The 115,343-nt window shown below is 34.9% G+C and carries 101 protein-coding genes and 1 pseudogene (1 of these 102 running past the window's edge); 65 read left to right on the top strand and 37 right to left on the bottom strand.

Annotation, left to right across the window (positions count from 1 at the left end):
• The 11 genes from A6I66_RS16790 to A6I66_RS13890 all read left to right on the top strand — a co-directional run.
• A partial coding sequence (locus A6I66_RS16790) for a hypothetical protein (protein WP_211267551.1) occupies nt 1-543 on the top strand: 543 nt, incomplete at its 5' end.
• A gap of 64 nt (nt 544-607) precedes the next feature.
• Nucleotides 608-1,603: a glycosyltransferase family 2 protein gene (locus A6I66_RS13845; protein WP_067150569.1), complete on the top strand. Its 996-nt coding sequence runs from the start codon at nt 608-610 to the stop codon at nt 1,601-1,603.
• Entirely contained in the window at nt 1,600-2,712 is a 1,113-nt protein-coding gene (locus A6I66_RS13850; protein WP_067150572.1) for a glycosyltransferase family 4 protein, read from the top strand. The genes A6I66_RS13845 and A6I66_RS13850 overlap by 4 nt, the downstream gene beginning before the upstream one ends.
• Before the next feature lie 619 nt (nt 2,713-3,331).
• Nucleotides 3,332-3,811 (top strand): PAAR domain-containing protein, encoded by a 480-nt coding sequence (locus tag A6I66_RS17080; protein ID WP_067150575.1) that lies wholly within the window; start codon nt 3,332-3,334, stop codon nt 3,809-3,811.
• Between the two features lie 17 nt (nt 3,812-3,828).
• On the top strand, nt 3,829-7,680 hold the full coding sequence (locus A6I66_RS13860) for a hypothetical protein (protein WP_067150578.1): 3,852 nt from the start codon (nt 3,829-3,831) through the stop codon (nt 7,678-7,680).
• Nucleotides 7,622-8,290 (top strand): M949_RS01915 family surface polysaccharide biosynthesis protein, encoded by a 669-nt coding sequence (locus A6I66_RS13865; RefSeq protein WP_067150581.1) that lies wholly within the window; start codon nt 7,622-7,624, stop codon nt 8,288-8,290. Before A6I66_RS13860 ends, A6I66_RS13865 begins: the two co-directional genes overlap by 59 nt.
• Nucleotides 8,291-8,364: 74 nt before the next feature.
• A complete protein-coding gene (locus A6I66_RS13870) occupies nt 8,365-10,578 on the top strand; it encodes a hypothetical protein (RefSeq protein ID WP_067150584.1) in 2,214 nt (737 codons plus the stop codon).
• Nucleotides 10,579-11,111: 533 nt separating this feature from the next.
• Nucleotides 11,112-12,188: a glycosyltransferase family 4 protein gene (locus A6I66_RS13875; protein WP_067150587.1), complete on the top strand. Its 1,077-nt coding sequence runs from the start codon at nt 11,112-11,114 to the stop codon at nt 12,186-12,188.
• Nucleotides 12,185-13,543 carry an O-antigen ligase family protein gene (locus tag A6I66_RS13880; RefSeq protein WP_067150590.1) on the top strand — a complete coding sequence of 453 codons (1,359 nt, stop codon included), beginning with the start codon at nt 12,185-12,187 and terminating at the stop codon, nt 13,541-13,543. Before A6I66_RS13875 ends, A6I66_RS13880 begins: the two co-directional genes overlap by 4 nt.
• A gap of 6 nt (nt 13,544-13,549) precedes the next feature.
• Nucleotides 13,550-14,572 carry a glycosyltransferase family 4 protein gene (locus A6I66_RS13885; RefSeq protein WP_067150593.1) on the top strand — a complete coding sequence of 341 codons (1,023 nt, stop codon included), beginning with the start codon at nt 13,550-13,552 and terminating at the stop codon, nt 14,570-14,572.
• Between the two features lie 43 nt (nt 14,573-14,615).
• Nucleotides 14,616-16,010, top strand: coding sequence for a sugar transferase (locus tag A6I66_RS13890; protein ID WP_067150596.1), 1,395 nt, complete (start codon nt 14,616-14,618; stop codon nt 16,008-16,010).
• A 26-nt stretch (nt 16,011-16,036) separates the two neighbouring features.
• Here the strand turns inward: A6I66_RS13890 and A6I66_RS13895 are convergent, their stop codons facing one another.
• Entirely contained in the window at nt 16,037-17,206 is a 1,170-nt protein-coding gene (locus A6I66_RS13895; RefSeq protein WP_067150599.1) for a lipoprotein N-acyltransferase Lnb domain-containing protein, read from the bottom strand.
• Nucleotides 17,203-18,273, bottom strand: a complete 1,071-nt coding sequence (locus A6I66_RS13900) for a putative type IX sorting system protein PorV2 (protein WP_449421094.1) — start codon at nt 18,271-18,273, stop codon at nt 17,203-17,205. Before A6I66_RS13900 ends, A6I66_RS13895 begins: the two co-directional genes overlap by 4 nt.
• Nucleotides 18,274-18,602: 329 nt before the next feature.
• Between A6I66_RS13900 and A6I66_RS13905 the strand changes: the two genes are divergently transcribed.
• Both A6I66_RS13905 and A6I66_RS13910 read left to right on the top strand, forming a co-directional pair.
• On the top strand, nt 18,603-19,352 hold the full coding sequence (locus tag A6I66_RS13905; protein WP_067150605.1) for a CDP-alcohol phosphatidyltransferase family protein: 750 nt from the start codon (nt 18,603-18,605) through the stop codon (nt 19,350-19,352).
• 5 nt (nt 19,353-19,357) lie between these two features.
• The gene (locus A6I66_RS13910) at nt 19,358-20,245 is read left to right on the top strand and encodes a DUF808 domain-containing protein (RefSeq protein ID WP_067150608.1); all 888 of its coding nucleotides are present in this window, start codon (nt 19,358-19,360) and stop codon (nt 20,243-20,245) included.
• Nucleotides 20,246-20,558: 313 nt separating this feature from the next.
• Here the strand turns inward: A6I66_RS13910 and lptB are convergent, their stop codons facing one another.
• From lptB to A6I66_RS13930, 4 genes are all read right to left on the bottom strand, one after another.
• Nucleotides 20,559-21,299, bottom strand: coding sequence for an LPS export ABC transporter ATP-binding protein (gene lptB / locus A6I66_RS13915; RefSeq protein WP_067150611.1), 741 nt, complete (start codon nt 21,297-21,299; stop codon nt 20,559-20,561).
• 74 nt (nt 21,300-21,373) lie between these two features.
• Complete coding sequence (locus A6I66_RS13920) at nt 21,374-21,721, bottom strand: carboxymuconolactone decarboxylase family protein (protein ID WP_067150614.1); 348 nt, start codon at nt 21,719-21,721, stop codon at nt 21,374-21,376.
• Nucleotides 21,711-22,538 carry a twin-arginine translocase subunit TatC gene (gene tatC, locus A6I66_RS13925; protein WP_067150617.1) on the bottom strand — a complete coding sequence of 276 codons (828 nt, stop codon included), beginning with the start codon at nt 22,536-22,538 and terminating at the stop codon, nt 21,711-21,713. Before tatC ends, A6I66_RS13920 begins: the two co-directional genes overlap by 11 nt.
• Entirely contained in the window at nt 22,538-23,455 is a 918-nt protein-coding gene (locus A6I66_RS13930; RefSeq protein WP_394331378.1) for a KpsF/GutQ family sugar-phosphate isomerase, read from the bottom strand. The genes tatC and A6I66_RS13930 overlap by 1 nt, the downstream gene beginning before the upstream one ends.
• Before the next feature lie 251 nt (nt 23,456-23,706).
• On the opposite strand from A6I66_RS13930, the gene recQ reads away from it, so the two are divergent.
• From recQ to A6I66_RS13950, 4 genes are all read left to right on the top strand, one after another.
• Nucleotides 23,707-25,911 (top strand): DNA helicase RecQ, encoded by a 2,205-nt coding sequence (gene recQ, locus A6I66_RS13935; protein ID WP_067150623.1) that lies wholly within the window; start codon nt 23,707-23,709, stop codon nt 25,909-25,911.
• Between the two features lie 425 nt (nt 25,912-26,336).
• Nucleotides 26,337-27,269, top strand: a complete 933-nt coding sequence (locus tag A6I66_RS13940) for a peptidylprolyl isomerase (protein WP_067150626.1) — start codon at nt 26,337-26,339, stop codon at nt 27,267-27,269.
• Nucleotides 27,270-27,396: 127 nt separating this feature from the next.
• Complete coding sequence (locus A6I66_RS13945; RefSeq protein ID WP_067150629.1) at nt 27,397-27,942, top strand: YfiT family bacillithiol transferase; 546 nt, start codon at nt 27,397-27,399, stop codon at nt 27,940-27,942.
• Nucleotide 27,943: 1 nt separating this feature from the next.
• Nucleotides 27,944-28,429, top strand: coding sequence for a GNAT family N-acetyltransferase (locus A6I66_RS13950; protein ID WP_067150632.1), 486 nt, complete (start codon nt 27,944-27,946; stop codon nt 28,427-28,429).
• Nucleotides 28,430-28,436: 7 nt separating this feature from the next.
• On the opposite strand, the gene A6I66_RS13955 is transcribed toward A6I66_RS13950, so the two are convergent.
• Nucleotides 28,437-28,994, bottom strand: a complete 558-nt coding sequence (locus A6I66_RS13955) for a thioredoxin family protein (RefSeq protein ID WP_067150635.1) — start codon at nt 28,992-28,994, stop codon at nt 28,437-28,439.
• 46 nt (nt 28,995-29,040) lie between these two features.
• Between A6I66_RS13955 and A6I66_RS13960 the strand changes: the two genes are divergently transcribed.
• Together A6I66_RS13960 and A6I66_RS13965 are read left to right on the top strand one after the other, a co-directional pair.
• Complete coding sequence (locus A6I66_RS13960; RefSeq protein WP_067150638.1) at nt 29,041-29,376, top strand: tRNA-binding protein; 336 nt, start codon at nt 29,041-29,043, stop codon at nt 29,374-29,376.
• A gap of 70 nt (nt 29,377-29,446) precedes the next feature.
• Nucleotides 29,447-30,478: a lysophospholipid acyltransferase family protein gene (locus A6I66_RS13965; protein WP_245683462.1), complete on the top strand. Its 1,032-nt coding sequence runs from the start codon at nt 29,447-29,449 to the stop codon at nt 30,476-30,478.
• Nucleotides 30,479-30,532: 54 nt separating this feature from the next.
• On the opposite strand, the gene A6I66_RS13970 is transcribed toward A6I66_RS13965, so the two are convergent.
• Together A6I66_RS13970 and A6I66_RS13975 are read right to left on the bottom strand one after the other, a co-directional pair.
• A complete protein-coding gene (locus tag A6I66_RS13970; protein ID WP_067150641.1) occupies nt 30,533-30,916 on the bottom strand; it encodes a PUR family DNA/RNA-binding protein in 384 nt (127 codons plus the stop codon).
• A gap of 153 nt (nt 30,917-31,069) precedes the next feature.
• Nucleotides 31,070-32,833, bottom strand: a complete 1,764-nt coding sequence (locus A6I66_RS13975) for an ABC transporter ATP-binding protein (RefSeq protein ID WP_067150643.1) — start codon at nt 32,831-32,833, stop codon at nt 31,070-31,072.
• Nucleotides 32,834-33,192: 359 nt separating this feature from the next.
• Between A6I66_RS13975 and nusB the strand changes: the two genes are divergently transcribed.
• The 9 genes from nusB (at nt 33,193) to A6I66_RS14020 (ending at nt 47,400) form a co-directional block, all read left to right on the top strand.
• The gene (gene nusB, locus A6I66_RS13980) at nt 33,193-34,140 is read left to right on the top strand and encodes a transcription antitermination factor NusB (RefSeq protein WP_084399694.1); all 948 of its coding nucleotides are present in this window, start codon (nt 33,193-33,195) and stop codon (nt 34,138-34,140) included.
• Nucleotides 34,141-34,239: 99 nt separating this feature from the next.
• Nucleotides 34,240-34,698, top strand: coding sequence for a DUF1573 domain-containing protein (locus A6I66_RS13985; RefSeq protein WP_067150646.1), 459 nt, complete (start codon nt 34,240-34,242; stop codon nt 34,696-34,698).
• A 32-nt stretch (nt 34,699-34,730) separates the two neighbouring features.
• On the top strand, nt 34,731-35,021 hold the full coding sequence (yajC, locus tag A6I66_RS13990) for a preprotein translocase subunit YajC (protein WP_067150649.1): 291 nt from the start codon (nt 34,731-34,733) through the stop codon (nt 35,019-35,021).
• 400 nt (nt 35,022-35,421) lie between these two features.
• Entirely contained in the window at nt 35,422-35,880 is a 459-nt protein-coding gene (locus A6I66_RS13995) for a GNAT family N-acetyltransferase (protein WP_082935902.1), read from the top strand.
• 32 nt (nt 35,881-35,912) lie between these two features.
• Nucleotides 35,913-36,104 (top strand): hypothetical protein, encoded by a 192-nt coding sequence (locus A6I66_RS14000; RefSeq protein ID WP_067150652.1) that lies wholly within the window; start codon nt 35,913-35,915, stop codon nt 36,102-36,104.
• 45 nt (nt 36,105-36,149) lie between these two features.
• Entirely contained in the window at nt 36,150-36,956 is an 807-nt protein-coding gene (gene proC / locus A6I66_RS14005) for a pyrroline-5-carboxylate reductase (protein ID WP_067150655.1), read from the top strand.
• Nucleotides 36,957-36,958: 2 nt separating this feature from the next.
• Nucleotides 36,959-37,729: a glutamate 5-kinase gene (gene proB / locus A6I66_RS14010; RefSeq protein WP_067150658.1), complete on the top strand. Its 771-nt coding sequence runs from the start codon at nt 36,959-36,961 to the stop codon at nt 37,727-37,729.
• A gap of 197 nt (nt 37,730-37,926) precedes the next feature.
• Nucleotides 37,927-39,579, top strand: coding sequence for a tetratricopeptide repeat protein (locus A6I66_RS14015; protein ID WP_067150661.1), 1,653 nt, complete (start codon nt 37,927-37,929; stop codon nt 39,577-39,579).
• Between the two features lie 351 nt (nt 39,580-39,930).
• Nucleotides 39,931-47,400, top strand: coding sequence for a S8 family serine peptidase (locus A6I66_RS14020; RefSeq protein ID WP_067150665.1), 7,470 nt, complete (start codon nt 39,931-39,933; stop codon nt 47,398-47,400).
• Between the two features lie 123 nt (nt 47,401-47,523).
• Here the strand turns inward: A6I66_RS14020 and cysK are convergent, their stop codons facing one another.
• Genes cysK through pepT form a run of 4 tightly spaced genes read right to left on the bottom strand, consistent with a single transcriptional unit; the run spans nt 47,524 to nt 50,882 of the window.
• Complete coding sequence (cysK, locus tag A6I66_RS14025) at nt 47,524-48,438, bottom strand: cysteine synthase A (protein WP_067150668.1); 915 nt, start codon at nt 48,436-48,438, stop codon at nt 47,524-47,526.
• Between the two features lie 27 nt (nt 48,439-48,465).
• Nucleotides 48,466-49,062 (bottom strand): YdeI/OmpD-associated family protein, encoded by a 597-nt coding sequence (locus tag A6I66_RS14030; RefSeq protein ID WP_067150671.1) that lies wholly within the window; start codon nt 49,060-49,062, stop codon nt 48,466-48,468.
• Nucleotides 49,063-49,068: 6 nt separating this feature from the next.
• Entirely contained in the window at nt 49,069-49,584 is a 516-nt protein-coding gene (gene eco / locus A6I66_RS14035) for a serine protease inhibitor ecotin (RefSeq protein WP_084399695.1), read from the bottom strand.
• 59 nt (nt 49,585-49,643) lie between these two features.
• Nucleotides 49,644-50,882 carry a peptidase T gene (pepT, locus tag A6I66_RS14040; RefSeq protein WP_067150848.1) on the bottom strand — a complete coding sequence of 413 codons (1,239 nt, stop codon included), beginning with the start codon at nt 50,880-50,882 and terminating at the stop codon, nt 49,644-49,646.
• Between the two features lie 166 nt (nt 50,883-51,048).
• Here pepT and A6I66_RS14045 point away from each other — a divergent pair, with 166 nt between their 5' ends.
• From A6I66_RS14045 to guaB, 8 genes are all read left to right on the top strand, one after another.
• Complete coding sequence (locus A6I66_RS14045) at nt 51,049-52,080, top strand: quinone-dependent dihydroorotate dehydrogenase (RefSeq protein WP_067150674.1); 1,032 nt, start codon at nt 51,049-51,051, stop codon at nt 52,078-52,080.
• A gap of 76 nt (nt 52,081-52,156) precedes the next feature.
• Nucleotides 52,157-53,020, top strand: a complete 864-nt coding sequence (locus A6I66_RS14050; protein WP_067150677.1) for a hydroxymethylglutaryl-CoA lyase — start codon at nt 52,157-52,159, stop codon at nt 53,018-53,020.
• A gap of 139 nt (nt 53,021-53,159) precedes the next feature.
• Nucleotides 53,160-54,365, top strand: coding sequence for a DUF4856 domain-containing protein (locus A6I66_RS14055; protein ID WP_067150680.1), 1,206 nt, complete (start codon nt 53,160-53,162; stop codon nt 54,363-54,365).
• An 80-nt stretch (nt 54,366-54,445) separates the two neighbouring features.
• The gene (locus A6I66_RS14060) at nt 54,446-55,549 is read left to right on the top strand and encodes an imelysin family protein (RefSeq protein WP_067150684.1); all 1,104 of its coding nucleotides are present in this window, start codon (nt 54,446-54,448) and stop codon (nt 55,547-55,549) included.
• A 58-nt stretch (nt 55,550-55,607) separates the two neighbouring features.
• On the top strand, nt 55,608-56,972 hold the full coding sequence (locus A6I66_RS14065) for an HTTM domain-containing protein (protein WP_067150687.1): 1,365 nt from the start codon (nt 55,608-55,610) through the stop codon (nt 56,970-56,972).
• The gene (locus A6I66_RS14070; protein ID WP_067150690.1) at nt 56,953-59,424 is read left to right on the top strand and encodes a TonB-dependent receptor domain-containing protein; all 2,472 of its coding nucleotides are present in this window, start codon (nt 56,953-56,955) and stop codon (nt 59,422-59,424) included. Before A6I66_RS14065 ends, A6I66_RS14070 begins: the two co-directional genes overlap by 20 nt.
• 39 nt (nt 59,425-59,463) lie before the next feature.
• A complete protein-coding gene (locus A6I66_RS14075) occupies nt 59,464-60,168 on the top strand; it encodes an Insecticidal toxin complex protein (protein ID WP_067150693.1) in 705 nt (234 codons plus the stop codon).
• A gap of 75 nt (nt 60,169-60,243) precedes the next feature.
• A complete protein-coding gene (gene guaB, locus A6I66_RS14080; protein ID WP_067150851.1) occupies nt 60,244-61,710 on the top strand; it encodes an IMP dehydrogenase in 1,467 nt (488 codons plus the stop codon).
• An 85-nt stretch (nt 61,711-61,795) separates the two neighbouring features.
• Here guaB and A6I66_RS14085 read toward each other — a convergent pair whose 3' ends face one another.
• Genes A6I66_RS14085 through A6I66_RS14105 form a run of 5 tightly spaced genes read right to left on the bottom strand, consistent with a single transcriptional unit; the run spans nt 61,796 to nt 65,932 of the window.
• Nucleotides 61,796-62,353 carry a type 1 periplasmic binding fold superfamily protein gene (locus A6I66_RS14085; RefSeq protein ID WP_067150854.1) on the bottom strand — a complete coding sequence of 186 codons (558 nt, stop codon included), beginning with the start codon at nt 62,351-62,353 and terminating at the stop codon, nt 61,796-61,798.
• A gap of 37 nt (nt 62,354-62,390) precedes the next feature.
• The gene (locus A6I66_RS14090) at nt 62,391-64,790 is read right to left on the bottom strand and encodes a TonB-dependent receptor (protein WP_067150695.1); all 2,400 of its coding nucleotides are present in this window, start codon (nt 64,788-64,790) and stop codon (nt 62,391-62,393) included.
• A gap of 30 nt (nt 64,791-64,820) precedes the next feature.
• Nucleotides 64,821-65,153 (bottom strand): hypothetical protein, encoded by a 333-nt coding sequence (locus tag A6I66_RS14095; protein ID WP_067150698.1) that lies wholly within the window; start codon nt 65,151-65,153, stop codon nt 64,821-64,823.
• On the bottom strand, nt 65,154-65,456 hold the full coding sequence (locus tag A6I66_RS14100; RefSeq protein WP_067150857.1) for a DUF6787 family protein: 303 nt from the start codon (nt 65,454-65,456) through the stop codon (nt 65,154-65,156).
• Nucleotides 65,457-65,491: 35 nt separating this feature from the next.
• Complete coding sequence (locus tag A6I66_RS14105; protein WP_067150860.1) at nt 65,492-65,932, bottom strand: DUF6146 family protein; 441 nt, start codon at nt 65,930-65,932, stop codon at nt 65,492-65,494.
• Between the two features lie 239 nt (nt 65,933-66,171).
• Between A6I66_RS14105 and A6I66_RS14110 the strand changes: the two genes are divergently transcribed.
• On the top strand, nt 66,172-66,786 hold the full coding sequence (locus A6I66_RS14110) for a DUF502 domain-containing protein (protein ID WP_169815737.1): 615 nt from the start codon (nt 66,172-66,174) through the stop codon (nt 66,784-66,786).
• A gap of 86 nt (nt 66,787-66,872) precedes the next feature.
• Here A6I66_RS14110 and A6I66_RS14115 read toward each other — a convergent pair whose 3' ends face one another.
• The 4 genes from A6I66_RS14115 to A6I66_RS14130 form a co-directional block, all read right to left on the bottom strand.
• The gene (locus A6I66_RS14115) at nt 66,873-67,511 is read right to left on the bottom strand and encodes a DUF937 domain-containing protein (protein WP_067150704.1); all 639 of its coding nucleotides are present in this window, start codon (nt 67,509-67,511) and stop codon (nt 66,873-66,875) included.
• A gap of 141 nt (nt 67,512-67,652) precedes the next feature.
• Nucleotides 67,653-68,603: a D-2-hydroxyacid dehydrogenase gene (locus tag A6I66_RS14120; protein WP_067150707.1), complete on the bottom strand. Its 951-nt coding sequence runs from the start codon at nt 68,601-68,603 to the stop codon at nt 67,653-67,655.
• A gap of 94 nt (nt 68,604-68,697) precedes the next feature.
• Nucleotides 68,698-69,762: a 3-phosphoserine/phosphohydroxythreonine transaminase gene (serC, locus tag A6I66_RS14125; RefSeq protein WP_067150710.1), complete on the bottom strand. Its 1,065-nt coding sequence runs from the start codon at nt 69,760-69,762 to the stop codon at nt 68,698-68,700.
• A 76-nt stretch (nt 69,763-69,838) separates the two neighbouring features.
• Nucleotides 69,839-70,897 carry an acyl-CoA reductase gene (locus tag A6I66_RS14130; protein ID WP_067150713.1) on the bottom strand — a complete coding sequence of 353 codons (1,059 nt, stop codon included), beginning with the start codon at nt 70,895-70,897 and terminating at the stop codon, nt 69,839-69,841.
• A 67-nt stretch (nt 70,898-70,964) separates the two neighbouring features.
• On the opposite strand from A6I66_RS14130, the gene A6I66_RS14135 reads away from it, so the two are divergent.
• Nucleotides 70,965-71,318, top strand: a complete 354-nt coding sequence (locus A6I66_RS14135) for a 4Fe-4S dicluster domain-containing protein (RefSeq protein WP_067150863.1) — start codon at nt 70,965-70,967, stop codon at nt 71,316-71,318.
• Nucleotides 71,319-71,395: 77 nt separating this feature from the next.
• Here A6I66_RS14135 and A6I66_RS14140 read toward each other — a convergent pair whose 3' ends face one another.
• On the bottom strand, nt 71,396-72,865 hold the full coding sequence (locus tag A6I66_RS14140) for a carboxypeptidase-like regulatory domain-containing protein (RefSeq protein ID WP_084399696.1): 1,470 nt from the start codon (nt 72,863-72,865) through the stop codon (nt 71,396-71,398).
• A gap of 180 nt (nt 72,866-73,045) precedes the next feature.
• Between A6I66_RS14140 and ychF the strand changes: the two genes are divergently transcribed.
• Complete coding sequence (gene ychF / locus A6I66_RS14145; protein ID WP_067150719.1) at nt 73,046-74,140, top strand: redox-regulated ATPase YchF; 1,095 nt, start codon at nt 73,046-73,048, stop codon at nt 74,138-74,140.
• A gap of 121 nt (nt 74,141-74,261) precedes the next feature.
• Entirely contained in the window at nt 74,262-74,750 is a 489-nt protein-coding gene (locus tag A6I66_RS14150) for an SRPBCC family protein (protein ID WP_067150722.1), read from the top strand.
• A gap of 70 nt (nt 74,751-74,820) precedes the next feature.
• Here A6I66_RS14150 and moaA read toward each other — a convergent pair whose 3' ends face one another.
• From moaA to A6I66_RS14205, 11 genes are all read right to left on the bottom strand, one after another.
• Nucleotides 74,821-75,828, bottom strand: coding sequence for a GTP 3',8-cyclase MoaA (gene moaA, locus A6I66_RS14155; protein ID WP_067150725.1), 1,008 nt, complete (start codon nt 75,826-75,828; stop codon nt 74,821-74,823).
• An 87-nt stretch (nt 75,829-75,915) separates the two neighbouring features.
• Entirely contained in the window at nt 75,916-76,839 is a 924-nt protein-coding gene (gene moaCB / locus A6I66_RS14160) for a bifunctional molybdenum cofactor biosynthesis protein MoaC/MoaB (RefSeq protein WP_262509420.1), read from the bottom strand.
• A 79-nt stretch (nt 76,840-76,918) separates the two neighbouring features.
• Nucleotides 76,919-77,275 carry a four helix bundle protein gene (locus A6I66_RS14165; protein WP_067150731.1) on the bottom strand — a complete coding sequence of 119 codons (357 nt, stop codon included), beginning with the start codon at nt 77,273-77,275 and terminating at the stop codon, nt 76,919-76,921.
• A 55-nt stretch (nt 77,276-77,330) separates the two neighbouring features.
• The gene (locus A6I66_RS14170; RefSeq protein ID WP_067150734.1) at nt 77,331-77,774 is read right to left on the bottom strand and encodes a molybdenum cofactor biosynthesis protein MoaE; all 444 of its coding nucleotides are present in this window, start codon (nt 77,772-77,774) and stop codon (nt 77,331-77,333) included.
• A gap of 60 nt (nt 77,775-77,834) precedes the next feature.
• Entirely contained in the window at nt 77,835-78,929 is a 1,095-nt protein-coding gene (moeB, locus tag A6I66_RS14175; RefSeq protein WP_067150737.1) for a HesA/MoeB/ThiF family protein, read from the bottom strand.
• Nucleotides 78,930-79,008: 79 nt separating this feature from the next.
• Nucleotides 79,009-79,242, bottom strand: coding sequence for a MoaD/ThiS family protein (locus A6I66_RS14180; protein WP_067150740.1), 234 nt, complete (start codon nt 79,240-79,242; stop codon nt 79,009-79,011).
• Entirely contained in the window at nt 79,226-79,813 is a 588-nt protein-coding gene (gene mobA, locus A6I66_RS14185) for a molybdenum cofactor guanylyltransferase (protein WP_067150743.1), read from the bottom strand. Before mobA ends, A6I66_RS14180 begins: the two co-directional genes overlap by 17 nt.
• Nucleotide 79,814: 1 nt before the next feature.
• Nucleotides 79,815-80,555 carry a sulfite exporter TauE/SafE family protein gene (locus A6I66_RS14190; RefSeq protein WP_067150745.1) on the bottom strand — a complete coding sequence of 247 codons (741 nt, stop codon included), beginning with the start codon at nt 80,553-80,555 and terminating at the stop codon, nt 79,815-79,817.
• 94 nt (nt 80,556-80,649) lie between these two features.
• Nucleotides 80,650-81,003 (bottom strand): four helix bundle protein, encoded by a 354-nt coding sequence (locus tag A6I66_RS14195; protein WP_067150748.1) that lies wholly within the window; start codon nt 81,001-81,003, stop codon nt 80,650-80,652.
• Nucleotides 81,004-81,278: 275 nt separating this feature from the next.
• On the bottom strand, nt 81,279-81,617 hold the full coding sequence (locus A6I66_RS14200; RefSeq protein WP_067150750.1) for a winged helix-turn-helix domain-containing protein: 339 nt from the start codon (nt 81,615-81,617) through the stop codon (nt 81,279-81,281).
• Between the two features lie 11 nt (nt 81,618-81,628).
• The gene (locus A6I66_RS14205; protein WP_067150753.1) at nt 81,629-82,807 is read right to left on the bottom strand and encodes a molybdopterin molybdotransferase MoeA; all 1,179 of its coding nucleotides are present in this window, start codon (nt 82,805-82,807) and stop codon (nt 81,629-81,631) included.
• A 181-nt stretch (nt 82,808-82,988) separates the two neighbouring features.
• On the opposite strand from A6I66_RS14205, the gene A6I66_RS14210 reads away from it, so the two are divergent.
• The 25 genes and pseudogenes from A6I66_RS14210 (at nt 82,989) to A6I66_RS14330 (ending at nt 113,284) form a co-directional block, all read left to right on the top strand.
• Entirely contained in the window at nt 82,989-83,225 is a 237-nt protein-coding gene (locus A6I66_RS14210; RefSeq protein WP_067150756.1) for a hypothetical protein, read from the top strand.
• 7 nt (nt 83,226-83,232) lie between these two features.
• Nucleotides 83,233-85,560, top strand: a complete 2,328-nt coding sequence (locus A6I66_RS14215; RefSeq protein ID WP_067150759.1) for a molybdopterin-dependent oxidoreductase — start codon at nt 83,233-83,235, stop codon at nt 85,558-85,560.
• A gap of 2 nt (nt 85,561-85,562) precedes the next feature.
• Nucleotides 85,563-86,261 (top strand): multiheme c-type cytochrome, encoded by a 699-nt coding sequence (locus A6I66_RS14220; protein WP_067150762.1) that lies wholly within the window; start codon nt 85,563-85,565, stop codon nt 86,259-86,261.
• A 7-nt stretch (nt 86,262-86,268) separates the two neighbouring features.
• Nucleotides 86,269-86,877 carry a cytochrome c3 family protein gene (locus tag A6I66_RS14225; RefSeq protein ID WP_067150765.1) on the top strand — a complete coding sequence of 203 codons (609 nt, stop codon included), beginning with the start codon at nt 86,269-86,271 and terminating at the stop codon, nt 86,875-86,877.
• 38 nt (nt 86,878-86,915) lie between these two features.
• Entirely contained in the window at nt 86,916-88,061 is a 1,146-nt protein-coding gene (locus A6I66_RS14230; protein WP_067150768.1) for a 4Fe-4S dicluster domain-containing protein, read from the top strand.
• A 124-nt stretch (nt 88,062-88,185) separates the two neighbouring features.
• A complete protein-coding gene (dsrP, locus tag A6I66_RS14235; protein WP_067150771.1) occupies nt 88,186-89,418 on the top strand; it encodes a sulfate reduction electron transfer complex DsrMKJOP subunit DsrP in 1,233 nt (410 codons plus the stop codon).
• A gap of 136 nt (nt 89,419-89,554) precedes the next feature.
• Nucleotides 89,555-90,304: a Crp/Fnr family transcriptional regulator gene (locus A6I66_RS14240; RefSeq protein WP_067150775.1), complete on the top strand. Its 750-nt coding sequence runs from the start codon at nt 89,555-89,557 to the stop codon at nt 90,302-90,304.
• A gap of 193 nt (nt 90,305-90,497) precedes the next feature.
• Nucleotides 90,498-90,911 (top strand): globin family protein, encoded by a 414-nt coding sequence (locus tag A6I66_RS14245; RefSeq protein ID WP_067150778.1) that lies wholly within the window; start codon nt 90,498-90,500, stop codon nt 90,909-90,911.
• A gap of 19 nt (nt 90,912-90,930) precedes the next feature.
• Entirely contained in the window at nt 90,931-91,740 is an 810-nt protein-coding gene (locus A6I66_RS14250; RefSeq protein ID WP_067150781.1) for a c-type heme family protein, read from the top strand.
• Nucleotides 91,741-91,903: 163 nt separating this feature from the next.
• Nucleotides 91,904-92,308, top strand: a complete 405-nt coding sequence (locus A6I66_RS14255; RefSeq protein ID WP_245683463.1) for a hypothetical protein — start codon at nt 91,904-91,906, stop codon at nt 92,306-92,308.
• A gap of 7 nt (nt 92,309-92,315) precedes the next feature.
• A complete protein-coding gene (locus tag A6I66_RS14260) occupies nt 92,316-93,344 on the top strand; it encodes a ferredoxin--NADP reductase (RefSeq protein WP_067150787.1) in 1,029 nt (342 codons plus the stop codon).
• A 20-nt stretch (nt 93,345-93,364) separates the two neighbouring features.
• The gene (locus tag A6I66_RS14265; RefSeq protein ID WP_067150790.1) at nt 93,365-94,072 is read left to right on the top strand and encodes a cytochrome c3 family protein; all 708 of its coding nucleotides are present in this window, start codon (nt 93,365-93,367) and stop codon (nt 94,070-94,072) included.
• Nucleotides 94,073-94,392: 320 nt separating this feature from the next.
• Complete coding sequence (locus A6I66_RS14270) at nt 94,393-95,787, top strand: CmpA/NrtA family ABC transporter substrate-binding protein (protein ID WP_067150793.1); 1,395 nt, start codon at nt 94,393-94,395, stop codon at nt 95,785-95,787.
• 27 nt (nt 95,788-95,814) lie between these two features.
• Nucleotides 95,815-96,921 (top strand): ABC transporter permease, encoded by a 1,107-nt coding sequence (locus tag A6I66_RS14275; RefSeq protein ID WP_067150796.1) that lies wholly within the window; start codon nt 95,815-95,817, stop codon nt 96,919-96,921.
• Nucleotides 96,922-97,008: 87 nt separating this feature from the next.
• Nucleotides 97,009-97,857, top strand: coding sequence for an ABC transporter ATP-binding protein (locus tag A6I66_RS14280; protein ID WP_067150800.1), 849 nt, complete (start codon nt 97,009-97,011; stop codon nt 97,855-97,857).
• A gap of 8 nt (nt 97,858-97,865) precedes the next feature.
• Nucleotides 97,866-98,699, top strand: coding sequence for an ABC transporter ATP-binding protein (locus tag A6I66_RS14285; protein WP_067150866.1), 834 nt, complete (start codon nt 97,866-97,868; stop codon nt 98,697-98,699).
• Between the two features lie 151 nt (nt 98,700-98,850).
• Nucleotides 98,851-100,125 (top strand): alginate export family protein, encoded by a 1,275-nt coding sequence (locus tag A6I66_RS14290; RefSeq protein ID WP_067150803.1) that lies wholly within the window; start codon nt 98,851-98,853, stop codon nt 100,123-100,125.
• Between the two features lie 317 nt (nt 100,126-100,442).
• On the top strand, nt 100,443-104,462 hold the full coding sequence (locus A6I66_RS14295; RefSeq protein ID WP_067150806.1) for a gliding motility-associated C-terminal domain-containing protein: 4,020 nt from the start codon (nt 100,443-100,445) through the stop codon (nt 104,460-104,462).
• Between the two features lie 35 nt (nt 104,463-104,497).
• Nucleotides 104,498-105,436: a PorP/SprF family type IX secretion system membrane protein gene (locus tag A6I66_RS14300; protein WP_067150869.1), complete on the top strand. Its 939-nt coding sequence runs from the start codon at nt 104,498-104,500 to the stop codon at nt 105,434-105,436.
• 10 nt (nt 105,437-105,446) lie between these two features.
• Complete coding sequence (locus A6I66_RS14305; RefSeq protein WP_067150809.1) at nt 105,447-107,582, top strand: OmpA family protein; 2,136 nt, start codon at nt 105,447-105,449, stop codon at nt 107,580-107,582.
• A gap of 173 nt (nt 107,583-107,755) precedes the next feature.
• Nucleotides 107,756-108,595, top strand: a pseudogene (locus A6I66_RS14310) (YifB family Mg chelatase-like AAA ATPase); the annotation flags it as partial.
• 69 nt (nt 108,596-108,664) lie between these two features.
• On the top strand, nt 108,665-110,443 hold the full coding sequence (locus tag A6I66_RS14315; protein ID WP_067150812.1) for a recombinase family protein: 1,779 nt from the start codon (nt 108,665-108,667) through the stop codon (nt 110,441-110,443).
• 1,238 nt (nt 110,444-111,681) lie between these two features.
• Nucleotides 111,682-112,176, top strand: a complete 495-nt coding sequence (locus A6I66_RS14320; protein WP_245683464.1) for a hypothetical protein — start codon at nt 111,682-111,684, stop codon at nt 112,174-112,176.
• Nucleotides 112,177-112,223: 47 nt separating this feature from the next.
• Nucleotides 112,224-112,763, top strand: coding sequence for a tyrosine-type recombinase/integrase (locus A6I66_RS14325; protein ID WP_067150815.1), 540 nt, complete (start codon nt 112,224-112,226; stop codon nt 112,761-112,763).
• Between the two features lie 101 nt (nt 112,764-112,864).
• A complete protein-coding gene (locus A6I66_RS14330) occupies nt 112,865-113,284 on the top strand; it encodes a hypothetical protein (protein ID WP_067150819.1) in 420 nt (139 codons plus the stop codon).
• A 229-nt stretch (nt 113,285-113,513) separates the two neighbouring features.
• On the opposite strand, the gene A6I66_RS14340 is transcribed toward A6I66_RS14330, so the two are convergent.
• The 3 genes from A6I66_RS14340 to A6I66_RS14350 all read right to left on the bottom strand — a co-directional run.
• Nucleotides 113,514-114,203 (bottom strand): sigma factor, encoded by a 690-nt coding sequence (locus tag A6I66_RS14340; RefSeq protein ID WP_067150826.1) that lies wholly within the window; start codon nt 114,201-114,203, stop codon nt 113,514-113,516.
• A 32-nt stretch (nt 114,204-114,235) separates the two neighbouring features.
• Nucleotides 114,236-115,018 carry a methyltransferase gene (locus A6I66_RS14345; RefSeq protein WP_067150830.1) on the bottom strand — a complete coding sequence of 261 codons (783 nt, stop codon included), beginning with the start codon at nt 115,016-115,018 and terminating at the stop codon, nt 114,236-114,238.
• Between the two features lie 230 nt (nt 115,019-115,248).
• Nucleotides 115,249-115,343: the final stretch of a hypothetical protein gene (locus A6I66_RS14350; protein WP_067150833.1), read on the bottom strand. Its footprint extends 706 nt past the window's final position; only the last 95 of its 801 coding nucleotides appear in the window; its start codon lies off the right edge, out of view; the stop codon is at nt 115,249-115,251.

A 115,343-nucleotide genomic window follows, 5' to 3' on the forward strand; every position in this document is an offset into this window, starting at 1 on the left:
TACAAATCGTTTGCAAAGGAATATGATAAAGATTTTTATTTCGAAAAATATATACCTTTATATAAATATAGAGACTATGAAATGAAGATTTTCAAACAATTAAAATCCTTAGAATTACATGATTATTGTTCAGCCAATGTAAACGGTTTTATTGAGCATGATAAGGACTGGATTGATAAAGACTATGTGAATTTTAAAAAACTTGTCAAAGAGGAAAAAACAGAAAATTATTTTAATATTTACAAAAGAGGACTAATTGTACTAGATGAAATAATTAACGATTGTAAAAAGAAAAATATTAAAGTGTACTTAGTTTGGTCTCCAAGCTATTTTGAATCGCATACTTACCAAGAAGCTTCTAAAAATTATATTGATAGTATTTTGATAAGCATTTCTAAAAGGGAAAAGATTAAGTATATAAATTTCTCAAACGATTCATTATGTTATAATAGAAAATTTTTCTATAATTCGTCCCATATGAATAAAAGAGGTTCAACGTTGTTCTCGAAAAAAATAGGAGAACTGATCAATAATGGTCGATAAAAGAAAGAAGTAGCTTATATAATTATTGAAGTTACCACTTACTATTAAAAAAATAAATAACTCAATGAATTTCACTTTAATCGTTTGTACCTACATGCGCCCGGGTGCATTACTTAAACTCTTGCAATCGGTAGTGACACAAACCTTGTATCCCAATGAAATTTTAATTATCGATGGTTCTACTGACACGCGTACCGAAAAGGTTTTACACGAAAACCATTTTAACAACTTAAAATATTTCAAAGTAGAAGAACATCAAAGAGGCCTAACCAAACAACGAAATTTTGGAATTAATCAAGTTGATGCCACTAGTGAAGTAGTTTCCTTTTTAGATGATGATGTGGTCTTGGAAAAACATTATTTTGAAGTCTTATTGTCAACTTATAAAACGCATCCTGAAGCTTTGGGGGTAAGTGGTTATGTTACCAATGAAGTTCAATGGGATATATCTGATAATAATAATGATACAAGTAACTTTTATTACGATGGTGCGATGCGAAGTGAACCTTCTCGATTTAGAATACGTCGTAAATTTGGGTTATTACCAGATATGGAACCTGGGTTCATGCCTACGTTCTCACACGGCAGATCTGTTGGGTTTTTGCCACCATCAGGGAAAGTTTATGAAGCCGATCTTCTAGTCGGATGTGTTTTCTCTTTTAGAAACGAGGTTTTTAAAGTCCTAAAATTTTCAACCTATTTCGAAGGTTATGGCCTCTATGAAGATGCCGACTTTTCCTTGCGCGTAGCAAAACAAGGGAAGTTATTTGTCAATACTGCCGCTCAATTGGAACATTTCCATGACGCTGCTGGCCGTCCTAATCAGTACAAATATGGAAAAATGGTGATTCGTAATGGTTGGTATGTGTGGCGTGTAAAATATCCAAATCCTAAATTTAAAGCAGTCTTTAAATGGCATGCTACATCGTTTTTACTCACTTTAGTCCGCTTTACTAATGTTATTAATACAAATAAAAAACAAGAAGCGCTTACCGAAAGTTTGGGTAGAGTGGTAGGTTGGTTATCTTTACTTTTTAATGCACCTAAAATCGAACGATGACTTTCGGAATCATTACTCATGCTATCCATAATGAACATAAAGGCGAAATATTTGCTTACGAGCCATATGTGCGGGAAATGAATTTGTGGGCTAAATATGTCGATGACATTATAATTTTAGCCCCATCATCTAGTAAAAGGCCATCAAAAATAGAAATAGCATATAAGCACCCTCATATTAAAGTAATTGAAATACCTAATTTCGATATCACTTCATTTAAAAATACATTAAAAGCGATATTGGTTATACCTGAAATTGTCTTTTCAATTTTTAAGTTTATGAATCGAGTGGACCACCTTCACTTACGATGCCCTGGAAACATAGGTTTACTAGCCTGTTTCGTTCAAATGTTTTTTTCCTCGAAACCTAAAACTGCTAAATATGCTGGAAATTGGGATCCTAATGCTAAACAACCCATAACTTATAAATTACAAAAGTGGTTGTTGAGTAACACCTTTTTAACTAAGAATATGAAGGTGTTAGTGTATGGTGAATGGCCTAATCAAAGTAAAAATATTAAGCCTTTTTTTACGGCATCTTTTTCAGAAAGCGAAGTTAAAAATGTAAAACCTAAAGAGTTTACTAGTACACTAAATATGGTGTTTTTAGGGAGTTTGGTTGAAGGAAAGCAACCTTTAGAAGCCATTAAAATTGCTGAAGCGCTTTCTCAAAAAAGCTCGGATATACGTTTAGATATTTATGGTGATGGGCCCCAAAGAGCACTATTACAACAGTATATTATTGAGCACAAATTGGAATCGATAGTAAGTTTAAAAGGGAATCAGCCCAAAGAAGTCATTAAACAATCCTTAAGTCAAGCACACTTTTCTATTTTGCCATCGAAATCAGAAGGATGGCCAAAAGCCATAGCCGAAGCCATGTTTTTTGGAGTTATTCCCATAGCCACACCCGTATCTTGTGTGCCTGATATGTTAGATTCAGAAAAAAGAGGAATTTTATTAACTAATGATTTTACAGCCGATATTAATAAACTAATCCCTTTGCTTCAGGATACGGAAACATTAAATAAGATATCCAAAGCCGCTGCAACCTGGTCTCAGCAATATACTTTAGAACGCTTCGAGTCTGAAATTGCTAAGCTTTTGTAATGATCAAAAGTGGTAGGTCTCTGTCATTCAAAACGAGCCACATTTTTGTCATTCTGAAGAAGGCACGACTGAAGAATCTCATGTTCCATTCAAAGAGATGCTTCACTGCGTTCTGCATGACAGTCGTTTCAACATTACAACATAGTCCAGAGTTGTCATTCGGAAGGAGCGGCATTTTTGTCATTCAGAAGGAGGTACGACCGAAGAATCTCCAGTTCCATTCGAGGAAGATGCTTCACTGCGTTCTGCATGACATTCCGTTCAATATGGTACATTAGTTCAGTGTTGTCATTCAGAGGGAGCGGAATTTTTGTCATTCAGTGGGAGGAACGACTGAAGAATCTCCAGTTCCAATCGAAGAGATGCTTCACTGCGTTCTGCATGACAGTCCCGTTCAATATGGTACAGTAGTTCAGTGTTGTCATTCAGAAGGAGGTACAATTTTGTCATTCAGAAGGAGGAACGACTGAAGAATCTCATGTTCCATTCGAAAAAATACTTCCCTACGTTCTGCATGACATTACCATTCAATAAGTCTTACCCAACTGAAGAATCTAAACCCTAAGAAAAAACTTAATCTTAATAAATATTTTCCTACATTTGGTAAAATTTTTTAAATATGCCTGGACCAATAGCCACCATTGGAAGTATGCACGTGTGCCCCATGTGCTCCGGAACGGTACCTCATGTAGGAGGGCCAATATCACGAGGTACACCCAACGTACTAGCCAACGGAAAACCCATCGCTACAGTGGGCAGTACCTGTGTTTGTACTGGTCCACCTGATACCATTATTAGTGGCGAATCGAATGTTTTTATTAACGGTATGCCAGTAGCTACAATGGGTAGTAATACAATTCACGGCGGATCAATTAGCATTGGAGAAGCGAATATCATTATCAATTCAGGAGGGAGTCCTTCAAAGCGTCTGGCTCCAGTTGATCGCATGGAAGTTCCTGATATTAAACTTTCAGAACGCGCTTTGTCTACTATAACAGGCCACGGAAAAAAGGTGAAAGAAGCAACAAAAGAACAGCAGAAAAATCAAAAAGAAGCCAAAGAACATGGGTTTTTAGGTGATTTTGGTTTTAGTGTGTAATCCTTACAAATCTACCATTGACATTTTTTTACCCCGAAAAAGACAGTAATTTAGATCAGCGTAAAACTTCCAGTACTTTTGGTCATTACCCGCTAAGTTCTTATAATACGTGGCATGGTGGTGTTCATGTTGAAACCCCATTGACTGCTTTAGTGGCTATTAGTGATGCTCGAATTATTGCTTTCAGAATGCCTTCTGAATATTTGCAAAGCGGACATGAACATCGAGAGACCTATTCCAACGGTTTTATTTTAATGCAACATGAGTATAAGAGTCCGAAAGGTCATGAACTCACCTTCTACAGTCTATATCATCACACGGCCTGTCAGTTTGATATTGAAACTCATAATCTGGAGATTCCCGATTTCATAAGTAAAAAAGTAACAAAAATTAAAGCGTCTAACACGCCAAAAGGCGTTCGAGGGCGATCAGCTATTTCTGAAAATGCAGAGAAACGCGGACCAGAAACAGTTCTAATTCCCAAAAACCATATAGTTACTCGAAATAGTGATGAATTATTAGCGGATTGGGCTGTTAACTATAACACTAAACACCCTGAACAGGAACGGAAATATTACAGTTTTAGCTATACTGATCCGTTTTCTAATACCACTTATAACGATCTTCATATTTATTTTAAGTGCTTAGAATTAGTGCCTGGTGAAACAGACAAATATAAGGTGACTAGTGGAGTAGATACGAATACCACTACGGGCAGGAGAAGAACTAAAACAGCGCCTTTAAATTCAGAATTAAAAAATGGAGCTTTATGTTATGATAAGTCGTCTACAGATATTAAGAACCTTGATGAATTAGCTTGTATCGATGTCATACCAGAAGAAACCGAAGTTAACATTATTGAAGGATCAGAATCTGAAGATAAAAAATGGGTAAAGGTAAAGAGCTCAGAAAGAGCATACCGCGGTTACGTTCAAGTACGTGATCTTGAAAAACTGAAACGAGTAGATAACAATCTTGTCGATAAAATAATAACTTGCGATATCCCGGTAAAAGCAGGAGAAACAGTGGCTTATGTAGGCGCTTTTGGTTTCCATAAACATGAAAAAAAATATGCCACGCATGTCGAACTATTCACAGATGCTCCCGATACCGATGTGTCTTCTTTATTGGATAATTGTGCGGGAGACGGGGAAGACCATTTTCTGCGTTACAAGGTCATGTCAGGTGCCCATTTAGAACCATATGTGAAGCGTAAAACCAAAATCAAAGAAGGAACACCTGTTCGTGTCACTCAAACCAAAGGCGATTATGTACGTGTAAAGGTTGAAAGTCTTATTCGCGTTATTGATAAGGAAAAACACCTAACTACCCAACATCGAGGTAAAAACTCTAAAGAAGAAATTATTTATATTAAGGATAGGGTGTGTAACAAAAGTAGAACGCGATATAAAATTAACGAAAAGAGTTTCGAATATATTAACAAACAGTTTAATGGCCTATTAAATAAAGGTGATTTCGTTTATTATTATGATACTAAAGATGGGAACCTGAGGGAAATTATTATCGAACCACCATTTTGGAATCAAGAATTTTGGATGGATACCGCCTTTTTAAAATTAGATGCTGATCAATGTGTCTCAAACGGACTGGAAACCGTGCTAAAGTGCGACACTAGCCACACTTATTTCAATGAACCCTATACCCCAGAGGCATGTGGAAAAACATTTAAAAAAGACATAGAACTTAAAGGTAAGCCCGAAAGAACGATTACCGATGAGGAAGGTACCCTTTGGTACTTTTTAAAAGAAAGCTATAATTTTGAGAAGAAACATTATCTACATACCGGTTGGATCAAGGCTGACAATATCCATGAGGAAGATATCAATCCGTTTATATGGCGAAACTTTGGATTTGAAACATACGATGCAGGAAGTGAGTATGTCTATGCGATGAAAGACTATCATAAATCCCCAAAAACCGATGCTTTTGTAGATGCGGTTTGGAAAATGGTAGACCAGAATGGTAATGGCGTGCTTACACCTATGGAGTTTTTATGCGCCCAACACGACCCCGACGCATCTGAGCGTATGGGAAAAATGGTCGTGAAACACAAAAGCGAGTGGAGCTATACTCCAGAAGTAATTAAATCTGAAGCCCAAGAGTTTTACAAACTGGGTATCGATTTGGAAAAGGATCCTGATAGAAAAAAGCTTCTTGAGCAAAAACGTGATACTGAGTTAGAGCATTTATTAGAGAAAATCAATAATCTCATGTTTTGGAATGAACTACAAAACACGCCATACACCCCCAAAAAGACTAATCGAGATACCGAATACGAAAATAAAAAAAGAGCCTTAGAGAAAAAATATAACCGTTTTTCTGTAGCGAGTGATCATTTTGAAGAATGTAATTCTTTTCTAGAAGCTAATATGGATGTACTAGACCAGGAATATAAAAAGGGTAAATACAAAGAAGAAAAAGCCGAACCCCGCCGCTTACCAAGTTCTGATATGTTATGGCACTTTAATGTGAATAGTTTTGTTCGGCAGATGCGTAGGGTGTATGGCAGTCAGGGAGGTGATGGGTGTTACTGTAATCGCGATTTAACAGAAGAAGAGTTTGAAAATATTTTTATTAGGTTAAGAAGAAGTGAAAAATATAATCTTGAAATTCTTAATAGTAAAAATTGTAATATTCCAAATTTAGATAAATCAATTAGGAGATTTACAGAGGAGTTTAACAAAGCAACGAGAGCATATGGAATAAATCATTGTATTCAAAAAATTCATTTTTTATCTCAAATTTATTGGGAGTCGGATAGGTTTAAAACTACATTAGAATATGGAAACGGGAGTTACTATGAACCTGAAGGAGGGCATGTAGAATCAAAACAAAATGGTAATACTCAAGTTGGTGATGGTTATAAATACAAAGGGAGAGGGTTCATGCAATTAACGTGGAGAAATACACAAGTTAAATATCTAAAGCATGTATCCAAAAACTCTATAGGGAAATTAAAAGGGAAAACAGATGAAGAATTGCTGTTAAGGTCTAATAATTTTGAGAAATACATTTCTGATGATTTAGGATATGCAATGGATTCTGCTGCATGGTTTTGGTCAAGTTATAAAAAGGCAAATTCTAAATCTCGACACAAAGAAATAAGGAGCAGGACTTTAAATGAAATAGCATTACATGTAGATAAATACCAACATTTTATTTCTACTTTGGTTAATGGAGGTAGTAACGGAGTTAATGAAAGGAGTGTTTATTATAAAAAACTTAAAAGGGTTTTTAAATTTGATTTGGATTGTATTAATAATAAACACAAAGTATCTATAGTAGATGATGCAATTACCCCATGGGTTTCAGTTGGTAAGAAAGAACTGGGGGTCGAAGAGATTCATGGGGTTAAATATAATGATTCACGTGTTTTAGAATACCATGAAACAGCTGGTTATACAGAGAAGTTATTGGGGCGTAAAATTACAGATGACTGGATAGAAGACTTTAAGGATGCATGGTGTGGTTCATTTGTATATTGGTGTTATTTAAAATCAGGTGTAAAAAAAGAGCGACTAAATAAAACAGGCTATAATGCTTTTTCCTGGAAAACCTGGGGTATCGAGTCAGATAAAAAACAACCTTGCTTCGGAGCTTTGGCGGTATGTGATTACTCCCATGTTGGTTTTGTGGTTGGTAGAAAAGGTGATAAAGTAATATTGTTAGGGGGAAATCAAACAGGAGGTGAAAAATCTACGAAAGGAATGGTTTGTTACACTGCGGTAAATGAAAGTCAAATATTAATATATCGATACCCAACAGGGTTTAAAATTCAAAATATAAATTATGATCTTGAAGAAGTGTCAACAAGCTACGGAAGTGATAGTTTTAGCAGTAGTCATTAGTTTTTATTCTTGTGTAAATAAGAAAAATAATTCTTCTGAATATCAAAGAGAAAAGGCAAAACCAATAAATGAAAAAAGTTTCTGTTCTAGTTTTTTTCCAAAAGAGGGGGACTTGGTTTTTTGTGAAGGTTGGATGGAAAATAATTCTGAAAAGGCAGTTGTTATTTCTCAAAAGAGAACATTTAATACAAAGGATGAGTTGTTTATTGAAGTTTATGAGAAAATGAATACGATAGAACCTTATCTGAGTATACATGAAGTTTTAAGGGATTGCCCTGTTGATTTCAGTATTAATTTTATAAAAGATTCTTTTTCTATAACAGATTTAGATGAGGATGGAATAAAAGAGATCTCTTTTATTTATGAATTGGCATGTCAGGGCGGGATAGGTCCCATAAAAATGAAATCGATTTTGATTGAAGGGGAAAATAAAAATGTTATTTCAGGGTATAGATTTGATGATGTTTCGATTAGAATGAATCAAAAACCTAATTATCCTAAGTCTAAAATTGATAATGGTTTTAAAAATTCCGATTCTAAAATATTTATAGACTTTTCTGTAAAAAAATGGAAAGATCACCACGGAACACAATTAATAAATTTTGAATAGGTTTATTTTTTTAAAAGAATACATGCCATTTCTAGATATAAAATGCTTCTTGAAAAAGAAAATAAAATAAGAAAATGAAAAAATGTTTCAGATTAAGTATGGTGCTTATCAGCCTTATCTTTTTTTGCTGTAAAAATGAGCAAAATAAAGAAAGCGAAAAAAAGAAACAATTAGCCCCAGAAGTAATTGATAATAGTCCAATAGTTTCAAATCAATCGGTCCCAAAAAACTTTGTAAAAAAAAATCTAGATGGTTCTGTGGATGGGTACTGGAATCGAGATACCTATTATAAATCTGTTATAGAGAAGGAATATTACTACCATCCAAGAGTACACCTCACTTCTAAGGGTAAGGTGTTTTGTTTTTTTGGGATAAAACATGATTATAAAAAAAAATATGATTTAAAAGATAACAACGCTTATTTGTATGTTTTAGACGAAAGTCGAAATTTAAGTGTCATTGATACTTTACCTATGATTAATAGTTTCACAGAAAACTTTATTTCTAGACAATACACCAATTTAATAGTAAAGAACGGGACACTTTATTATTATAAAGAAGTCCCATATGAATCATATGAATATGAGGATGACGCTAGTCTACTGCCTGAAAGGGAATATTTTTCTTATAATTTAGAGCAAAATGAGGTGCCTATAAAGATACCGAAACCAGAGTTTATTGATGAGGTAAGTCGAATTACTTATAACGCAAACGCTCATGTAAACTTAATGGAAAATACAGATGAGGTAGCTCTTCTTAATGACTACGACATAAGAATTCTTAAAGCTGATTTATGGCATAAAATTCAAGATTCTTTGTATACATACCCTGTATATAAGGTGATGGAAAATTTAGAAGATCAAGTTGTGGTAAGTGTTAATAAATTCCCTTCTTTTTCTCATGAATTTTGGACAGAACCGTGTGAAGCTAATTTCGGTGGAATGGATTGGGACGCCGTAGATGAAATACTGTATTTTGATAATAGTGGACTATGTTATGCCTGTATTTGGAAGTTAGATATGAACAAAAAGCAGGTAACAAAAATAGTTCCCGAGCATGAGGCCATTCATCCATTTCATTTCAGAGAAAATAATAATTTATATGTAGCCTATGTGTATAAAGGCCAATTACAAATAGCAGAACCTAATTCTCAAACGGTCGATATTCCTTTAAACATAAAAACGTTAGATCCCTACGATAATCAATTAGTTTATCATTTAGAAAACTTATTAGAACCTGTTTATTTCTACGATACGTTAAACGATTCTGTTGTGGAAATAGCAAAAGGGGAGTATTTTATGGGGTCTGAAAGTTCTGGAATAGAAATGATGTTTAGTGTAGATGAAGAAAATAAAATTACAGGCAGTTATCGTTATGAAACCGTAGACGTTTATGATGAGTCTGAATATAGTTATGAGAATGAGTCTGGCGTAAAATTTACAAGATTGCAAATTGAAAACTCTAAAGTTATATCAGTATATTTAATATATGAGGATAATTATACCTTTTTAGAGTATAACTATCTTGAAGGAAAAGCAAAAAAAGAAACTTTTACACTAAATAATAAACTAAAAAACACATCAAATTATTTAATAGTCAATGAAGAATATAATGGTGATTATTTAACCCCATTAACCACCAATTATTACAATGATAAAGGTGTAATTGTAAAATCAGAGGATCATGTAAACGATAAAACTAGATTTTATGATGAAACAGGAGCACTTTTAAAACAGACGAAAAACGGTAGTGGGATAACCTATGTTTATAATGAAAACCAAGAGCCTGTTGAGATTGTTGTAAACGATAATTATTGCTCTTTTCCTCCTTATGATGAAACAATGAAGTGGCATATTTTAGACAAAGATAATTTAGAAAACCACCTGCCTTTGCAGCCAAATATGGAGTATAACTTATACTATGAAGAGGATATTAACGTGAATTTCAAGACTAACCAAAACGCTTTAATTGAAGGCGAAATCATTAGAAAAAATAAAGGTGAACTTGAAGAATTTGTAGAGGTAGTAAACTCTGTAGTTAAAACATGGAAGCGGTACAAGGATAATAAATTGATTTTTGAAGGCACATATCATGATAAAGACAGTGTGTTTAAGTCGAAATCTTACGAGAAAAATGACAGTTTAGTAGAAACTCATATGTCTACTTTTTTACATAAAAAAAATAGATTTAAAAAGGTAACCAAGACTTTTTATAAATCTGGTCGTTATGATGTGGTTGATGAAATTTCAGGAATGAATGGTTCGTATCAACTGCAGTCTAGTAATTAGTTTTTTAGAAAATTAAATTCTTGTTTAACCGCGAGTCGTCAATCGTGAAATAACCAACGTAGCATGAATTGAAAACGTGGCTCCTACCCACCCTTGAGGACTATCGAGATGAAAACATTGTTTTTATCGAAGATGCCTAGCGTGTCTAATATGGTGTTTCTGAGTCAGGTAGTGGCTAATTGATGTGTTTGATTACTCTTGGGATTTAAAGAAGATACATTACTGCGAACTGAATGACTGCTCGGTTCAACATGATTACATAGATCTGTTTAATTCGGCAGAAGGAGGTATGTTGGTGTTATTCAGAAGGAGGCAGGACAGAAGAATCTCCAGTTCCAGTTGAAGAAGATGCTTCACTGCGTTCTGCATGACAGATACATTCAGTATGACAGACATTCTCATAATGGCAACATACTATATTTTCATAAAAAGTTTGTGACTATTAAAAAAATCATATGTCAAAATTCAAAAATACTATTGGAAATCATGCCCTTTTCCAGAATACAAGTATATTTATTCCCTAAAAGACAAGCGTGAGAGTATTACAACTCATAGATACATTAAACACAGGTGGCGCCGAACGCATGGCGGTAAATTTTGCAAATATGCTTTCAACGCAAATTAAAGGTTCGTATTTGTGTGCGACACGTGCTGAAGGGCTTTTAAAAGCAAGTGTTTTAAAAGAAGTTTCCTATTTGTTTTTGAATAAAAAGTCTACGCTCGATTTTAAAGCCATAAAAAAACTGAGTCGCTATATAATCGAAAATAAAATTGATGTGATTCATGCACATGCGACTTCCTTTTTTTTAGCTACTTTAATGAAGTTGTTAAACCCGAAACTCATTGTGATTTGGCATGACCATTACGGGAATAGTGAATTTTTAGAGCAACGACCTCGATTTGTTTTAAAAAAATGCTCAAAGTTTTTTAATCATGTGTTTACGGTGAATAAAACTTTAGAGGCTTGGGATAGACAAAATCTTTTGGTTAAAAAGGTTACATTTTTGTCGAATTTTGTGTCACCTGACACCAACTTGGCGATCACTAAACTACAGGGAATGTCAGAGAAGCGTATGGTTTGTTTGGCGAATTTAAGGCCTCAAAAAGATCATCTCAATTTATTAAAGGCTTTTGAAATAGTTGTAGAAAATCATCAAGATTGGACTTTGCATTTGGTAGGGAAGGATTTTGAAGATGATTATGCTAAGGGAGTAAAAAATCATATTTTTGAGCATCAATTAGATCAAAAGGTTTTTATTTATGGGAGTTGCAAGGATGTGAGTCAAATTTTACAGTCTTGCGATCTGGGGGTTTTGTCTTCAAAATCGGAAGGCTTACCTTTGGCATTATTAGAATATGGTATGGCAGGCTTACCGGTAGTTGCTACAAATGTGGGCGATTGTAATAAAGTAATTGCTTCAACAGATGATGGTATTTTAGTCGCACCCGAAAATCATGAAGCCTTAGCTTTCGCTATGTTAAATCTGATTGAAAATGAAAGTTTACGTCAACAATTAGCTGAAAATTTGAAGCATAAAGTACAAAACGATTTTTCCGCAAAAAAAGCAATCAAATCGGTAATCGAGGTTTATAAGAGCTACAAAAAATGAAGTTAACTTTATACTACAAACTTATCATATTTCATGTAGTTCTGGCTGTTATGGTGTTTGCTTTTAAGCCATTGGCCTTGATGTACTTTTTATTCACCACAGTTTTTTTTAGTTATAAAATTGTAAAGGCCTCTAAAAAGTATAAGTCATTTTATGTTTTGGTAGCCTGTGCTTATGTGGTGGGGGTTGAGGTTTTTTTACGAATGAATGGCGGGACGGTTTTTTATGAAGCTAGTAAATACCTCGTGATTCTTTTTTCTTTAATCGGAATCTTTAGCAATGGTTTCTCTAACCAGGCGCTTATTTATATGCTATACATCTTACTCTTAATTCCTGGGATCTTTGTAGCCGTTACCGAAATGGGCTTTGAAACCAATATTCGTAAAGCCATTGCCTTTAACCTAAGTGGCCCTGTTTGTTTGGGTGTTGCCGCTGTATTCTGTTATCGGCGCACGGTAACCATCAATCAGATGAAAATTATTCTTTGGGCTTTTTTACTGCCCTTAGTGAGTATTACAACCTATTTGTTTTTGTATACCCCAGATTTAAAGGAGGTCATTACAGGAACAGGATCAAATTTTGCCACATCGGGCGGTTTTGGTCCAAATCAGGTGGCTACCGTTTTAGGGATTGGTATTTTTGTTTTAGCGGTTCGTTTCTTTATCTCTAAAGAAGGGCTATGGCATAGAGCTTTCGATTTGGCACTTTTAGGTTTGCTGGCCTTTAGAGCCTTAGCGACCTTTAGTAGGGGAGGCGTGATTACTGCTGTTATTATGATTTTAGCCTTTTTAGGCATGTACTATTTAAAGGGCAACCTTAAAACAAAGTTTAAAATTAAATTTTTAGGACTTATTTTCATGGGAGCGATTATCCTTATTTGGTTGGTAAGTTCTATTCAAACTAGTGGTTTTTTAGATAAGCGTTATGCCAATCAAGATGCTGCTGGACGAGAAAAGGAAGATGTCTCAACAGGTCGTGTCGATCTATTTGCTCAAGAGTTTAACGAGTTTTTAGACCATCCTTTTTTTGGTGTGGGTGTAGGTAAAATAAAAGAAATTCGATTTAATGAAACAGGGGTTTTAGCTGCTTCTCATAACGAAATGAGTCGCATAATATCAGAGCATGGTCTCATGGGTATTTTAGCCTTTTCAATTTTACTATTTGCACCACTCCTTTATAGAATTAGAAACCGAAATAATCTGTTTTTCTTTTCGTTTTATTTCTTCTGGCTATTAACCATTAATCATTCAGCCATGCGTATCGCCGCTCCTGGTTTTTTATATGCTTTATGTTTACTGAATATCAGTTATAAAACTCCAGAAAAACCTAAAAAAATAGAAATAGAGGCTGCTTAAATTCTTATGAAAAAAATACTGTACATAGGAAATCAGTTAGCCCAGAGCCAAAAAACGGTTACAACTATCGATACGCTGAGTAGCTTGTTAAGAGATTCTGGTTTTGATGTTATTACCGCTTCTAGTAAGGTAAATAAAGGGTTACGCTTATTAGACATGCTTAATCATATTTTTAGGTACAGAAAAAGCCTAGACTATGTGCTTATTGATACTTACAGTACACAAAATTTCTATTTTGCTTATAGCTGCGGAAGGCTATGCCAATGGTTGAATCTTAAATACATGCCTATATTGCACGGCGGAAATTTGCCTAAGCGCTTAAAGCAATCCCCGAAGCTTTCAAAAGTGTTGTTTGATCATGCGCATGTTAATGTGGCACCTTCACAGTACACGAAATCGAATTTTGAAGCGCATGGTTTTCAAAATGTGATATGTATTCCAAATACCATTACTTTAAAAAACTATCCCTACGCATTAAAAGATTATAAGAGTATCAAGCTACTTTGGGTGCGTACCTTTTCTGAAATTTATAATCCGAAATTAGCTGTAGATATTTTAAAATCACTTTTAGATCAAGGTTTGCAAGCCGAATTATGCATGGTAGGCCCCGAAGGTGACGGCAGCCTTCAAGAAACGAAAGAATATGCGAAAGGTTTAAATGTTGACGTGCGTTTTACAGGGAAACTGTCGAAGGGCGAGTGGATAGAATTATCAAAAGCATATAACTTTTTTATAAACACCACTCATATTGATAATATGCCCGTTAGTGTGTTGGAGTCGATGGCTTTGGGCTTGGTAGTGGTGTCAACAAATGTGGGAGGGATGCCTTACCTCATTGAAAACGGTGTGAATGGTATTTTGGTGAAGCCTAATTCAGCACAGTCTTTTGTTGAGGAACTTTTAGACTTGAAAGAAAATCCCAAAAAAACTCAGAAAATCAGTCAAAACGCCAGACATTTTGTAGCCCAATTTGACTGGCAACATGTTAAAAACAAATGGATCAAACTATTTAACGAAAATAAGGTGTAGTAGAATTTACTTAGTATCTTTATCCTCCCTCAAATGTTTGATTATGGCGAAAAGCAATATACATTTTAATATTTCCGAGCGTAAGATCTTGTTACGATGTTTTGATCTGATTTCAGTGCTGTTAGTGTTATATTTTGTAGGACGTATATTTCATTTTGATTATTTTACTATTAGCAACCAGAACTGGACTTGGGTGTTTGTTCTGCTCTTATATCTTTCGGTGTTCGGCTCTATTTTTGAACTTTATGATTTGCAAAAATCCAGTAAAATGGAGCGCATTTCATTTGGAATTATCATGACGGGATCGGTTACGGTCTTGTTTTATTTATTAACACCTTTTTATACCCCCGTTTTACCAGGTAACCGACTACAAATTCTGTACTTTTATTTTGCTATACTTTTGGCGCTTTTTATTTGGCGCTTTGCCTATATCACATTTATTGCATCACCAAGATTTCATAAAAAAGTATTAATCATAGGGGAGGGCAGTATGATTGAAAATGTTGTAGATGCCTTCAATGAAACCGATCCGAATTATAAAATAGTGGCTTTTGTAAATTGTGAAGCTTCTCAAGAAATGTCTCATGTAAAGTTAGATGGTATTACGGAATACCAACCCAAGGACATTGAAGACATCATAAATAAAGAGGGGATTTCCGAAGTGGTTGTGGCAAGTTATAATTCGGAAACCATCACATCAGAAACCTATGTGACCCTTATTAAATTGCTAGAAGCCGGATTTCCTATTAATGAATATACCCATGTGTATGAGGAAATGACCGAACGCGTTCCTGTGCAGTTTGTGGGTAAAGATTTTTACAAGTACTTCCCTTTTAGTAGGAATAATAAAAATAAACTGTATCTGTTTTTTAGACGGGTTTTCGATTTAATTTTAGCCAGTTGCGGATTACTAATAGGAATATGTTTATTGCCCATTGTTTTAGTTGGAAATCTATTTGGAAATCGAGGGCCTTTATTTTATACCCAAGAACGTGTTGGGAAAAATGGTAAGCTATTTAAGATTATCAAATACCGTACGATGATTAAAAACGCAGAAACAACAAAGGCGATTTGGGCGACTAAAGGTGATCGTAGAATAACGCCGTTTGGAAAGTTTATGCGCCATACGCGGTTGGATGAATTCCCTCAGTTTCTTAATGTTTTAAAAGGCGAAATGAGTTTTATAGGCCCAAGACCCGAACGTGAAGTCTTTGTAAAAGAACTCTCTAAAGAGTTACCTTTTTACGAAACGCGACATATTGTAAAACCTGGTTTAACCGGATGGGCACAGGTTAAAACGCGTTATGCTTCATCTGTGGATGACAGTTTATTAAAACTTCAGTATGATTTATACTACATCAAACATCGTGGCTTCTTTCTAGATATCATTATTCTAGTCAAAACCATGAGTACGGTCATATTTCTAAGAGGACAGTAGTCTTTTTAGCTGAGAATTGACAAAATTTAGCGGTTGTAATTCGAAACCAGGAATACATACCTAAGCATTAGTGCTATTAATATCGGAATTAATCCAATGGCAAAAACCTGAACACCTATAATCCAATGCAACGTCAATAAGCATAAAAGGATAATGAGTAGCTTAAGGTATTTAACAAACCATGCAGCAGGCTTGGCTTTGAAGAATTGCCCGATTACAAAAAGGTTTAAAGCAAAGGCCCATAGTAAATTATAGTTTTGATGTGTGCCTTTATGATCGGTGGCAAACCAAAGCAATAGAATAAGTACACCTATAACCCCAGTTATTGCAAAAATCAAGACATCCAACCATTTACTTTGTTGTTGGTTTTTAAAATCTTTAAAGGTGATAAAAATGATAAAACATGCTATGATGCCTAAAATGAATAAGGGGCTGGTTAAAAAGTTATTTTTCGCAGGAGGTTGTTGCTGACTATATAAAGTACGGCTGCTGCTTACGAGCGGTTTGTTTTTGCCAATAGTGGCGTTTTCAAAGAATTTATATATGTTTTTAGGTAAAAACATATGATCCTCGGCAGGTGCCTGTCTGTCAATAACCGACCCTAAGCAAATATCGATACTTAAACTACCCCAGCTATTTCTGTTTAATTCGTTTTGGATTAAAGTACGAAAACTGGCATTTTCAAAATCTTTAGGTTCGTGAAATTCAATCCTGTTATTTACGGCAATATTGGTAACATCTTTAATTTTAGTAGCACAATTATCAAAAAAGAAATCGTACAGATAGCCACGGTTTTCAGGCTTGTAATTGTTTATTAAATAATCGTAGAGTTTTTGTTTTTCGGCCTGAGTTAAGTTTAAAACCTGTTCACGAATCGATCGGTCGTAATAGCTATATACCTGGTAAAACCTGTTGTATTCGGTTTTACTGATGAGGTAGTTCAATTTACCTTGAGCAAATTTCAGATAGAAGTTTGGCGTGTCAAAATCGTATTCCCCATAACCATAAACCACATCAAGTCCAGTTAAACGGTCTTTTATTCTAAAGCCACTATGACCAAAAGCATCATTTAAATGGTTGCCAGGTCCAACGGTAAGCACGCTTACGGTAGCGGTTTCCGATAACTGGTGCTGCTGCGCAATGGAAAAGTGAATCGTAAAAAAAAGGAGAATAAAAAAGCTAAGTTTTTGCATCATCTAAAAATACTAAAATCCAGTTTTAAGGAAAATACGTTGGAATAAAGCGCCACACTTTGATCGCCAATATCGGTAAAAGCATAATCCACTTGAATACCGCGATAATTAAATCCGACACCAAAAGTAGGCTGAAAGCTTATTTGCTCAGAATTATCGATTTGTAATTCATTTTGAAAATTCCCCATGCCGCCGCGCAAATACACCATATCGATATAGCCAAACTCAAAACCTAAAGCGGGATTGATACTCGCCACCGATGTTGAAATAATATCGTTATTCTCTTCAAAACGCACGTTTAAATTAACAGAAGTGAGTAGACTATAGTCATAATGGAAATCTACTTTTTTAGAAATCCCAATTTGTAATTTGGGAATGGTGATTTCGGTAGTTTCAGGAAGTTCTTGATTTTGCCCAGGAATAGCGTCCTGAATGGTTTTAAATTCATCTTCATCAATAGCCCAAGCATTAAAAGTGGTGGTGATGTCACGAGCCATTATTCCAAATTTCCAATTGTTTTGGGTTTGAAATTGCATACCAAAGTCAAGTCCGAATCCCCACGACGACGCAAAATCGCCAATAATTCTTCTAATCACTTTGGCATTAACACCATAATTTAAACCTTGAACAGGCATGTGCCTGGCGTATGAAAACGTAAAGCCGTAATCGGCTGTAGAAAACAAACTAATACGATCGTAATTGATGTTACCTTGGGCATCTATAAGTTGTGTGGTATTTAAGATATCATCTACACCAAAACGGATAAGTGAAAACCCCATAGCGCTTCTGTCGTCAATAGGCATGGCAAAAGCAGCATAATCGTAATTGGCAATATTCGCAAAGTAACTAGAGTGCATTAGAGAGGCTTGGTTGTCCTTCAATTTTAAAAGCCCTGCAGGGTTCCAATACCCCGAATTAACATCGGCAGTATGTGCGGTTACAGCGTTACTCATGCCTAAAGCAGCGGCATCTACACCAATATTCATGAACTCATTAGAGTACTTTCTAACGGCTTGTCCATAGGCAGAAAGAGATAGAATTAAAATGAATACGGTTAGGTTGGTTTTCAAATGTAAATTTTTTACAAATATGCACATAAATTATAAACCTATAAACTGCAATTTAGGGTAGATATTGTTTATTCGCTATTACAGACTAAATTTGTTTGTTATTTTTACTAAAATTTTGAGACCCTGTTTAAAAAAGGAGTTCTTTTGATTCTTGTATCTAGATGGTTAGAGGTGGCGTGTTTTGTGAGGAACTTGATATGTCAGCCTGAGCCTGTAGAAGGTCATCATCAACATTTTGTAAGTTGCGCTTGGACAAGCTCAGCGTGACAGAGGATCAAAGCATGAATGACGCTTAAACAACATAAAACTAAAACGATTTCATTTATATTATGAAGAAACATATACCTAATGCGCTAACACTTTTAAATTTATTCTGCGGAAGTATAGCGGTAATTTTTGCTGTAAATGACCAATTTGTTTACGCAGTTTTTTTTGTGTTTCTCGGCATCTTTTTCGATTTCTTTGATGGATTTGCAGCTAGAAAACTAAAGGTGTCAAGTGAATTAGGTTTACAATTAGATTCTTTAGCAGATATGGTAACTAGCGGATTAGTGCCGGGAATTGTCATGTACAAACTCTTAGAATTGGCTTTGCCTGCATGGGGGGATTTGGAAACCGTAGCACAAGAATCGCTTGAGGTATCAGATTTAGAATTTAATATGATTTTTCCGTTTTTCGGACTCCTAATTACTTTAGGATCGGCATACCGTTTGGCGAAGTTTAATATCGATGATGAACAGCAGTCGTTTTTTAAAGGTCTACCTACACCTGCCAATGCCATTTTAATATTGGGGCTGCCTTTAATTTTAGAGTTTCAAAACAGTGGTTTTATGCAATCCATTATTCTAAATACATGGTTTTTAGTAGGCATGACTCTTTTAAGCTGTTATATTTTAAATGCTAATATTAAATTATTTGCTTTAAAATTCAAAGACTTTCGTTTTAAGGGAAATGCGATTCGTTATATATTCTTAATTATGAGTGTGGTATTTGTCGTGGTTTTAAAATTTATCGCCATTCCAGTTATCATCTTATTTTATATCCTTTTATCTGTAATAGACAATTCAACTTCAAAATAAAATAAATGGCTTCAGGTTTTTTTGCATTATTAGATGATATCGCCAGCTTAATGGACGATGTTGTGGTTATGAGTAAAGTGTCTGCTAAAAAAACAGCAGGGATTTTAGGGGATGATTTGGCAGTGAATGCCGAAAAAGCCACAGGGTTTCTTGCTTCACGGGAGTTACCTGTTTTGTGGGCTATTGCCAAAGGTTCTTTACTGAACAAAGTGATTATTTTACCCATAGCTTTTTTATTGAGCGCCTTTGCGCCTTGGGGTGTGACTCTGGCTCTAATTTTAGGAGGTGTTTATTTGGCTTTTGAAGGAGTGGAAAAAATAATACATTATATTTTTCCGCATAAAGAAGATGAACACCCTGAAGTTCATGTAGAAAAACAAAAACTTACCGCTGCGGAAAGGGTAGAAGTTGAAAAAAAGAAAATTAAAGCAGCTATTGTAACCGATTTTATCCTTTCGGTAGAAATCGTAATTATCGCTTTAGGCTCCGTAGTTGGAGAACCTGTGCTAACTCAAATTTTAGTGGTTTCGGTGGTAGCACTAATAGCAACCATTGGGGTGTATGGTATTGTAGCTTTAATAGTGCGCATGGACGATTTCGGATTCAAACTGATTAGTCTTAACGATAACAAAAAAAGTGTCACCCATGTGTTGGGAGGTCTACTCGTTAAAACCTTGCCTTGGGTTATAAAAATCTTAGCTGTAGTTGGTACTATAGCCTTACTTCTTGTTTCAGGCGGCATATTTGTGCATCACATTGATTATTTTCATCACTTTCTAGAAAGCTTTCCTTTTGTTGTTAGAGAATTTATCTTAGGCCTTCTCATAGGTGGATTAGCCTTTTTGATTTTTAAAGGCGTAGTAGGTATTAAGAAGTTAGTTTCTAATAGGTAATAACCAATATGCTATATGCTGTAGGCTATATGCTAGGCTTAAGTTCAATATGAAGGAGTAGGCGTTATTTTGTGATGTTATTCAGTAGGAGGCACGACTGAAGAATCTGTTTAAAAGTAATTTGTTGTGACAATAGGATTTTTTATTTCTAATATCTACTATTTAACTTTTAATATTGATAGCCTTTCATCTAGCTCCGCGTAACAAACATAGCTCTCAGTTACACGAATAAACAATTAAACGTTTCAACAGTACTACCACCCGTAATAATCAATAATCACTAGTCACTAGTCAATTATCAATCATCAATCCATCACTCTCGAATCTTCTTCTTTCTAAGCTCAAAGTTCTGACCTAAGTATACTTTTCTAACCATTTCGTCGTTGGCTAATTCTTCTGGTTCACCAGCTTTTAAGATGCTACCTTCAAACATTAGGTAGGTTCTGTCTGTAATGGCTAAAGTTTCTTGTACGTTATGGTCGGTAATTAAAATACCAATATTCTTTTTGGTGAGTTGTGCTACGATACGTTGGATATCTTCAACGGCCACTGGGTCTACACCAGCAAAAGGTTCATCTAATAAAATAAAGTTAGGATCGGTGGCTAAAGCACGTGCAATTTCGGTACGTCTACGCTCTCCACCAGACAATAAATCACCTCGACTTTTTCGAATATGCCCTAAGCTAAATTCGTCAATAAGGGCCTCCATTTTATAGTTTTGCTCCTTTTTTGAGAGTTTGGTAAGTTGAAGCACACTTAAAATATTGTCTTCAATACTCAATTTTCTAAAAACAGAAGCTTCTTGTGCCAAATAACCAATCCCATTTTGGGCACGTTTATACATGGGATAATTTGTGATTTCAGTATCCTCCAAGAAAATATGTCCGCCATTAGGTTTTATCAAGCCAACAATCATGTAAAAAGACGTGGTTTTTCCAGCACCATTCGGACCTAGAAGTCCAACGATTTCACCTTGTCTCACTTCAAGGGAAACGTCTTTTACAACTTTTCGTCCGCTATAGGACTTCATTAAATTCTGAGCTTTTAAAATCATAATGTTTTCATCTGAAGGCTAAAATTAGTAAAATGATACTAATGGAATAGGCAAATTTAAGATTTATATTTTCTTTAACTTTGAGATTCTAGGTCGTCCCAAAATTCATATGCACGGCGTAAATGCGGAATAACAATGGTGCCACCCACTAAGGTAGCGATGCCTAAAGCTTCAACCACTTCTTCTTTTTTCAACCCTAAGTTATAAGATGTTTCTAAGTGATACTTAACGCAATCATCGCATCGTAGCACTGTAGAAGCTACTAACCCTAGAAGTTCCTTAGTTTTTACATCTAAGGCGCCTTCCGCGAAAGCGTTAGTATCTAAATTAAAGATGCGCTTAATAATTTTGTTGTTATCGGCTAAAATCTTGTCGTTCATTTTAGCTCGGTAGTCGTTGAATTCCTGAACGCTATTTGACATGCTGTTTTTCTTTTCGTTTTTGATTTCTAACTACAATTCTAGAAATTAGAATACTTACTTGATATAAAATTAAAATGGGAATGGCTACGATAACCTGACTCGCAATATCTGGCGGGGTAATAACGGCCGATAAAATAAGGACGATTACCAAGGCATATTTTCTGTATTTCTTTAAAATTTCTGGCGTTACTAAGCCTATTTTGGTAAAGAAATAAATAATGATAGGAAGCTCAAAAATGAGTCCAGAAGCCAATGCCGACGAGCGCACCAAAGCAATGTATGAGCTGATGTCGATTTGGTTGTCTACCATATCGGAAATGCTATAATTAGCCAAAAAGTTGATTGAAAGTGGAGTTACGATGTAATAGCCAAAAAGGACGCCAATAAAAAACAAGAGTGACGATATAATGATAAAACCTCTTGAATGTTTACGCTCGTCACTATGTAAACCCGGACTAACAAATTTCCATAATTGGTAAATGATATAAGGAAATGAAATGATAAAACCACCTAGAATAGCGGTCCATATATCGGCAGAAAATTGCCCAGCCATGGTTCTGTTCTGTAGAATTAGCGGTATTTTTTCATTACAAAACGTGGTATCCAGATTCATTAAAGTCGCCATCTTACATAAAAAATCATAAGTTGGGAAACTCATGTGTAATGGGGCGAAAATGATGGAATTGAAAATAAATCGGCTAAAAATAAAAGCCAGAGTTCCCACAATTATTATGGCGCCACATATGCGGATAAGATGCCAGCGTAAATCTTCGAGATGGTCTAAAAAAGACATCTCATCAATGTTCTTTTTAGCCATTATATGATGCCTTCTTTAATTAAATCATGTAAGTGTACGACGCCAGCGTAAAGGCCTTCATCTTCAACTAGAAGTTGTGAGATTTCATGACCTTCCATAACTTCTAAAGCTTCTATAGCCATGGCTTTGGCTTCAATACGCTTAGGATTTTCACTCATGATATCTTTAGCCGTTAGATTTGAGAAATCGTCAACTTTAGATAACATTCTACGTAAATCACCGTCGGTAATAATACCTATAATTTTATTGTTTTCGACCACAGCAGTAACTCCGAGCATTTTTTCTGTAATTTCAATAATGACGTTTTTTATGCTAGTATTAGGTTCTACTTTTGGTTTTTCGTTTACCGAAGAAATATCATTAACGGTTAAATACAATTTCTTACCCAAAGCACCTCCAGGATGGTATTTTGCAAAGTCGTTGCTTGTAAATCCGCGTAACTCTAACAAACAAATAGCAAGGGCATCACCTACAACTAATTGGGCTGTTGTGCTGGTGGTTGGCGCTAAATTATTAGGGCAAGCTTCTTTTTCAACATAGGCGTTTAAGACATAATCGGCATGCTTACCTAGAAAAGAGTCTTTGTTTCCAGTTATGGCGATAAGCTTGTTTTTAACGCGTTTAATAAGTGGGACAATCACTTTAATTTCTGGGGTATTTCCGCTTTTTGAAAGGCAGATCACCACATCGTCTTCCAGAATAAGTCCTAAATCACCATGAATCGCGTCGGCTGCATGCATAAAAACAGCAGGAGTACCTGTAGAATTTAAAGTAGCCACTATTTTATTGCCAATAATAGCACTTTTACCAATTCCTGTAATAATAACGCGCCCTTTTGAATTGTATATTAAATCAACGGCGCTAGCAAACTCATCGGTTACCAGACTAGACAAATTTGAAATAGCCTGACTCTGCATTTCAATGGTCTGCTTTGCAATGTTAATAATAGACTGTTTGTCTTTCAAAATTTTGTATTTTTGATTTGATTTTTAAAGATTTTAGTATCTTTAAGTAATAATCAGAATTGAATATTAATTGTAATTTGAATTTTCGTTACAAAACTAACGAAAAAATAAATGAGGGATCTTGAAATTACACGAATAAATTAATGCTTCAGTTTTGATTGTTTTGAAAAAGAAGAAGCAAGTAAATTAATTATTTTAAACTGATGTTAATAGCAAAACAAGACATTCAGGCAGCTTTGAAAAAGTATTTTGGATTTAATCAATTTAAAGGACTTCAAGAAGATGTTGTTGAAAGTATATTATCAGGGCAACACACTTTTGTGATAATGCCCACCGGAGGTGGTAAATCTCTTTGTTACCAATTACCAGCTCTAATGCAAGATGGGACAGCCATTGTGGTTTCGCCGTTAATTGCATTAATGAAAAATCAAGTAGATGCCATTCGAGGTGTTTCGAAAGAGGAAGGTATTGCCCACGTATTAAATTCATCCTTAAATAAAACAGAGATAAAACAGGTTAAATCGGATATCACCAATGGTATTACGAAACTCCTGTATGTTGCCCCCGAATCTTTAACTAAAGAAGAAAACGTCGAGTTTTTAAGGTCGGTGAAAATTTCTTTTTTAGCCATTGATGAAGCCCATTGTATTAGTGAATGGGGACATGATTTTAGACCCGAGTATCGAAACCTTAGACATATTATTAAGCGTATTGGCGACAATATTCCAATTATTGGTTTAACGGCAACAGCCACGCCTAAAGTACAAGAAGACATTATTAAAAACTTAGGGATTGGTGATGCCAAAACCTTTAAAGCGTCCTTTAATAGACCAAATTTGTATTACGAGGTAAGGCCAAAAACCAAGCAGGTAGATGCCGATATTATTCGTTTTATCAAACAAAATGATGGTAAATCGGGTATTGTGTACTGTTTGAGTCGAAAACGTGTTGAAGAATTAGCACAAGTTTTACAGGTTAACGGTATTAATGCTGTGCCTTATCACGCTGGTTTAGATGCCAAAACCCGTTCTAGTCATCAAGACAAATTTTTAATGGAAGATGTCGATGTTGTGGTGGCTACGATTGCCTTCGGAATGGGGATTGATAAGCCCGATGTGCGCTTTGTAATTCATCATGATATTCCAAAAAGTATAGAGAGTTATTACCAAGAAACGGGCCGTGCCGGTCGTGATGGTGGTGAAGGCCACTGTTTGGCGTTTTATAACTACAAAGACATTGAAAAGTTAGAAAAATTCATGTCTGGTAAACCTGTTGCCGAGCAAGAAATCGGACAAGCTTTGTTGCAAGAGGTAGTCGCTTTCGCGGAAACATCCATTTCTAGAAGAAAATTTATTCTTCACTATTTTGGCGAAGAATTTGACAATGAAACTGGTGAAGGTGGTGATATGGATGATAACGTACGTCACCCTAAAAAGAAAACGGAAGCCCAAACTGAAGTCAAGCTGATTCTTGAAGTGATTCGCGATAGTAATGAAAAATACAAGTCTAAAGATTTAGTAAATGTGCTTGTAGGCCAAGAAAATGCCATGATTAATTCGCACAAAACCAATGAACAACCCTTTTTTGGTTCTGGGAAAAATCACGATAAGAAATATTGGATGGCTTTATTAAGACAAGCTTTAGTGGCAGGGTTTCTTAAAAAAGACATTGAAACGTACGGCGTTATTAAATTAACTCCAGAAGGGCATGATTTTATTAAAAATCCGAGTTCATTTCTCATGACCGAAGATCATGTTTTTGAAGGCGAGCAGGAGGATGGTAGCATTGTGACTTCACAAAAAGTAAGCGGTGCGGTTGCTGATGCGGTTCTTATGGGCATGCTTAAAGATTTACGTAAAAAGAACGCGAAGAAATTAGGAGTACCTCCTTTTGTTATCTTTCAAGATCCTTCTTTAGAAGATATGGCCTTAAAATACCCCATAACTTTAGCAGAATTGGCTAATGTTCATGGTGTTGGCGATGGAAAAGCGAAGAAATATGGTAAAAGCTTTATCGATTTAATCGCGAAATATGTTGAAGAAAATGATATAACACGTCCCGAAGATTTGGTAGTGAAGTCTACTGGAACAAATTCGGCTAATAAGTTGTATATCATTCAGAATATCGATAGAAAATTACCTCTTGATGATATTGCCGCTTCTAAAGGTATGACCATGGAAGAGTTTATCAAAGAAATGGAAGCTATTGTTTATTCCGGAACCAAATTGAATATCGATTATTGGATTCATGATATTTTAGATGAAGACCAACAAGAAGAAATTCACGATTATTTTATGGAATCGGAATCAGATAATATTACAGCTGCTATTGATGAGTTTGATGGCGATTACGACGATGAAGAACTGCGTTTGTATCGTATCAAGTTTATTAGTGAAGTAGCGAACTAGAATATAGAAAAATAAGTTTAAAAGGCTGTGAGGTGTGTTAATCATCTCATGGCTTTTTTTGTACAATGCTTTAGGCTATATGCTGAATGCTTTATGCCAAACTTAGTTGAACCGTGTAATTGTTTAATTGTGTAACCGAGAACAACTCCTGTCACCTTGAGCTTGCTTGAATAAGGTTCCATGTTTCGTTTCTCCCACAAAGTTTTATAGATCTAACAAATAATTTCACAAAGGATCTGTTTTAATTTGTCCAAACCAGCCGAACTGGAAACGCAATTCATTTCCCCCTTGAGGGGGACGGGGGTGTTTTGAGAGTCAAAGGTCAACAGTCAAGTGTCAAGGGGCAACCGTCAAAAAATCATTCCAGCAAAATCCGCTAATCAGAAATCATTCGTTATCTTTGCACTTTCTTAAAAAATAGAACAATGCAAGACGGATTATACGCAAAATTTAATACGACAAAAGGAGAAATTCTTGTGGCTTTAGAATTTCAAAAAACACCAGGAACGGTAGGTAACTTTGTTGCTTTAGCTGAAGGAAATTTAGAAAATTCGGCGAAACCTCAAGGAAAACCTTACTATGATGGATTAAAATTCCATAGAGTAATTCCAGATTTTATGATTCAAGGTGGTTGTCCTCAAGGTACAGGTTCTGGAAATCCAGGATATCAGTTTGATGATGAGTTTCATCCAGATTTAAAGCATGACGGACCAGGAGTTTTATCGATGGCTAATGCAGGACCAGGAACTAACGGGAGTCAGTTTTTTATAACTCACGTAGAAACAGCTTGGTTAGATAATAAACACACTGTTTTTGGAAAAGTGATTGAAGGTCAGGATGTTGTTGATGCTATTGCACAAGGTGATGTTATTGAATCTTTAGAGATTGTTCGTGTTGGAGCCGAAGCAGAAGCATTTAATGCTATTGAGGCTTTTAGAACTTTTGAAGGATCTAGAGAAAAACGTTTAGCAGAAGCTAAAGCACAAGCAGAAGCTGAATTAGATAAACTTGCTACAGGTTTTAATAAAACGGAAAGCGGCTTACGTTACCAAATCATCCAAAAAGGAGATGGCGCAAAAGCTGAAAAAGGTAAAACGGTTTCTGTACATTATAAAGGACAATTGTCTGATGGTACCGTATTCGATTCGTCATACAAACGTAATTCACCAATCGATTTTCCAGTTGGCGTAGGACAAGTGATTTCAGGATGGGATGAAGGTATTCAGTTATTACAAGTAGGAGATAAGGCACGTTTCGTTATTCCTAGTCACTTAGGTTACGGAAGTAGAGGTGCTGGAGGTGTTATTCCACCAGATGCTACTTTAGTTTTTGATGTTGAGTTAATGAGCGTGAAATAAAACGCTTTTAAAATAAGTATTAGAGGCTGTCTGACAAATCAAATGATATTGACTTTTCACACAGCCTCTTTTTTTTGTTGTAACTATTTATTGTGTAATTTCATAATCCATTTAATTGCCATTAAAAATGACGAATGCAGAGCTTGAAAAATTACGTTACCCTATAGGGAAATTTGAATGCCCAAAATCGATTTCTAACTCAGATTTAAACATGTGGATTTCTGTTTTGGAGCAGTTTCCAAAGCGCTTAGAGTCATTAGTAGAAAATTTGAATGACGCCCAATTAGATACTGAATACCGTCCTGGAGGGTGGACCATCAGGCAGGTTGTTCATCATGTTTCTGATAGCCATCATCATAGTTATACACGATTTAAATGGGCTTTAACGGAAGATAAACCGCTTATCAAAGCGTATTATGAAGACCGCTGGGCAGAACTTTCAGATTCTAAGTTTGCACCTATTGATATGTCTCTGCAGCATATTAAGGCCATTCATTTTAAGTTGGTATACTTATTAAAAACCTTAACGGAAGCTGATTTAGAGCGTTGTTTTATTCATCCTGAAACGAACAGTGAAGTAAAGTTGAATTACCAAATAGGCAACTACGCTTGGCATAGTAATCATCATTTTGCCCATATTGAAAATGTTATGAAACAAAAAGGTTGGTTGTAAAATGATTAGACAAGTAAAACCCGAGGACACTCAAGCCTTATTGGATATTTATAATTACTATGTGTTAAATTCGGTAGCGACCTTCGATATTGATGCACTAACTTTGGATGATTTTCAACATAAAATAGATGGTATCACTAAAGATTACCCTATTCTAGTTTACGAAGAAAATAATGAAATTTTGGGCTATGCTTATGGTAGTCGATTTCGTCCTAAACCTGCATACAGCCATGTTGTGGAGTCTACGGTTTATGTAAAGCATGGTGCTCATGGCAAGCAAATAGGTACAACCCTTTATGCTGATTTACTCAAAAGACTAAAACAAAACAATTTTCATACGGTATTAGGGGTGCTTACCATTCCTAACGATGCTAGTGTTAAACTTCATGAGCATTTTGGTTTTGAAAAGGTGGCGCATCTTAATGAGGTCGGATTCAAATTTGATACCTGGCAGCATGTAGGAATCTGGCAATTAAAACTGAAATAAGCCGATATTAAGACTTCCACTTTATATTACAACCAATACTAGGTTTTTGTATCGCTTCATTTTCCTTTCCTGATAATAAACAATCTAAGGCCAACTTTAAATCGGCTCCAGTAACGGGCTTTCCGTTTCCAGGACGCGAATCATCTAATTGACCGCGGTAAACAAGCGATAAATTTTTATCGAATACATACAAGTCTGGGGTGCAGGCCGCATCATAGGCTTTGGCAACGGCTTGACTTTCATCGTAAAGATATGGAAAAGGGTAGTCTTCCTTTTCAGCATGAATACACATTTTTTCTGGACCATCCTGTGGGTAGTTCGCTGCATCGTTACTTGAAATGGCAATAAAAGCAATACCTTTTTCCGCGTAAGCGTTTGCAATGTCAACTAGGGTCTTGTTGATATGAATTACAAACGGGCAGTGGTTGCAGATAAATAGGATGACCGTGCCGTTTTTACCTTTCAGATCATTCAAATTTAAAGTGTTGCCACTCACGGTATCTGGTAGTTGAAAAAAAGGTGCTTTTGTGCCTAAGGGCAACATGTTTGAAGGGGTATTTGCCATGATAAAAAGTTTAACCAAAGTTCGGCAATATTTGTATTTTTAAAAAATGAAAGCGACAATTACTTTTGAAGAATTTACTAAAGTTGACCTTAGAGTAGGTACCATTTTGGAAGTGAAAGACTTCCCTGAAGCAAGAAATCCAGCGTATCAACTGTTTATCGATTTTGGTGATCTTGGGATTAAAAAAACTTCGGCGCAAATTACAACACTTTACAAAAAAGAAGACTTGATTAACAGGCAAATCGTTGCCGTTGTTAATTTTCCGAAAAAACAAATTGCTAGTTTTATGAGCGAATGTTTGGTAGTTGGCGCTGTAAACGGGAAAGATGTAGTACTTTTGAACCCTGAAAATCCAGTTAAAAACGGTACTACCGTAAGCTAGATTTAAATCACATTTCGGATTGATCTGAGATGCACCATACATCAACCAGAAAGTAATAACCTAAGCAAGTTTGAAATATATTTTTTTAAGAGCTATTAGGAGGTATATGAAGATTGGCATGTTTTTCTATTTTAAGAACATAACGGTCTTTAATAAGGAACGCCTACCTAAAAACAAGCCAACACTCATTTTATGTAATCACCAAAATGGTTTAATTGATCCTCTGCTGATAGCCGTGACAATCGATCGATTTTTACATTATTTAACCCGTGCAGGAGTATTTACCAAACCATTACTAGCGAAGTTGTTTCATCGGTTTCAAATGCTTCCTGTATACCGTATTCGCGATGGTTGGGGGAATCTAACGAATAATAATGCCATTTTTGAAACCTGTACCAAGTTACTTAGTCAAGGGGAAACTGTGGTTATTTTTCCTGAAGGGGGACATGATTTAAGGCGTACCGTAAGGCCGTTAAGCAAGGGGTTTACTCGAATTGTATTGGATACGCTTGAAAAATATCCCGAAACGGACCTACAGTTACTACCTCTAGGCTTAAATTACGAGGGCATTTTAAATTTTCCTGATAAAGCTACGATTCATTTCGGTGAGCCCATACCAGCCAAAAGTTTGTATACGGGACAGAGAAACCAAGATGTTATAACGCTTAAAACTAGAATTCAAGCTGAAATGTCTAAACTTACCACCGTTGTACCAATAGAGGGGTATCAGGAAACGCTGGATAAACTAGAGTCTTTAAAAGTAGATTTTTTAAAACCACAGACCGTAAATGCTTGTGTTAAAAATAATTTTGAAGCCCCTGTAAAACGCCATAAAGCGCGATTTGTTTGGTTAAAACAGCTCTTTCGCTTCCTATTAATTGTGAACTATATTATGCCTTATGTGGTGTGGAAATATTATGCTCAGCCAAAAATTAAAGAGCTTGAGTTTGTAGCGACTTTTCGTTTCGCGGTAACTATTGTGTTGGGGCCGTTTTGGTTGCTTTTAACAGCGTTGGTAGTAGTAGGTTTGTTTGGTTTTACAGCAGCCTTGTATTACTTGGTAATGAGTTTAGTACTGGTATTGGTTGCAGTGAAATTATAGCATAAAAAAACCGCTAAAGGAGTTTAGCGGTTCTTGATTTGTTATTTAATTATTTTAAATATCGTCAAAACTAATATCAGTAAAACTTTCAGGAGTTTTTAATTCATCTTCCGTAACTCTACTTGTAGGGTCGTATTCTTTTTTGAAGTCCTTTTGGTGACGCTCGCTAATCACTTCGTCTCCTTTTTCGTTAATGATATAATCGGTCATTTCTGCTAAAATCTCTTTAAACTCGGCAAAATCTTCCTTATAAATATAAATTTTATGTTTTTTATAATGAAATGATCCGTCGTCATTAGTGAATTTTTTACTTTCTGTAATAGTTAAGTAATAATCATCTGCTTTCGTAGCTCTTACATCAAAAAAATAAGTGCGTCGTCCTGCTCTCAAAACTTTTGAAAAAATTTCCTCTTTCTCCATCATACCGTTATTATTCATAGTCGAATTAAAATTAATATATAATCATTTTGTATCAAAAATCTAAAAAAAACCGATACTAAGCAACAAATTTTGAGGTTTCTTTTTGAATTCTGAGGTTTTGTTGCATTTAATTAAATTTTACAAGCTGAGGTTTTGTTTTACTATGAAGATTTACAGTGGGTTAGCTGTGTTTTCACTCAGTTGTTTTAAATAAAGTTCCTTGTAATATCCATCAATATTTATCAAAGTATCGTGGGTGCCTTCCTGCACAATTTTACCATCGTCTAACACTATAATTTTATCGGCATTTTTAGCTGCTGATATACGATGACTTACAATAATACTCGTTTTGCCTTTCGATATTCTGTTAATGTTATTTAATATTTTCTCTTCAGTTTCAGTGTCGACAGCCGATAAGCAATCGTCAAATAATAATATTTTAGGTGATTTTATAATGGCTCTTGCAATGGAAACCCTTTGCTTTTGTCCGCCTGAAAGTGTGATACCGCGTTCACCCAAAATGGTATCATAACCTTTATTAAATTTCATAATGTTTTTATGTACCTGAGCATTTTTAGCGGCTTCGATAACATCGTCATCGGTAGCATCATGTTTACCGAATTTTATATTGGTTTTAATACTGTCTGAAAACAGAAAAGCATCTTGAGGCACGTAACCTATACTATTTCTTAAATCGACTAAGTTTAAATCGGCTAATTCGGTGTCATTAATAAGGATGGAACCTTGATCAATATCATAAAGACGTCCTACTAAATCTAAAACCGTAGATTTTCCTGATCCTGTTTTTCCTAAAATGGCTAGCGTGTCGCCAGGTTTTATATGAAAACTAATGCCTTTTAAGGCTTGAATATTAGTATCGTCGTATGTGAAATAAACATCTTTAAATTGAACATCGCCTGTAATTTCAGAATGATTGGCGTTGTTGTTTTTTATTTCAGGTACGATTTTTAAAAACTCATTAATACGTTTTTGAGATGCTTCGGCCTGTTGCACGATGGAGGTCACCCATCCCACTGTAGCCACTGGCCAAGTGAGCATATTCACGTAAATGATAAATTCTGCAATGGTACCTATACTTTTTATTTCACCATTAATGTATTGCATGCCCCCAACATAAATAACCAAGAGGTTACTGGCGCCTATGAGTAGCACCATCATGGGGAAAAACCAAGCTTGTACTTTATTTAAATCTATTTGTTTGTCTTTGCTTTCCTTAGCAAGGGTATTAAAATTTGAAGCTGTTTGTGGTTCAATACCATATGCTTTTATTACTGATATACCGCTAAACGACTCTTGTGTGAAAGTAGAAAGCTGCGATAAATATTCTTGTACAATGGTACTTCGTTTGTGAATCTCTTTACTTAGTTTATAAATGATTATTGATAAAATAGGCAAAGGTAAAATGGTGTATAAGGTTAATTTAGGTGATGCATTAACCATGTAAATAATAACAATAACGAAAAGGGCTATGGTATTGATGCTGTACATAATGGCCGGACCAGCATACATACGAACACGCCCTACGTCTTCTGTAATACGATTCATTAAATCGCCCGTTCTATTTTTTTTATAAAAATTTAAAGACAGTTTTTGGTACTGCTCGTAAATTTCATTTTTTAAATCGTACTCAATATATCGAGACACATTAATAATGGTCTGTCTCATAAAAAAGGTAAGAATACCGCCTATAAAAGCAGCACCAATAATATATAAAATGGCCTCTGTTAAATCTGCTTTAACGGCCGTTTCAGTAGCGTTGTTTTTAAAAGCATCTTCGATAATTACAAAAATCTTTTTAACATATCGCGGCGTGAATAATAGAAATATTCTAGCAACTATGGTAATAACAATACCTAATAATAGATGTGTTTTATATTTATAAAAGTATTTGTTAAGGTGCTGTAATTCTTTCATTCAAACATTAAAATAGTAGGGCAAATATAGGGGATAATTGATAATTACCACCTTTAAGCCACGGCTCTAATTGTTAAATATCGTTAAAGCCTATTTTAAATTATTTAGGATTATTTTTTTATTTAACTACAGCTTAAGGTCTTGTGCCCTAAAGGTTTTATTTTTAAGAATGCATTCGGATTTTACTATAATATATTGATGCTGAAAATTACGACTACACAACAAGAACTTAAGTGTCTTTTAAATACATATTGCTTATAATAAATACATGAATAGTATATTTCTTTTTAAATATAGTGTTATTTTTGCGGCGTGAAAACAATGGAAACCTTCATCTATTTAAATTAAAGTTCTTTGTAATGATGTTAAGCAGAAGACATATTCGTGTAAAAGTAATGCAAACCATGTATGCTTTCAAAGGCAGTGAAAGTGATGATTTTAGTAAAGATCAAAAATTTCTAGTCTATAGTATTGAAAACATGTACAATTTGTATCTATTAATCATTTCTTTATTGATTGAGGTACAAAAGAGAGCAGAGGATGATTTGCAAAAAAAGCAAAACAAACATCTGGCTACTAAAGAAGATAAGGATCCTAATAGAAAGTTTGTAAACAATGAACTTCTAAAACTTCTGAAAGATAACATCCAACTTGAAGATGAAATTAAAGGTAATGGTCATATAAATTGGGAGCTTGATAATGAGTATGTTGATGTGATCTTTAAAGCCATTACATCAAGTGAATTATATGCTGAATATATGAAAACGCGTGTTTCCGACTTTAAAGAAGACCGCGCTTTTATTGTTGATGTGTTTAAAGATATTATTGCACCTAATGATAAGTTATACGATTATATCGAGGATAAAAATCTAACCTGGTTAGACGATCTTCCAACGGTAAATACAACGATATTAAAGCTGCTTAGAAAAGCTAAAGCGACATCACCAGAAAAACATTTTACACCAAAACTTTATAAGGATATTGAAGATAAACAGTTTGCGGTAACCTTGTTTAAAAAGACCTTATTAAATAGAGCAGCTATTAATAAGGAAATTGAACAAAAAACTAAAAACTGGGATGCCGAGCGTATTGCGAGTGTCGATTATGTGCTATTACAAATGGCTATTTCTGAAATTAAAAATTTCCCGTCAATTCCTGTAAAGGTAACCATGAATGAATATTTAGAAATTTCTAAAGAATATTCAACACCTAAAAGTAGCATTTTTATAAATGGGATTTTAGATAAATTGGTTAAGGAGTATGAAGCTGAAGGCACCTTAACGAAAGTGGGTCGTGGCCTCATGTAATCTACTACATGTTAATATCTGTTAAGAAAATAGCAAAAATTTTTAATAGTTTAAATTATTGCTATTTTTACGCACCAAACCTAATAAAAACAACGCACTATGAAAAAAGTAATTTTAGGATTAACCACATTATGTTTAATCGCATTTACATCATGTAAAGATAATGCCGCTGCTAAGATTGATGAATCTAATGTTACTGCCGCCGCAGAGCGCGATGCTAATGCTTCGGATTTTCCAGTATTAGAATTTGATAAGAAAGAGCACGATTTTGGAGAAATCGTAGCAAAAACTCCAGTTGAAACTGTTTTTAAATATAAGAATACAGGTAATGCTCCTTTAGTAATTACCGATATTAAAAGTTCTTGTGGTTGTACAGTGCCTCAAGATTGGAGCAGAGAACCTTTAGCACCAGGAGAAAGCGGACAGTTTACTGTGAAGTTTAATGGAAGTGGCCTTAATAAAGTATCAAAATCTATTACGGTAACAGCAAATACTGAAAAAGGAACAGAAATTGTTAAAATTTCAGCGTTTGTAAAACCAGCGCCAGAGCAGAGTTAATAACAGCTAATAAGCTAAATCTATTATAAATTATGGGAGAAGGTCTAGGTAGTTTACTACCATTTGTATTAATGTTTGTTGTTGTGTATTTCTTTATGATTGCACCTCAAATGAAACGTGCTAAGAAAGAAAAGAAATTTGCAGCCAATTTAAAACGAGGCGATAAAGTGATTACTAGAAGTGGTTTACACGCTAAAGTTTTAGAATTAAACGACAAAGACGGAAGTTGTATTTTAGAAACCATGTCTGGAAAATTAAAATTCGATAAGTCGGCAATTTCTATGGAAATGAGTGAAAAACTTAATGCTCCCGAAAAGAAATAAAACCTATTAATACGGTTTAAAAAGCTCCCTTAATAAGGGGGCTTTTTTTTGTTTTAAACTTTTCATGTTGTGTCAATTCTATCAAAAGAGAAAGGGGATTAAAATTATCTTAACGTTCCAAATTTGCTATTGGGGGTTTATTTACGTAAATTTGTGAAATGAGACAAGGAATACATGAAAATAAAAATTTTAGAATATTTAACTTCAATTTTTTAGTGTTTAGAATCCAATCCGATAAATTCATCCCTCCTTCTACCTAGCGTAATCGCTTTATCAATTTCATTTTAAACAGTTTACCTTTTAAATATTTTTGTATGGAACAAGATATTATTTAATAGGTATATTTTTTTATTCAAAACATTGCTTGTTGTATCTTGTAATTTAGATGTAACTATAACTTATGCCCGAAACTAAATCTATCACAATAAAAAATTTTGATGCCTTTACAAGGTTATCCATGAATGATATTAACCGTACTGCCAATTTCATTCACGAACATTCAGGAGATTTTAAAGACCCTATAAGTGCTATAAGAAAGTCGTTGTTGTACGCAGCAAAGGAAATAGCGGGTCTAGGGGGATATGTGTTTCTTATGGAGCATAAAGATGAGATTATTGGAGCTGTTGTTGTCAATAAAACAGGCATGAATGAATATTTATCTGAAAATATTTTGGTTTACATTGCCGTAAATGAAGCATATCGCGGACAAGGTATTGCGAGTCAATTGATAAAACATACCAAGCGTTATTGTAGAGGTGCTATAGCTACGCACATTAATAAAGATAATCCTATTATTAAGTTGTTTGAAGATGAGGGGTTTGAAGCTAGAAATATTGAAATGCGATTAACTAGGAAATAATAATTAATTGCAATAAATTTAAAACAGAACACATGAAAATTTTATATATTAAACGTCAAACGCAATACGAAAAGCGTTACAGCATAAAAATGGGTGAACTCATAACAAAAGTAACATCAATTAAAAAATATCTTTTTGGTTTACCTGTTAAAACACTTCACTTAAATAAAGAAACATATTATAAAGAAACAAAGCACCCTAAGGATGGGATGCTATTTGTTTAAATAATTCTAACTATACAAAACTTAATAATTAACCAAAACATACACATGAAAGTACTAGTAATCGGAGCAGGGAATATGGGGTTAACCTATGCCGAAGGGATGTCTACATCTAAACTTCTTAACAATAATAATATCATGGTTCTTGATAATAGCGAGGAAAAGCTAAAGGAACTTGATGAAATTCCATATTTTGATGCTTGTCGAGATTTAAAAGACTGTGTGCCACAAGCGGATATCATTTTTATAGCTGTGAAACCATTTCACGCCGAAAGTGTTTTTGAAAACATAAAACCTTTAACAAACAAAAATCAAATTATTGTTTCTGTTATGGCCGGGGTAACTATAGCAGCTATGAAAAAAATGTCAGGATTAGACAAAATAGTTCGAGCTATGCCAAATCTTCCTGCTCAAATCGGGAAAGGTTTAACTTCATTTGTTGCTTCAGCAGAGGTTTCAGAACAAGAAGCTGGCGATATTGAATCATTGTTAAGCACCACAGGAAAATCCTTAAAAGTAGCTTCTGAAAATTATATCGATGCTTCAACAGGTATTTCTGGTAGCGGACCAGCTTATGTATTTTTCTTTATGGAAAGTATGATGAAGGCAGCTCTAGAAATGGGCTTTTCAAACGAAGATTCAAGAACTTTAGTAACACAAACCTTTGCTGGAGCAGTAGAGCTTTTTAATCAGTCAGATCTCACGCCAAAAGAGTGGATGGATCGTGTAGCTTCAAAAGGAGGTACAACACGTGCTGCTTTAAACTCTATGGAAGCAAATAAAGTAGATGTATTAATTAGAGATGCCGCTTATGCCGCATTTAATCGTGCAATTGAACTTGGAGAAGAACATTAATTATGTATAAAGAAAGAGTAGTTATAAAAGTTGGTACAAATGTCATGACCAACAAAGACAATAGAATTGTTAGACCTGTTTTAAGGAATTTAGTAAGACAAATTTCTGAACTTTACGAAAGAGATATCATGGCAGTTTTAGTCTCTTCCGGTTCTGTTATAGCAGGTAAAGAAGTATTAGGGAAATCTAAAATTAAAAATAAAGCACAACGACGTCAGGTGTATTCTTCTATCGGGCAACCAAGAATGATGCGTCTGTATTACACCATTTTCTATGATTATGGTATGAAATGTGCCCAGGTACTGCCTACAAAACGTGATTTTACACCAGGAGTTCATAGAGAAAATATGATTAATTGTGTGGAAGGTTTAATGCAAGAAGGTGTAATACCTATTGCTAATGAAGATGATGCGGTGTCGGTTAAAACATCTATGTTTTCTGATAACGATGAGTTGGCTTGTTTAATCGCACAGCTAATCAATGCTGATAAATTGATTATTTTAACGGATATCGACGGACTTTACTCTGGGCATCCAGAAGCTAAAAACAGTAGTTTGATTTCTAATGTCGATCCTGATGATGATTTACAAAAGTATATTAAAGAAAGCGGTAAGGCTGAAGGTGAAGGTCGTGGAGGCATGGGATCTAAACTAGATTACGCTCAAGAGGCGGCTGCTAGAAACATTCCAACCTATATTGCTAACGGAACAAACCCGAATACCATTATTGATATTATAGATGGAAAAGATGTCGGTACTAAAGTATCTTTATAATAATATTAATGTTATATGTATAAGGCTTCCTTTTTTGGAAGCCTTTTTTTTGCTTTATTTTTATAAAGTAAATTATTAAAATTTAGTTAAAAACTAGTTTTAGTTATTAAAATGTAGCTAAAATCAATTTTTAGGTTTATAATATTTGTTAAAAATGATTATTTTGCCAATTATTTTTATTTAAATATAGTATTCATTTGTCAAAACTCTACACCATATCTGTACTTTGTTTTTTATGCCTTACATGTACAATAAATGCACAAAATCTTGATAGTTTAAAACTGAGTTATAAAAGGGCAGAAAACCCAGTAAAGCAAATAGAATTGCTGCATGAAATAGCAACTTATTTTGGTGCACATAATATAGATTCCTCTTTAGTATATAACAAAAAAGCATTAGAAGTAGCAGAAGAATATGAAATTGATACATTGATAGCTAGTAGCGCTGTAAGTATTTCTAATAATTATATAACCCAAGGTAAGCTTGATTTTTCAATGGAATATCATCTGAAAGCTTTCAGAATTTATAAAAAAGCTAATCATGTCATTGGAGAAATTAGGGTGTTAAATAGCTTAGCGCTAATTAATTTTTATCAAAAAAAGCAAGATGAAGCATTAAAAAATTTCAGTCAAGTTTTAGAAATTTTGAAAAATTCTCGAGAATTAGACTCCCTGTTTAGAAACCGAAACTTAGGAGCAGTTTATAACAATATTGGAATAGTTACAGAAATAAAAGGTAATTATTCCAAATCATTGGAATATTATAGCCAGGGTATTACTTACAGTAAAAAAGCCAATGATTTGACGAATCTGGCTTCCTTATATTCTAACGTAGGGTTGGTTTATTTAAATATGAAAAAATTAGAACTGGCCGAAAGTTATTTTAATGAATCATTGAAAATTAGGCTGGATCAAAATGATGAATTAGGTTTATGTAAATCTTATCAACATCTGGGGAGTCTTTATAAAGAAACGGGAGACTACAGTTTATCTGAAACAAACTTACTTCTTAGTTTAGAAAAATGTGAATCAGTTAATGCTAATATGCCTAGAGCTCAAGTTCTAGAACGTTTAAGTGAAATATACGCTTTAAAAAATGACTATAAGAAAGCATATGATTACCGGATATCCTTTTCAGCATTAAATGATAGTTTAACTAACAGAGAAACCGAACGTAAAATTACGGAAGCTGAAATGCAGTTTCAATTTGACAAGGAAATGCAAGAAAGAGAAGCTAAGCAGCAACGTCAAGAGTATATGTATATACTAATAAGTATTGGGCTTATACTGATTATTTTGGTTGTAGCGGGACTCTATTTTATTCAAAAAGTTAAATCCAAAAACCAGATTCTACAACGTGAAAAAGTGGAACTAAAGAATAAAGAACTCTCCTTAAGAAAACAATCTTTAGAGAATGAATTAGACTCAAAAGGTAGGGAGTTAACTACGAATGTCATGTATCTCATTAAAAATAATGAATTGATCAGTGAAATTTCTAAACGCCTTTTGTTTTTAAAGAAACAAATGAAAAAGGAAAATCAAAGTGATGTTCAAAAAATTATTATGGATTTGCAAATGGCTAAGGACGATGCCCTATGGGATGAGTTTGAAGTGCGCTTTAATCAAGTTCATAACGACTTTTACGATCGTCTCAACCAAAAGTTTCCCAATCTTAGTAATAACGAAAAGAAAATTTGTGCATTTTTAAAACTCAACATGACTTCGAAAGAAATTTGCACGTTAACAAGACAATCAATAAACAGCCTTAATGTGGCTAGAACACGATTGCGAAAAAAACTCGGCTTAAATAATAGCTCCACCAATCTTACTTCCTTTTTAGAAAACATTTAAAAACGCATCCTTTTATTGCCTTTTTTGTGGGGTAGTAAAGTTTCTTCTTATTTGGTTTAACATATTGTTAATCAGTCCTTTTGTGTGATTTGTATTATTAATGTAATACCTGTTTTTGTTTTTGTACATCCTTTGTAATTCTTTAAAATTTAATAAAAATTAATGATGTGTTTTTTTTGTTGAATGTTTAACAACTATAAAAAAATGCAACAGGATGATTTAAAAAAAAGATTACAAGAACTCGATTTAGAGGACAAAAGTTTAAAAGAATTTATTGAGGAAAAAAACAACCAAATTTTAGCCTTAAAAAAAATTTTAAAAAAGATTAATAAGCAAAATTAAAAACAACACATGAAAAAAAATTACAATTACATGTTTAGAACCTGTTTAATACTCGCGCTTATGCTTTTCGCATCAATTTCATTTGGTCAAACCGTAACAGGTTATAATGAAAAAGGACAAAGGCAAGGAGTTGTTCGTATAAAGGTTGCTAAAACTACAGCAACAACACTAAAAAATGCTCGTTTAAGAGTGAAAAACGGAGCCGTGCAAACAGGAATTTCATCTTTAGATGCTGTTTCAAGCCAGTACAAGGCAACGCAGTTAAAACGTTTGTTCCCAGAAAACCCAAATCCAAAATTAGAAGCAAAATTGCGTAAGCATGGTCTGGATTTATGGTACGAGGTAAAAGTAGATCCTAGTGAAGATATTAATGAAGTGGTTAATCACTACAGGGATTTAGGTGAAGTAACTATTGCAGAAACCGAGCGTTTAAAGGTTTTATCAACAGGAACCCCTGTTGAAGTAAATACAAAACCTTCTTCAGCGATGGCAAACGAAACCATGCCTTTTAACGATCCTTACCTTACCGATCAATGGCACTATAGCAATACTGGTCAATCTGGTTATTCGGGTATCGATGTCAATTTATTCGAAGCTTGGAGCGTAACAGCTGGTAGTAGCCAAGTAATTGTATCTGTGCATGATGAGGGGGTAGATGTAAATCATGACGATTTAAAGGACAACATCTGGATTAATGAAGCTGAATTAAATGGAACGCCTGGAGTTGACGACGACGGCAATGGTTATATAGACGATATTAACGGTTGGAATTTCTCCAGCAACTCTGGTGCCATGGATCCAGACCCTCACGGAACTCACGTGGCTGGAACCGTTGCCGCTGTAAACAACAACGGTATTGGGGTATCAGGTGTTGCCGGTGGTACGGGTAATAATGATGGAGCCAAAATCATGTCTATGAAAATATTAGGGGGCGAGAGTGGTTCGGCCGCAAATTCATATATATATGCCGCCAATAATGGTGCTGTTATCTCGCAAAATAGCTGGGGATATATCTATGCTGGTAGTACTGAGGCAGCTGTACGAGACGCTATAAATTATTTTATTCAGGAGGCTGGAGATTACCCAGGAAGTCCAATGAAAGGGGGTATTGTAATATTTGCAGCAGGTAATTCAGATAGGGATGATCAATGGTATCCTGGTTTTTATCCAGAAGCATTTACTGTAAGTTCTTTGGGACCAGAAGGGTATAAAGCAGGCTATTCAAATTATGGTACATGGGTAGATATTACCGCGCCAGGTGGTGATATGGCTGGATATGGCAGTGCTAATGGGGTTTTAAGTACCTTGCCAAATAATAAGATAGGGTATTTAGACGGAACTTCAATGGCTTGTCCACATGTATCAGGGATTGCTGCTTTGGCACTTGCTAATGCTAACCAACAACTTACTCCGGCAGAACTACAAAATAAACTGCTTACCGGTGTTAAAAATATAGATCATTTAAATCCAAATTACTTAGGTAAATTAGGACAATTAACCGATGCTTTTTTAGCTATTCAAAACGATGCAGGTTTGGCTCCTGCTACCATAACCGATTTGCAAATTGATGGTATTGCCCAAGAATTTGCAACCTTGTCATGGACAGTGCCTGCCGATGCAGATGATTCTACGCCAATTAAATTCAACTTATACTATGGAACTGAAGCCATTACTTCTGATAATTTCCATACAGCTCAAAAAATAGAGTTGACAAATGAATTGGTAGCAGGAGAGCGTATGACCTATTCTGTAAATGATCTTTATGGTTTAACTACTTATTATTTCTCTATTGTAGCTGTAGATAGATGGGGAAATACATCAATATTGTCTAATGTGGTTTCTGATACTACAAACGCAGGCCCACAAATAAACGTAGACGAAAACAGTAAAAATATCACCGTAGATATAAATGCTATAAATTCTACTACGGGTACCCACGATATTTCTTTGCTTAACGAAGCTGAAGGTATTTTGCGTTGGGAGTACGAAGCTAGGCACAGAAACACAACTTTGGCTTACACTTCAAGTTTAGGTAAGCCATTAGGTAAACCTAAAGCGTCTTCAAATGCCAATGTTGCAATGAAAAGTGTTCCAGGATCAAAATCGGCTTCCAATACTATTCCATCACCCCTAAGTTTTGAAAGAACATCAATGGAGTATTACTCCTATGTGTCAAATATTATAGGTGAAGAAGATACCACGGTTCCTAATTCCGCAGCAACGAAATTTGTTGTAAATAATCCTGATGGGTTCAACTTAACAGAAGTAAGTACCTATATAAAAATTGATCCTGCCAAAGGCGCTTTATTGATGGAAATATATAAGGGAGAACAACTATCAAGAGAAAATGTTGTTTACACCCAAGAGTATTCTCCATATTCAAATGAAGAAGGATGGGCTTATATAAACTTAAATGAGCAACTATATTTTAATAATGACGAAACTTTTTGGGTTGTTTTCCATGCCCCTAGTGGGAATTTATTTCCTTTTGGTGTGGGGCCAAAAAAGAATCCGAATGATGATTCGCAAAACAATTGCTTTATGTCTTTTGATGGTGGAGCCTCATGGGGTAGTTTGCCAGACCTAATTAGTTCACAAGATTTTGTTTGGGCCGCAAAGGTTACAAGTGGATTTGAACATTTAGGTGAATACCTTTCATTAAGTCCAGATTCTGGTGAAGTTTTAGGGAATGGACAGAGCAGTACCACCTTAACAGCAGATGCTTCAACTTTAATTAACGGAACGTATAACGCAAATGTTATATTAAAATCTAACGACGGAAAACAACCAGAATTAAGGTTACCAGTAACTTTAAACGTAAGTGGCCAACAGCCCGTTTTAAGTGCTGTATCTGAATTGAATTTTGGTAGTGTTTTTCAAGGGAAATCAGAGGAATTAACATTCGAATTAACAAACCTTGGATTAGGTAATTATGGAGATATTACCATTTCAAGCTCAAGCGATCAATTTGAAATGACAAGCTATGCGCCATGGAGAATTAGCGCAAAAAACAGTACAAATATTACGATAAAATATACACCTAGCGCGACTTCCGGTAACGATAATGGTATTTTGACTATTAGCTCTGCAAGCAGTGCTGTGTCACATACTGTGTATTTGTTTGGTGTTAGTACCGAGCCTGGCAAAATTAAAGTAACTCCAACAGAACAATCTGTTGATGATATCACCATTGGTGATCCTGTTTCTGCAAGTATTACGATAGAAAACCAAGGCGCATCGGTATTAAAATATTTTATACCTGGTTTTGATACGAAAGGGATAAGCGATTCATGGGAAGAGCAATATAGCGAAGCTGGATATAAGTTTAGATCTAACCATAATGGGGAACAATCTCCAATTAGCTACGATTACGAAGATATTTCTTCAACAGGGGAAAATATTACCCAGTATTTTAAAGATAAGGGTACGGTGTATAAAGCTGTCGATATGGGCTTTAAGTTTCCATATTACGAGCAACAAGATTTAAGTACCTTATATGTTTCTAGTCGTGGTTTTACAACGTTTTCTGATGAATTCAACCCAATAAACGATCCTTCCCTTGGGGCAGATTTAGGTCCACAAGGTTATATTTCAGTTTTAGGTTATAATTATGATTTGGCGCAAAGTGGTGCTATTTATTATGAAGTAAGACCCGATCGTGTTATTATTCAATACGATGACCTAGGTTATAGTTGGACTGGTTATATCAGTGCTCAAATGGTGTTACATAAAAATGGAAACATCCGTTTTTACTATAGCAAAGTTGAAATGGGAGAATTTGATTTAAATTATATCAATGTTTTAATTGAAGATTTCGATAAGTCTGAGGGTATTCTTTATAATAATTTTTCTCTTAGAAACCCAATTTATACGGGAATGGCCATTGGTTACGATTATCCAGGACCAAATATTATTACTAGTATTACTAACGGTAGTGGTGTGTTAATGCCCGGACAATCGGCAAGCTTGGATATTGAAATGGCTACCGATATTTTAAACGAGGGTACCACAAATCGTTATTTAAATATCATTTCTAACGATCCGGTAAATAGCCAAACTATTGCATTGGTTAAGCTTAATGTAACTGAAGGTGGTGTGTCTGATGTTGCTCTTTCTACAGAAAGTATCGATTTTGGTGATGTGTTCCAAGGAGCAGTAGCAACCAATAAATTTGTGCTTATTAACAACGGATCGGCAGCTACTTCGCTTACTAGTTTTGTTCAAGATACAAACGCCTTTACCATTACTGGTGAAAAAAACGGTGAATTATCGGCCAGTTCAATCTTATCTTTTGAGGTAACATTACCTACCGACACTATAGGTGTATTTAGTGATATGGTAACCGTTACTACAGATGAAGGTGCCACTTTCCAAGTTAGTTTAACAGGTAATGTCATAGATCCTCCTGCAATTTCCATAAATCTTGATCCTATAACCCAATCGCTAAATTATGGTGAAAAAGCATCAAGAGAATTTACTATCGAAAATACAGGACTGGCTAATTTAGAGTTGGTAGCAACAGGTAACCAATGGCTGTCTTTAGGTAGTAATATGGCCGCAACAAGCACGATTCCAAATTTCACCTATTCAGTTGAATCCTTTAATGATGGAGAAAACTATAATTGGTTGGATATTAGAAAATCAGGAACTCAATTGCCTCATATTACCGATATTTTTAATCCTGATGAATATTACCGAACATTAACATTAAGTTCGCCAATTCAGTTTTATGGTAATACTTATAACACTATTTATCTTGCTGAAAATGGTGCTATTTATTTTGAAAAACCAAACGATATTTTAATCAATGGAGATGGTATCCCTTCAAGTTATAGCAATAAAATGATTGCTCCTTATTGGGCTTTTGGAGGGTTTAACACCTATTTTCACGATCCTGCCGATGTTGGTTTGTTTTATACTGAAGATGAAAATAAAACGGTAATCTCTTGGGAGTATTTAGTAGATAATTTTGGTATTGGGGATCCAATTTCAGCTCAAATTATTTTCTATAAAAATGGAACCATGAAGTTCCAGTATAAAGTTAATGGAGGTTTTGACTTCTTATCTGCTCATACTGTTATTGGTATTCAAGATTTAGATGTGTCAGATAGTGTATTAATTTCTAATAGAGGAAGTTTAAACCATGGTAGTGGTTTGGCATATGTGTTAACTCCGGCCGAAAAGCAAATCATTGCTCCAGGAGAAACGCTTAGTACCTATATAAATTTTGATGCAGGGACTGTATTTGCAGGAACTTATCAAGATGCTTTAAAGTTTAGAACAAATGTGCCTAATCAAGAAACCCTTAAAAAGGATGTGACACTTACGGTTATTGGTGATGCCCAATTAACGCCTTCTGTTAATACGTTAGAATATGGCGATATTATGGCTTATACCACCGAGGAGGGTCCTAAATCCTACATTAGAGAGTTCGATTTGAGTAATACAGGTGTTGCTAATTTAGATTTGTTTGGTTTAACTATTGCTCAAAATGCCATAGATTATACCATCGAAATGTACACCTACGATAGTTGGTTTGGTAGCTGGTATTGGCAAAATGTTAATTTTATTTGGCAATGGCCATCATTGGTACCAAGTGAGAGTGCCAAGTTTCGTGTTACCTTTACACCACAGACTCCAGGAGTTGTTGATAATGAAATCGTGGTTTCAAGTAGTGTAGGTGATGTGCATATTCCTGTTACAGCCAATGTGACCTTACCACCTGTATTTGAAGTTGAAGTGACTGAGGTGTTTAGTAGTATTTCTGATTTGGAAGGAACAGATTCACAGACGGCTAAGTTTAATAATACTAATGGTCAAGGAGAATTACACCTCGAGTTTAGTTTAGATTATTTAAGGGCGCCTATAGAAACAGCCAGTTCTACATCTATTGAAAGTATGGCATCTTTTACGAACAACAAAAAGATTGCACTTCACAAAGCTAAGGTAAGTACTGTGAATTCAGATTTAACTACCTATAATACATACAATAGAACTTTAGCACACGATTCTAATGATTCTCCAGATACTTTTATTGGATTTGGTGGTGTAGCTGAATTGGTAGCAGCTACGAGATTTAATGCTGGTTCAGAAGGATTTAATTTATCTCATGTTCAAACCTTTGTTAAGGCAGATGAATTATTAACAGGAACTCTTACTTACGAAATTAGAGCTGGAGGAAATAGTATTGCAGATGCTGTAGTCTTAGGAAAAGGATCTTATGACTATACGATAACTGATGGAACCGAAGGACAGATTACGATTCCTTTAGATAGAACCTATGCTATTTATCCAAATGAAGATTTCTATGTTGTCATCGGTTATCCTTTTGAACTACATTACCCTCAAGGTGTGGTAACAGGTTTAGAAACTGTTTTAGGAAGGTTTGTTGCTCAGGAAGGTGATGAATGGTTCGATCTTCAGGAAGTTTACCCAGATAATGGGTGGATGATGCGTGCCCTAGAGGAAGCGCATGATACTAGTGCATGGGTTAAATTGCAAGATTCAGGTTCAAACATTGTGAATGCAGGAGACTCTAAAGTCCTTAATTTAGATTTCTTTGCATCAAGTGCAGAAAGAGGACATCAACATGCCGCACTGGTAGTTAAATCTAATGACCCGTATAATAGCATAGAACGTGTTCCTGTAAAACTTCATATTAATGAATTGCCATCAATTGCAGATAATCCACAAGTAATCTTAGTAAATGAAGGTGAAACTACTATGCAGGAGCTTTTAATAGAAGATCCTGAAAAAGAAGATGTTACTGTTGTTTTATCAAATACTCCTATGTGGTTGTCTTATAGTGTTGAAAATAATATTTTAAAGCTAACCATGGCACCAGGTTATGAAGATGAAGGTGTTTATCAAGTTGAAGCTGTAATTACAGATTTACACAATGCCTCATCACAAGAAGTTTTAAATATAGAAGTTATGCACGTGAATAGAGCTCCAGACGCCTTAGATACAGAGGACTTAAGTTATGAAGGAATTAATATTTACGATAATTTAAGTTTTGCAAATTTCTTTAGCGATCCTGAAAGTGATGAAATGACTTTTACAGCTGTTATAGCTGATGCAACCATTGCAAATACTTTTGTTTCTAATTCTAGTTTTGTATTACACACCTTAAAGGAAGGCGTAACAACTTTAGAATTAACAGCTACCGATACTCATGGTGCAACCTCAAACACCATAATTAATGTCGTTGTTGAACAGCGTTTAGGAACTGATGAGGTTAATGCGATAGATTTGCAATTATACCCGAATCCAGTTTCTAATATTTTGAATATTTCAGCAAAAGTTGTTATTGATGCTATTGAGGTATTTAATATAAATGGACAGCTGCTTTTAAAGGAAACCCTTGATGTTAAATCAGGAAGTACAACTTTAGATGTTTCAAATCTTGAAAATGGCGTATATTTTTTACGTGCATATTCTTCTAAAGGTATAACAAACTTCAAGTTTGTTAAAGAATAATAGCGAACATTAATATATGAATGCCTTGTGGTAACAAGTCGTTTGTTGCCATATTAACAAAAAAAATCCACTAGATAATTTTCTAGTGGATTTTTTAATTTATGTGATTTAAAAGAAGTTTTTTTATGGATTCAACAGCCCCTCTATAGAAAGGTAACGCTCACCTGTATCGTAATTCATAGTTAAAATAACAGCGTCTTCTTCAATATTTGAAAGTTGTTTTCTTACTGCTGCCAAAGAAGCTCCTGTGGAAATTCCAACCAAAATGCCTTCTGATTTAGCAATATTTTGCACTTCAGCGAAAGCTTCTTCTTTAGTAATTCTAACAGCACCATCGATGATATCTTTATTAAAAACTTCTGGGAAAAACCCTGGTCCAATTCCTTGTAATGGGTGAGGCCCCGGTTCGCCACCAGAAATAATAGGCGAATCGTTTGGTTCGACAGCAAGGACTTTTAAATTAGAGAATTTTTTCTTCAAAACTTCTGCAACACCAGTGATGTGTCCGCCAGTACCTACTCCAGTAATGTAATAGTCTAAACCATCAGGGAAATCTTTTTCTATTTCTAAAGCGGTCGTTTTTTTATGAATTTCTGGATTTGAAGGGTTTGTAAACTGCGATGGCATCCATGAATTTTTGTTGTTTTCAACCATCTCATTGGCTTTGGCGATTGTTCCTCCTAATCCTTCTTCTTTTGGAGTAAGCACCAAATTAGCGCCATAGGCAGCCATTAAAGCACGACGTTCAACACTCATGGATTCTGGCATAACTAAAGTTAATTTGTAACCTTTTATGGCACAAACCATGGCTAGACCAACACCTGTGTTTCCAGACGTCGGTTCTATGATATCGGTGTCTTTAGTGATGAGGTTGTTTTTTTCGGCATCTTCAATCATAGATAGCGCAATACGATCTTTAATACTTCCTCCTGGATTCGCTTTTTCAAGCTTCATCCAAACGTTGTTATTTGGAAATAAATGACTCAATCGAACCACAGGTGTGTTACCTATGTTTTCTAAAATATTATTAATTTTCATGTTCTTATCTATTTGTTGATTTTAGTTTTAACAATTTTTGTACTTATCATTTAGGCCTATACCCTTTAAAATCATATGTTGTATTTTTTCTAAGCGTGCTTGCTTTGTGGCATCTCGTTTAGCTGTAAGAATGTGTTCGCAATATTCGCGTTGCTTATAAGGCGCTAGGTTTTCAAATTGAGACTTTAATGCTGGATTTTTTTGTAAAACGGCCTGTAATGCTTCTGGAATGATGAGTTCCTTGGTCATTTTTTGGTGTTTTACAATGTTACCAAGCTTCTCGTTTTCTATAGCTTCTTTAATATAGGCAAGCACCATGGGTTTGTTAATGGCGTCATGAGTCTCAAATCGCATTTGACGAAGGGCTTTATTAGCATCTTCTTCTTTAGAAAAAAGCTGATGTTCATCCTTCAAACTTAATCCGTTGTAAAACCAAATACAACAGTGGTTATTAAAAGCTGCTATGGATAATACATTCTTATTATTTATAGTGTAGGTAGGCGCATTCCATTTAATGGTTTCCTCAAGTGGCGTAGAAAGTATAAGCGCTCGTAAGGTTTCTAAAATATCACGAAACGCGTCATGGTTTTCTAGGTATTCTTCAACCGAATTAACTTTTTTCACAACAAATTATTTTATAATAGCTGTTTGTTCAGCATCACTTCTAGACCAAATATGATAGCGCACTTCATAACCTTTAGGTGTGTAAATCACAACCGGGAGCTTACTGTTATACCGTATAATTTCACCATTAGATTTTACAAATTCTTGATGTTTTGTATTGTCAGGACACATTTTTCTAGTACTAATAATTTGGCCGTTAGTTACGAAGTTATGGTAAGAATACCCCCAGCCAGAAACCGTTTCTTCTTTAAATGTCCCTACTAAACTAGCTTTATTACAATCGACTTCAGCAATTTTACCAACATAAATCTCTACTTTAAAAGCATAATCATCTTCTGTTTCTGGTAGATTTATGATATGTCTTAATTGATCATCTGAAGCTTCAGGATACATACTAATATCGTGCGTTTTAGTAGTCGAAGTCATTTCTGTTTTACTGTTTTTGGTGGTAGTCGTATTATTTTGAGCTTTACAACTGAAAAGCACGATTAAGGCTGACATGATTAAAAAATTAAATTTCATAATTATTATTTTAAATGTTATTGTGTTTCTCTTTTAATACGACTACGACTAAACTCTATTTAGGCTTTAATAGCGGTGATTTCAGCAATTTTACAAATCACTTCAGTAGCTTTTATCATGCTTTCGACTGGCACGTATTCAAAGCGTCCGTGAAAATTATGTCCGCCCGCAAAAATATTCGGGCAAGGTAAACCCATATAACTCAGTTGAGCCCCATCAGTTCCACCTCGAATGGCTTTAATAATTGGTTTTACACCGGTTTGTTTCATGGCCTCTTCAGCAATGTCTACAATATGCATTACGGGTTCTATTTTTTCAAGCATATTAAAGTATTGATCTTTAATTTCGGTGGCGATCACTTCATAACCATATTGATCATTTAACTCATTAGTTAATTTGGTCATCACTTCTTTTCGTGCTTCAAAATGCCCTTTATCATGATCGCGAATAATATACTCCAATACTGTTTCTTCAACATCACCTTTTATATTATGTAAGTGAAAAAAGCCTTGGTATCCTTCGGTATGTTCTGGAGTTTCCATGCGGGGAAGAGAATTGATAAACTCGGTGGCGATGTACATGGAGTTGATTAATTTTCCTTTGGCATACCCTGGGTGTACAATTTTTCCTTTTACTTTAACTACAGCTCCTGCGGCATTGAAATTTTCGTATTCGAGCTCTCCAATCTGACTCCCATCCATGGTGTAAGCCCAATCGGCTCCAAATTTTTCAACATCAAATTTATGAGCACCACGACCTATTTCTTCATCAGGTGTAAATCCTACTTTAATAGGACCATGTTTAATTTCAGGGTGATTTATAAGGTATTCCATGGCCGAAATAATTTCACAAATTCCAGCTTTATCGTCGGCACCTAAAAGCGTAGTACCATCGGTTGTAATTAAGGTTTGACCGACGTATTGTTTTAAATCTTCAAAATAATCGGGTGATAAAATGATGTCTTCAGCTTCATTTAGTACAATATCTTTACCATCGTAAGATTCAATTATTTGCGGATTAACATGAGCACCAGTGAAGTCTGGAGAAGTATCAAAATGTGAGACAAACCCAATGGTAGGCACATCGTGATCCACATTACTTGGTAAAGTTGCCATGATATACGCATGCTTATCAATACTCACGTCCTGCATTCCAATGGCTTTAAGTTCCTCAACCAACTTATTGGCTAAATCCCATTGTTTTTCCGTGCTAGGGGTGGTGTTCGAGTTAGGATCGGATTCTGTATCTACGGTTACGTAACTCACAAAACGTTTTATAATGTGTTCTTTTGATATCATGCTATTAATTTTTCGTGGAAATTTAGTTGTAAACATATTGGTTTACAGAGTTATAAATGTTTTAGTCAATGAGGATCTAAATTACGAATATTAATTTTTTTGGGCTTAAGAAATAGTTGATTTTTTATTTAGATGAATTAGCAGTATTTTTGCACAAATAATAAAGATGTACAAACTTTTACTTCGCCCGTTATTTTTCTTGTTCGATCCAGAAAAAATTCATCATTTTACCTTTTCATTAATTAAAATATCATCTAAAATTCCTGGTGTTTCAGCCATTTTTAGAGGACTTTATATGACCGAAGACAAGCGTTTAGAGCGTCAGCTTTTTGGTCTTACTTTTAAAAACCCGGTTGGACTTGCTGCCGGATTTGATAAAAATGCCGTATTGTATAATGAATTGGCTAACTTCGGATTTGGTTTTATAGAAATAGGAACGGTGACTCCAAAAGGACAAGCTGGAAATCCGAAGAAAAGATTATTCCGTTTGAAAGAAGATCAGGGCATTATTAACCGCATGGGGTTTAATAATGAAGGTTTGGAAGCAGCTATTGCGCAACTAAAAAAGAATCAAGGGAAATTAATTATAGGAGGAAATATTGGTAAAAATACCAGTACAAAGCCTGAAGATTATACCAAAGATTATTTAGAGTGTTTTAACGCCCTGCATCCTTATGTCGATTATTTTGTACTAAATGTAAGTTGTCCAAATGTTGGCAGTCATGCCAAATTAAATGATAAAGATTATTTGTTAGAGTTAATAGGTGCGGTACAAAAAGCAAACAAAACTTTTGAAAAGCAAAAGCCCATTGTTTTAAAAATTGCTCCAGATTTGAATAACGTCCAACTGGATGAAATTATTGAAATTGTAAATCAAACCCAGTTAGACGGTGTAATTGCTAGTAATACGTCTACTGATAGAAGCGGATTAAAAGCCACACCAGAGCAGTTAGAAACTATTGGTAATGGTGGTTTAAGCGGTCAACCTGTTAAAGATAAAAGTACAGCAGTTATTAAATATTTGGCTGAAAAAAGTAATAAGGCCTTTCCTATTATTGGTGTTGGTGGTATTCACTCGGGAGCCGATGCCTTAGAAAAGTTAGAGGCTGGAGCCGATTTGGTTCAAATTTATACAGGCTTCATTTACGAAGGTCCTAGTTTAATAAAGGAGATCAACCAGGCGATTCTCAACAAATAAATTTTCATTTTTCTGATCAATAGATATTCTGAATACTTAAAAATTAATCTTAATTTTAGCCTTCATTTGGAAGTTTATGTCTGCACCCATTAAAATTATTGAATGCCCTCGTGATGCCATGCAAGGTATAAAGCAATTTATACCCACGGTTCAAAAAGTGCAGTACATTCAATCGTTATTGCGTGTTGGTTACGATACTATCGATTTTGGTAGTTTTGTTTCTCCAAAGGCCATCCCTCAAATGGTAGATACGGCTGAGGTATTATCACAGCTAGATCTAAGTAAAACGACTAGCAAGCTTTTGGCCATCATAGCAAATACCCGAGGGGCATTAGATGCCAGTCAGCATAAAGAAATTGATTATTTAGGATATCCCTTTTCAATCTCCGAAAATTTTCAAATGCGTAATACGCATAAAACCATTGCACAATCTGTAGAAACGCTTTCTGAAATTTTAGAAATTGCAGATACATCTAATAAAGAGGTTGTGGTTTATATTTCTATGGGCTTTGGTAACCCTTATGGCGACCCTTGGAGCGTGGATATTGTAGGGGAGTGGACCGAAAAATTAGCCAGTATGGGGGTTAAAATTTTATCCTTGAGTGATACGATTGGTACTTCGACACCCGAAACCATTGATTATCTTTTTTCTAATCTGATTCCAGCGTATCAACATATTGAATTTGGAGCACATCTACACACCACTCCAAATACCTGGTTTGAAAAAATTGATGCGGCTTATAAGGCAGGATGCACGCGTTTTGATGGTGCTATTCAAGGTTTTGGTGGATGCCCTATGGCTAAAGATGAACTCGTAGGAAATATGCCTACCGAAAAACTACTTTCTTATTTTACAACCCAAAAACGAAATGCATTAAACGCTTTAAGTTTTGAAAGCGCCTTCAATGAAGCCTCCAAAATCTTTAAGGTTTTTCATTAATTCTTGTGTTATTTCAATTAAATCTAAATAAACTTTGAGTTTTTAATAATGCGTTATATATTTGCGCCTGAAAAAGACCACAATTTAAAATAAGTCTAAATAAAACTAATAAAAATCCCTTAACTAAAATTCAATAATAATGAAAAAAGTAATTCTAAGTCTATTTGCTATATCCGCATTGTTTCAATCATGTTCTAATGATGATGATGGAGGAAGTTCAAACAACAATGTCACTGCACCAGATACCTATGTGTTTACAAGAAATGGGAATTCAACGGTAAGCTTTAGTGGGCAAACAACTCGTATTCAAATGGCTGAAGAGATTGTTTCTGCGTTAAAAGATCCATTATCTACAGAAGCTCAAATCGATGCCATGTTCAATCATGCTCAAGGTGAAGATAATTTCTTAGAAGCAGGATTAAACGCTTCAGATAAAAATGTAAGAAGCAAAGTAGCTGCTTCAACCGATTATTTTTCTGCTAATTCAACCGATGCTGCTGCAATAAAAGCAGATTTTGACACATGGATTGAAGAACAAGTTAATGATGTTTTTCCTGCATGGAATCTTACTGCATCAGCAGGAGTTGCCGGAGCTATTCAGCAATCTAGTGGTACAGTACGTTATGTAAATGCTAAAGGTTTAGAGTACAACCAAGCCTTTGCAAAAGGTTTAATAGGAGGTTTAATGTTAGATCAAATTTTAAACAATTATTTAAGTACTGCTGTTTTAGATGCTGGAACTAATGTTGATGATAACGATAATGAAGTTTTAGAATCTGATAAAGATTACACAACAATGGAGCACAAATGGGATGAGGCTTATGGTTACTTATTTGGTAATGAAGACAACCCTGCTGAACCAGAATTAGGAGCAGATCAATTTTTAAATGAGTATTTAGATAGAGTTGCTCAAGATCCAGATTTTTCTGGAATTGATGTTGAGGTTTATAACGCCTTTAAATTAGGTAGAGCAGCGGTTACAGAAGGAGCATATTCATTACGTGATGATCAAGTTGATATCATTAGAGAAAAATTATCTATTGTTCCTGCAGTACGTGCGGTTTACTATTTACAAGCCGGAAAAAATAATTTAGATGCCGATCCAGCAGCTGCTTTTCATGCCTTATCTGAAGCATACGGATTTATCTATAGCTTACAATTTACTAGAGATATTGAAACTAATGAGCCTTATTACTCTAAAACAGATGTTGATGTTATGCTAGATATTTTAATGGCAGGTGAAGGTTTCTGGAGTGTTTCTGAAACAGTTTTAGATGACATGTCAGAAGAAATCTCTGCTAAGTTTGGTTTCTCAATTGAAGCAGCAGCAGACGCTTCAAACTAAATAAATAAATTTTATTAACAGCAAAGGTATCAATTGAGATGCCTTTTGCTGTTTTTCTATATTTGAAAATATTTTAAGTTATGTTTACCTTACGAAAAGTTGTTTTAGCCCTAATTGTAGTTTCATTATATACAGCTTGTAGTTCGTCTTCTTCTGATGATGGATCTTCTGAAAACAAAGATTCTTATGATCGTGGCGATTTACTGGTTAATTTAGCCGATAACATGATCATACCTGCTTATCAAGATTTAAACACAAGTCTTAAGAGTTTAAAAGCAGATAAGGATGCCTTCGTTGCATCTCCCGATCAGGCACATTTAGATGCTTTAAGAACTTCTTGGTTAGCTTCTTATAAAGTATGGCAATCGGTTGAAATGTTTAACATAGGGAAAGCCGAATCCTTACTTTATGGTTTTCAAATGAATGTGTATCCAACTTCAGTTCAAGAAGTTGAAGCCAATATCGCTTCAGGTTCTTACGATTTAACGCACCCTAATAATAATGATGCTGTTGGTTTTCCTGCAGTCGATTATTTACTTTTTGGGGTAGCTGCTGATGATGTTGCGATTGTAAATGTTTATAACGATGCCAAATACACAAAATATTTATCTGATCTAATTGATCAAATGCAAGCCTTAACCGAAACGGTTTTAAATGATTGGACATCATCATATAGAGATGTTTTTGTAAGTGAAACAGGAAATACAGCAACTAGTGCTTTAAATAAATTCACCAACGATTATGTGTTTTATTTTGAAAAAGGACTAAGAGCTAACAAAATAGGCATTCCTGCTGGTAATTTTTCCTCTACACCATTACCAGAAAAAGTGGAAGGATTTTACAGTAAGGTATATTCAAAAATATTGGCTTTAGATGCTCTTAATGCTTCTCAAAATGTTTTTAACGGGAAAGCTTATGCAACAAGTGCTACTGGAGAAAGTTTTAAAACTTATTTACTGTTTTTAGATCGTCAAGATTTAGTAACTCAATTAGAAACACAATTTGAAGAAGCGCGTGAGAAACTAAATATGTTAAACGACGATTTTTACACTCAAGTCACAACAGATAATACAAAAATGACTGAAGCTTATGATGCGTTACAAAAAATAGTCGTTTTATTAAAAGTAGACATGCTTCAAGCTTTTAATATTAGTGTAGATTATGTAGATGCCGATGGCGATTAGTAATCATATAAAACTATAAATTTAAGGTTGTCTTTTAAAGACAGCCTTTTTTGCATTTATGCCTATAACATTAAGATCATATATTAACCGAAAAACTAACGCAGCACCTTTAGCGGTTTTTCGTATGTTATTTGGTTTTATGATGTGTTATGGGATGATACGTTTTTGGTATCATGGTTGGATTGAAACGCTTTATATTCAGCCTAAATTTCATTTCTCTTATTATGGTTTCGAATGGGTAAAACCACTCGGTAATTATACTTACTTATTATTTGTAATTTGTGGCCTCTCTGCTTTTTTTGTGGCTTTAGGTTTAAAATATAGAATGGCCATTATTATCTTTTTCTTGAGTTTTACTTACATCGAGCTCATGGATAAAACCACCTATCTCAATCATTATTACTTTATAAGTTTAATGGCTTTTTTAATGATTTTCCTTCCTGCAAACGCACAATTGTCAGTGGATAATCTATTACGAAAAAAAGCCTATCAAAACATCCCACAATGGACCATTGATAGCGTAAAGCTACTTTTAGGTATCGTTTATTTTTATGCCGGATTAGCCAAGCTTAATAGCGATTGGTTGTTTCGTGCCATGCCTTTAAAAATTTGGCTGCCTTCAAAATACGATTTGCCATTAATTGGCGATACTTTAATGCATCAAACCTGGTTTCAATACGCTATGAGTTGGAGTGGTATGCTTTACGATTTAGCCATTCCGTTTTTATTGCTTTATAAACGTACTCGAGGTTTTGCTTTTGTTTTGGTGGTTATTTTTCATGTGTTTACACGTGTTTTATTTCCAATAGGTATGTTTCCTTTTGTTATGATTGTTTCAGCATTAATATTCTTCGATGCTAGTTTTCATAAAAAAATAATCCGATTCATTAAGGATATTTTTCAAGGTTTCACTTCAAAAATAGCTATTAGAACAGAACCCTGTTACAGATATACTTTTAAAAAACCAATCGTGCTTATAATAGGGTTGTTTTTTGTTTTTCAGTTGGCATTCCCGTTTCGATATTTGTTATATCCCAATGAATTATTTTGGACCGAAGAAGGCTACCGCTTTTCATGGCGCGTCATGCTAATGGAAAAAATGGGTATGTCTACATTTAAAATTGTAAACGGCAAAACAGGTGACTTTTTTTATGTGGATAACGCCGATTTTCTAACGCCATTTCAAGAAAAACAAATGAGTTTTCAGCCCGATTTCATACTAGAATACGCACATTATCTTGGAGATCACTTTACTTCACAAGGCCATAAAAACGTCCAAGTTTTTGTTGAAAGTTATGTGGCATTAAATGGACGACTTAGTCAACCATATATAGATAAAACCGTAGATTTGTACCAAGAAAAAGAATCTTTTAAACCCAAACACTGGATCTTACCTTTTAACGATGACATTAAAGGCTTATAACTTCATTTTTGCACTTATTTTTAGTGTCTCAATATATGCACAAAACACTGTAAGTGGTGTTGTCGTGTTTTCAGAATCAAATAAAACCATTGAAAGCGTAGATGTTTACGATAAAGACTCTGGCATAGTTGCAAAGACTAATGCTGAAGGTTATTTTGAATTTGAAACATCTAAACCAGAAATGACACTGGTGTTTTTTTCTTTCGAATATGCATCCAAAGACATTAAAATTAACACCTTAAAGGCAAAAGATTTAAAAATTGAGCTGCAAGATCTAACCACGCAGTTGTCTGAAGTTGAAGTCACAGCAAGGAAACAACGAATTTTTGAGTTGAAGCGGCTAAAAGATGTAGAGGGTACAGCTATTTACGCCGGAAAAAAGACAGAAGTTATTTTAGTCGATCAGTCTATGGCAAACTTAGCATCTAACAATGCTCGCCAAATTTTTAGTCAGGTAGCAGGCTTAAACATTTATCAAAATGATGATGCCGGTTTACAATTAAATATTGGTGGTCGAGGTTTGGATCCTAATAGAACAGCCAATTTTAATACGCGACAAAATGGCTACGATATCAGTGCCGATGTTTTGGGTTACCCTGAAAGTTATTACACACCAGCTTCCGAAGCCTTGTCTGAAATTCAAGTAATACGTGGCGCAGCTTCTTTACAATACGGAACCCAATTTGGTGGTTTGATAAACTTCAAAATGAAATCGCCAAACCCCAACAAACCTATAGAACTAATCACCAGAAACACCTTAGGGAGTTTTGGTTTATTTACCAATTTTACAAGTTTAAGCGGTACCAAAGATAAGTTTAGTTATTATACTTTTTTTAATTACAAAAAAGGGGATGGGTTTAGACCTAATTCAGCGTTTGAATCTAAAAATGTTTTTGCGCATTTAGGGTATGCCTTTAGTGACAACACCAAATTAGAAGGTGAATTCACTTATATGAACTATTTAGCTAAACAATCGGGAGGTTTAACAGATACGATGTTTGAAGAAGATCCCTTGCAAAGTAACCGAACACGCAATTGGTTTGAGGTTAATTGGTTATTGTATAACATAAAATTAGATCATAAGTTTTCAGAAAAAACGAACTTTACCTTTAGCTTTTTTGGATTAGACGCTTCTAGAAATGCTGTAGGTTTTAGAGGAGATCCATATCCAACAGGATTAAATAAAAACCCCATAACAACTCCAGATATTCAAAATAGTGATGGTACTTTTTTCTATAACAGAGATGTTATTAAGGGCGATTTTAATAACTGGGGAGCAGAAGCCAGGTTGTTAACCAAGTATAACTTTTTAGATGAAGAGTCTGCTTTTTTAATTGGTACCAAATATTATCACGCGAACAATTCAAGTGTTCAAGGTGCAGGAAGTAAGTTTTCTGATGCCGATTTTACAATTTACAGTTCCGATTTTCCAGATTATCCTAACGAGTCTAGTTTTAATTACCCGAATAGAAATTTAGCTGTTTTTGGAGAAAATATTTTCAGGTTGTCTGATAAGTTTACGATAACCCCAGGTTTTAGGTTTGAATACATTAAAACTGAAAGTGATGGTGTTTATTATCAGAAGAATTATGATAACGCCAATAATATAATCGCTTCCGAAGCATTTGATGATGATAGGGTTTTTGATCGTGCTTTTGTTTTATTAGGTGTGGGAACAAGTTATAAACCTACCAATGCTTTAGAATTATACGGCAACCTTTCACAGAATTATAGATCGGTTACCTTTAGTGATATTAGAAGCGTAAGTCCTACCTTTATTATTGATCCTGATATTACAGATGAAGAAGGCTTTACTTTAGATATTGGTTTAAGGGGTAAGTACAACAACGCTTTTTCTTATGATGTAGGCGTCTTTACCGTAAATTATGATGGTAGAATTGGAAATGTGCTTGATGATAGAGCGAATTGGGTGCGTACTAATGCCGGTGATGCTTTGATTTATGGTGTTGAAAGTTTTATAGATTGGAATGTGCTGGATTTATGGGAAGCTAATTCAGATTATAAGTTGAATTTAGGATTCAATTTGGCCTATATCAATTCGGAATACACCCAGTCACAAACTAATGGGGTTAAAGGAAATAAGGTGGAATTTATTCCAGAAATTAATTTAAAAACGACCTTGCGTTTTGGGTATAAAAACTTACTTGGAAGCATTCAGTACACTTATTTATCCGAGCAATACACTGATGCTTTTAATTCTAAAGCAGATGATCCAGGCGGCTTAAGAGAAGGCGTAATAGGCGAAATTCCAGCCTATGATATTTTAGACGTGTCTTTATCGTATAACTATAACCGCTTTAAGTTAGAAACAGGTATTAATAACCTTCTCGATAATAGTTACTTTACACGTCGTGCTACGGGGTACCCAGGTCCAGGTATTATTCCTTCGGCTCCAAGAAACTGGTATGTAACTTTACAAGTGAAAATATAATAGAATGTTATATTTTTAAGACTTAAACACAAAACGCTTATGCGATTATTGCTCTTAGTCTGTTTTATTTGTTTTAGTACGCTAGGGCATGCTAAAGAGTGGAAGTCTTTAAGAGCTTACGAGAAGGAAACGGGGCAACGTCAATTAAGTGCATCAGACTGGTTAAAATCTGACAGAAAACATAACACAGCAGTGTGGCAAAATGCCAATGTTTATAACCTGAAGCATAATCGTCCTTTAGAGTATGAAACCATAAAACAGCGTCGCGATTTTTATGTTTGGTATAATACTACCATGAAAACAAGGGATTGCCACGTTGTTTGGCCGAAAATGGCTCACTTTGTATCCATCAAATTACAGCTCATTTATACATTCCCATTTTGTTTATTCACCACTAAAAATATTAAAACTTTTGCTTACCAAGGAAGTGAAACCGTTTTTATACATGCATTCGAACCTATGAAAGCCTTGTACGAAAATAATAGCGTCCTTCATGATGAAGGGGCTTTAAAATGGGATGAAGCAGTAGTGTATAAGGAGCAATACATATGGTTGGAGGAAGTTTACAGTAATATAGATGATCGTAGTCTTCAAACCATTGAGCGTATAGCCAAAGGCAAGGGGTTTTATAAATTGTTGGTTCCCAAGGCGATTCGGTTTGCAAACGATATTGATGTGACTCAAAACCGATACGATTACGCTCTAAATGTTTTACGGGATTATTGCGAAAATCATTATAAATAATTTAACGCTTCTAAAAACTTTAATGTTATTAAAAGCCGTATATTTGCATGCAATTAAATGACAAATTTATTGCACATGTCTACATCTAAGATAATCAATGAAGGATTAACATACGATGACGTACTTTTAGTACCAGCGTATTCCGAAGTATTGCCAAACACGGTAAATATTACCTCAAAATTTTCAAGAAACATTCCATTAAACACGCCTATTATTTCTGCGGCGATGGATACAGTAACAGAAGCGGCGATGGCAATTGCGATGGCACGTGAAGGAGGTATTGGTGTTTTGCATAAAAACATGTCAATAGAAGAACAAGCTTTAGAAGTTAAAAAGGTAAAGCGTTCTGAGGCCGGAATGATTTTAGAACCGGTAACTATAAAACCTAACAACACGGTTTTAGATGCAAACAATCTTATGTTTGAACATAAAATTGGTGGTATTCCTGTTATAAATGATGACAATGAATTAGTTGGTATTGTTACCAATCGTGATTTACGTTTCGAAAAGAATGAAAAGCGATTAATTTCGGAGGTTATGACTTCTGAAAAACTAATTACTGTAAAGGAAGGAACATCTTTAAAACAAGCTGAAGACATTTTACAGGATAATAAAGTTGAAAAACTACCTGTAGTTAATGATAACAATAAATTAGTTGGTTTAATTACCTTTAGAGATATCATTAAAGTAAGAGAAAATCCAAGTGCTAATAAAGATGAATACGGACGATTAAGAGTTGCTGCTGCTATTGGTGTGACTCAAGATTGTTTAGATCGAGTAAAAGCTTTAGTTGCTGCTGGTGTTGATGCCGTTGTTTTAGATTCTGCTCACGGACACTCCATAAATATTTTAAATAAGTTAAAAGAAGTTAAAGCTCAATTTCCAAATTTAGATGTCGTTGCTGGTAATATAGTTACCGAAAAGGCGGCTTTAGATTTAGTAGCTGCAGGTGCTGATGCTGTAAAAGTAGGTATTGGTCCTGGGTCTATTTGTACTACCCGTGTGGTGGCTGGTGTTGGATATCCGCAATTGTCTGCCGTTATGAATGTGGCAAGTGCTTTAGAAGGATCTGGTGTTCCAGTGATTGCAGATGGCGGAATTCGTTATACAGGTGATATCCCTAAGGCCATTGCTGCCGGTGCCGATTCGATTATGTTGGGTTCTTTATTAGCAGGTACTAAAGAAGCTCCAGGTGAAGTTATTTTATTTAACGGACGTCGTTTTAAGTCTTACCGTGGTATGGGGTCTGTAGAGGCTATGAAAAATGGTTCTAAGGATCGTTACTTCCAAGGAAAAGAAGATGATAGTTTAAAATTAGTTCCAGAGGGTATTGAAGGTCGTGTACCTTATAAAGGTGAATTATACGCTACCATGCATCAATTTATTGGTGGATTAAGAGCCGGTATGGGCTACTGTGGTTCCGCAACGATTGAAGCACAAAAAACGAATGCTGAATTTGTAAAAATAACAGCTTCAGGAATTGCCGAAAGTCATCCTCATGATGTAACGATTACTAAAGAAGCTCCTAATTATTCAAGGTAGTACGTAGTAAAAATATTTAGATAAAAAAAAGAGGCTATAAGCCTCTTTTTTTTATCTGTATATACAACAAAATAACCCCAAATTATTATTGTACTGTAATAGGAAATGTGACTTCAACATCTGTGCTTCCTCCAGCATCATCAGGCGTACCGTTATTCGGTTTGTTTGGTTCGTGCTTTAAAATGATAGTAAGCGATCCCGTTCCAGCATCTCCCGTAGTTAAGCTTGTTTCGATACCTACTGGGTTACCGTCTTCATCTTGGTCTAATTTAGAGATAGTGATATCATCTAGAGAAGAAACATAGAAAAACTCGTGTTCATCGCCTTCATGTTCTACTTCTTCAGTAATATCTTCCGCAGGGTTTTCAGTTTCATTTAATAAAGCTGTTGTTCCAGAATACGTTGTATTGGCCGCTAAAGGTCCAGAAACATCATAAGTACCGTCTGCTCCACCAGGACCATCTAAATCTTGAAAAGTTAAGGTTACGATGTCGTTTCCGTGGTATAAAGTATATATAACGGTCGTAATAAGTTCTTCTTCGTGATCGTGATCGTGATCATCATGACCATCATCATCGCTAGAACAGCTTACAAAAGCTAGGTTTGCCACAAAAAGTAGGGCTAATAATTTTACTGTTTTCATAGTTTTTAATTTTGAATACTTCATAATATTAATTTTTTTAATAATTTATTTTAACTTTTAAATTAATGTTCCTTCCTAATTCATCACTAAAGTATCGAAGTCTATTTAAGTAGTCTCTGTAAGAGGTATTGAAAATATTTTCGACATTAAATTCTAGCTTTAAAGTACTTTTTTTAAATACCTTAAAATATGCAGAACTCGTAAAACTAAATAATGTATAGGCAGAAGGTGGGGTGCTTATATCAACATAATCATTGCTGTTGGTAATAGCGTTATAGGTATAAAAATTATAATCGGGGTAATTTTTTTGTTGTAATACAGTTTTATTTATTAAACTAACCGATAGTTGGTTTAAATCTTCATTGTAGTAGGAAATACTGTTGGTAAAGTTTCCTGCAGGCATATTTATAAGCGGTATATCCTCGGTTTGATTTGTGCCTCGTAACCAACCAAAACTTCCTTTATAACTAAATTGTTTGTTAATTCTCACTTCTAAATCTAAGTCTACGCCATAAATGGTAGCATCAACCTGATCGTATTCCCAAACAGGAAAAGCGCCTCTAATGGTAGTGGTAATGCCCGTAGGAATAAGCTGCATATAGCCTTTAATAGAATTTACATATGGGCTAAGGGTGAAACCGAAATACTGATTATTTCTCTGTAATGAAGCAATAAGTTTATTCGAAATTTCTTTTTCTAAGGTTAAGCTTCCAATTTCAATTCTCGCCGCACTATGATGCAATCCGTCACTAAATAATTCGGAAGGATTTGGCATTCTAGATGCTAAGCCATAATTTAAAAACAATTCAAAATCATCGCTAAAATGTCTCATATAGCTCAAATTAGCTGAGAAATTAGAAAACGAAAATTCAGGATAGGTTAACGTTTTAGAATTATTTGTGATTCCAGATTCAAATTCTGGGAACAATTCATCATAATTATAAGTCTCTTCCCAATCGGTGGTATTATACCATTTTCTTGCTTTAATTTCAGAAAAGTCATATCTAAAACCAGCACTGATTTCGCTAAATAAATTCAGCTTATAATTTCCAGTAGCATAGATACCTGCATCATATTTTTCGTAATCCGGAATTATAGGACTCACCCCCGTACCTGAAACGGCATCATTTTCTTGAAAACGCACTAGGAAACCGGTATTAATTTCTGCTTTATCAAAGACGTCTATTTGCAAATTAGGTTGAAACGACGTGGTAAATAAACGAAGGTCGATTACTGGTGTATTAGCATCATCACCGCGTCGTAAATCGAATTCTTTTCTTCTATTAATTTGAAAATCATATTGCATGGATAATTTCCCTAGCCTTTTAAAGCGTTTATATGCTTCAACCTTTCCAAGTTGGTGAGAAACATGCTGCTTGGGATATCCAATGTTATACGAGAAATCATCTTTAATTCGAGGTTCTTGGCTATTTATGGCTGTAACCAAATCGTTCACATTCCCAATATGGGAGGCTGCTAAAATGCCTAATTCATTATCAACAAAACTATAAAAGGCATCAAATCCCTTTTCGAAACTAGTATAACCCACATTGGCTGAAACATTAGCATTTTTTATCCCACTATTCGTTAAATAATAATCGGGCGCTTTAAAGTCGCCAAATTGCTTGTAGCTACCTTGTATTTTAGCATAATATCCCGATTTGTATGTTTTAACGAGTTCTGAATTCACATTCCCACCAAATCCATTTGTGTTTAACGAAAGTGAAGTACTTCCAAAAAGACTGTCTTTAGAGGCATATTTTTTTGGTTTCACAAGAATTAATCCGCCTATAGCATCGCTTCCGTACTTTAACGTGTTGGCGCCCTTTATCACTTCTAATTGATTACTTGTATTGATATCAATATTAGGTGCATGCTCGTCTCCCCATTCCTGATCGAACAGTCGTACATTGTTATTTACAATAATTAACCGACTACTATGTAAGCCATGAATCATAGGTTTTACAATAGTGTTTCCCGTGTTTAAAGAGGATACGCCGCTAAGTGTGTTTAGGGCATCGCCTAAAGATTTATCGGTGAAGGCTTCTATTTGTTTTTTATGAACCATTTGCTGGATGGACGTTTTTTCTTCCTTAGAAGTACCCGTTATTAAAACTTCATGTAGTGCTTCTATATGGTGTTCCATATGAATATCTATATGTCGTTTTTTAGGGATGTCAACCTCTAACCGTTTGGGTTCACAACTTACATGTGATACGACTAACACAATAGTGCCTTCACATAAATCAGGAAAGGAAAACCTGCCATCAATATCTGCAGAAGTATAGGTGTTAGCCGTTTCGTTATGAATAGTAGCTCCAGATAAAGGAGTACCGTCATGAAAATCGGTTACCGTTCCATCTAAGGTGTGTGTACAGTTTTGGGTGTAGACTAGGCTATAAAAGCAAAGTGCTACAATCCATAAATATTGTTTCATTGAATATTGTTTTAGTTTAAAAAAGGGATTTTAAGCTAAAACAGGAGGTCCTCTTAAGGAAAAAGAAAGTGGTTTGTGATTTTTGAGCGTTTTATAACTTGTAATAGCTACATTAGCAGGAGGATTGGTTTTAAACCAATATGATATGGTATCAATTAAAAGTATGTGAGTATGCAGAGGAAATTTTTGAAACTCACAATCTAAGTCCACTTGATGAAAGTGTGTAGAATCGTCTCCAGAGCATACTTTGTGGTTATGATGTTCTAAAACATGCGCGAACTTTGACGCAGCAGGAAACAACAACGTAGCCACAAGACATAGAGTGAGTATTCTAAAAATGATATGTTGCTTTTGGGCTATCATTTAATCGATAAAACGTTTTAATCCAATTCTACGAAGCATTTTCTTTTCGAAGTTCCAGAAAAATTTATATTGACCAAAAAGCCACCCAAAAAAGACAAGCATGAATTGATACATCACAAATAATAAAAGAATTCTAATAGTCCAATACCCAAAACTTCCAAGGTTTTCGCTTGTAATATGTAAGTAATTAAGAATAGGTTTTCCAATGAAGGATGCCGTAGAGCCTGTAACAGAAAACACTACAAGTATGACAATAACTTCCCAGTTATGTTCAATGTCCCAACGTTCTTTTAGTTTATTCACAAATTTCATTTGGCTGCAAAAGTATTAATTCTATTTTAAATTCTAGGAACATAAGGTCCTAATCTTTGTTTGTAGGTAAGTTGGAAGTAAATAAAATAATTATAAAGAAGATAATTTACTTCGTATCCATAATCGATACCTTGGTTATAATTAATTTGTAATTCATATAAATTTGGAGAGTAGCGTTGCGGTTGTAATACGCGCTGATTCCACTCGATAACATATTGAAAGTTTCTGTTTTCTAAAAAACTTTGAGAGTAATACCCTCTTGGTTTTGCTGTACTAGCTACCCAATAATTAAATCCAGGTTCAATTATAATAATTTCATAACCAGCTTCTTCATTAGCGATTGTAACCGTGTCGTTTTCTTTTAATGATTCTAACTGCTCGTCATTAGCTGTTGCAGTCCCCGACTTTGTCGTGTGGCAACCGATAGCAAATAAGAGGATTAAAAGGCCGTAAAAGTACTTTTTCATAAGTTGTTTTAAGCTTGCTTGATTAAATAGTTGCCTTTTAAAGATTAAAAACATAATCTCTTTCTAATGTAATTTATGATTAAGATACAAAAAGTGTTTCACATACTAAGCTGATATTGAAGTTACTCTGAAGGATGCTGTTCCTAATTAATATGAATTACAACTGTTAAAAAAAATGTATTGACAATAGTATCCAAAAGATGGAATTTATATCTTGTAATACTTTTAAACAAAACCCTATGAAAAGTATTTTATCCTTCATAAAAACAACCTTAATTGGCGGATTGTTTTTTATCATTCCCATCTTTTTAGTGATTTTCTTAATTGAAAAAATATTACATGCTTTTGGAAAAGTTGTAGGGCCTATTGCTGATAAAATAGATTTTACTTTTTTAGGCGGACAAATAACGTCTAAATTTATTGCGGTAGTACTATTGTTTATTTTATGTTTTATTGCTGGGGTGTTTGCAAGAACTAATAATGCCACACGTTTTAAGGATTGGATAGAGAACAATATTTTGTCTAACGTTCCTGGTTATTCATTATTAAAAGGTATGACGGAAGCTGCAGCAGGATTGGATTCTAAACATTTAAAAGATGTAGTACTTGTTGATATTGAAGAGGTTTGGCAAATTGGTTTTTTAATGGATCGCATAGATGATGAGCTTAATGCCGTATTTATTCCTGGCTCACCAAATCCTATGGCAGGTGATGTTGTTATTGTGAAATGGGATCGCTTAAAAAAGATAGATATTGAAGAAATAAATGTTATGAAATTTTATAGAAAGTTAGGAGTAGATTCTAATAAAATTATCGAAGGTAAGTTCGATAATTCAACTTTTTCAAAAAAATAAAAAGGTGCTGGTAATTAAGATATAAAAAAAAGCTGTGTGAATTTTTAATTGTTTCACACAGCTTTTTTCATTTATAATAGACTGGATTATTTTCCACCAAATAAACCGCCCAGTACGCCACCTAGGCCACCTTTATTTTTATCACCTCCAAGCATCATACCAGCTACATCATCAATAACGCTACCATCACCATCGGCATCTAGCATGCTTTCTAAGAAGTTTTGTTCATGTCCTGAATCGTTTCCTGCTAATAGACCTCCTAAAAGGCTTCCCATATCATTTGGTGAGTTTACATTTTGTTGCCTAGTTTGTTTTCCTAACAAACCCATTAATAGAGGTGCTGCTATTTTCAAAATCTGACTCACCGAATTGGCATCCATACCAGATTTAGCTCCTAAGGTATGCTCAATGCTTTGTTGTTTAGATCCTAAAACATGGCCTAAAATGTTTCCGCCGTCATTAATAACATCGGCGTTTACACCACCTTCAAATAAACTACCTAGATTATCTAAAATACTGCCGTCGTGTTTGCTATTTAAAGCATTCATAAGTCCTTCGGCACCTTGAGGAGAATTGGCATTACGTTTCATGGCTGCAGTTAATAGGGGTAGTGCCATGGTTAAAACATCTTGTGTTTTGTTTTGAGGTTGGTTCGTTTCGCCAGCTACGCCGTTTACAATGGATTTGCCGAGGTCGCTGTTTAATAAATCTAATATTCCAGACATGATTTTGATTTTTAATTAATTAAAATTTTTGCAGGTTTAAGGTACAAAAAAAAGTCCCAACCATAAGGTCAGGACTTTTTAATATCATTTAGAATTTTAAAAAAGGTTTTATTTAATAAAGTTCAACCTTTTGATAAAATATTATCCAAGAATACTAATAATTTGCTCAGCTAATTCGGTTCCAATACGGTCTTGTGCTTCGTTAGTCGCAGCACCTGTATGTGGTGTTAATGATAAAGCAGGGTTCATTAAAAGTTGAATTTCTGGCTTAGGTTCTTTTTCAAAAACATCTAAAGCTGCTCTAGAAACTTTTCCGCTTTCAAGAGCTTTTACAAGTGCTACTTCGTTAACTACACCACCACGAGCTGCATTAGCGATAATAACACCATCTTTCATGATGTTAAATTCTGCTTCGTCAATTACGTAGTTATCTTGAGCAGGCACGTGTAATGAGATGAAATCAGCTTGTTTTAAAACTTCTTCTTTAGAAATCGTTTCAATTTCGAAGTTTACGGTTTGTCCATCAAAAAATTCTAATTCTAAATTAGCTTTTTCTAAGAAAGGATCGAAAGCAACAACTTTCATTCCGGCACCTAAAGCCACTTTAGCAGTTGCTTGACCAATACGACCAAAGCCTAAAACACCTAAAGTTTTTCCTTTTAACTCGGTTCCTTTAGCATAAGCTTTCTTTAAACCTTTAAAGTTTTGATCGCCTTCTAGTGGCATATCTCTATTAGAGTTATGTAAGAAACGTGCTAATCCGTAAAAGTGTCCGAATACTAACTCAGCAACAGAGTGCGAAGAGGCAGCAGGCGTGTTAATAACACTAAGTCCTTTTTCTCTAGCGTATTCAACATCAATGTTGTCCATTCCAACACCACCACGACCAATAATTTTTAATCCTGGACAAGCGTCTATTAAGTCTTTACGTACTGTTGTAGCACTTCTAACTAATAAAACAGTGATGTCTTTTTCGTTAATATAATTAATTAATTGTTCTTGGGCTACTGTGGTAGTAATGACTTCGAAACCACCTTTTTCAAGGGCGTCGATACCACTTTGAGAAATCCCGTCGTTTGCTAATACTTTCATTTTGTTGTGTTTTATTTCCGCAAAAGCGAAAATTTAGTAATTTATTTAGTTGTATTTCTAGGTTTTCACTTCCGCGGAAGCGAAAAAATATAGTTTATGCTTTGGCTTCTAATTCGCTCATAACCTCTACAAGAGCTTTTACGCTATCTAAAGGTAGTGCGTTGTACATTGAAGCTCTATATCCACCAACACTTCTGTGTCCGTTTACACCGCTAATTCCAGCTTCTTTAAGCATGGTTTCAAAAGTGTCTTTTAAGCTTTCATCGGTTAAGTTGAAAGTCGCATTCATTGGCGATCTATCTTCCTTATCAGCGAAACCTTTAAATAATGGATTTAAGTCAATTTCAGAATACATAACCGTCGATTTCTTTTCGTTTTCTGCTTCGATACCAGCAATACCACCTAAACCTTTTAACCACTCTAAAGTTAACATAGAGGTGTAAACAGGAAATACCGGAGGTGTGTTGTACATACTACCTGCTTTAATGTGTAATTGGTAATCTAAGATAGAAGGAATATCGCGAGATACTTTTCCTAAAATTTCATCTTTAACAACAACAAGCGTTGTACCAGCAGGACCCATGTTTTTTTGAGCTCCAGCATAAATTAAAGAGAATTTTGAATAGTCCATAACACGAGAAAAGATATCACTACTCATATCGCATACTAAAGGTGCGTTAGTTTGAGGAATGTCTTTAAATTGTGTTCCGAAAATGGTATTGTTTGATGTGTAATGTAAATAATCTAAATCTGAAGGAATTTCGAATCCTTTAGGAATATAGTTAAAGTTGGCATCGGCAGACGAAGCTACTTCGATAATCTCACCTACTTTTTTGGCTTCTTTTATCGCTTTACCGCTCCAAGCTCCAGTATTTATATAACCTGCTTTTTTATTTAATAGGTTTAATGCCGTCATTAGAAACTGTGTACTTGCTCCACCTTGTAAAAATAATGCGGTATAACCTTTTCCTTCTAACCCTAAAAGCTCTAATGCTAAAGCTCTTGCGTTTTCCATAATTTCAACGAAGTCTTTGCTTCGGTGAGAGATTTCAATTAAGGATAAGCCACTATTATTATAATCTACAATTGCTCCAGAAGCTTTTAATAAAACTTCTTGTGGTAAAATACTAGGTCCTGCACTAAAGTTATGTTTTTTCATTTTTCTTGGTAAAAATTAAGATGTAAAGGTCTTAATTAATTACATATTTTTAATTAAAAATTCTTTAAAAGTTTGGTCAAATCGCTAATAAAAATTCAACGGAATCTACATCATCTGCATAATCCCAAAGTTGGGGTGTTTGAGTAGCCCCAAACGGGATTTCATTTTTTGTAAATCCGTTAGACACAATACATTGAATTTGCTGTTTATTTGCATTTAGTTTTTCTTCTAAAAGGGCTTTGTTTTCGTAATATTCATAGAAAACAGTCGCTATTGGTGAAGCTAAACTTTCGTCTTCTTTAATCATGAAAAAACCATTTTCTAGCATGTCAAATTCACTCATTAAATACACAGCTTTATTATAGTCGTAATTATTGGCGTATTTAGCTTTTTCGATAATAGGATGCCAATGATAGAGGCCTTCAAAAAAAGCATCGAATGTATAGCCTTTTGGGACGTATATTTTTGATACATTACGACAGCCCAAACCATAATACCTAAAAATGTCTTCAGCAAGATTTTTTAAATCATCTTCGGATTCTTCACCAGTAAGTACAGCAACCGAGTTTCTGTTGTTTCGTATAATAGAAGGTTTGTCTTTAAAATAATATTCAAAATAACGCGCCGTGTTATTACTACCTGTAGCAATTACAGCATCGAAATTTTCTACCTTACCTTCAGTAAAAGTGATACAACCTTTAAAATGCGGTTCTACATATTCAAGATATTTTGCTAAGTAGGGCAGCAGGTGTTTATCATTAGATGATTGTTTTACCAATACATGATGCCCGCTAATTAATACCGATAAAAAATCATGAAATCCTACCAAAGGAATATTTCCAGCCATGATAATAGCTACTTGTTTTGGTGTGATATTTTCAATGGTATAAGGTTTTAACCAGGTGTTAATATTTTCAAGGGTTAAAGCATCGGCCCAAGATTTTAAAGCAAAGCGTATGTTTTCTTGAGTAAACCAACCATTGTGTTCTTCTGCTAATTTTAATTGATGTTTAAAGCCGTCGAAGAAAATATCGTTATGTTCAACAATATGATCCTTTTGGATAACTTCGTTAGAAAATTGCCTTAAAAAATCTCCTAATTTTATAAAAGCATTAATTCTTTCTTGTAATTGCATTCTGAATTTGGTTATGAAAGGTTTAGGCGTTATTTTTGCTGTTGCAAATTTAGAAAGAAAAAACGCTATGGCAATTATAATAACAGACGAATGTATAAATTGTGGTGCATGTGAACCGGAATGCCCGAATACGGCAATTTACGAAGGGGCAGATGATTGGCGCTACAAAGATGGTACGAGTTTGGACGGAACAGTAGTATTAACAAACGGAACAGAAGTTGACGCCGATGAAGCTCAAGAACCTATAAGTGATGAGGTTTACTACATCGTTCCAGATAAATGTACAGAATGTAAAGGATTCCATGATGAACCACAGTGTGCTGCAGTATGTCCTGTAGATTGTTGTGTTCCTGATGATGATCACGTGGAAACAGAAGACGAATTACTAGCGAAACAACGTTTTATGCACCCTGATGGGTAGAGCGATGTGTCGTTACAACATATAAAAAAAGGTCTCAAGCATTGTTTGAGACCTTTTTTTTTGTGTTAAGTTAAAAGTTAAGGATTAACATTAAAGTTTTTCATCTCATTAAGCGGTTCTAGAATTTCCTCATTCCCCCAAAAGCTTTTATCAAAGGCGTCTAGTTGTGTGTACTCAATGGCTTTATTTTGTTTCATATTTTTGAATTCTTCGGAAGTTAAATCAGAATGGGACGTGAAAAGGATTTCCTGTTTAAAGCGATTATCTCCTTCCAGCCTACAACTAAATCTTACTTTGTATCTATCGCTACTGTTTTCTATAAATGTTACATCTCTATTAGCATAGAAATAACTGCCATAATTATGTTTTATATACTTTGGTTGGTAGGCGTTATTGTTATTTTTTTCGAATATTATAGTGCCGTTGCTAATGGAATGGATGTACTTTAGACCTAAAAGGAATTTGAAATTTATTTTTTTACCGTGTCGATCTTCATAAAAATCGTAATCGACTTGGGTAATAGCAAACGAGTCGCCATTTATATAAATTAAGCCAGTGTATTTAGCTCTTTCCTTACTTGGCGTAAATTGTATAATATAGATAAGGTCATCGTTAAATGTGGTTGTTTTAAGTGTGTAATCGTATAATTTCGGGTTTATTAATTTGTCTAGAAACGAGTTTTTATAAAATAAGGCACGACGTAGTGTTTTTCTGGTAGAGCTGTTTAAAGCATTTAATTGATATTCTTTTTTTTGCAGATCTTTAACCTTATCGTCGTTCAAATCGAGAGAATCTTCGAGCTTGAAAAAGCCTGATTTTATTTTGTAGGTTTTTGAACTGTCTAAGTATTTCAGTACGATGCGTTGTGATTTTTCTTGAATGTCATCGAGTGAAAAGTTATTCTTAGAATCTAGGATTTTTGTGGCTTTACTAGCTTCTATTTTGGTGCTGTCCTTGTTCAAAACATATAAATTCCCTTTAAAATCTTCAAATTGAATGATGTTCCCTTCCTTGACTTCTTTAGCCATGGCTTCCAATTCGCGATTTGCCGATTGTAAATTTCGCTTTTTAATATGTGAGGCTTTTTCGATTTCAAAGTCTAGCTTTTTAAAATCGGCATAATTGGTCGTACGACTAAAAATACCATGATTAATGAGATTGATTTGATAGTTTGAGCCGATGTTTTCTCGAACCTTAGCCATAATACTCTCGGCGTTTAGGGGTTTATTACTTATAAAAACTTCATCCAATTGATTAATAGCTGTTTTTAATTGAATAATAGCATGTTCAGTTTTTATCAGGTCTACTGGTATTGTTTTTTGCTCAAAACCCAAACATGAAATGGTAAGTGATGTTATAGAATCGTTTATAATAAGGGTGAAAAAGCCTTCTTCATTGGAAATAACGCCAGTATTCATATTGGTTTTTACGTTGGCATAAGGAATGGCTTTTTTATTGTCTTTCGCTACAATTTGAGCACTAAAATTTTGAGAATAGCCCATGAAACCAGTCAGGCAAAGTAGGATAAGAAGCAATAAATATTTCATTGAAACTAGTTTATAGGCATTCAGCAATTAAAGCTTAAAATTGTTACAAAAAATAATAAAGGAATTAACTACATTTGCACTCGCAAAACAAGTTGCTATCTAGTTAGTAACTTCTTGAGCTAAATTATTATTTAAAAAGAAGATTTCCGATGTCTCGGAAATAAAAAATACATTTTTCAAATGAAAGCAGGTATAGTAGGATTGCCAAACGTAGGAAAATCAACATTATTTAATTGTTTATCTAATGCCAAAGCGCAGAGTGCTAACTTTCCGTTTTGTACTATAGAGCCTAATATAGGTGTTGTAAACGTACCAGATCCTCGTTTAGAGAAGTTGGAAAGCTTGGTTAACCCAGAGCGTGTGCTTCCTGCTACTGTAGAGATTGTAGATATCGCAGGTTTAGTAAAAGGCGCTAGTAAAGGTGAAGGTTTAGGAAACCAATTCTTAGCTAATATTCGTGAAACCGATGCTATTTTACACGTTTTACGTTGTTTCGATAACGATAATATTGTTCACGTTGATGGTAATGTGAACCCTATTCGTGATAAAGAGACGATCGATATGGAGCTGCAATTGAAAGATTTAGAGACTGCTGAAAAGAAGTTAGATAAAGTGAAGCGTGCTGCTAAAACAGGAAATAAAGAGGCTCAAAAGGAAGAAGCTGTTTTATTAAAAATTAAGGCTGGTTTAGAGGCCGGAACATCGGTGAGAGCTTTAGAATTTTCTGAAGAAGATTATGAGGATTTTGTAATTCCATCACAGTTTATTACCGATAAGCCTGTAATGTATGTATGTAATGTTGATGAAGGTGCTGCTGTTACAGGTAACGCTTACGTAGAGCAGGTTAAAGAAGCTGTTAAAGATGAAAATGCCGAAGTACTTGTTTTGGCTGTTGGAACGGAAGCAGATATTAATGAATTAGAAGACTACGAAGAACGCCAAATGTTCTTACAAGACATTGGTTTAGATGAAGCTGGATCGGCGAAACTAATTCGTGGGGCGTATAAATTATTAAACCAACAAACGTATTTTACAGCAGGTGTGAAAGAGGTTCGTGCTTGGACGGTTGATATAGGAGCTACAGCACCTCAAGCTGCTGGTGTGATCCACACTGATTTTGAAAAAGGATTTATTCGTGCCGAAGTAATTGCTTATAACGATTATGTAGAGTACGGTAGTGAAGCTAAAGTTAAAGAAGCTGGAAAAATGCGGGTTGAAGGAAAAAATTATATCGTTAAAGATGGCGATGTCATGCATTTCTTATTTAACGTATAAACTAAACGTTAAGTTAACGGGAATTTTATGTAAAGTTGAAGGGTTCGAGTCAAGTTCTATTTTTTCTCTAATGGAATTTGACTATGTTTGCGCACCAAATATTTTAGAACCAACCAACTAAATGCCAACCATCGTTCTTGAGTCGGAGATACATTCCGATATTAAAACCTGCTTTGATTTAGCAAGAAGCATCGATATGCTTAAAGAATCTTTAAAGCAGACTAAGGAAATTCCTATTGCTGGAAAAACAACAGGACTCATTTCTGAAGGGGAGTGGGTGAGTTGGGAAGCCAATCATTTGGGGGTTGTTCAGCATTTAACTTCAAAAATTGTAGCGTTTGAAAGTCCGTATTATTTCGTAGATGAAATGGTTTTAGGTGCTTTTAAATCCTATCGTCACGAGCATCGTTTCAAAGAAAAGAATGGTATCACCATTATGACGAATACATTCCATTTTGAATCACCGTTAGGTATTTTAGGCAAAATAATCAATAAGCTATTTTTAAAGCGGTATATCACCAATCTTTTGAAGAAGAGAAACAAAATGCTGAAGTTTGTTGCCGAAAGTGAAAACACTTTAGATTTTCTTCAAATGATTAGTAAGGGATAGGTTTCTTGTTATTAATGCTGATTTTTAGGTGTTTATAGTCTTAAGTCAGAAAATTGTCTCATCTCAATAATTACCCTCCAATAGCCGTCATACTCCTATTATTAGTATGCAATTCCGGTTCTTGAAGTTTTTTTAAGGTATCCATACCACCGCGGACTTTCAATTTAGCCCATACCGCTTTTTGAATCACGGGTTCAATAGATTTTCCAGCACGTAGCGTAGTTAATAAATCCGATTCGGTTGAAGAAAACAAACAGTTTTTAAGTTGGCCGTTTGCTGTTAAACGTAATCTGTTACAAGAATCGCAAAACGGATTGGTTACCGAGCTTATAATCGCAAAAGAACCTTGATAGCCTTTAATTCTATAGTTTTTAGAGGTATCGTTAGGCGCATCTTGTAAGCGTTCTACTTCGTCTTCCGCGAAAGCGTCGTGAACATAACGCATCACTTCAGCATAAGACACCATTTTACTCATGTCCCATTTGTTACCATCAAAAGGCATGAATTCTATAAAGCGCACCGAAACAGGTAAATCTTTGGTGAAATTAATAAAATCGATGATTTCATTTTCATTAAACCCTTTCATTAAAACGGCATTAACCTTTACAGTGAAGCCTTCTTTAACTAAAAGTAAAATGTTGTTGTACACCTTTTTAAACTCATGGCGGCGTGTAATGTGTTTAAATTTACCTTCATCTAAAGAATCCAAACTCACATTGATTTTATTAACGCCGTATTTTTTTAATACATCGATATATTTATCAATAATCACCGCATTAGACGTGATAGAAAGTTCTACCGGTAAAGTGGCGAGTTTTTCCAAAATAATAGGGATGTCTTTTCTAATTAAAGGTTCGCCACCTGTTAATCTAATTTTGGTAACCCCGTTATCTACAAAAGTTTTGGCGATTTCGTAAATCTCCTCATAAGTCATTAAACTACTTTTCGGAGATAACTTTACACCTTCTTCGGGCATGCAATAGGTACACCTTAAATTACAGCGTTCGATAAGTGATATACGCAAATAAGCGTGATCTCTACCGTGTGAATCTTGTAATATGTTTTTGTTCTCGCTCATTACTTTAATTTGTTTATTTGTTTAGCTGTGTATTTGTTTAATCGGTTAATCGACTCAACGATTAAACAATTCAACGCATCAACATTTTTAATCATGTCTAGCCCCCTTCAATATTCTAAAACTATGCAAAACCCCAGGGAAAATCGCATCCATAGATTCTTTAGCACCGTTAGTCGACCCAGGAAGTGCCAAAACTAGCGTGTCTGAAATCGTGCCAGCAACACTTCTTGAAAGCATGGAAAACGGCGTACGTTCTTGTCCGTAACCACGAATGGCCTCTTCAATTCCTGGTATGCGTCTGTCTAAAATTGGAAGTAAAGCTTCAGGTGTAACATCTCTACCCGAAAGCCCTGTGCCTCCTGTGTAAATCACCATATCGATACCTTGTTCCTGATAGTTTTTAGCTTTTTGCTGAATGATGTCTTTTTCGTCAGGGATAATCACGTATTCTGATATTTTAACCCCAGACTCTTCAAGCTTTTTAATAATGGCTTTCCCGGCTTTATCTTCTTTATGTCCCGCCGAAATGGTATCACTACAAACTACAACAGCAGCCGTTAAATCTTTTCGGAAACGGTCTTTAAAGTCAGATTTCCCACCTTTTTTATTAAGGAGTTTGATGGCGTGAATTTCAATGCCTTTATCTATTGGTTTTAGCATGTCGTACATGTTAAGCGCTACAACACTTGCACCGTGCATAGCTTCTACTTCAACGCCTGTTTTATAGATGGTTTTCACGGTAAAAATCACCGAAATCTCCAAGCCATTAATTTCATATTCAACGCCTGTAAACTCAATAGGCAAGGGATGGCAGTCAGGTAAAATATCTGGCGTGCGTTTTACACCTAAAAGCCCTGCTGCCTTACTCATAGCAAATACATGCCCCTTAGGAACCGTATCATTTTTAATAGCTTCTATAGTTTCTGGTTTACTAACTTTTACCACAGCTTGTGCTACTGCTGTACGTAATGTGGTGTTTTTATGTGTGATGTCGACCATTTTGATGTGGATTTGTTTATTTGTTTAATTGTTTAGACGGGTAATCGGGTAAACGATTTAACTCATCATTGATTAAACAAGTTTTAATAATTTAATTGTGCTTTTTTAATGCATTTAGCTTATTTGATATTTTTTCAATGTCGTTTCTTACTGATTGATAATCTGTTTCATTAATGAAGTCTAATTCATTAGCGATAATAATTTGATTTAAAACTTCCATTAGCGAACTAAAAGCAATGGTTGTAAAATGTGCTTTGTCTTTATTCGTGTTTCTCGAAGTACCTTCCGCTAAATTTGAAGCTACAGAAACAGATGCTCTTCTAAGTTGATTTGTTAATCCGAATTTTTCATCGTTTGGAAATTCACGAGTCACATTATATATGGTTTTTACTAATTCTTTGGAGTCTATCCAAACCGTTAGTTTTTCAAATGAAAACGTATATGCCATGTGTTACTTTTTACAATTAAACAGTTAAACAAATCAACGATTAAACACAAAACACTTACGTGTTTAGCTTCCACTGATGCGAATGGTCTTCAAAAATTTCTTTTCCAAAAACAGGAACATCGGCTTTAATGGCTTCAACGATGTATTCTAGAGCTTCGAAAACTACTTTTCGTCTTGGTGAAGACACGAATACGAATAAGCAAATTTCGCCTGCTTTTACAGTGCCCAAACTGTGGTAAATGTGCATGCAGGTTAAGTCGAATTTCTCGAAAGCCGACTCACGAATGTCATGGAATTTCTGATTAGCCATATCCTCGTATGCCGTGTATTCTATGGCAGAAACGGTTTTGCCATCAATCTCATCGGCACGAACTTGTCCGAGGAAAATATTATGTGCGCCAATACTAGTTTTTGTTTGATGTTTGTAAATAGAATTCCCAATAAAATCAGATGTTATTGCACCTTCTTGAAATACGTTTTTAGGTTTCTTTGTTTCCATAATGTATGTTTTTCAGACCTTCTAGGTTTTAAAAACTGAAGGGTCTTGTTATTATAAATTTTATGATTTCACTGATTTAGTTTCCAATTGCTCATTCAAATAATCATTAATTTCCGCAGCGCCTTCATTCAGACTAAAACAATTAGTAACACCCAATTCATGAAGTCGTTCTACAGCATGTTCACTACGTATTCCTGCTTGACAAAAAACATAAGCCTTTTTGGAAGGGTCTATGTTGATGTATGCTTCTTCTATTTCCGATAGCGGTACATAGGTGATAGGAACAGCTTCAACTTTTGGTTGTTCGTGGTCTTCTCGTACATCGATAAATTGCACGTTGTCTTCTAATGAAACATCATAAATAGATATGTTTTCAGTTGAAACTTCACAGCCCATGTTGATGTGTTGCTTTTGAAAATTAGCTTTGTCTTTTAAGACCGATTCAATAGCGCTTTCCGAACGGTTGATTTTTAAAATCGTGTTTTGAAGCGTTAATGCATTGTAGCATAAAAGTTGTCCTGAAAGCACGTTACCAATCCCTAAAATAATTTTTAAGACTTCGTTAGCCTGCATGGTGCCTATAATGCCTGGAAGCACGCCTAACACACCAATTTCAGAGCAGTTAGGAACAGCACCTTTTTCTGGCGGATTCGGGAAAAGACAGCGGTATGAAGGGCCGTTTTGATAATTAAATACCGAAACCTGTCCTTCAAACTTAAAAATAGAACCAAAAACGAGTGGTTTGTTGGTGATTACGCAGGCATCGTTTACCAAATAGCGTGTTTCAAAATTATCGGAGCCATCTACTATAACATCGTACTGTTCGAAAAGTTCTAAAGTATTTTGATGTGTTAAGCGTTCGGGGTAGGTGTTTATGGTAACGTCAGCGTTTAAATCTGATAAACGTTCTTTAGCGGCAAGGGCCTTGTTTTTTCCTATAGAAGCGCTACCAAATAAAATTTGACGTTGTAAGTTTGATAAGTCTACCGTATCAAAATCGATGATGCCAATAGTGCCAACACCAGCTGCTGCGAGGTATTGCAAGATTGGACAGCCTAAACCACCAGCGCCAATGGTTAATACTTTGGCTTTGGAAATTTTATCTTGTCCTTCTTGTCCAATTTCTGATAGTATGATGTGTCTGTTGTATCTCATATTTATGTTTATTTGTTGAACTGTTTAATCGTGTAATCGTTCAAACGATTAAACAAATAAACAGTTAAACCGTTATAAATTACCCGCCCGCAAAAGGAGGTAACAATGCAATTTCTTGTCCGTTTACTAAAGCATCTGTAGCAACCAATTCCTGATTCTGGGCTACTTGAAAATCTTTGGTTTTCAAAGCTTCATATTTAGCATACAAAAGCGTTAAAAGCTCCGAAATTTGTTTCCCTGAAAACTCTAAAGTTTCTTCGCTTATCTGTGTGACTTCAGCAATAAGTCCGAAATATTTAATGGTTAATAGCATCTTTCAATTGTTTTAGTTCTTCTTGTGTGTTTACATTCATAGTACTTTGCTGTTCTTCTTCCGTATTTAAAACCACATTTTTAACCTTACAGTTATTCACTGCAATACGTAAGCGTCTTTCATCATTTTCAACCAAATTTTTAAAAATAGGCGCACATCGCTTGTGGTACAAAGCAATGAGTGGCATGGATTTATTGTTGCTTTCAATTTGAATGATATCGAAATCGGTATCCATATTCAGAATAAGCTTTTCTAAAATGGATGTCCGAATCAACGGAATATCGCAACTTAAAACCAAGTTGTAATCGGTTTTTGAAGCTTCTAATCCAGCGGCAATGCCTGCTACGGGTCCTGCATTTTTAATATTATCACTTATCCTTTTATAATTTAAAGCATCATGAGTCGTATGGTCTGAAACGATTATGATTTCAGAAACCAAAGGCATTAAGGCATCAATACTGTATTGGATAAAGGGTTTTCCGTTAAGGCTTAAAAAACCTTTATCGGTACCCATCCGGCTACTTTTTCCGCCAGATAAAACAAGGCCTGTTATGTGTTTTTTATCTATCATTTTATGTGAAAAATAATTTAGCACAAGCTATAATGAGTACAAAGGCTAAAATGTATCGTAGTTTGGTGTTATTAATTTTTTTACTGCCGTAATAACCGCCTAAAACGCCTCCAATTAAGGCGATGGCGACTAATAAAAACGATTCTTTTTCAATAGTTACGCCGCTACTTATTTGTCCGATTAGTCCCGCTGCAGAATTCACCCAAATAAAAAGAGCAGAAACGGCTGCGGCTTCCTTCATTTTGCCCCAATGCAAGAGTAAAATAACAGGCGTTAATATAATGCCGCCCCCAATACCTATCAGCCCTGAAAAGAATCCGATAATACCACCAACAATTAAACCATGCCAAAGCTTAACATCTTTAATTTTGTCGTTTTCTTTTCCGAATACATTCATCATTTTTAGAATGGCAAAAATTAATAAAACGGCTAGAATTTTTTTATAAATAGATGCATCAACTTCAATAGTGCCTCCTAAAAAAGCCAAAGGAATGGAAGCGATGGCGAAGCTTATAAATAGTTTTTTATTGAAAAAACCAGCTTTATAATAGTAGTAGAATGAAATCCCTGCCACAAAAAGGTTAAGCAATAAAGCGGTAGGCTTCATGGTTTCTGGTGCAAATGAAAACAAAGCCATAAGCGCCAAATAGCCACTTGCGCCACCGTGCCCCACACTTGAGTAGAGAAAGGATACAATGGGTAAGATTGCTAGGAATATGTATATGTTTTCGGTTTGGAGCATGTTTTTTTGAGTTAAAAGTGCCTAGAGTGCCTAAAGTATTTAAAGTTAAAAGTTAAAAGTGCCTGAAGTATTTAAAGTTACTATTGTTTGAAGTTCAAAGTTTGTTTGCTATTGCAGTAAACAGTGCTAGGAGTTCTTTCGTTTCTTTTATTACGGGGTTTAACTTTTCATTTTCTATCCAATTCAAATCTTTTATTATTTCTATCCAATATTCGGTTTCGCTAGCTTCACTTTCTGAAATTTTAATTTTGTTTTTAAAGTCTCGCTGACTCCGTGATCTATTCGCTTCACGATAATTTGCACCGATACTGGTACCTGATTTTGTTATCTGATTTTTAATAACTTTTGCTTCTACAGTTTGTGGTAATAAAGAGGATATTTTAATTATGGATATTCCAAATTGTCGTGTTCTAAACTCTAGTTTCTTAGCAAATTCTTTATTATCCATTATTTTTAATTTATCACTTTTATATCTCTGTTCCTGTAATTTTAGTAAACTTCAGTCTCTTTTTTAACATGTGTCGTCTAACCTTAGTACACTTTAGGCACTTTTTTTAACACGTCCTCCAAATTTTAAATACTTCCAACTTTAGCACACTTTAGGCACTTTTTTAGCACGTTCCTCTAACTTTAAGTACTTCCAACTTTAGCACACTTTAGGCACTTTTTTAGCACGTTCCTCTAACTTTAAGTACTTTCAACTTTAGCGCACTTTAGGCACTTCTACAACAACTCCAACTTCTCCATCTGTTCATCTAAAAAATCCCAGCAATTCTGATTGATTTCATCAAAGGTTTTAATGAGTGCTTGTCCGTAGGGAGTGAGTGCTACACCGCCTCCGCCTTTACCGCCAATGCTATTTATGGTTACTGGTTTTTTAGCCGATTTATTTACCGAATCCAATAAATGCCATGCTTTTTTATAGGATAGGTTTAAAGCCTTAGCGCCTTTTGAAAGCGATCCCGTTTCATGAATGGCTTTTAATAAATGTACACGGCCTTCACCTAATAGGACATTATTATTAGATTCGATCCATATGCGACTTTTTATTTTATAACTCATGTAAAAAGGGTTTAGTTTGGTAATAGAATCACGTTCACTTTATCGTTTTCTGAAATTACATTCAGTTCCCCAGGCATAAACACTAAGGCGTTGGAAAGCGCAAAAGTGTGGAGCATGGATGAATTCTGACCTTCTAATATATCAACCTGACCATTATTATATATCGCCTTTAAAAATTGAGGTCTATCACCACGTTTATTAAATGTAGATCTTGAAATTCCTTCTGTACGAGATAATTCCAATTCATGGCGATTCATAAATTGTTGTAAAGCGATATACACATACACATAGAAACAGGTTAGGGCAGCGGCTGGATTTCCTGGTAAGGCAAAAATTTGAGTGGCTCCTTTTTTTCCGTAGAAAAGTGGTTTTCCTGGTTTTTGAGCCACTTTATAAAAGTGTTCTTCAACTTCTAGTTCCTTTAAAGCTTTGCCAACAAAGTCGTAATCGCCTACTGAAATGCCTCCGGTTATAAGTACCAAATCATTTTCATCAACCGCTGTTTTTAGCGTCGATACGGTTTGCTTATAATCATCTTCCACTTTATAAGAAGTGATGTCGTAAAACTTTAAATTGTAGAGCACACTTAAAAGCATTTTAGAATTACTCTCGTAAATTTTACCGTATGTCAGGTCTTGCCCGGGCTCTATAAGTTCGTTACCCGTGGTAACTAGTGCTATTTTAGGTTTTCTATAAACATTAACATGGGTAATCCCTAGAGATAATAGATATCCTATGGCTGCCGGAGTTAATTTGGTGCCTTTTTTAAGGGCGATATCACCCGTTTTAACCTGTTCGCCAAGCGGACGAATATTCAGTTCTAAATCAATTTGATGTGCTATGTCGATAGTTTTTCCGTGGTTTTCTACTTTTTCCTGCATCATCACAGCATTGGCAGTATCGGGAACTGCAGCTCCTGTAAAAATGCGAACTGCTTCGCCAGATTTTAAGGTCGGATTTAAAGCATCACCAGCTTTAATTTCACCAATCAATTGGTAGGTTAAATCATCATGAAGATGTAACGCATAACCATCCATGGCCGATTGTCTAAAAGGCGGCATGCTTATAGGTGATTTTACATCTTCAAAAAGTATATAGCCTCCAGCTTTTTCTACGGACTTATTACAGCTTTCAAGTAGCGATTTGCTGTTGTTTTTAACTATTGAAATGGCTTCAGAAATAGAAATCATACAGTTTGTTTTCGTTATGTCTTTGCAAATATAACGAAAATTTAAAAGTACGTATCGTATGATTCTTTTGAAGGCTTATTATTTAGATTTTGTCTAAATAATTGAGAATATGATAATTGTCATGTTTTATTTTGCTAATTTAATAGAGTTTTAAACTCAATTTTAACAAAATGCTAATGCTATGCCAATAAAAAGTTATTTAGCTTATCCTCAAGACGGTAAAAAGGATGTTTTAATTTCCGAATTGCTAAATATTTCTTACTGCGACGTCATTCCTTCAGAGAATGAAGACCTCATTATAGTGGTTACCGAAACCGAAAATCAAAAACAAGACGATACTTTAAAAGCAACCATAGAAGGCCTAGATAGTTTAAAACTTTTGGCTATGGTTTCTGGCTTCAATACACCAAAAAACTAATTGTATTATGCACGATACTTTATTAAACCGACGAAATTTTATTAAAAAAATGGCCATCATGTCGGCCATGACAGCCGCAGCAACCATGTTCCCTGGAATTATTTTTGCCGATGAACAGGAAAAGAATTTACCTGAAGGTGGCGATTTAGAATGGAAAAAAGGACCTTGTCGTTTTTGTGGTGTAGGTTGTGGTGTTTTAATTGGGGTTGATAAGGGCAAGGCTGTTGCTGTTAAAGGTGACCCTAATTCGTCAGTAAACAAAGGTTTGTTATGTGTGAAGGGCTATCACCAAATTATGTGTATTCAGGCCGAAGATCGTTTAACACACGCACTGGTAAAGAAAAATGGTAAATATGTTCAAACGCCTTTAAATGAAGCTTTAGATATTGTAGCTAATAAAATGAAGGAGACCATGGATAAACACGGTAAAGATGCTGTGGCTATGTATACGTCGGGGCAATCTACTATTCCCGAAGGTTATGTGGCTTCGAAACTCATGAAAGGAGCTATTGGTACTAACAACCTCGATTGTAATGCGCGTTTGTGTATGGCAAGTGCTGTAACGGGGTTTTTAACCACTTTTGGCGCCGATGAGCCTATGGGCTGCTACGAAGATATCGATCATGCTGATTATTTTATCACTTGGGGTAATAATATGGCAGAAATGCATCCTGTATTGTTCTCAAGAATGTTAGAAGAGAAGAATAGACGTGGGGCTAAAATTATAGATTTCGCAACTAGAACGACGCGATCTAGTATGGCCTCCGATAGATCTATATTATTTGAACCTCAAACCGATTTAGCTGTAGCTAACGCGATTTGTTATGAGATAATAAATAACGGTTGGGTTAATAAGGCATTTGTAGAAAATCATGTGAATTTCAGCAAGGGCTTAACGAATATGGGTTATGGATTAGAAGATAACTATGCTTTTACCGATAAACCAACTAAAATCGATTTTGAAGATTATAAAGCATTTTTAGAAGATTATACGCCAGAAAAAGTAGCGAAATACTCTAAAGTGTCAGTTAAAGATATAAAGTTTTTGGCGCATGTTTATGGCGATCCAAATACTAAAGTGGTGTCCTATTGGTGTATGGGTATGAATCAACACACCCGTGGAACGTGGATAAATAATTTAGTATACAACATCCATCTTTTAACAGGGAAAATTTCTCAGCCAGGTAATGGTCCGTTTTCATTAACCGGACAACCTTCGGCTTGTGGTACAGCCAGAGAGGTTGGTACATTTACACATAAATTACCTCATGGCGTAGTAACCAACGCTAAGGATAGAGCCTTAGCAGCGAAAATATGGAAGGTGCCGGTTGAAAGAATTCCGTCGAAACCTACATACCATGCTACAGAAATGTTTAGAGCGGTAGATCGTGGCGATATAAAGTTTATTTGGACTCAGGCTACTAATCCTTTGGTGTCCTTACCTAAAACAAGTCGTTACCGTCCGGGCATGGAAAAGGAATCTTGTTTTGTGGTGGTTTCAGATGTGTTTCCTACACCAACTTCCGATGTGGCCGATGTGATTTTACCAGCGTCTTGGCATATCGAAAAAAGTGGTCTCTATGGAAACTCGGAACGCAGAACGCAGCATTGGGATAAAATGGTTGATGGTCCTGGTGAAACAACTCCAGATGCTTGGATGTTTATTGAAGTTGCTAAACGCATGGGCTATGGCGATTTGTTTCCATATAGTCGAGAGAATCATGTTGAAGAGATTTTTAACGAATACAGACAGTTTCACGAAGGGGCAAAACACGGTATGGCACCGTTAGAGGTTCTTAAAAGAGAATCGGGGGTTATTTGGCCATACGTAGATGGGAAATCGACACAATGGCGCTTTAATTCTAAGTATGATCCGGCTTGCGATCCTAAGAAAGATTTCGATTTTTATGGAAAACCAGATGGTCGAGCTGTTATTTGGCAGCGCCCTTATGAGCCCGCTCCAGAAGTTCCAGATAGCGAATATCCTTTCTGGTTAAATACAGGACGTGTTATAGAACACTGGCATACAGGTTCCATGACCCGCCGCATCCCCGTATTGCATAAAGCCATGCCACATGCTTATGTGGAACTGCATCCCGATGATGCCGCTCGTTTAGGGATTGTTAATGGTGAAAAATTAAAAGTGACATCACGTCGTGGCTCTTGTGTTTTACCGGCTTCTATTAATGAAAGAGGCTTGCCAACCAAAGGACAGGTTTTTGTGCCGTTTTTTGATGAAAATATGCTGATTAACGATGTGACTTTAGATGCTTTTTGTCCGATTTCTAAAGAACCCGATTATAAAAAATGTGCTGTTAAAGTTGAAAAAGCTTAGTCATGAGAAAAAGGTTAGGTATCATATCGTTTTTCGTTCTGCTCTTTGTAGCCTTTATTGCTATTTGGGGTTATAGTTATCAAACAGGTCTCGAAGAGGCTTATATTCCTCTTGAAACCAATGAGCATATAACGGCTATTCCTTCGGAAACAGGTGTTTTTAAACGCGCCGAGTTTGCCTTAGATTATGCCAATATGCCTATTGATGAAACCCACCAAAGGTCTATAGAAGATTATTATGATAATAGAGCCTTTCACGGGGCGCCACCAAGTATTCCGCACCCTGTTGCTATCGAGCGTAGTATGGGAGAGAATGTGTGCTTAAAATGTCATCAAAACGGTGGTTATGTCGATAAATTTTCTGCTTATGCTCCGGTGACGCCGCATCCAGAGATGGTGAATTGCAGACAATGTCATGTGGCTCAAAAGACTGAAAAGGTATTCAAACCTAATCATTTTGAAAAGGTAAAAGCACCTGCTGTAGGTGTTAACAATGCACTAACTGGGAGTCCGCCAATTATTCCACATCAAATTCAAATGCATGAAAACTGTTTGTCATGTCATGGAGGACCAGGGGCGCCTAAAGAAATTAGAGTCACACATCCCGAGCGGATTAATTGTAGGCAATGTCACGTGCCTAATAATAAGGAAATGACCGATATAGGAACTTTTAAAAGAGCGAATACTAATGCTGTGCAATAGATATATTATGAATAGAATCCTTTTAAGCTTTGTTTTATTAGTCAGCTTTTTTTCGTGTAAGCACGGAGAAGGTGAATACCATGGAGTTATCGAAAAGATAAATGCTGAAGGCGAACATTATAAAGGAACTTCCATTTCATCTGAAAAATATTTAGAAGATATGGAGATGTTACAAATCACAGAAGGTGAACATACCTTTTTAATTCCCGAGCGCAAAGGAGAAATACGATCTTATGCTTGTACCGAATGTCATTCGAAACCTTTAGAAGACATGCATAGTGAAGGCATGAAAAAGGCACACTGGGATATTAAAATAGTTCACGCCAATGAAAATACCATGAATTGTGTGACGTGCCACAATCCTAGTAACATGAATGAGTTAAAAAGTCTAACAGGGAGAGATATTGATTTCAATAAAAGTTATCAATTATGCAGCCAATGTCACACCAAGCAATTTGAAGATTGGAAAGGTGGCGCGCATGGAAAACGCCTTGGAGGTTGGGCACCGCCAAGAGCTGCAATGACCTGTGTAAATTGTCATAACCCACACAAACCACACTTCGAGTCTAGGTGGCCAGCACGTTTTAATACTACCGTAGACGAAGAGCGTAAATAATAAACGAACCAAACAAGGATTATAAAAACATTTAAACTATGAGCACTAACAAAAAATGGTATTCTTTAAATTTTGGTAGAAATAACGAAAAGCCCTCTGGCGCTTGTGGTTGCGGTAAAACTTCAGGAGGATGTGGCTCGCATGGAGCTAAAGGACATCAGGAACCAGATGTTAATCAAATGACAGACCAAGAGTTTGCCGAAGCTGCAATAAACGCGTCCATTGGAGAAGAAACTAAAAAAGATGGTTTCGATCAGGTTTTTGATGTGAAAATGGATAGACGTACCGCCTTTAAAAAATTAACGGCGAGTTTATTAATTGGAGCAGGTGCCGTAAGTACATCTTGTAGTGTTATTAGTGGTGATGATAGTAAAGAAAAGGCGCAAATAGACTGGGAAGAGCAGTTTAAAGGGAACTACAAACTAATGTCGGATGATGAAAAAAGTGCTACGGTCGATCGTTTGATGCGTTCTTATGAGTTGCGTACTGGTAAAAACCTAAGCATGTCTTCAAAAAATGCCGAAGAAGATGTTTTGTTTGGCTATGCTTTTAATATTTCAAAGTGCCAAGGGTATATGGATTGTGTGAATGCTTGTGTTGAAGAAAACAATCAAGACCGTAATTCGGAAATGCAATACATACGAATTCATGAAATGAAAGATGGTCAAGGTTTTAATTTTAATGAAGCCGACGATAATTACTATCATGAAGTACCAGCTGAAGGACACTTTTATATGGGAACACAGTGTTTTCATTGCGATAATCCACCATGTGTTGAGGTATGTCCTGTGCAAGCCACTTGGCGTGAAGCTGATGGTTTAGTGGTTGTTGATTACGATTGGTGTGTTGGTTGTCGTTATTGTATGGCTGCTTGTCCTTACGATGGCCGCCGATTTAACTGGAGTAAACCAGAAGTGCCAGAAGAAGAGGTTAATCATAATCAGCACTATTTAGGGAACCGTATGCGTAAAAAAGGCGTTATGGAAAAATGTACGTTTTGTGTGCAACGTTCGCGTACAGGGAAAAATCCAGCTTGTGTTGAAGCTTGTCCAACTGGAGCACGTGTTTTTGGAAATTTATTAGATCCTAAAAGTACCATTCGATGGGTTTTAGAAAATAAAAAAGTATTTCGATTAAAAGAAGATTTAGGAACAGAACCGAAGTTCTGGTATTTCATGGATTAGAGTGTTGTGGAATCGTTTAATCGAATACGTTGGTTTAAGCAATAAACATTCACTAAAAAAATAATAGAGCAGAGTCGATTAAACAAATAAACGATTAAACATTTAATAAAGTATAATTAAAAACATGAGTGTATTTAAAGTTTTTGGAAGTTTAGTTAAGGATAGTCTAGCGACCATCACACGTGGTTCTTTACGATACCATATTTGGATGGGGGCATTAACCTTTGTGATGTTAGTGGGGATGTATTGTTATTCTATTCAGTTATCTGAGGGCTTGAGTGTTACTGGGATGAGCGATCGTGTGAGTTGGGGCTTGTATATCTCTAATTTTACCTTTTTAGTAGGGGTCGCCGCGGCGGCAGTCATGCTTGTTATGCCCACTTATGTTTTACATGATGTAGATTTTAAGCAAGCTGTTTTAATTGGCGAAGGGCTTGCGGTTGCCGCATTAATTATGTGTTTGGCCTTTGTGGTTGCCGATATGGGAGGGCCATCGGTTTTATGGCATATGATTCCTGGAATAGGTGTGTTTAATTTTCCCAATTCCATGCTCACATGGGACGTAATCGTGCTTAATGGTTACCTGTTTTTAAATATTACCATACCACTTTATATTTTATTTAGACATTACCAAGGTAAGGAAGCGAAATCTAGCGTTTACGTGCCTGGAGCCATTTTATCGGTGTTTTGGGCTGTTGGAATTCATTTAGTTACGGCCTTTTTATATCAAGGCTTACAAGCGCGTCCGTTTTGGAATAATGCGCTTTTGGGACCACGATTTTTAGCATCGGCTTTTGCTGCAGGACCAGCACTCATTATATTGGTATTGGCTATTATTAGAAATTTCACAGCCTTTAAAGTGCAGGATAGAACACTAAGAAAAATTGCTATGGTAGTAACTGTAGCTGCTCAAATCAATTTAATTATGTTGATTTCGGAGTTGTTTAAAGAGTTTTATGCACCAACACACCACAGTGAAAGTGCTTATTATTTATTCTTCGGATTACATGGGAAAGATGCCTTGTTACCTTGGATTTGGACTGCTATTCCTCTTAACGTTCTAGCCACCGTATTGTTGACTTTTCACAAGCTCAGAAATAACTTTAAAGTGCTATTCTTTTGTTGTTTTATACTTTTTATAGCCATTTGGATTGAAAAAGGTTTCGGTTTAATTGTGCCAGGTTTTATTCCTGGGCCTTATGGAAAAATAGTGGAATACACTCCAACTCGTATTGAAATAGGTGTGACTTTAGGAATTTGGGCCATGGGAGCTTTTATATTTACCATTCTTGCAAAAACCGCTATTGGAATTGAATTAGGCGAGTTGAGGTACAAGGGAAAAAGTAAAAACGTTTGATATTTCTGAATATAAAGCATCTAAAACATCAATTGAATAATTTCGGTTGGTGTTTTTTGTTATACTCTTAAAAATAAGGGGTTTGTTTATAGAACTAAGTATTATTACTTACTTTTGAAGGAGATATTAGTTCTATATGCCTTTAACATCTTCACATACACATTCTAAAAATAAAGCACTTAGCAGCGTCTCTTGCGAGTCATGTGAAAATGTAAATTGTATCATTCATAGAAGTCTACGCGGTAATAGCGATGCTGAATATATAAAAAGCAAAAGTACTTTAAGATGTAAAAAAGGACAGCAATTTGTCATGGAAGGCGCTCCTGTAAATGGTCTGTTTTTTATTTTAAAAGGTGTTGTTAAAGTATTCAGAACAGGTATAAACGGACGAGAGCAAATTGTACGCTTTGCAAAGGAAGGCGAGATTGTTGGTCATCGTGGATTTGGTACCGAAGAGTATTATTCTATCGGAGCTATTGCTTTAAAAGATACGGTTTTGTGCTATTTTTCAAAGGATGTGCTTCAGGAAGCCTTGCTTGAAAATCCTTCGTTTGCCTATGATATGATGCTGTTTTATGCCAATGAATTAAACCGTAGCGAGAACAAAGTGAAGTCTATATCACAAATGACCGTTCGTGAGCGCGTTATTGATACTTTATTGTATATCCATAGAAAATTTGGTGATCTCCGCGGATTTATAAATTTACCGCTTAGCAGAAAAGAATATGCCGATTACGCAGGTACTACCGAAGAGCAGGTTATTCGTGTGCTTTCAGCTCTCAAAAAAGAAAAACTAATCAGCACGCAAGGTAAGAAAGTAGGTATCAATGATGCTCAATTACTTAAAAAAGAGATTAGTGAGCACAATTTCTTCTTAGATACTTAGTTTTTAAAACTTTACGTCTAATAAACTCATAAATAGACGTTTTCTATTAAAAACTGTGTTTTCGTAGTTTTTATACTGTTATAAAAGATGGTTTTCTGCTGTTTTATAACATGATAATTTAGGGTTTCAACTTATACATTTGTTACAAATAAGTATTAATACTTATTTAATTTAACCTAACAAACTATAAAATATGGAGCCAAAAACAATTACACTAGTTCAAGATTCTTTTGCTAAAGTGAAGCCAATTGCATCGACTGCAGCTGAAATTTTTTATAAGAAACTTTTTGAATTAGATCCCCAATTAAAACCACTATTTCCTAGTGATAAAGAAGCCATGAGTACTCAAGGAAATAAACTCATGACTATGCTTGGTGCGGCTGTAGCAGGATTAAATAATTTAGATGCCTTAATCCCTGTCTTAAAGGATTTAGGTAAACGCCACGTAGGTTATAACGTCAAACCAAGTCATTACAATACGGTGGGTGAAGCGCTTCTTGATACGCTTGCTGTTGGTTTGGGTGATGATTTTACACCCGAAGTTAAAACGGCTTGGACAACGGTATATGGTACCATGTCTGGCGTTATGATCGAAGCCGCTTATTAATTAACAAATCTTACAGTTTATGAAAGTAATAACTACCTATATAATTATATGTTTTTCAGTATTAATCGTGTCTTGTGGAGGTGTTCCAGAGGAAAAATCGGAGTCTGCTGGCGAAGAAAAAGTCTTTGCTGTTGATGAGGTTTTAGAAATGGTATCCAAAGAAAACGATGTTACCCGAACCTTATATACCAAAGCAATTGTTGGTAAAGGAAAACTTCAAGGTATGAAGTTTGATGAAGACTGGCGTAAGGATGATGTAGAAGCAGGGCCGCTACCAGCCCTGTTTTTAAGAGGTGTAGCCTCAAGTATTAGAAAAGGCCCAGTGCCACTAGGCTTGTATTTGGGTTCGGATTTCCCAGTAAATGCTGCTAATAAGTTTGAAGGCAAGCAAGCCGATTTATTTCAGAAAATAAAAAAGGATCAGAAACCAGAATTTTTTTATGATGAAGAACAAAAGCTGCATACCGCTATGTTTGCCGATTTAGCAAGTGCCGATGCTTGTGTAACCTGTCACAATAAACATCCGCAAACCACAAAAACCGATTGGAAATTAGGAGATGTTATGGGGGCAACCACCTGGCAATATCCTAAAGACTCGCTAACCTATAAAGAGACGGTTGCTGTTTTAAATGCTTATGCTAAAGGTACTGTAGATATATATATGGCATACTTAGATGAGATTGAAGATTTTAAAACCAGCGAGAAACCAGAAATCGGTGACAAATGGCCTGAAGACGGCAAGTATCTACCATCTGCTGAAGTGTTTTTAGATAGTGTTAAAAAACTGTCTTCCTATGAAACTATGAAGCATTTAATAGTATCGAAATAAGGTGTAAACCCTTAATTGCCTGTCCTTTTTTTATGGATTAAAAGGAAGAACCTATCGCATATTTAATAAAAAAATCATCTAAATATTTATGGTCGTCATTAATAAATCCACGCTAGTGGGATTGATACTATTATGTGCCTACCTCTTGCAATATTTTTTGAATTTGCAGTGGACATGGTTGTTTGAGCTTCAGCAACAAGAGCTATTCAAACGTTGGTCGGGTCTTGTGTTGGCTTTATTTATCGCATTCCAATGGCTTTTAACTTTCACACGGGTTATTAAAAAACTTCGAAAGCACGCCATGACTACACAAAGCATGCATAAATGGATTGGAGCCATCAGCCCTTTATTGTTTTACATACACAGTATGACTTTTGGTTATGGATATTTGCTTATGTTATCATACATATTTTTCACAAATACACTCATTGGGTATTTCAATTTAGATGTTATAAAAAATAATAGCGATTTATTGTTTAAAAGTTGGATGATTGTTCACGTAGCATTATCCATAATAGTTACCATAATCATGGTATTTCATATCACGATGGTATTCTATTATAAATAAACTAGATATGAAATTACTTATAAAAGATATTATTAAAGAAACCAATGATGCTGTAAGTCTGTGTTTTAAAAACGGAAATTTCTTTAAAAAGTTAAAGTATAAACCAGGGCAATTTCTAACTATTCATGTGCCTATTGATAAAACGGTACATAAACGGGCTTACTCCTTTAGTAGTAATCCTTATACCGATAAGGATTTAAAAATAACCATCAAAAGAGTTGAAAATGGCTTGGTTTCCAATTTTGTACACGATTATTTAAGGGTTGGTGACAAGTTGGTGGTTGATGATCCTGCGGGGTCATTTTTGGTTGAACCTCAGGTGCATGAACGAAACCAGTATGTGTTGTTCGCCGGTGGTAGTGGTATTACGCCTATGTTTTCAATAGTGAAATCTATTTTATCTGAAGAAAAACAGTCTAAAATATTATTGGTTTATGCCAATCAAAACTCGGAGTCCATTATTTTTCATGAGGAAATTAAAGCCCTAGAAATTAGTCACCCAGATCATTTTAAAGTTGAGCATATTTTGTCTTCTGTTGATGAGTCAAAAGAAAATTACCATTCAGGTTTAATCAATGCAGGCTTATTAATTAAAATTTTTGCAAAACACCAACTAGATTTTGCCGACCATGTATATATGATTTGCGGCCCATCAGGTTATATGGAAAAAGCTAAAGAGCTCCTAAAAAACCAAGGCATCTCAAGAGAACAAATAAAAATTGAAGTTTTTAAGGCAGCACCTGTTAAAGTTACTGGTAAGAATCTAGTTAGCAACGTCACTTTAAAAATTAATGGCGATATAAAACAATTTAAGACTAGGGGGGATCAATCTATTTTACAACAAGCCATGTCTGAAAATATTGTGATTCCCTATTCTTGCCGTTCCGGTATGTGTTCTACTTGTAAAGCCCAATGTGTTTCGGGAGAAATAACCATGACCGAGGGACATCTATTATCTGATGAAGAGGTATCTCAAGGTCAAATTTTAACCTGTGTGAGTTATCCTGCAAGTGAAGAAGTTATGATCGAATTTTAATTATCAAAAAAACAAATGACATGTTTAAAGTAAGTCCGTTGCGAAAAAGACAAGTTATAGGAAGTGTTATAGGTGTGGTTCTGGGGGCTGTGATGTTTTATGTTTTAACCTTAGATTCAACCGAGCAATATGTGTCTATAGGACCGATGAATACGGGGCATCAGGAATTATCATGTTTTGCTTGTCATGCCGATGCTAGGGGGAATCTCCTTCAGCAAATACAATCAAACATATCGCATGCTGTTGGAGCTAGGGAAGATGGTGTCGATTTCGGAACCCAAGATGTAACTGTAGATAATTGTCTTCAATGTCATGATCGGGCAAACGATAGGCATCCTACACACCGTTTTAAGGAGCCTCGATTTAAAGATGCTGTTAAAGAAATAAATGCTACCACTTGTATAACCTGTCATACCGAACACCAAGAAGAGCGTGTTTCGGTGGCCTCGATTGATTATTGTAAAAATTGTCATCAAGAATTGGAAGTGGAAAATGATCCTCTAGATATCTCTCATAAAGCTATTATTGCTAAAAAAGATTGGTTCACTTGTATTCAATGTCATGATTTTCACGGGAATCACCGTTACGATGTTCCAGAAAAAATGTCGGATACCATTCCTTTAAAACAAATTCAACAGTATTTTGATGGAGGAGCAGATCCTTATGGTGATAATAAAAAGTACAAAGCACTCTCTCAGGAAGCTTGGCTAGAATCTTTAGAAAAATAATATCATGAAAATCTTTCTACGTATTTATAGGCGTCCATACTATTATTATAGTAGGTTTTAAGTACTTAATTTTAAAAACTACGTATTTATCAGTAAAATTAGAAGCATTACTTAGTAATTTAAGTAATGCTTTTTTTGTGTGCTTAGGTATTTATTTTGTTGTTAGTCAATGTATTGTGGTTGTTTTATGGGTTTTAGCAGGTTTATTGCTGTTAAAAAAGAGGATTGTATATGGGTAATCACATGATCTGTCACGTAGACTACTTATATATTTGTCATGTATAAGTATTAATACTTAGTTTAATCAAAATCAAACACAGATGAAATCATTATTCAAAAAATCAACATTAATCTTACCAGTAGCAGTTTTACTGTTTTCTTGTGGTAATAAAGAGAAGAAGCAAACGATTGCCGAAAACGTTGTGACTGAAACTTCAAAAACAAAAACATTAGATATTGAAAAGCCACAATTAACTTTTGGTTTTATCAAATTAACAGATATGGCGCCTTTAGCAATTGCTAAGGAAAAAGGATTTTTCGAAGATGAAGGTTTATTTGTATCTGTTGAAGCACAATCAAACTGGAAAAATGTTTTAGACCGCGTGATCGACGGACAATTAGATGGTTCGCACATGTTAGCAGGACAGCCAATTGCAGCTGGAGCAGGTTTTGGAAGACAAGCGAAATTAGTAACTACCTTTTCTATGGATTTAAATGGAAACGGGATTACAGTTTCAAACGATGTTTGGTCTAAAATGAAGCCAAATGTACCTACCGATTCAGATGGTAAGCCAGTACATCCTATTAAAGCAGATGCTTTAAAACCAGTGATTAACGAATATAAAAACTCTGGAAAGCCTTTTAAAATGGGTATGGTATTCCCGGTATCAACACATAACTATGAAATTAGATATTGGTTAGCAGCAGCAGGAATTAACCCTGGTATGTATACGGCCGATAATGTACAAGGACAAATTGATGCTGAAGTTTTACTTTCTGTAACGCCTCCGCCACAAATGCCAGCAACTTTAGAAGCAGGAACCATTTACGGATACTGTGTAGGTGAGCCATGGAATCAACAAGCGGTTTTTAAAGGTATTGGAGTGCCAGTAGTAACTAACTACGATATCTGGAAAAACAATCCTGAGAAAGTATTTGTAATGACTGAGAAGTTTATTGAAGAAAATCCAAATACAGCTATCGCCGTAACTAAAGCCTTAATTAGAGCAGGAAAATGGTTAGATGAGCCAAGCAATAGAGCTGAAGCTGTAAAAATCTTATCAATGTCTCAATACGTAGGAGCCGATGAAGCGGTAATCGCAAACTCTATGACAGGTACTTTCGAATTTGAAAAAGGAGATAAGCGTGACATGCCGGACTTTAATGTATTCTACAAGTATAACGCAACTTATCCTTTCTACTCAGATGGTGTATGGTTCTTAACTCAAATGCGTCGTTGGGGACAAATTCCTGAAGCGAAGTCAGCCGATTGGTATGCTGAAACCATTAAAGATATTTACAGACCAGATGTTTGGAATAAAGCAGCAAAACTTTTAGTAGAAGAAGGTCATATTCCAGCAGGAGATATCCCAACTACAGATGGTTACAAACCAGCAACAACAGATTTTATAGACGGAAAAGTATATGATGGTAAAGATCCAATTTCATATATCAACAGTTTCTCAATAGGAAATAAAGATAAAGCAGTACAGTAATTAGTTAGACATTAAAATTTTAGAATTATGAAGCAAAGTATAACATTAGAAAAAGTATCCAAATTCATGGGATTCGGTTTTTTAACAACCTTAAAAGATTTATTTACAGGAAAACTAGAGAAGGAAGATTTTATCAACTTCTTACGTAAAGTTGTCGTACCTCTTGCTTCTATTCTATTATTTATTGGACTGTGGCAGTTGGGTGCAGAGGCGCTTTACAACCGTGAAGCCGAATATAAAATTCAAACGGCTTTAACCGACCAAGGTCCAGAAGCTGCCGAAGCGATGAAAGCATGTATTGCCTCAGGCGATGTTAGTTGTCAGCCAAACACTTTACCATCACCTGGTCAAGTATGGGATTCTTACCAATCATTGTTAAGAGATCACCAAATTATTAGAGCTGATAAAGCGGCATTTATTGAAAAAACAGCGGCTTTAAACGAAAAGCGTATCGCGGCAGGAAAAGACCCCATTACATATACTGGTAGACCATCATTTATCGATCAAATTGTAATGAGTTTAAAAACGGTATTCGCAGGGTTCTTATTAGCGTTATTTATTGCGATTCCAATCGGAATTCTAATCGGATTAAGTCCAACATTAAAAAGTGCTTTCAACTGGTTTATTCAAATTTTTAAACCAGTGTCTCCAGTAGTGTGGTACTTATTAGTGTTCATGATTGTAAAAACGATTTTAATCGATTCAACCGAAGACAGTTCATTCATCATCTCATTCATAAGTGTAGGATTCTGTTCGATGTGGGCCACTTTAGTAAACACGGCTATGGGTGTAGCATCGGTAGATAAAGATTATATCAATGTTGCCAAAGTATTGAAATTAGGACCTGTACAAAAGGTGTTTAAGGTGATTTTACCATCGTCTTTACCACTAATTTTCACCGGACTTAAAATTACTTTATCTGTAGCTTGGATGGTATTAATTGCAATCGAATTATTAGCACAGAGTCCAGGTTTAGGATTGTTTGTTTGGGAAGAATTTCAAAATGGAGCAAACGATTCAAATTCAAAAATTATTGTAGCCATGTTTGTTATCGGAATCATCGGATTCTTATTAGACCGCATCATGTTAACCATTCAAAACTGGGTGTCATTCAATAAATCGGAAGCTATTTAGAGGGATGTGGAATCGTTGAATTGTTTATCGTGTAACTGTTAAACAATTCAACAAATAAACGAATCAGCAAATAAACACATAAAGAAAATGGCATACTTAGAATTAAATAATATATACAAATCTTACGGTCAAGGCGACGCAGAAACCGAAGTGCTTTCAAACATCAACTTAACTATTGAAGAAGGCGAGTTTGTAGCTATCGTAGGGTTTACAGGAAGTGGAAAAACAACGTTAGTAAATTTAATAAACGGACTTATTCAGCCTACAAGCGGTGAGGTTTTATTTAAAGGCGAACCAGTTGTAGGAACCAGTCATGAGCGTGGTGTGATTTTTCAAAATTACTCGCTATTGCCATGGTTAACCGTAGGACAAAATATTTACATGGCGGTTAAGGAAGCTTTTCCGAAGAAAACAAAAGTAGAGCTAAACGAAATCGTAAAAGATTATGTTGATATGGTGGGTTTATCACATGCGATTAATAAACGTCCTGGTGAATTATCTGGTGGTATGCGTCAGCGTGTTGCTGTAGCCAGAGCCTTATCGATGAAACCAGAAATGATTATTATGGATGAACCTCTTGGTGCTTTAGATGCCTTAACCCGCGGAAACCTTCAAGATGAAATTTTAAACATCTGGGGAAAAGATAAACGTACTGCCTTACTAATTACCAACGATGTGGATGAAGGTATCTACATGGCCGATCGTATTATTCCGCTTAAACCAGGTCCAAAAGCGACTCTAGGTCCAGAATTTAAAATTGATATCGAGCGTCCTCGTGATAAAACCGAGATGAATGATAATACCAATTTTAAGGAAACTAGAAATGCGATTATCGAGTACTTAATGGAGATTGGAAACGATCGTAAAGCAGAAGCTCAAGAAGCTATTGTATTACCAGAATTAGAACCAAAAAGTTTTGTTGGACGCTTTAATTAATGAGAGATATGACTACAAATATTATAGAAAATACGCCAAAAAGAGTGATTACAGAAGCTGAAGTTTTTCCTTCATCTGAAGTGATGTTAGATTTAAAAAACTTAAAGAAAGTTTACCCAACACCTAAAGGAGATTATGTGGTGTTGGAGGATTTAAATCTTCAAATTAAAAAGGAAGAATTTGTTACCATTATCGGGCATTCTGGTTGCGGAAAAACAACTATGTTATCGATGATTGCAGGATTGAATCCTATTTCTGGCGGCCATATTTCAGTTTTAGGAAAACATATTACTGGACCAGGGCCAGATCGCGGTGTGATTTTCCAAGCGCCTAGTTTAATGCCTTGGATGACGGCCCTTCAGAATGTATTATTAGGGGTTGACCAAGTTTTTCCACATGCTACAAAAGCCCAACGTCACGATATTGCGAAATACTATTTACAGAAAGTAGGCTTAGAAGATGCTTTTCATAAAAAAGCAAGTGATTTATCACAAGGAATGCAACAACGTGTTGGTATTGCTAGAGCCTTCGCTATTAAGCCTAAAGTCCTTTTACTAGATGAGCCTTTCGGGATGTTAGATTCTTTAACGCGTGGTGAGCTTCAAGATATTCTCATTGAAATCTGGAATAAAGAAAAAATTACGGCGGTTATGATTACCCACGATGTGGATGAGGCTATTTTCCTTGCCGATCGTGTAGTGATGATGACTAGCGGACCTAAAGCTAAAATTGGGGATGTTTTAAATATTGACTTCGAAAGACCTCGTACTAGAAAATCGGTACTTGAGCACGACGATTATTATACATACCGAAAGCATTTAATCGATTTCTTAGAGCATTAATAAAATACTTCTAAATTTTTAATGGAAATTATCAAATCTTTAATATAGCGATTGTTTCAATCGCTGTGTTTTAGTATCTTTAAACTGCATAAGTTTAAGCTAGTTAACAAATAAAAAAACCAAAAATCAAATCAAACTTAAAAACAAACACATGAGAAAACAATACTTAATTTTGGCGCTATTTTTAGCATCTATACAGTGGGCACAAGCACAATTTTCATTAGATGGCGAATTGAGACCCCGTACAGAATACCGTCATGGATTCGGATCTTTAATTCCAGAAAATGTAGAGCCAGGATACGGAATTTCTACCAGAGTAAGGTTAAATGCAGGCTATAAAACAGATCATTACAAAGTATTTGTTAGTCTCCAAGATGTTTTTGTTTGGGGTGAAAACAGACAAATTAAACCAGAAGATGCTAATAATTCATTTTCAATTTTTCAAGCTTGGGCTGAAATTAAACTTGGTGAAGGCTGGTCTACGAAATTAGGACGTCAAGTATTGTCTTACGACGATCAGCGTATTCTAGGGGGTTTAGATTGGGCACAACAAGGACGTAACCATGATGCAGGGTTAATTAAGTACAAGAAAAATGATTTTGCTGTAGATGTGGCTTTAGCTTTTAATCAAGATTATTCAGATCCAACAGGTTTCCAATCCGTAGGGAATGAGTACAATACTTCTGGGTTTTTCTCTTACAAAACCATGTATATGGCGCATTTAAGTCAGAAATGGGGTGCTTTTTCAGGAAGTTTATTGTTAATGAACAATGGTTTCCAAAATGATGCTATTGGTCTAAATGATATCGCTAACTTACAAACCATGGGTGTGCATTTAAAATATGGTAAAAAGGCTTTTTCTCTTGCAGCAAATCTATATCTACAAACAGGAGAAGCGATTTACGGAGCGGGATATCAAGATGTAAAAGGAGGTTTCTTATCTAGTTTAGATTTCGGATTTAAAGCCTCAGATAAAATTAAGTTAGGTGTTGGAGCAGAAATTATTAGTGGTGATGATAAAAGCAGTACTGAAGAAACTGGAGCGTTTTTTCCTTTATATGGAACCAATCATAAATTCAACGGTTTTATGGATTACTTCTACGTAGGGAACCATGCGAATACTGTTGGTTTGATAGATGTTCACGCAAGTGCTAATTTTACATTTAACGAGAGCTCTAGCCTTTTGGTAAAAGTTTTAAATTTCCATGGCGAACAAGCTCTACCTAGTGGTGAAAAATCACTTGGAACTGAAGTTGATTTAGTATTTTCTAAAGCATTTAAAGGTTATGCTTTAAAAGTTGGATACTCGCAAATGTTCGCGGCCGATGGTATGTATGAACTAAAGAATACTCCAGAAGTCGATGCTGCTGATGTTCAAAACTGGGCATGGGCGATGTTAGTTTTTAAACCTAAGTTTTTAAACTAATTGCGTCTTACCAAATAATAAATAAAAATCCCGCTTTAGCGGGATTTTTTGTTTTATTGAATTAATATTCTAACTTATTCGGAAGTCATTTTATAGGCTTGCTCTTGTAAAAGTGTTTGTGCTTTTAAAACTTGAAATTTTGATTTTAAAGGATTGAGAATGTTTATTGTTTTGTGGTTTTTGGTGGGAATTATTTAATGATTGTGTGCTTTATTTCATTATTTATTTATAAATAAAGGTGAATCTCACAATTTTTTATTTGATGTGAGATTTTTTATATCTTCCGCGCTTTTTAAACCCAAATCCATACAATAAAAATGAATTCTTGCCTTCGCAATATATTCCGAGTAATATTAGTTAGTGTTGCTTTTTTTAATGGTTCTTTAGGATTTTCCCAATGTGCAGGTACAGGGGCAGAAGTCACGATTTGTAATAAAGAAACAGACCCTAGTTTACAAAACTTTAATCTTTTTGATGTTTTAGTAGGGGAGACCGCAGGAGGTACTTGGACAGCAGATAGTAACTTTAACTCTAATGCTTTAGATAAAACGACGGGAGAGGTAAATCTTTGGAAAATTAATAGGTTTGGGGCTCATGCCTTTACTTATAGAAACTTAGCCTGCGATACAAGTTCAGCTACAGTAATTATAAACTTAGGTGGTTACCCAGGAGAGAGCAACCAAAACCCAGGAACTAATAACGTATGTCAAATCCTAAAGGACGATGATGATGATGCCATCAATATCATAGATTTATTTATATTTATTGATACGGTTAACGATCTTGTTGGACCAGATACAGGTGGTGTTTGGACCGAAGATGCTTCAAACTTAGCCTTAGGCGTATTAAACAAGGAGTTTTTTGATTTTGAAAATGTGCCTATTGGTACCTACACCTTCACCTATACCGTGCCTGCCGTTAGTAATTGCCCGGAACGTACTGCAATTATAGATGTTGAGGTTCGCCGTTCTCCAAATCCAGGGACGCCTTTAAATTTGAATTTATGTGAAACAGATGATATGTCTGGACTAACAAACTTAAACCTCTTTACAAGGTTAATTGATGCCGATACTAACGGTGAATGGACCGATGCAAATGCCATTCCTACAGGTGAAATTACTAATGGTACAGATTACGAAATAAACGTACAAAATATCTATAATAATTTCGGAGCAGGAATGTATTTCTTTACTTACAAGGTATTGCCAGAGCATCCAATTTGCGACGAAAGAGCTGCCACTGTTGTTATTTGTATAGAGAAACAACTTAATTTAGAAGCGACGGTTACAGTAGATTGTAATGGGATAGTGGTTTTAAATTATAACAGCACCCTTCTAAGTAACGGCGTTTATAATTTGTCTTATACGATTTCAGGAAATAGTTTAGGGACTCAGTCCAATACCATAACGGATCTTGTTTTTCAGAATGGTATGGCTGGGTTTAGTTTGTTTCCTGATCTCCAATTAGCTGATAGTGAAATGTTAACCATTCAAATTGATGATATTGTAGCAGCGCCAACATGTGGGCCAACTGTGTTATGTACACCTATAGTGTCTGTGCCTCCAGAAGATTTTGATATGTATATCGAACCTTCAATTACAGTGGCTTCAACTACGGGCTGCGAGCTTGATGATGTTGTAATCACTTATACCAATGCTACTGATGCTGCATTTGTTCCGTTAAACGGTGATATTCCAGTTACATACGCTATAAACGGGACAAATTATACGGAAGATGTAAGTTTTGTAAATGGAAATGCCACGTCTACATTGTCGGCGAGTCGTTTCATGCAAGATAACAACCAATTGGTGTTTTTTGAGACCAATAATTTTATACACTGTGGAGATATCCATAAAACACTTCAAAACTTAATTCCAGCTCCGCCAAATCCTGTTTTTAGTATTGTTCCAGATAGTAGATGTGATGCGTCTAATTTACAGTTTGGTTTCGATAGTCCTTCCGGGGAATTTATCTCGTACAGTACAGTGACTTTCGATATTTATCAATTTGGTAGCGAACCACAACAATTTGCACCTAGAGATGCCAGTGTATCACTTACAAATAATACACAAGGCGATGGTATCGATATCAATATTGTTAACAGCAATGATGTTAGTACACTTCCTAACGGCGACTATGTTTTTGTAATTAGAAGTGTGCAAAATGATGCTGCTGCTTGTAGAGGATTAAGTCAGCTAGAAATTGATAATTACACAGCTCAAGGCATGGAGGTTGGATTAACTAAAGAAGGCACAAATCATATATTTGATGCACGTTTAACCTTTAGAATAGGCGACCCAGAACCAGTCGCATTAGTTAAAAATGCGTTCGAAGTTTGCTTAGTCAACGGGGCCGTAACCTTAAGCGACTTGAACATATCAGCAGGAGCAGATGTTGATATAACAGTAACCGATTTAAACGGAACGCCATTACCAGATACTTATGAAATCACTCAAGATGAAGCCTTTGTAGCGGTTCTTAAAAGCGCCATCACAGGTTGTGATATCGGAACAGAACCTATAACGGTAACCGTAGTTTCAGAAGCTTCTATTCCAGTGTTAAATACCAATGTTTTTTGTAGTGCATCCACGTATTCTGTTTCTGATTTAGATGTTTCTAGTCAAAATATAATTTGGTATGACGCCGAAACCAATGGAACGGCTTATAGTTCTACAGATGCAATAGATGCGAGTAAAGCCTATTGGGCTGAAATTACCATTTCTGGAGGCTGTGTAAGCCCTAATAGAACACAAGCCAACATTACTTTTGTAGATAAGGCTGAAAAACCAACACCAATAGACAATATGTTTTGTACGGCAGCAAATGCCACCATAAGTGATTTAAAGGTTGATAGCGATGCTTCAGCATCATTAAAATGGTACACCTCTGAAACAGGTCCCGCATATACAAGTATATCTTTAGCCTTAGATTCTGCTAATGAATATTGGGTGTCGCAAACTATTGCTCAAGGCTGTGAGAGTGACCGCGTTCAGGTGGTTTATACCATTACCGATGTGGTTGCAAATCCAGAACCTTTAGATAATAATTTTTGTACTGCAAATGGCGCCGTTTTTACTTTAGCAGATTTAGCTTTTAATGATGCTACACTATCAAGACAAGGTGTTATTTCTTATTTTTCAGACCAAGCAGGAACGCTTGCTTTGGCTTCAACCGATTTATTAGAAAACACCACATCGCCTGTTTATGTGCAACAAGTTATTGCTGGATCTTGTACAAGTGATCTTGTAGAGGTGGCTTTCAAATTAGAAGATATCGCTTCAAAACCGGTATTGCAAACAGCTGTTTTTTGTTTGGAAAGTCATCCAACAGTACAGGATTTATTAGATGTACTTCAAAGTGAAACTTCAAATGAAATTAAACTTTACGAAAACCAAACTACAAGCACACTTTTAGATGCCAATATAGAACTGGCGTCATGGTCGGGTAATATTTATGCCTCTCAAACGATTTTAGCGGGCTGTGAAAGTATAGAACGCACGTTAGTGAATTTTACTTTAGAAAATCCAACTATAACACCTAATGATTTTGTAACACTACATTGTGGAGCAGGCCATCCTACTTTAAATGAGGTGTATTTAGGAACTGAAAATATCCTATGGTTTGATGAAAATAACAATCCGTTATCAAATTCGGAAATACTACAAAACGGTTTGTCTTATTTTGCACAATTACAAGTAGGTAGCTGTTTAAGTGCGCCTTTAGAAGTCCCTATTACTTTAGTTGAAGTTTCAGATCCTATAGCAAGCTCTACTACGGCTGAATTTTGTGGCATAAATGAAAAAATAATAGCAGATATCCTGGAAGATGAAGATGGAAATATGCGTTTTGACATCCCTATAAACCACACACTAGTTTGGTATGATTCTGATGATATGGCCACTAGAAATTTGCTTGATGATTCGACGGTTTTAGAACAAGGTACCTATTACGCCGTTTATGAAGTTGATACAACCGTTTCAGGAGAGCGTATTGTTTGCGAAAGTAGCAGTTTGGCTATTTCAGTAGATCTTACTGCTTGTTCTCCTAACGAACTCGTTATTCCCGATGGTTTTTCACCTAACGGCGATGGTGTTAATGAAACCTTCGAACTACAAAACATTCAGTTTGTTTATCCAGATTACAACATTGAAATTTATAATAGATACGGTAGACTTGTTTTTAAAGGAAACACCGCCATTGGTTTCTGGGATGGGAAAAGCAATCAATCAGGGTTGTTTACAAATGATGTCTTGCCAACAGGTGTATACTTTTATGTAATTCATTTTAACCGATTTGATACAAAACCATATCAAGGACAAGTTCATTTAAGAAGATAATGACTAGCAATACCACACCAAATCAACAGCAAAAAATGCCTAAGTTTTTCATAGTCATTTTATTTTTAGTTGTGTTATACCACACAGTATCGGCACAGCAAGATCCGCAATTTACGCAGTACACTTATAATATGAGTGTTGTTAACCCAGCTTATGCAACAAGCGATTTGGGTATTCTAAATCTAGGTGGTACCTACCGTAGACAATGGACCAACACAATAGGTAGTCCAAGAACATTATCGTTTTTTGCACATACGCCATTTAATGATAAAATTGAAATGGGTATGACTTTTACAACTGATAGGATTGGCGAGGGTGTTATCGACATCAACGAAAAAAATATTAATGCCGATTTCGCTTATCTTTTAAATATAAACGATAATGCTAAATTATCCTTCGGAATAAAAGCAGGATTTACCATATACGATTCTGCTTTTACAGGAAATCTTATCAATCCAAACGACCCTACATTTACCGAAAATATAAACGAAGTCTATCCAACCATTGGAGCAGGTGCTTATTACTTCACAGATAACTATTACATCGGATTATCGGCGCCTAATTTTATTCGTGCAAATCACTTGGATGATGCGGTGGTGCTGAATACCTTGGGTAAAGAAGAAATTCATTTTTATATGATTGGTGGTTATGTGTTTTCTGTAAACGATAATTTCAAATTAAAACCGTCCTTCATGGCAAGAGCTGTAAAAGGTGCACCTTTTAATGTTGATATATCTTTAAATTCATTAATATATGATCGTTTCGAAGCAGGCATTTCTTATCGTTATGATGATGCTATTAGCGGCATTGTTGGGTTTCGAGTTACGCCAGCGCTTAAAGTGGCTTATGCTTATGATGCTACGGTTTCAGACTTTTCAAATCATAACACAGGCTCCCACGAAATTGTTTTGTTATTCGATATTTCTTTATTCGGATTAAAAGAGGGTTATAAAAAATCTCCAAGATTTTTCTAAAAACATAACGATGAAAAAATTACTACCTATACTAGCTTTTATGATGCTGTTTTCGGCTTTTTCGCAAGAGAAAGATAAATCAGATCCTAAAATTTTTAATAATGATTTAAGGAAAGCAAACACGTATTTTGAGCGTGCTTTTTATGCGAAAGCAATTCCGCTCTATGAAAAGGTTATAAGAAAGCACAGAACCAATGACGTTGTTGAAAATTTAGCCACCTGTTACTATAATATTGGGGATTTAAAAGCTTCAGCGCGCCTTTATGGTTACCTGGTTAACCGCACAAAAAGTAATAAAGCAGAACGTAATATTTTTAGATATGTTCAAGCCTTAAAGGCTTCTGGTAACTATGATGATGCCAACAGTGTGATGCGTGAATTCCTTGTTGAAAAGCAAGACACCTTAGCTTTAATTGCTTTTGATGACGCTGTTAAAACCCAAGAAAATATCATCGCTATTGGAAACCGTTATCATTTAGAAAATTTGGCCATTAATAGTGCGAATTCCGAATTTGGAATGCTGCCTTACAACGATTTATTAGTATATGCTTCCGCTGAAAAGGAAAGTGGAAAAAACAATATTTTAAAAGGCTATTATGGGTGGAATGAACAACCTTTTTTGGATATCTATACCATTCATAAGGATAGTATAACATCAGGTGGTACAGCTTCAAAATCAATTTCAGATGAGGTTAATACCAAACTTCACGAAGGGACGGTTGCATTCAGTAATGACCATAAAACCCTATATTTTACTAGAAATAATTATTACAAAGGCAAAGAAGTAAATGATGATAAGTTAATCACGCATTTAAAAATTTATAAGGCAGAATTGGTTGATGGTGTATGGAAAAACATAGAATCACTTCCCTTTAATGGTGATGGTTTTTCGGTGGAACACCCTGCTTTAAGTCCCGATGGAAAGCGTTTGTATTTCGCATCGGATATGCCTGGAACTTTAGGAGGCTTCGATTTGTTTTACGTCGATATAAACTCCGATGGCACTTATGGCGCTCCTGTAAATTTGGGTTCTAAAATTAATACTAAACACAGAGAGCAGTTTCCGTTTATGGCTGCCAATGGCGATTTGTATTTTTCTTCAAACGGACATTTTGGTTTTGGTGGATTAGATGTGTTTTGGGCGAAGTTTGATGGAAGTAATTTTCAAAATCCAGCTAATTTAGGGTTGCCGCTTAATTCTGGTTTCGATGATTTTGCTTACTTTTTAGATGATTCTCAAAAATCGGGTTACGTATCATCCAATAGAATGAATGGCAAAGGAAGCGACGATATTTATAGTTTCAAGGAGTTAAAACCTTTAATTATCGAAGATTGTAAGCAGTTTGTAGCAGGTGTTATTACCGATAAAGCTACTAATGAAGCCCTTGCAAATTCAAAGGTAACCATTCGTGTTGTTTCAAAAGAAGATCCTGTGCTGTTAGGAACTTATACTACCAAAGAAGATGGTGCGTTTAAAACGGTTTCAGGTTGCGAAATCACGCTGATGGTTAAAGCTACGGCTGAAGGCTATCAGGATGCCGAACGTAAAATCGTAATAGGAGCTAAACGAAATATAACAAATGATGCGTCATTAGCCTTGGTGTCTTTGGCATCGATAAAGCAAAAGGAACTTGAGAAAAAACAAATCGAATTAAAAAATCAGCAAATTGCTGCCCAAGTGGCTCTAGAAAAAGAACGTGAAAAACTTGAAACTGAGGCAGAAAATAAAAAAATAGAGATTGAAAATATTATAGCAGCAGAGCCTTCAATTAAAAAGTTGAAGGATAAAATTGTTATAGAAACAGACGATATTAATTTCGATTATAAGTTGTGGTACATACGTAAAGATGTGAAAAAAGTATTGCAGCCTGTTGTTGATTTGATGAAAAAATACCCTGAAATGCAAATAGAAATAGGCTCCCACACCGATATTAGAGGTAACAAAGCTTATAATCGAGATTTATCTCAAAAACGGGCTACATCTACAAAGGAATTCTTGGAGTCTAAAGGTATTACCGCATATCGTATTACGGCAGTAGGTTATGGTGAATCTCAACCTATTCAACACTGTAAGTCTGATGATGATTGTAGCGAGGAAGAACACGAAATTAACCGAAGGTCAGAAATTGTGATAACTCAATTTTAGATTAAGTTTTATTCTATTTAAACTATTCTTCCGTCTCCCGTCCTAGACACCACGCTTTATGCATGCTAAATGCTTCTCTTAAAAAAAATTAAAATAGTTTTTAGTAGGAGAAGTATTTAATTTAGTATTATTTGGAAATACTTTTCTTACATTTGAGTTGTTAATTTTTAATTATGCTTAAAAAAGTATTTGCTAGCGCCGTGTTTGGCGTTGAGGCGTCGACAATTACGGTCGAGGTAAATGTTGATGGTGGTATTGGTTACCATTTGGTAGGGTTACCCGACAATGCAATAAAAGAAAGTAACTTCCGTATTGCTGCGGCGCTTCAAAATAATGGTTACAAAATCCCTGGTAAAAAAATAACGATAAATATGGCACCGGCCGATTTACGGAAAGAGGGTAGCGCTTACGATTTAACGTTAGCCATAGGTATTTTAAGCGCTTCAAATCAAATTAAAGCCGAAAACTTAGAGCGGTATTTGATTATGGGTGAATTGTCTTTAGATGGCAGTATACACCCCATTAAAGGCGCACTTCCTATTGCAGTTAAGGCTCGGGAAGAAGGCTTTAAAGGATTTATTTTGCCAAGTTCTAATGCCAAGGAGGCTGCCATTGTAGATAATTTAGAGGTTTATGGCGTAGATAATATCAAACAAGTTATCAATTTCTTTGATAAAGGCGAACCCCTAGAACAAACCATTATTAATACCCGTGAAGAGTTTAATAAAAGGTTAGAGTTTCCAGAATTCGATTTTAGTGATGTAAAGGGTCAAGAAAGTATTAAGCGCTGTATGGAAATTGCTGCTGCTGGAGGTCATAACATCATTTTAATCGGTCCTCCAGGTGCAGGAAAAACCATGTTGGCGAAGCGTTTACCAAGTATATTGCCGCCAATGACGCTTCATGAAGCTTTGGAAACCACTAAAATTCATTCTGTGGTTGGTCGGGTGAAAGACACAGGGTTAATGGCGCAACGGCCCTTTAGGAGCCCCCATCACACGATATCGAATGTAATGTTTTAGGTTGTGGGGGTGTTTGTAATTCCTTATATTTGAATTGTCGAACAATAATAAAACAATTCAATGTTAGCAATTTACACAAGATTATCAAAAGAAGATGAACAAAGTAATTCTATTTATAATCAATTAAGAGAGGGCAAAGAATTTGCTACTAATAATGGTTATAACGATTATAAATTATATGATGAAGGTGAAGGTGTTAGTGGTGGTGCTTCAATCAAAGACCGTCCGCAATTACATAAGTTAATTTCCGATATTGAAAGTAAATTAATAACTACCGTTTGGTTTCGAGACCAAAACCGTTTGGAACGTCGAGGTTTTACATTTCATTATTTCGTTGATATTGTGCGAAATTTCAATATAAATGTATATGTTAACAATCGTTTAGCAGATTATAACGACCCCGATAGTTTTTTACAGTATTCGATTTCTAGTGCGATAAACGAAAACAAAATCCTTAAACAATCACAACAAACAAAAAAAGCATTACACGGTAATTTAAAAGAGGGTAAAACCCGTGGTGGGATTATGTCATACGGTTACACTAAGGACACAAATAAATATGTTATAATTGATGAAAACGAAGCTAAAACGGTTAAACGGATATATAAGTTATCGTTGGAGGGAAAAGGCACAAATAAAATAGCTGAAATTCTTAATAATGAAGGTGTACCGACAAGGTATAATAAAATGGAAGGTACAATTACTTTAACCCATAAGGACACCAAAAAGAAAACAACCGTTAATAAAAAAAATGTAAAATGGGCTGGTAATACCATACGAAACATTATTAAAAGTGAGGTGTATAAAGGGGTTAAATATTTGGGAAAAGGTAAGGAACGCAAACAATATGAATATCCAATTATAATTGAACCTTATTTATGGCAACAAGTTAATGACCATTTACCAACCAACCGTAATAATAGTGGTAAGGTAGTTGATTACAGATATTTGTTAAAAGGTTTAATTAGATGTGGTAAATGTGGTCGCAATTATGCTGGTAGAAGTCGAGCCCCAAAAAAAGGTAAAAATTATAGAACAGACCACGCTTATAAATGTAGTAGTTCACGTAAGGGTTATGTAACGTGTGGTAATCGAGGCGTAAACATTACCAAACTTGAAAGCTTCATCTTAAAACATTTGTTTACATCTAAAGACCTACATAATAAACTGATAGAACAATTAAAAACAAACGATGCTGTAAAAGTATTAAACAATCAATTGGAACGATTTCAAGACGATTTAAAAGCTTTACAGATAAAAGAAGATAGATTATATAAATTGATGGTGAATAGTGTTTTAAACGATGATGAACGTATTATAAATGACTATAACACCACCAAAGGAAAAGTGCAATCATTAAAAAATAGAATAGCGAAAATTAAAAACAAAATAGAGATTGAAGAACGTACCGATAGGTTGCAAGATTTAGATAAAACAATTAACGATTTTTCACTTGAAAATAATTTTAGTGTTATCCAAAAACACGTACACGATTTAATCGAAAATATAGAAATTCTTTACACCCGTGAAAATGGGGAAAAGGTTAAAGGCTTTTATGTTCTACGTATCGATTATAAAGGTTTAGATAGCTATTCTTTATTTAGTACCAATATGCACCAAAATAAATGGATATGGTCAAGTTTTTACCGAAAAGAAGCCACAAACGAAAGCGAACTAAAGCAAGATATAGATTTAACAATTGAATTAACTGGTCGTAATCCAACAGATTCAGATTTGGTTGAAAAATACGGTGAATTTAAAGGTCTTGAAACTTTAGAGGGTATTGGTTCAAATAGTATAATTGAGTTAACCGATGAAGATTTAGTTGAATTCAATTAATAATTAATATATTTGAAGTCACTTTAAAATAACATTAATGTTATTATTGTTTGACAACACAAAGTGAATCGGGATAGCTTTTAGTTATCCCTTTTTTTATGCAAAAAATCGAGGGAAAATATTAAAGTGCAACAAGAAAAAAACAATGGCACATTTTAAAGATATTGTTGAAAATCCTACCATTTCACACATCGCCGAGGGAATATAAATAATACCAACAATAAGTATAACAACATTTAAAAGAGTTATCAACATTTTTTTAATAAATAATTGTATATAACATATAAGTGAAAATATATTATAAGTAAAAAACTAGTATATTTGTATCACACTAACGCAGCAAATCATATATGAAACCGTTGTGACTAGTTATAAATAGTTTGAGAATAAGCAAAAAAAAACGCCAATGCTGTGAACATTGACGCTTTTAAAATTGTAATCTTTTAGGACTTTAGATACTTACTAATGAGATAAGTCTAAATCTTTCAACTCTATATATGTTGGTAGAGACTTAAAAAGAAAACAATTGAAGTTGAGTATATTATAACTCAATTTATAATAGCTAATGAGACTATTTAAACCCTTCTACAAAAAAATAGAAATCAAGCACTTTTTTAAGGTGCTTTTTTTCGTTACACCAAAATTAATCTATAATTCCATACATACCCCCTTTTTTTTAAAAAGCTTTTCAACAAAATTTTCAACAAAAAAAGACACAAAACACTTAAGTGTCTCATTATTAATATGTTGAGTTTGTGATTTTACAAAGATTTTTACAAAAATTATAATATGCTTTTAAAAAGTGGGTACGTATCATATTGACCGCCACGAATTAACTAGCCAAATCAATTACATTGATTACAAATCCAATTTATATTTTAATTCCTAGTAATAATGTAGGGTTTTTAAAAAGGTATAATTGTTATAATACCGTAATAACACCTCATAGGATAGCCAGCACGCATATTTAAGACCCCCACACCCCCATAAATTATACTTATACATATTTTCATCTTCATAAATAAACCTTATTAACTAGCATTTAATGATTATTCCAATTGAAGCTGGTGATGGTTATACTATTGATAAATAAAATAATGTTCATTTACTATAAAAATGAACGTTTCTATATAATTCAATGCTTCACATAAAAAAAATATTAAAAATGTTCATTTATTATTTGGTACTCTCGTAAATGAACATTATCTTTGAAGTGTCAAACAATAAATATTAACATTATGTATTTTAACAACATTACCACATTAGAAGAAGCAAAAGATTTATTTAAATCATTATGTAAAGAATTACACCCTGATACAAGTGGGTATGATTCACAAGCTGATTTTGTAGCTATGCATTCAGAATTTAAGACAATCACCAATGAATTAAAATTTAAGACTAATTTTGAAGCTGATAAAGATTTTGATGCTGATAAGTTTTATAACGCTTTAAAACAATTCGATGTATTACGTGATATTCAAATTTCATTTGTTGGTTGTTTTATATGGTTGGAAGATTTAAAAGCTGGTGCTATGTATCAACAAAAGGAATTAATTAAAGCTATTAAAGTTGAAGGTTATAATACTGCAAGATGGGCTAATAAAAAGAAGATGTGGTATTTTTCAAGTGAAGGATATTCACAGAAATTTAAATCTAACAAAACATTAGACCAAATAAAACAAACCTATGGTTCTAACGAATTCAAAACAAAACAAACTTATTCAATCGCTTAATATTAATCAAGGGGGTGAAATAACCCCCTTTTAAAACACTTTATATTATGACTGGTTCAACATATCTTGACTACGATAAAACGTTAAATAAAGCCTTTAAAATGCTTAAAGATGATAAATTAAAATCATTTGGTTTGCTGGTTATTTGTGGAATCAATTTAGGTCTTAGAATTGATGATTTAAGCAAACTATCATTTGAAGAATTAAGGAAAGATTCAATTGATATTATTGAAGGTAAAACCAAAAAGAAAAGAACATTAAAAGTTAATGAACATATTAAATTAGCCTTAACATATTTTGAAGATGATTTAAAAGGTTATGCGTTCACTTCACAAAAGGGTACACCGTTTTCTTCACAACACATAAATAGGATGCTTAAACAGCATTTTAAAGGGGTTGGTAATGGTACTGTAAGTTCACATAGTTTACGTAAATGTTTTGGAAGGCGTGTATGGGAAAATGATAAACAAAGTGAAAGAAGTTTAATATATTTAAGTCAATTATTTAATCATTCATCAACACAAGTAACTAGAATATATTTAGGGATTCAACAAGAAGAACTTGATGATATTTATCTGAATCTTTAATCCTATTCAACAATCAAGATTATTAAAATAAAATAATCTTGGTGTAATAGAATAAATACAATTAAATTTGTAAACGTTAAACAATAAATAATAATAACATTATGAGTACACAAATTAAAAACAATGAAGCTAAAATAGTTTCAAATTACTTATTAAGTAAATTAGTTGAAGGCGAAGAAATATTAGTAGCTGATAATAGTATGTTAGAAGAAATAAATAACCAGTATGGTTGTGATATTTCACTTGATAATTTAAAAGGTAATGTTGATGCTGTAGGTCAATTAATCAATGGTATTTTAACTGTGAATGAGTTGAATACATCTGATTACACATCATTGATAAATTTCATTAAATCTGATTTTGATAAATCTAAATATTCAAGTTTGGATAAAAAAGAATTGGAGCAATATATTATCACTTACAATAACAAAGATTTAAATGATAAAGTAGTAGGTGAAAATTTACTTGAAAATAAATATGAAAGATGTGCTGTTAACTTATTATATCTTTCAAAGGATTAATAACCACATTCAATTATAAATAAATAAACCCTTTAGATTAGTTCTAAGGGGTTTTTATTTTTATTTAATATAATTATGCCATTCGTTATTTTCAAATAAACACAATGCACCATATTTTGGTATTAATAAATCACAAACATCAATAAAAGAAACACCGAACATTTTTGATAATTGATTAGCTGATGTCTTTGGGTTATTCTGATGATATTTCAGTATCATTTCTTTTATCTTATTGTTCATAGTCTGTTAATCTTTTTAGAGCCATTTTAAAGACTTTATTTCGTTTTAGCTTATCAATTGATGTAGAAAAGATTTGCTGGGTTCTTTGGTGGGTTAAATTAACTTCATTACCTATTTGTTGGAATGTTTTCTTTTCTTTTAATCCTAGACCTAAATAATTAATAACTACGTATGAATGATTAGTTTTTTTCAATGTTGTATTAATTAATTTAATTAAATCATTGGTATCAACATCAATTGTTTCATCAACTTCATCAGCAATATTATTTTCAATTTTTATTAATGAATCATCTTCAATTGAATTTTTATTTAATGATGAAAATGTATGCGCTTTTGGGTTATCTTCATTTTTAAATTGGTGGTATGGAATTCTGATTATACCATCTTCATAAGTTCCAAATCTTGTTAATATGCACGTTTTAGCAAAAGTTGTAAATGAAGCGTTGGAACTGTTATTATATTTGGTTAATGCTTTATAAAGTGATTCAAGACCGATTGAAAAAAGTTCTTCAATAGGTAGACCAGTTTTATATGAAAAATTTGATGCAAGATATAATACTAAAGGTAATTGAGATTTAATGATTATATCTTTATTGGTATCAATATCATTGAATAATAATCTTACTTCATTGGTTGATAGTTTTACTTTATTTTGTTGCACATATTTTGTTAGATTCACTTTTCATATTTTTTATTTTTTTGTTATTCATTTTACCAGTAAAGGTTTTTCCAATCAAAGTTGATTACTTCACAAGTTGGTGATACACCTTTCCATTCATTTTTATAAACGCTTGTATCAATGCCAGCATTAAAAATTGGATTGTATTCAGTTTCTTTTAGGAACTTTTGTACTTTTCTTGATGGTTCTTGCTGGTATGGGTTATAACCTTTTGATTTCATTCTTAAATCGATAAAACCAATATCTGAACCCGAATATTTAAAAGGTGTTGAACCTTGTGGAATTAAGAATGTACCATAATCAGCAATTTCTTCACCGATATTGATTGTAAGGAATTCAAATTCTGAACCTTTATATTTTAGTTCATTTTTAAGTGAAGTGTTAAGACCAGTTTTGATTTTACCAAATGGTGGGTTGCTGATTACTTGGTCAAAATGTCCGAATGATTTATAATCAAAAATTGATGCATTAATCCAATTTGCTTCAGGTAATAATTTTTTACCTACTTCATAATAAGTTGGATTAAGTTCAATGCAAGTTACATTACAGTTTTTCCAATGGTAAGCAAAGAATGATAACATACCGATGCCAGCACATAAATCGATTACGGTTGCATCATCAATAATTTCAAGTGAAAAATCTTGTGCTAGGTATTGAGGTGTGAAGAATGCACCAGCTTGTGAATTAATTGAAGTTGCTGATTCATTCCAATTATTATAAACGAATAATTTTTCGTCATAGGTTAATTTGTCTTTTTGTAATAGTTCTTCAGCTTGGTTATGAAGTTTGTATTGTTGTTTAGTAAGTTTAGCCAATTCATAATTAAGTTAATTTTCGTTATTCATATTGTTTTCAATGTTGGTTAATTGAGATTCCGTGTGATTTATTGAAGCTTCAAATTTGCTTAATGCTTCATCAATTTGTTCATAGGTTGTTTTCATATCCATTTAAAATTTTTATCCTTATTGGTTACATATATAAATAGTCTGTAAAAAAGTAAAAGACCATTTTTAACCATTTTTTTTTAAAATTATTTAGCACTTGGTTATGCTACTTGTAATTTTGATTTAGCATTCATAATTATCATCATTCTTTCACAATTACCATAATGAATATCTTTATTCATATATCCTAGTTTTA

Source organism: Pseudotamlana agarivorans (assembly GCF_001642835.1).
Lineage (GTDB): Bacteria > Bacteroidota > Bacteroidia > Flavobacteriales > Flavobacteriaceae > Pseudotamlana > Pseudotamlana agarivorans.

Bases quoted from the DNA above. Each gene is read 5' to 3' on its own strand.
- yajC (WP_067150649.1), top strand. From the start codon at position 34,731: ATGGGAGAAGGTCTAGGTAGTTTACTACCATTTGTATTAATGTTTGTT.
- A6I66_RS14245 (WP_067150778.1), top strand. From the start codon at position 90,498: ATGGAGCCAAAAACAATTACACTAGTTCAAGATTCTTTTGCTAAAGTG.
- A6I66_RS14140 (WP_084399696.1), bottom strand. From the start codon at position 72,865: ATGAAATATTTATTGCTTCTTATCCTACTTTGCCTGACTGGTTTCATG.
- pepT (WP_067150848.1), bottom strand. From the start codon at position 50,882: ATGATATCAAAAGAACACATTATAAAACGTTTTGTGAGTTACGTAACC.
- A6I66_RS13895 (WP_067150599.1), bottom strand. From the start codon at position 17,206: ATGATGCAAAAACTTAGCTTTTTTATTCTCCTTTTTTTTACGATTCAC.
- A6I66_RS14135 (WP_067150863.1), top strand. From the start codon at position 70,965: ATGGCAATTATAATAACAGACGAATGTATAAATTGTGGTGCATGTGAA.
- A6I66_RS13920 (WP_067150614.1), bottom strand. From the start codon at position 21,721: ATGTCAAATAGCGTTCAGGAATTCAACGACTACCGAGCTAAAATGAAC.
- A6I66_RS13970 (WP_067150641.1), bottom strand. From the start codon at position 30,916: ATGAATAATAACGGTATGATGGAGAAAGAGGAAATTTTTTCAAAAGTT.
- proB (WP_067150658.1), top strand. From the start codon at position 36,959: ATGTATAAAGAAAGAGTAGTTATAAAAGTTGGTACAAATGTCATGACC.
- A6I66_RS14065 (WP_067150687.1), top strand. From the start codon at position 55,608: ATGCCTATAACATTAAGATCATATATTAACCGAAAAACTAACGCAGCA.
- A6I66_RS14165 (WP_067150731.1), bottom strand. From the start codon at position 77,275: ATGGCATATACGTTTTCATTTGAAAAACTAACGGTTTGGATAGACTCC.
- A6I66_RS14325 (WP_067150815.1), top strand. From the start codon at position 112,224: ATGACTGGTTCAACATATCTTGACTACGATAAAACGTTAAATAAAGCC.
- A6I66_RS14295 (WP_067150806.1), top strand. From the start codon at position 100,443: ATGAATTCTTGCCTTCGCAATATATTCCGAGTAATATTAGTTAGTGTT.
- A6I66_RS13870 (WP_067150584.1), top strand. From the start codon at position 8,365: ATGAAAAAATGTTTCAGATTAAGTATGGTGCTTATCAGCCTTATCTTT.
- A6I66_RS14265 (WP_067150790.1), top strand. From the start codon at position 93,365: ATGTTTAAAGTAAGTCCGTTGCGAAAAAGACAAGTTATAGGAAGTGTT.
- A6I66_RS13910 (WP_067150608.1), top strand. From the start codon at position 19,358: ATGGCTTCAGGTTTTTTTGCATTATTAGATGATATCGCCAGCTTAATG.
- A6I66_RS14090 (WP_067150695.1), bottom strand. From the start codon at position 64,790: ATGAAACAATATTTATGGATTGTAGCACTTTGCTTTTATAGCCTAGTC.
- A6I66_RS14120 (WP_067150707.1), bottom strand. From the start codon at position 68,603: ATGAAAGTATTAGCAAACGACGGGATTTCTCAAAGTGGTATCGACGCC.
- A6I66_RS14250 (WP_067150781.1), top strand. From the start codon at position 90,931: ATGAAAGTAATAACTACCTATATAATTATATGTTTTTCAGTATTAATC.
- A6I66_RS14200 (WP_067150750.1), bottom strand. From the start codon at position 81,617: ATGAGTTATAAAATAAAAAGTCGCATATGGATCGAATCTAATAATAAT.
- A6I66_RS14220 (WP_067150762.1), top strand. From the start codon at position 85,563: ATGAGAAAAAGGTTAGGTATCATATCGTTTTTCGTTCTGCTCTTTGTA.
- A6I66_RS14150 (WP_067150722.1), top strand. From the start codon at position 74,262: ATGCCAACCATCGTTCTTGAGTCGGAGATACATTCCGATATTAAAACC.
- A6I66_RS14170 (WP_067150734.1), bottom strand. From the start codon at position 77,774: ATGGAAACAAAGAAACCTAAAAACGTATTTCAAGAAGGTGCAATAACA.
- A6I66_RS13885 (WP_067150593.1), top strand. From the start codon at position 13,550: ATGAAAAAAATACTGTACATAGGAAATCAGTTAGCCCAGAGCCAAAAA.
- recQ (WP_067150623.1), top strand. From the start codon at position 23,707: ATGTTAATAGCAAAACAAGACATTCAGGCAGCTTTGAAAAAGTATTTT.
- A6I66_RS13945 (WP_067150629.1), top strand. From the start codon at position 27,397: ATGACGAATGCAGAGCTTGAAAAATTACGTTACCCTATAGGGAAATTT.
- A6I66_RS13940 (WP_067150626.1), top strand. From the start codon at position 26,337: ATGCAAGACGGATTATACGCAAAATTTAATACGACAAAAGGAGAAATT.
- guaB (WP_067150851.1), top strand. From the start codon at position 60,244: ATGTCTACATCTAAGATAATCAATGAAGGATTAACATACGATGACGTA.
- A6I66_RS13905 (WP_067150605.1), top strand. From the start codon at position 18,603: ATGAAGAAACATATACCTAATGCGCTAACACTTTTAAATTTATTCTGC.
- A6I66_RS14075 (WP_067150693.1), top strand. From the start codon at position 59,464: ATGCGATTATTGCTCTTAGTCTGTTTTATTTGTTTTAGTACGCTAGGG.
- A6I66_RS14195 (WP_067150748.1), bottom strand. From the start codon at position 81,003: ATGGATAATAAAGAATTTGCTAAGAAACTAGAGTTTAGAACACGACAA.
- A6I66_RS13930 (WP_394331378.1), bottom strand. From the start codon at position 23,455: ATGCAGAGTCAGGCTATTTCAAATTTGTCTAGTCTGGTAACCGATGAG.
- A6I66_RS14050 (WP_067150677.1), top strand. From the start codon at position 52,157: ATGTCTGCACCCATTAAAATTATTGAATGCCCTCGTGATGCCATGCAA.
- A6I66_RS14315 (WP_067150812.1), top strand. From the start codon at position 108,665: ATGTTAGCAATTTACACAAGATTATCAAAAGAAGATGAACAAAGTAAT.
- A6I66_RS14280 (WP_067150800.1), top strand. From the start codon at position 97,009: ATGGCATACTTAGAATTAAATAATATATACAAATCTTACGGTCAAGGC.
- A6I66_RS14260 (WP_067150787.1), top strand. From the start codon at position 92,316: ATGAAATTACTTATAAAAGATATTATTAAAGAAACCAATGATGCTGTA.
- moaA (WP_067150725.1), bottom strand. From the start codon at position 75,828: ATGAGCGAGAACAAAAACATATTACAAGATTCACACGGTAGAGATCAC.
- A6I66_RS14190 (WP_067150745.1), bottom strand. From the start codon at position 80,555: ATGCTCCAAACCGAAAACATATACATATTCCTAGCAATCTTACCCATT.
- A6I66_RS14240 (WP_067150775.1), top strand. From the start codon at position 89,555: ATGCCTTTAACATCTTCACATACACATTCTAAAAATAAAGCACTTAGC.
- A6I66_RS13955 (WP_067150635.1), bottom strand. From the start codon at position 28,994: ATGGCAAATACCCCTTCAAACATGTTGCCCTTAGGCACAAAAGCACCT.
- A6I66_RS14320 (WP_245683464.1), top strand. From the start codon at position 111,682: ATGTATTTTAACAACATTACCACATTAGAAGAAGCAAAAGATTTATTT.
- nusB (WP_084399694.1), top strand. From the start codon at position 33,193: ATGATGTTAAGCAGAAGACATATTCGTGTAAAAGTAATGCAAACCATG.
- A6I66_RS14305 (WP_067150809.1), top strand. From the start codon at position 105,447: ATGAAAAAATTACTACCTATACTAGCTTTTATGATGCTGTTTTCGGCT.
- A6I66_RS14230 (WP_067150768.1), top strand. From the start codon at position 86,916: ATGAGCACTAACAAAAAATGGTATTCTTTAAATTTTGGTAGAAATAAC.
- A6I66_RS14105 (WP_067150860.1), bottom strand. From the start codon at position 65,932: ATGAAAAAGTACTTTTACGGCCTTTTAATCCTCTTATTTGCTATCGGT.
- A6I66_RS13960 (WP_067150638.1), top strand. From the start codon at position 29,041: ATGAAAGCGACAATTACTTTTGAAGAATTTACTAAAGTTGACCTTAGA.
- cysK (WP_067150668.1), bottom strand. From the start codon at position 48,438: ATGAAAATTAATAATATTTTAGAAAACATAGGTAACACACCTGTGGTT.
- A6I66_RS14215 (WP_067150759.1), top strand. From the start codon at position 83,233: ATGCACGATACTTTATTAAACCGACGAAATTTTATTAAAAAAATGGCC.
- A6I66_RS14205 (WP_067150753.1), bottom strand. From the start codon at position 82,807: ATGATTTCTATTTCTGAAGCCATTTCAATAGTTAAAAACAACAGCAAA.
- A6I66_RS14270 (WP_067150793.1), top strand. From the start codon at position 94,393: ATGAAATCATTATTCAAAAAATCAACATTAATCTTACCAGTAGCAGTT.
- A6I66_RS14130 (WP_067150713.1), bottom strand. From the start codon at position 70,897: ATGCAATTACAAGAAAGAATTAATGCTTTTATAAAATTAGGAGATTTT.
- A6I66_RS14115 (WP_067150704.1), bottom strand. From the start codon at position 67,511: ATGTCTGGAATATTAGATTTATTAAACAGCGACCTCGGCAAATCCATT.
- A6I66_RS14330 (WP_067150819.1), top strand. From the start codon at position 112,865: ATGAGTACACAAATTAAAAACAATGAAGCTAAAATAGTTTCAAATTAC.
- A6I66_RS14045 (WP_067150674.1), top strand. From the start codon at position 51,049: ATGTACAAACTTTTACTTCGCCCGTTATTTTTCTTGTTCGATCCAGAA.
- A6I66_RS14180 (WP_067150740.1), bottom strand. From the start codon at position 79,242: ATGCTATTAACCATTAAATATTTCGGACTTATTGCTGAAGTCACACAG.
- A6I66_RS14070 (WP_067150690.1), top strand. From the start codon at position 56,953: ATGACATTAAAGGCTTATAACTTCATTTTTGCACTTATTTTTAGTGTC.
- A6I66_RS14300 (WP_067150869.1), top strand. From the start codon at position 104,498: ATGCCTAAGTTTTTCATAGTCATTTTATTTTTAGTTGTGTTATACCAC.
- eco (WP_084399695.1), bottom strand. From the start codon at position 49,584: ATGAAATTTAATTTTTTAATCATGTCAGCCTTAATCGTGCTTTTCAGT.
- A6I66_RS14000 (WP_067150652.1), top strand. From the start codon at position 35,913: ATGAAAATTTTATATATTAAACGTCAAACGCAATACGAAAAGCGTTAC.
- moeB (WP_067150737.1), bottom strand. From the start codon at position 78,929: ATGAGATACAACAGACACATCATACTATCAGAAATTGGACAAGAAGGA.
- A6I66_RS14085 (WP_067150854.1), bottom strand. From the start codon at position 62,353: ATGAAAACAGTAAAATTATTAGCCCTACTTTTTGTGGCAAACCTAGCT.
- A6I66_RS13845 (WP_067150569.1), top strand. From the start codon at position 608: ATGAATTTCACTTTAATCGTTTGTACCTACATGCGCCCGGGTGCATTA.
- A6I66_RS13850 (WP_067150572.1), top strand. From the start codon at position 1,600: ATGACTTTCGGAATCATTACTCATGCTATCCATAATGAACATAAAGGC.
- A6I66_RS14055 (WP_067150680.1), top strand. From the start codon at position 53,160: ATGAAAAAAGTAATTCTAAGTCTATTTGCTATATCCGCATTGTTTCAA.
- ychF (WP_067150719.1), top strand. From the start codon at position 73,046: ATGAAAGCAGGTATAGTAGGATTGCCAAACGTAGGAAAATCAACATTA.
- A6I66_RS14275 (WP_067150796.1), top strand. From the start codon at position 95,815: ATGAAGCAAAGTATAACATTAGAAAAAGTATCCAAATTCATGGGATTC.
- A6I66_RS14095 (WP_067150698.1), bottom strand. From the start codon at position 65,153: ATGATAGCCCAAAAGCAACATATCATTTTTAGAATACTCACTCTATGT.
- A6I66_RS14225 (WP_067150765.1), top strand. From the start codon at position 86,269: ATGAATAGAATCCTTTTAAGCTTTGTTTTATTAGTCAGCTTTTTTTCG.
- A6I66_RS14285 (WP_067150866.1), top strand. From the start codon at position 97,866: ATGACTACAAATATTATAGAAAATACGCCAAAAAGAGTGATTACAGAA.
- dsrP (WP_067150771.1), top strand. From the start codon at position 88,186: ATGAGTGTATTTAAAGTTTTTGGAAGTTTAGTTAAGGATAGTCTAGCG.
- A6I66_RS14060 (WP_067150684.1), top strand. From the start codon at position 54,446: ATGTTTACCTTACGAAAAGTTGTTTTAGCCCTAATTGTAGTTTCATTA.
- A6I66_RS14020 (WP_067150665.1), top strand. From the start codon at position 39,931: ATGAAAAAAAATTACAATTACATGTTTAGAACCTGTTTAATACTCGCG.
- proC (WP_067150655.1), top strand. From the start codon at position 36,150: ATGAAAGTACTAGTAATCGGAGCAGGGAATATGGGGTTAACCTATGCC.
- A6I66_RS13950 (WP_067150632.1), top strand. From the start codon at position 27,944: ATGATTAGACAAGTAAAACCCGAGGACACTCAAGCCTTATTGGATATT.
- A6I66_RS13880 (WP_067150590.1), top strand. From the start codon at position 12,185: ATGAAGTTAACTTTATACTACAAACTTATCATATTTCATGTAGTTCTG.
- A6I66_RS13995 (WP_082935902.1), top strand. From the start codon at position 35,422: ATGCCCGAAACTAAATCTATCACAATAAAAAATTTTGATGCCTTTACA.
- mobA (WP_067150743.1), bottom strand. From the start codon at position 79,813: ATGATAGATAAAAAACACATAACAGGCCTTGTTTTATCTGGCGGAAAA.
- A6I66_RS13975 (WP_067150643.1), bottom strand. From the start codon at position 32,833: ATGAAAGAATTACAGCACCTTAACAAATACTTTTATAAATATAAAACA.
- A6I66_RS14110 (WP_169815737.1), top strand. From the start codon at position 66,172: ATGAAAAGTATTTTATCCTTCATAAAAACAACCTTAATTGGCGGATTG.
- A6I66_RS14210 (WP_067150756.1), top strand. From the start codon at position 82,989: ATGCCAATAAAAAGTTATTTAGCTTATCCTCAAGACGGTAAAAAGGAT.
- A6I66_RS13865 (WP_067150581.1), top strand. From the start codon at position 7,622: ATGATCTTGAAGAAGTGTCAACAAGCTACGGAAGTGATAGTTTTAGCA.
- A6I66_RS17080 (WP_067150575.1), top strand. From the start codon at position 3,332: ATGCCTGGACCAATAGCCACCATTGGAAGTATGCACGTGTGCCCCATG.
- A6I66_RS13985 (WP_067150646.1), top strand. From the start codon at position 34,240: ATGAAAAAAGTAATTTTAGGATTAACCACATTATGTTTAATCGCATTT.
- A6I66_RS13890 (WP_067150596.1), top strand. From the start codon at position 14,616: ATGGCGAAAAGCAATATACATTTTAATATTTCCGAGCGTAAGATCTTG.
- serC (WP_067150710.1), bottom strand. From the start codon at position 69,762: ATGAAAAAACATAACTTTAGTGCAGGACCTAGTATTTTACCACAAGAA.
- tatC (WP_067150617.1), bottom strand. From the start codon at position 22,538: ATGGCTAAAAAGAACATTGATGAGATGTCTTTTTTAGACCATCTCGAA.
- lptB (WP_067150611.1), bottom strand. From the start codon at position 21,299: ATGATTTTAAAAGCTCAGAATTTAATGAAGTCCTATAGCGGACGAAAA.
- A6I66_RS14290 (WP_067150803.1), top strand. From the start codon at position 98,851: ATGAGAAAACAATACTTAATTTTGGCGCTATTTTTAGCATCTATACAG.